The following is a 94730-nucleotide window of genomic DNA, read 5'->3' on the forward strand; positions in this document are numbered from 1 at the left end:
TCTGGTGGATCTGGCAATGATTCACTGGTCGGTGGTAACGGTGCTGATAGTATGACCGGTGGTGCAGGTAACGATACATTTAACGTTGATGCTGGTACTGACACTATCACCGACTTTGCTGTTGGTGATATTTTGAATGTGTCAGCTGGTGCAACTGCGATTGCTACAGGTATCCTGAATTTCACTGGTTACACAGTGAACAATTCGGGTACAGTAAGCATTACAGGTACCGCCGCTGGTGAAGTTATCAGAGGTACAGTTGGCGTTGACGTTATCACAGGTGCTGCAGGTGCAGATGTATTCTTGTATGACGCAACTGCTTTGTCGAATGAAGCAGCAATGGATCAAATTTTGGATTTCCAAGTTGGTGTTGATGATCTTAACGTCTCTGCGATTTCATCTGGCATTGGTCATGCTGCCGTGTTCAACAACCTTGGTAACTTCGCTGATTACGCTACGGCAAGAGCAGCTGCCTTAGTAGCAATCGGTGGTGATAATTGGCCTGTACTCGTGGGTGATGGTGTAAATACCTGGGTCTTCATCGATGAGGGTCATAACAATATCTTCGACGCAACCGATACAGTGATTATGTTGGTCGGTGTTGATGTAACAACGGTAGGCGCAGGAGATTTGATAATCTAATAAGATTGTTAATATTTTTTGACTTTTACTACTTCCTCTCTTCCCTCGATGGCGAGGGAGGAAGTAAGTCAGAAATACCCCAAGTCTCAAGTGTAAGAAAAACCCCCGCATCTTTTCAAGATGCGGGGGTTTTTTCATTGCTTTCAATCTATTTCTCTTTCAGTTTACTTATGGCTTCAGATCACTTCGTGAACAATTTATTCAAGCGCATCACAGACACACCAGACCAACCCGAACATGGTCAACAATTGCATATCGCTTTGGCCGCAGAACCCGATCTGGCTTTGAGAAATTCCTACTTAGCGCCGATTCGCCAATTGGAGCTGCGTGGATCTGAGGGGGAATACTTTCGCCAATTAATGCTGTATGCACTGACACGGGATCTAGCTCATTTAGCCGCCTCGGTACAGCATCTCAAAAACTGCAAGCCGCTCAGGCCTGAACAATGGGTGGCTACGCTTAGCAAAATTAATCGGTATATTTAGATAATTTTAAAATAGCAACTGATCAAGTTCTTTAATGCGTTTTAAAAACACACTTTTATCACATCATGTTCGACGTCATTGACGATATCCGCTCTCCGCATTGCGACAATTCAGCACACCTACCTAATCCCAAGCTTTTATCATCGATATTTCTCTAGCAAGAGGAATGCTTAACATTGCTCGCAATAAAGATTTAAATATTAACAAATTAGTTAATTGCGAAATTTATGAAAATTGATCTTGTCTTCGACGCCCTGGCATCGCGACCTCGCCGCCAAATCTTGGCCTATCTTTCTGAGGCTGAGCTGTCTACCACTGAATTGGCTGAACGCTTTGCAATGAGCGCGCCTGCCATTTCACGCCACCTTTCGGTATTAGAAAATGCAGGTATTGTAGAAAGTGTTCGTCAAGGGCAATTCGTCTTATACAAACTCAATAAAGAAAGTCTAGTCAACACCTTAACGTCTTATGCCTTTGAAATTTGCCCAGTTGGACGGCCCTTAAAACGTGAATCGAAAGCTCTAAAACAACGAAAAATCACGAAATAAATAACTATGCAAAATACAACTCCCAACAACACCAACATACCAATAAGTGCGTTGCAACATCGCGTTCAAGTAAGTGGTATCTCGATCGTATCAAAGGGTCGAGTGGTCTATTCAATGAAGAAATCTTTCTGGATTTCATTCATGTCTGGAGCTGCAATAGTTGGAGGCATACTGTATTTTAGTTGGGCTGCCTTTACTCTATTTCTCACATCAACGGCATTTGTATTATTGTTTGGGCACTCTCTTGGTAGTCACAGAAAATTTAATCATAACAGCTTCGCGTGTCCAAAATGGCTAGAGTATTTATTGGTGTATTTAGGTGTGCAAGTTGGCTTAGCTGGCCCAATTGGACTTCTGAAACAACACGAATTACGTGACTTTGCCCAACGCCTACCGAACTGCCATGATTTCTTGCGACATGGTCAACCTATGCTAACCGATGCATGATGGCAACTGCATTGTGAACTGGAACTGGAGAATTCTCCGACCATCCATATTGAAGAACGAATTGCAAATAATCGCTTTTATCGTTTCTTAGAAAACACATGGATGTGGCAACAGACACCTATTGCCATACTATTTTATTTGATTGGCGGTTGGGGATTTGTATTTTGGGGCGTATGCGCCCGTGTTACAGCTGGTGTCATTGGTCATTGGCTGATCGGTTACTTTGCCCACAATCACGGGGAACTGCACTATGAAATTAAAGAAGCAGCGGTACAGGGACGCAATATTCGCTATACGTCCTTATTGACAATGGGAGAATCCTGGCACAACAACCATCACGCTTTCCCAGGATCTGCCAGACTAGGACTAAATGCAAATGAGTGGGATCCTGGTTGGTGGACCTTATGTGCGCTAAAAAAATGCGGTCTAGTTTGGGATATTAAACTCCCAAACGACCTTGAGCACCGACCAGAACTCCGAGAAATTCAATTAAAAAGAAACAAATGCCTCATTCTCAGCTACTTATCAAGCTAATTTATTTTCAAAAACTCAAATTCAAATTCCCGCAAAATCTCATGCTTAAATCAGAAGTAGCGACCATTAGAAATTAGAAATAGTCTGTGTTATCAAGTCTATGTAAATAAAAAATGGCTGCATCCAAAGCAGCCATTTCTCAATGAAACACTATATTTACGCCACTTTCTTAGCATCAAAAAATTGTTCATCCTCAGTAGAACCATGCAACGCCGTCGTTGAAGACTGACCTTGCTGAATCACCTGTGTCACCGCATCAAAGTAGCCAGTACCCACTTCACGTTGATGTTTGACCGCGGTAAAGCCCTTCTCTGCTGCTGCGAATTCTGCCTCTTGCAATTCGACAAATGCAGACATTTGACGACGTGCGTAGCCGTGTGCGAGATTGAACATGCCATAATTCAATGCGTGGAAACCTGCCAAGGTAATGAATTGGAATTTGTAGCCCATCGCGCCCAATTCTTTTTGGAATTTCGCGATCGTTGCGTCGTCCAAATTCTTTTTCCAGTTGAAGCTTGGTGAGCAGTTGTAAGCCAACAATTTACCCGGGAACTTGGCATGAATTGCATCGGCAAAGGCTTTGGCGAAAGCCAGATCAGGCTTACCTGTTTCACACCAGATCATATCGGCGTATTCGGCATACGCCAAACCACGTGAGATAGACTGTTGCAAACCTGGATGAGTTTTGTAGAAGCCTTCAACCGTGCGCTCACCCGTCAAGAATGGCTTGTCGTTATCGTCGATATCTGAAGTTATCAAATCAGCTGCTTCAGCATCAGTACGCGCTAACAAGACCGTATGAGTACCCATGACGTCAGCAGCTAAACGCGCTGCGTTCAATTTTTCTACGGCTTCACGGGTTGGCACCAAGACCTTACCGCCCATGTGACCGCATTTTTTAACGGAGGCTAATTGATCTTCAAAGTGAACGCCAGAAGCACCCGCTTCTATCATGGCTTTCATCAATTCAAAGGCATTCAATACACCACCAAAACCAGCTTCTGCATCGGCAATAATCGGCGCAAAATAATCAACATCGCCAGAGCCTTCTGACCATTGAATTTGATCTGCACGAGTCAAGGTATTGTTGATGCGCTTGACGACCAGAGGTACTGAATTAGCTGGATACAAGGATTGATCTGGGTACATTTCACCAGCGACGTTGGCATCACCCGCAACTTGCCAGCCAGAGAGGTAAATCGCTTTCAAGCCCGCTTTAACTTGCTGCATCGCCTGATTACCGGTCAAAGCGCCGAGTGCGTTGACGAAGGGCTCGTTATTGACCAAATCCCACAATTTCAATGCGCCAGTTTTGGCAATGGTGTGTTCAACTTGCAAAGAACCACGCAAACGAACCACGTCTTCTGCGGTGTAGTTGCGTTTGATGCCTATCCAACGTGGATTGGTATCCCAGTCTTTTTGGATTTCTGCAATTTGCTGTTCGCGAGTGAGTTTCTGTGTCATGGTAATTCTCCTGGTGTGATTGCTGCGGTTTTTAAATAAGTGCTTAAAAAAGTGTTCGTCCTTGAGATCTATAGTAGGACAAACCTTGCAGCGCAACAATGTCTTATATAAGACATAGGATAAATATTTTTAACTTATAAATCAAAGACTTATAAATTACATTCCATGATACGAAACAACTTCCCTCAGAATGAAATAAAAATTTGGTGCAGCACATTAGAACTTTTCATGATGTGAAATCGAAATTTCACTATGTAGGATTTGCCGAATTAAATAACCCCTATTCGACTTTAGCCAAATAAAATTAAGGGCGTACTTCATGCATCATGAAATGCTCGAACAGGCTTTCCGACATACCATCGCCAATAACTCGATGCACTTGCTTTGCCAAAGCAGAATCTGTCGTCGTATCGAACACAAAAAGCCGATACACATCGGCCAAACATAAAGCGGCAGGATTCATAATCAAGATCCACCTTTCAGCACCGGCATCGTGTTTACGCCACCATTTTGTTGATTTGCGAGTTGGCGTATCCATAGTGAGTCTGGCGACCCAGCCGACTTCCAACATTTTTTCTAACAAGCCTTCAATTTCGTCCACTCCAAATCGAGTTTGCGCCCGCATATCCAAAACATTAACGGAGGCATTCGCATCTGAATTACGTGCCAATACCAAAATACGTAGCAAAGCTATCGCATCTTCAAATGCACTACCTTTTTCTGGCACATGCCACCAACGCTCGTATTTCACCACGGGTAAAGAGGCGGCTATGACAGCGCCTATCAAAGTGATTAGCCAGGAGAGATAAATCCAAATCAGGAAAATCGGTATCGCCGCCAAAGCACCATAAATCACGGTATAAGTTGGAAACTGTTTAATAAACACGGCGAACAAGCGCTTCGCGATTTCAAATGCGACCGCCGCAAATACACCGCCCCATGCAGCGTCGCGCCAATCCACAGGCCGATTTGGCACGGTCAAATACAACAGTGTGTAAGCGCCAGTCGTAAAAGCGATCGAGATACTCGTATAAAAAATGGTCCCCAATACGGGTACTGTCTTCATCAAACCATTAGTTGCCGTGAACAGATTCGATGTCACACTCATGGAAATACCAATCAGCAGCGGCCCCAAAGTTACGATCGCCCAATAAACGACCATACGCTGTACCAAAGGACGCGACCGCTTTACTTGCCAAATTTGATTAAAGGTTTTGTCTATCATCGCCATGGTCGCGATGGCAGTCACCATCAAGACCACACCACCGACCGCAGACAAGCGCGTCGCTTTAGTTGCGAACTGAGTCAGATATCCCATCACCGTGGTGGAAATCTGCTTTGGCATCAAACTCTGAGTAAAGTAAGCTTCTAAGGAAGCCTTAAAATCAGTGAACAAAGGAAAAGCGGTCAAAATCGCTAAACCTATGGTCAAAATCGGCACCAAGGCTAACACTGTCGTAAACGTTAAACTTCCTGCGACCTGTGGCAAACGGACTTCTTGCAAGCGACGATGGGCAAATTGAAATAAATTCTTCAATTGCCCCCAACTTAAACCGCGAATAAAACCACCCATACTTTACTTCCCATTTCTTATGAATCTTATGTTGCTAACACGTCTTATTTCTAAGGCTTGCCGAAAATTGACGATCTTACCAAAACGCTCATTTTACCCAGACTTGCCTATGAAGCCTTGAGATATTTACTACTTTCAGCAATTACAAGAAGACACTAGAGCCAAACTCCCTGAAAACCTCGAAATTCTTTATAATTCGTCAAATGAATGCACACCCTATTCCCCTCCTTGTTTTGTACTATTCCCGTCATGGCAGCACACGTCAGTTGGCTCAGCTCATTGCCCAAGGTATAGAGAGCGTTACCGGCTGTGAGGCACGTCTGCGCACGGTACCTAGTGTATCCCCCGTGTCAGAAGCAACTGAAGCTGCAATTCCTTCCGAAGGTGCGCCTTATGTCGAGCTCAGCGATTTCAAAGAGTGTGCAGGCATCGCGCTGGGCTCACCCACTCGTTTCGGTAATATGGCTTCGGCGATGAAGTATTTTTGGGACGGCACGGCAGCAGACTGGGTTTCTGGTACTTTATGCGGCAAACCAGCTTGCGTATTTACTTCAACAGGGAGTCTGCATGGCGGGCAAGAGTCCACACTTTTATCCATGATGTTACCGCTCATGCATCACGGCATGTTGATCATGGGCTTGCCCTATACCCATCCTGAATTAATGGCCACCAAATCGGGCGGCAGCCCTTATGGCGCTACGCATTGGTCCGGACTAGACGGGAAAATGCCGATCACGGACGATACCCGCACTTTAGCCATTGCTCTAGGAAGACGCCTGGCAGAAACCGCTTTAAAATTACAGTCTTTATGAACAATAGCTCCATGATCAAGCATCGCATCGCATGCCTCAGTCTCGCTGGCCTAATCCTACTCGGAATCGTATGGGAAACTTGGCTAGCGCCCTACAAACCAGGTAATTATCTCTTCGTAATCAAAGTCATTCCTTTGCTATTTCCTTTACGTGGCGTTTTTCAAAAAAATATCTACACCATGCAGTGGGCATCGATGTTCATCATGTTTTACTTCATGGAAGGTGTAGTCCGTGCCATGGGAGATGCCGAACCTATCTCGCGCCTCTTGGCAGGTGTAGAAATTGTCTTGAGTGTCAGCTTTTTTATTAGTAGCATTTACTTCGTACGGCCTTACAAAAAGATCGCCAAAGCAGCAAAAAAGGAAGCTTTAGCAGCAGAAAAAGCCGAACAAGAGCTAAGTCAATAAGCACCGATCCCACTTTCCAACTTATGCAAAACTTTCTTTCTCGGTGCAAATCAGCAATAGGCGAAGAACATGTTTTGCTTGAGGCAAATCAACAAGCTGCTTACTTACAAGATTGGCGCCAACGCGCCACGGGTAAAGCGCTCGCGGTGCTAAGACCGGGCAATACGGAACAAGTCGCCCACATCGTGCGCCTCTGCGCGCAATTTCAGATACCGATTGTCCCGCAAGGTGGCAACACAGGTCTGGTTCTCGGCAGCATCCCAGATCAATCGGGCAATGCAGTCATATTGTCGCTACAGCGCTTAAATCAAATTCGAGCAATCGACGTCGCAAACAGCACCATGACTGTCGATGCTGGCTGCCTACTAGCACAAGTCCAAAACGCCGCGGAAGGGCAGGACTTACTCTTCCCTTTATCACTGGCATCTGAAGGCAGTTGCACCATAGGAGGCAATCTTTCAACGAACGCCGGCGGCACTGCGGTTTTACGTTATGGGAACATGCGAGATTTGTGCTTAGGTCTGGAAGTCGTCACTGCACAAGGTGACATCTGGCACGGCTTACGTGGCTTGCGTAAAGACAATACGGGGTATGACTTACGCGACTTATTGATTGGCGCAGAAGGCACGTTAGGCATCATCACTGCGGCTGTATTAAAGCTGCATCCCAGACCTCTCAGTTATGGCACCGCCTTCATTCGCCTTAATTCCATACAAGCAGCAGTCAACTTACTCACTCTTGCAAAGCAACACTGTCATACCGCGATCAGTGGTTTTGAATTAATCAACCAACTCAGCCTGCAATTAGTCCACCAACATTTCCCGCAGTTTCAAAAAATATTTACTCAGGAAAGCCCTTTCTACGTATTGCTAGAACTGTCGGGGAGTGACACCGAGCAAGCGACCTATCAACAACTCGAACAACTCATCGCAAACGCATTAGCTGCTGACATAATTGAAGATGCAGTCATCGCCAACTCGCTAGCCCAAGCAAAAAACTGTTGGACATTGCGAGAGTCGATTTCGGCGGCGCAGGCGAAAGAAGGAAAAAATATTAAACACGATATTTCACTGCCTATCTCCCTCATTGCCGATTTTGTCGCTGAAACCAACGAAGCCTTGCAACATGCCTTTACTGGCTGCCGCATGGTCACTTTTGGTCACTTAGGCGATGGCAATTTGCACTACAACGTGTCACCTGCATCCAATGCTGATCACGAACAATTCCTCTCCCATCAAAATCAAATCAACCGCATAGTTCACGATAAAACCCATCAATATGGCGGCTCAATATCGGCGGAACACGGAATAGGTACACTCAAAAAAGAAGAGCTGTTGCGTTATAAATCGACCGTAGAGTTAACTATGATGCGCAACATCAAGCGAGCACTAGACCCGCAAAACATCATGAACCCAGGAAAAATCATTTAGGAGACAAAATGAGTTATTTCGCTTTAGTGAAAACACGGATAAGTTTTAAAGTAGCCGTCACTTTGAGTTTATTATTGAGCGGCAGTTTATTGAGTCCACCCAGCCTTGCCGACACGCCCGCATTCAAATGTCAGGAAAATGGCAAAACCATTTTTAGCCAGACCCCATGCAAAGGCATGAACTCAACACCGATAGCAATCAAATCAAACCAAATCCCGGAAGAAGAAACTCAAAGAGCCCTAAAACGCCATCAACATCGACTTAGCGAATCTAACAAAAACCAAAAAGCCAGGGATCGTGAGTTTGCCAAACAAGAGGCCGCCAGTCGCCGCATTGCCAGTAAAAATGCCAACGCAAAGAAACAGTGCGAGAACTTACAGATGAAATCCAAATGGGCTAAAGAAGACTTAAGAGGAACTCAGCCGCGAGCAGAAATGAAAGCACAAGTTAAATTAAAACGTGCGCAGGAAAAGGCTGATTTGGCTTGCAAGAATGTTTAATAAGAGGAGCATACTGCACGTTCTCAACGCTGCGAGCTATAAAACGATGCACAGCGCACCTGAGTCCAAGGTTTTACTACGAAAACTTGGTTTTTAGTTGAGGAAGAACGAAACTATCACCGCATTTTTAGGTCGAAATTGATTCAACCTACGCTTGCTCTACGAATACGGAGATCACATAATGAAGTCCCGCTTACTCACTCTGCCTACCTTAATTTTCGTCTTATTGTCGACAGTCACTAGCCATAGTTTTGCAGCGCCAAGAGAAGTCGTAAAACAAAGCTTCCATGCTACACGTCTGCCAGCGAGTTTCTTTGCTGAAAATCGCGCCCGCGTACTTGCTGAACTCAAAAAAATGGGGCCTGGCACAATCGCGGTGATTAAATCGATGCCGGAACAAAACCGCAATGGTGATAGCACACACATGTACCGTCAAGATTCCGATTTTTACTACCTAACTGGCGTCGAAGAAGCTGAAGCTGTCGCCATCTTGGATGCAGACCGCAGTGAAGCCTACACACTGTACGTGAGAAAACGGGATCCACGCCGGGAAGCTTATGATGGTGCGCGACTCGGCGTCGAAGGTGCATTGAAACTTGGCGCGAATAATGCAGAATCATTCCCGGCAGCTGAGGAGAAATTAAAGCACGCTGTGAGTAAAGCGCAACGCATCGTTTTGATATCCAATTTCGACGAAGATTTCCGTCGAAAAGTACTCGATTGGATTTACCCCTTCGGCAGCGACAATAATCACGCATCTCATAAACGCATACTGGTCGATGGCCGCAACCTGGTAGGCGAGATGCGCTTAATCAAACAAACTGTTGAAATTGACATGTTACAGCATGCCGTAGATGTCACTATAGCCGGCCATCTTGCTGCGATGAAGGCATCGACAAAGGCAATTAATGAAGGTGAAGTCGCCGCAGCCTTCCAAGGTACAGTGCGTCGTTTGGGTGCTCGCTTTACTGGTTACGACACCATTGCGGGTGCTGGCGCTAATAGCTGTGTTCTACATTACCTGACGAACGATCATGATATTGAAAAAGGCTCAGTCATGTTACTCGATGCCGGCGCAGAAGTCGGCTACTACACAGCCGACGTAACACGCACTTGGCCTGTCTCTGGCAAATTCTCGAAAGAGCAAAAAGCGATCTACGAGTTGGTACTGAAAGCCCAAAATGCAGCAATCGATTTAGTCAAACCTGGTCGTAAACATCATGAGGGCTATGACGCTGCTATGCGCATCCTTAGCGACGGGCTGGTTGATCTTGGCATACTCAAGGGAGAGAAGGAAAGTGTCTACAAGAGCGGCGCCTACAGCCGTTTTAGCATGCATGGTATCAGCCATTGGATAGGGCTTGATGTGCACGACACGGGTAACTATCAACAAGAACCTGGAAAACGTGGCGGGTTTCGACTACTCGAACCTGGTATGGCATTAACAGTGGAACCAGGAATTTACATTCCTAAAGATGCCAGCGATGTCGACCCTAAATGGCGTGGTATCGGTGTGCGTATTGAAGATGTTCTATTAGTCACACCGGATGGCAATCGCAATCTTAGCGGCAAATTACCACGCACCGTTGAAGGTATAGAAGCCGTATTGAACAAAAGCGATTGATACCAGCAATCTAGGATTGCGATTAACGATAGCTTGTAATTGCGAGCAATTTGCTTCTATCGCCATAAACATAGTTGCGCAAATGTACCATGTACAAAGAGGTACGAGATTAAGAAAAAAAGGATCACGGGCAACACCAGTGATCCTTTTTTTAAAATCGATTTGGCGCGTCGGGAGGGGTTCGAACCCCCGACCCATGCCTTAGAAGGGCATTGCTCTATCCAACTGAGCTACCGACGCACACACATTTTTAGCTGATCAATACTTCGATAAGGTGCTAAAAATCAGAAGGCTGAATATTACAGTGTATCGCTGCTAACTTCAAGAATGATTCCCTGTTTAACGAAAATTAGCTAATGCAATCAGCCAAGCGGCGCGCCATTTTATTCGCAATTTCTGCATCTGATGTTTCTACCATGACGCGAATTAAGGGCTCGGTTCCCGATGCACGTATTAACACACGCCCCTGCCCTGCCAATTCTTTTTCTACCTGCTCTTTTACTGCAACTAAAGTTGCATTGCTTTGCCAGTTAAAGCCAGGGGATACCCTAACATTGATCAATACTTGCGGAAATAACTTTAGGTTTTCAAAACACTGATCTAAAGATTTGCCATTACGTTTTAAAGCCGACAAAACCTGCAACGCAGAGACGATACCATCGCCAGTAGTATGCTTATCGAGACATAGCAAATGTCCCGAGCCCTCCCCCCCCAATAGCCAGCCTTGTTGCTGCATTTGCTCCAACACATAACGATCACCGACTTTGGCGCGAATGAAACCTACGCCTAAGTCTTTAAATGCCAACTCTACTGCCATATTGGTCATCAAAGTACCGACAGCACCAGGAACCGGACCGATTGCCATGCGATCCAATACCATCAGATATAAAAGTTGATCACCATCGTAAATTTTGCCGTTTTTATCAACCATTAAGAGTCGATCCGCGTCACCATCTAACGCAATTCCTAAATCTGCGTGGTTAGCACGCACGGCCAAAGACAAAGCTTCTGGCGCCGTTGCACCGACTTGATCGTTAATATTGAAACCGTTTGGTTGGTTACCAATGGCTATAACTTCTGCGCCTAGCTCGTGGAATACGTGTGGCGCGATGTCATATGCCGCGCCGTGGGCGCAATCGACAACAATCTTTAGGCCACGCAAATCGAGCTCGTTAGGATAGGTACTCTTACAAAATTCGATATAGCGACCATTCGCATCACCGAGGCGTTTTGCTTTACCTAACTTGTCCGAACTGACGCATTGCATTTCTTTGTCGAGTTCGGCTTCGATTGCGAGTTCGACCTCATCCGGTAGTTTTGTACCTTGAGCTGAGAAGAATTTTATACCGTTATCATCATAAGGATTATGTGACGCAGAAATCACTACACCTGCAGACAAACGTAAAGCACGCGTCAAATAGGCAATAGCTGGAGTTGGCATCGGCCCCGACAACATCACGTCAACACCCGCAGCTGCAAAACCTGCTTCTAGCGCCGCCTCCAACATATAACCAGAAACACGCGTATCCTTACCGATTAACACTGTAGGTCGCGCATGTGTTGCCGTGTCCAACTGCGCCAACACTTTACCCGATGCATAGCCAAGCCGCATGACAAAATCGGGAGTGATGGGACTACAACCAACTTTGCCGCGTATACCATCGGTACCAAAATATTTGCGAGACATGTCTTTCCTTTCTTATTTTTCTATTGATACTGCTTAATTTCAAGTTGATGATGCTTACATCACTTTACTGGTATTGATTGTCTGCCAAACACGTATCGCATCGACAGTTTCCGCGACATCATGCACACGCACAATTCGCGCACCTTGGGCCATCGCAGCAAGCGCAGCGGCAAGGCTTCCTGCCATGCGACGTTCTACTGGTTTAGCGGTAATACTACCTATCATAGTTTTACGTGAGATACCCGCCAATAGCGGCAAACCTATTTCTTCTTGTATCAAGCCGATGTTTTGTAAGAGCTCAATATTGTGCTCCAAGTTTTTTCCAAAGCCAAAACCCGGGTCAATACTTAGGCGATTCTTCTCTACGCCCGCTGCAATAAGTTGATCACAACGCTCGCGTAGAAATGCGATAACTTCCTGTGTGACATTTTGATAGCTTGGTCGCTGTTGCATGACCTCTGGCGACTTTTGCATATGCATCACACACAAGCCAACATCACTATCTGCAACAACAGCACGTGCCTCTGGCGAAGCAAAGCCGCGAATATCGTTAATCATATCGGCACCAGCGATAATCGCTTCACGCATCACTTCAGATTTGTAAGTATCGATTGATATCGGCTTACCACAATCACGCAAGGCATAGATCAGGGGGATCACACGCTTCAATTCCTCATCTAAAGGCAGAGGTAGAGCACCTGGGCGACTTGATTCACCGCCGATATCAATGATATCAACGCCATCTTCTATCATTTGTTCGGCGTGTGTGATCGCGTGATCTAAGGATTGAAATTTTCCACCATCAGAAAACGAATCAGGGGTGACATTAAGAATACCCATCACCAGTGGTTTGAATACCGTTTTGATAGCCGTAGTATTGGGCACTTTCATCGGGAAGCGATATCTTCCACATTCAAAATACGGTGTCAGCATCATCATGTCATTATGCGATCGCTCTAAAAATGAAGGGTGAGGATTTCTCCTCACCCCCTTAAACCAATTTAATTTTTTAAAACTTAGGCTGGTGCCGTTGCATTCGGTGTGACACCGCCTGGTGGCGTATCTGAAGATGACTTCGGTGTCGTTGTAAATGACTTTGGCGGATGTGGTTCGACACCATTCATAATGTCATTGATCTGCTCAGCGTCAATGGTTTCCCACTCCAGCAAGGCTTTGGTCATAGCTTCAACCTTGTCACGATTTTGCTCTAACAACTGACGTGAAATCGCATATTGCGCATCCAAAATCATACGAATTTCGGCGTCCACTTTTTGCTGAGTCGCTTCAGAAATCGTTTTGGAAGAGCCGCCAAAATAACCGCTATCTTGACTATCTTCATATACCATCACGCCCAAAGTGTCGGACATACCAAAACGAGTCACCATTGCACGAGCTAGTTTCGTTGCACGTGAAAAATCGTTCGATGCACCGGTCGACATCTGACCAACAAAAATCTCTTCGGCAATACGGCCACCAAATAAAATTGCGATTTCTTCCAGCATCTTGTCTTTATAGCCGCTGATCTGGTCGTGCTCTGGCAACTGCCACGTCAAACCAAGCGCATTACCGCGCGGCATGATCGTCACTTTATGAACTGGATCTGCTTTCGGCAAGAGTTTTGCAACCACCGCATGACCTGATTCATGGTAAGCCGTGTTGCGACGTTCATCTTCACGCATGACCATAGATTTGCGTTCTGGCCCCATGTAGATCTTGTCTTTAGCATCTTCAAAATCTTGCATTTCAACCAAACGCTTGTTACGGCGTGCAGCGAACAAAGCCGATTCATTGACCAAGTTAGCCAAATCAGCACCAGAAAAACCAGGCGTACCACGAGCCAAGATATCTGCACGAACGTCAGGTGCGATAGGCACTTTGCGCATGTGCACATTGAGAATCTGTTCACGACCACGAATATCTGGCAAACTCACAGTGACCTGACGATCAAAACGCCCTGGGCGCAATAGCGCTTTATCCAACACGTCGGCGCGGTTAGTCGCTGCAACCACGATCACACCGGAGTTAGGCTCAAAGCCATCCATTTCCACCAGCATTTGATTCAAAGTCTGTTCGCGCTCATCATTGCCGCCACCCATACCTGCACCGCGATGACGACCGACCGCGTCAATCTCATCGATGAAAATAATACATGGGGAATGTTTTTTTGCATTGTCGAACATATCGCGCACACGAGACGCACCAACACCGACGAACATTTCAACGAAATCGGAACCTGAAATGGTGAAGAAAGGTACTTTGGCTTCACCAGCAATCGCACGCGCCAACAAAGTTTTACCGGTGCCTGGAGGACCCACCATCAAGACACCGCGTGGAATACGTCCACCCAGTTTTTGGAATTTACTTGGGTCTTTTAAGAAATCAACGACTTCACTCACTTCTTCTTTTGCTTCGTCGCAACCAGCCACATCCGCAAACGTTACATGATTATTGGTGTCATCCAACATGCGTGCTTTGGACTTACCGAATGAAAATGCGCCGCCTTTTCCACCACCCTGCATTTGACGCATGAAGAAAATCCATACGGCGATCAACAGAATCATAGGACCGTAAGAAAACAAAATTTGACCTAATACTGAGGGTTCTTCAGGTGGTTTGCTATCAAACTTAATATTATTGGCAATCAGATCGCCAACTAAGCCGCGCTCTTGACGTGGAACTTGCGTCTTCACTTTTTTACCATCTTGGGTAATACCAATTGCCGATAAATTTGCGTCGTCAAAAGTCACTTCTTTAATTCGCTTGGCTTTCACATCATCAAGAAAATCAGAGTAGCCAACAACAGTTGCACCTGCTGCCAAATTCTTACTATCAAATTTATTGAACACCAAAAAGAGCACCAAGAGGACTGCGCCCCACATTGCAATTTTGGTTAACATTGAATTATTCACAAAAACTCCTCAGGTGCATCATTTGCACAAAAAGTCGCGGGTAAAATGACGCGCGAAAATACTGGCACTGGTAAATGTTTATTCTACTCGCATTGAATACAGCTTGCTGGACAAGATATGCTGCCGCGATTGACAATTATCAAGAGTAAAACAGGCAAAATCTAGATTTATTTTCCGATTCCCTTATTTTTTTCGTCATCAGGTCGGGTGTTTTAAGCCTTTTCCTAACAAAAAGATCTCAGATGATTTATCTTTGCTGGCTTTTGGCTTTTTGTTTGCAACGGTAGTGAATTCATTTTTGAATAGGGTCACCAAAGTATTATAGCTAGTCCCATGAAAGCATTTTACCAATAAAGCACCATTTGGCTTCAAATGTGCCTTAGCAAATTCAACTGCCAATTCAATAATGTATTCAACACGCGCACCGTCGACGGTGGCATTACCTGATAAATTGGGCGCCATGTCGGATAGCACGACATCGACTTTTTTACCATGCAGCTTGGCTTCCAGCTGTGACAAAACCTCTTCTTCGCGAAAATCGCCTTGAATAAAATTGACGTCGGCGATCGGCTCCATCTCTAGCAAATCGAGCGCATAGATCTCACCGAGAATACCGCCGCCCTCTTTGCCTGATAATTTATTTCGTACATATTGCGACCAGCTACCGGGAGTCGCGCCTAAATCGACGATAATCTGACCAGATTTGATCAATTTTTCGGTTTCATCGATTTCCTTGAGCTTATAAACAGCCCGCGAGCGATAGCCCTCTTTTTGTGCTAATTTCACATAAGGATCATTAATATGATCGTGAACCCAATTTTGATTGAATTTATTCTTGGCCATTGGCGTAAAATACTGCTTTTAAAGGAATTTATATGTCAAACGACGCATCAACTGCAAAAATCAAACCAAAATCAAAACTCACACCAGCTGAACGTAGTGAATTACGTGCCGAAGCGCATGGTCTCAAACCTATCGTTATCATCGGTGAAGCAGGACTCACACCGGCAGTAAAGAAAGAAATTGATGCCAGCTTAAATTCTCACGGATTAATCAAGGTTCGCGTCTTTGGTGATGATCGTGAAGCACGCGTGGCAATGTACGACACAATTTGCGAAGAACTCGATGCCGAACCAGTTCAACACATAGGCAAATTATTGGTAATCTATCGTCCAAAAATCGACGGCATTAAAGAAACAAAATTTGTAAAACGTGGCAAAGGTTTGCGTGAAGTGACTATTGTGAAGCCTAGCGCAAGTGGCACGAAAAAACCATCTGTTTCTAAAGTTTTAGTCAAAGGCAATGAGCGTGTAACCCAAGGTGGCACGATCAAACGCGCTAAACCACGTCAAACCAGCGTCAAGAAAACTGGCAGAGACTAGGTTCAAACTCTTTGACTAGCTTCAACTAGCGCATTATCTACTACCGTTAGTATCGTTATTATCAAAGAGGGGCGCAAACTTGCGCCCCATTTTTTATTACTAATTTACTCTCGCGAATTGACAGTACTTTTTGCGAAACTTACGCTTGCAAAGTTCGTGTCAAATTTTAGATGTACAAGACATCCAAAATTTCATACTCACGCACGCCAGCTGGCGCTTGTACACCAACCACATCACCTGCGTACTTACCAATCAAGGCACGCGCAATAGGTGAAGTGATCGACACTTTATTCAATTTCAAATCAGCTTCGTCTTCACCCACGATTTGATATTGAACTTTCTGTCCATTTTCTAAATCTTCCAATTGCACAGTTGCCGCAAACACCACGCGACCTTCAGCGTCCAATTCAGTAGGATCAATAATTTGTGCGGCGCTCAATTTACCGTCGAGTTCAGCGATACGACCTTCGATAAAACTTTGACGCTCTTTGGCTGCGTCATATTCCGCATTTTCAGACAAGTCGCCTTGCGCGCGCGCTTCTGCAATCGCGTTAATCACATCAGGACGTTCTTTAGTCTTTAATTTGTGCAACTCTTGCTTGAGCAATTCTGCACCAAATTTAGTCAGGGGTACTGTACTCATAGCTATCTACAATATGTAAGTAAAAAATTAGGTAAAAAATACTGGGATAAAATCCCAAGTTAAAAAGACAAGTTGGATTGCCATCATGCCTAAAAGTAGAGAGGTCACAAGAACAATGATAAGCCATTGTTGATTGTGACCTCTCGGTGTGCGATTCCCCGTTAGTCAGGGATTCGCAGAATTGCGCTTAGTGTAAAGACTTATGAAGGCCTTGTAAATCATAGACATGCAATTCATCCAAATGACGCATACCCTCCACCGCCGCCTCCGCACCTGCAATCGTCGTAATGGTGGTTGCACCCGACGCTAAAGCAGACACGCGAATCGAACGAGAATCGGCGATCGCATTGCGTTTTTCTTCAACGGTATTGATGACCATCACGACTTCACGGTTTTTCAACAGATCGACCACGTGTGGACGGCCTTCCGCAACTTTATTCACTGAAGCACATGCCACACCTGCTGCCGAAATAGCGGCTGCCGTACCTTTGGTGGCGACCAATTCGAAGCCCATTGCTACCAAATTCTTAGCGATGTTAATTGCACGTGGCTTATCGGCATTTTTGACCGTCAAGAACACTTTACCGGATCGAGGCAATTTAACACCTGCGCCCAATTGCGACTTCACAAAAGCTTCGCCGAAAGTCTTGCCCACGCCCATGACTTCACCAGTCGATTTCATTTCAGGCCCCAAAATCGTATCGACGCCTGGGAACTTCACGAATGGGAATACTGCTTCTTTCACGCTAAAGTAGGATGGAATAACTTCTTTATAAATGCCTTGAGAATCCAAAGACTGACCGACCATGCAACGTGCCGCTATCTTAGCCAATTGCAAACCGGTGACTTTAGAAACATAAGGCACAGTGCGCGATGCACGAGGATTCACTTCCAGCACATACACGACATCTTCACCGTCTTTTTGCTGAATCGCGAACTGTACATTCATCAAACCAACCACGTTTAAACCTTTTGCCATCAAGCTAGTTTGACGTTTTAATTCATCAATCGTTGCTTGCTTCAAAGAGTATGGTGGCAAGGAGCAAGCAGAGTCGCCAGAATGCACGCCGGCTTGCTCAATATGTTCCATCACGCCGCCGATAAACGTGCGAGTGCCGTCAGATAAACAATCAACGTCAACTTCAATCGCATCATTCAAGAAACGATCCAATAACACTGGGGAATCGTGTGACACTTTGACCGCTTCACGCATGTAGCGTTCCAGATCACGTTGTTCATGAACGATTTCCATTGCACGACCACCCAAAACATAAGACGGACGAACCACCAGCGGATAACCAATTTCTTGCGCCAAAGCGATAGCTTCATCTTCAGTACGAGCGGTACGATTTGGTGGTTGACGCAAACCTAATTCATGCAACATTTTCTGGAAGCGTTCCCTATCTTCTGCTGCATCGATCATGTCTGGTGAAGTACCAATAATTGGCACACCATTGGCTTCTAACTCCAATGCCAATTTCAATGGTGTTTGCCCGCCGTATTGCACGATCACGCCGACTGGTTTTTCCAGATCAACGATTTCTAGAACATCTTCTAAGGTCAGTGGTTCGAAATACAAACGATCCGACGTGTCGTAGTCAGTGGAAACGGTTTCTGGATTACAGTTAACCATAATCGTTTCATAACCATCTTCACGCATCGCGAATGCTGCATGGACGCAGCAGTAGTCGAATTCAATACCTTGACCGATACGGTTAGGCCCACCACCCAGAACGATGATTTTTTTCTTGTCGGTCGGCGCTGATTCGCACTCATCTTCATAAGTGGAATACATGTAAGCAGTCTTCGTTGCGAATTCACCTGCACAAGTATCAACACGCTTATAGACAGGACGTACATTCAAAGCAATCCGTTTTTCACGAACCGCAGTACCAGTCGATTTCAAGAGTTTTGCCAAGCGACGATCAGAGAAACCTTTTTTCTTCAGCTTCAACAACAAGTCTTTGTCGATACTATCTAAAGACTGGGTTTCCAGCCACAATTCGATATCGATAATGTCTTTGATTTGCGCCAGGAACCATGGATCGATGCGCGTCAATTGATGCACTTCTTCCATCGTAAAGCCTTGCGCGAATGCGTCACCGACGTACCAGATACGATCTGGGCCTGGCGCACCGAGTTCTTTTTCTAAGACTTCGCGATCGGTGGTTTTTTCGTTCATACCATCAACGCCAACTTCCAAACCGCGCAATGCTTTTTGGAAGGACTCTTGGAAAGTACGGCCGATTGCCATCACTTCACCAACAGACTTCATCTGCGTCGTCAAACGATTATCCGCTTGCGGGAATTTTTCGAATGTGAAGCGCGGAATCTTGGTAACAACGTAATCGATAGACGGCTCGAAGGATGCTGGGGTTTGACCACCCGTAATTTCGTTACGCAACTCATCGAGTGTAAAACCAACCGCCAGTTTCGCAGCAATCTTCGCGATAGGGAAACCTGTTGCTTTTGATGCCAAAGCGGATGAACGCGACACGCGTGGATTCATCTCAATGACGATCATACGACCATCGGCAGGGTTGACTGAGAACTGCACGTTAGAGCCGCCAGTATCCACACCAATTTCACGCAACACAGCCAAGGAGGCATTACGCATGATTTGGTATTCTTTATCGGTCAATGTTTGTGCTGGCGCGACCGTGATCGAATCACCCGTATGCACACCCATAGGGTCTAAGTTTTCGATCGAGCAAACGATAATGCAGTTGTCTGCTTTATCGCGCACTACTTCCATCTCGTACTCTTTCCAACCGATCAAAGATTCTTCAATCAATAATTCATTGGTCGGAGATGCTTCTAAACCACGTTTGCAAATCGTTTCGAATTCTTCTTCGTTATAAGCGATACCGCCGCCCGTGCCGCCCATCGTGAACGATGGACGAATGATGACCGGGAAGCCGACTGTTTTTTGCACAGCCCAAGATTCTTCCATGCTATGCGCAACACCAGAACGCGCAGAACCCAGACCAATTTTGGTCATCGCGTCTTTAAACTTAGAACGATCTTCCGCTTTATCAATCGCTTCCGGGGAAGCACCGATCAATTCACATTTGTACTTATCGAGCACGCCATGCTTATGCAAATCCAAAGCACAGTTCAATGCAGTTTGACCGCCCATCGTTGGCAAGATCGCATCAGGACGCTCTTTGTCTATGATACGCTCTACTACTTGCCAGGTGATCGGCTCGATGTAAGTCACATCGGCCATCTCTGGATCGGTCATGATGGTCGCCGGATTGCTGTTGACCAAAATAACTTTATAGCCTTCTTCACGCAAAGCTTTGCAAGCCTGTGCGCCTGAATAATCGAATTCGCAAGCCTGACCAATGATGATAGGGCCAGCGCCGATAATCAAAATACTTTTTATGTCTATACGCTTAGGCATTTGTGTTCTTCTCCAACTTTGCGGTCTTCATCAGTGTCGTGAAACGATCAAACAGGTAGGCAATATCATGCGGACCTGGTGAAGCTTCAGGATGACCTTGGAAACAAAATGCTGGTTTATCCGTACGAGCAAAACCTTGCAAAGAACCGTCGAACAAAGAAACATGGGTAACGCGGCAGTTATCAGGCAAAGATGCTGCATCCACTGCAAAACCGTGATTCTGCGACGTGATCAATACTTGCTTGGTATCGAGATCTTGTACTGGATGATTTGCACCATGATGGCCAAACTTCATCTTCAAAGTTTTTGCACCAGAAGCCAAAGCCATGATTTGATGGCCTAAGCAAATACCGAAAGTCGGAATTCCTTTTTCGATCAATTCTTTAGCTGCTGCGATCGCGTAATCACATGGTTCTGGATCACCAGGACCATTCGATAAAAATACGCCATCAGGATTTAAGGCCAACACATCTGCTGCCGTCGATTGCGCTGGCAAGACGGTGACTTTGCAGCCGCGCTCTGCCAACATGCGCAGAATATTCCGTTTCACGCCAAAGTCGAATGCCACCACGTGAAATTCAGGATTCCTTAAATGTCCGTAGCCTTGACCGAGTTTCCATTCAGCTTCTGTCCATTCATAGGACTTAGACACAGAAACCACTTTCGCCAAATCCATACCGGACAAGCCGGGAAAGGATTTCGCCAATTCCAAAGCTTTCGCTGCATCTTTGCCAACCAAAATCGCACCACCCTGCGCACCTTTTTCACGCAAGATACGTGTCAATTTGCGTGTATCGATACAGGCGATAGCAACGATGTTTTGTGATTTCAGATAGTCCGACAAAGATTGCTCAGAACGGAAATTCGACACCAACAAAGGCAAATCTTTAATGATCAAACCAGCGGCATGAATTTTGTCGGATTCGACGTCTTCCGCATTCACGCCAGTATTACCGATGTGCGGATAAGTCAAGGTGACGATTTGGGAACTATAACTAGGGTCTGTCAAGATTTCTTGATAACCAGTCATGGAGGTATTGAAAACAACTTCACCGATCGTATGACCAGCGGCGCCAATGGAGACACCCGTAAAAATCGTGCCATCAGCGAGGGCAAGAATAGCGACGGTATCGGGATTGGAACTTAAGGACTGCGGAATGGGCAGCAAGGGCAACTCCTGTAGTGTTACCGCCGTTGCGCGCCCAAACATCGATCGTTACTTGCTGTTCTCAGAACACCGCTTTAATAACAGAGCGCTATCCGGAGAATGAGAAACAATCAAAGTAGAGAGTGATTTTTTTGGATATGCGCTACGACGAGATTTGAATAAGCTAAACCCTCGAATTATAGCGCAACTGAGACCCTCAGGCAATCGCAGAATACTTTCCAAAGGGAACTTTCTCGCATTTATTCCGCCATTCAGTCGCACAAAAAAATTAGAAGGCCAATGATTTTCATTGAAGAATTGCCACTATTTCTTGTCCTGGCTTTCCATTCCACGGATAATGCAGCCTTTCTCGCTCGAAGAACACAAAGCCGTGGCCCCCATTCTCGCTGATCAAATTAATAATTTATTGCCGCAAACACAGTGTACAAAATGTGGATACCCCGCCTGTCAGGCCTATGCCCAAGCAATCGCTACTGGAGAAGCCAACTATAATCAATGCCCACCAGGTGGACAAGAAGGCATCAACCGACTCGCCAAGTTGCTAGGCAAAACAAGCATTCCTCTAAATCCAAGCAACGGCCTAGAAAAGCCTCGCGCCATTGCCTTTATTGAAGAAGCCAGATGCATAGGTTGCACGCTTTGCATACAAGCCTGTCCAGTCGATGCCATCATGGGTGCGAATAAACAAATGCATACCGTGCTTCCTGATTTATGCACAGGCTGCGATTTATGCGTAGCACCCTGCCCTGTCGATTGCATCATAATGGTTCCAACCTCAAGCACATCAACCGGATGGCAAGCATGGTCGCAAGAACAAGCTAATAGCGCTAAGCAACGCTACCAACAAAGAGAACAACGTCTAGTTCGAGAAAAACAAGAAAACGACGAACGCTTGTTAGCAAAAGCGCATGAAAAACTAAAGCTGGTATCACTAGAAGCGGCAGAAACTCAGGCAGAGTTAGACGAAAAAGCACGCAAGAAAAAAATCATTGCCGATGCCATTCTGCGTGCCACCAGCAAAAAAGATGCGCAAACCAAGTAAATTACGAAAACTATTGAATTGCTATGAACGCCCACAAACGCCTAGAGATCTTTACTCGCTTGCGAGCGCAAAATCCTCATCCAACTACAGAGCTTGAATACACTACGCCGTTTGAATTATTGATCGCGGTCTTGTTATCAGCCCAAGCGACCGATGTCTCCGTCAACAAGGCCACTAAACGACTCTACCCTATTGCGAATACGCCGCAAAAGATTTTCGACCTAGGTGTCGATGGCTTAATTCCCTACATACAAACGATAGGCTTATTTCGCACCAAAGCAAAGAATACTATCGAGACTTGCCGCATTTTGCTAGAACAACATCAGGGAGAAGTACCACGCACGCGTGAAGCATTAGAGGCACTTCCTGGCGTCGGCAGAAAAACGGCGAATGTCGTCCTCAATACCGCCTTTGGTGAACCAACTATCGCAGTCGACACCCATATTTTCCGCGTTTCAAATCGTACCGGCATTGCGCTAGGAAAAAACGTTGATATTGTCGAAGAAAAATTACTCAAGTTTGTACCGAATGATTTCAAGCACGATGCGCATCATTGGTTAATTCTGCATGGTCGATACACCTGCATTGCCCGCGCACCCAAATGCTGGAATTGCATGATTGCAGATTTGTGCGAATTCAAACAAAAAACGCCCTTACCAGATAATGTGTAAGAGCGTTTTTTCGACTACGACAAGCAAAGTTGGGGCCAATTATACAATTTGGCAGGCCTCATCAAAATCCAAACGTGGTGAACGTGGGAATAGCTTCTCTGGGTCACCATAACCAATACTGCACACAAAATTGACTTTCACTGGCGTGCCAGCAAAAAAAGCAGCATTGATTTTATCTGCATCAAATCCTGACATAGGACCACAATCCAAACCTAAGGCACGCGCCGCCATCATCATGTAAGCACCTTGCAGGCTCGAATTTCTAAAAGCTGTCGCCTCGATATTCGCTTGATTACCCTCAAACCAAGAGCGAGCATCCGGTGCATGTGGAAATAACTTAATCAATTTTTCATAGAAGGCCAAGTCCATACCTATAATCACCGTCATCGGTGCTTGACTAGTTTTTGCAGCGTTCCCTGGCGACATACACTCAACCAGTTTCTCCTTTTGCGCTTCCGACTTTACAAAGACAAAACGTGCTGGGCATGAATTCGCAGAGGTTGGCGCCCACTTCATGGCATGGTAAATCGCCTGAATTTGTTCATCACTCACTGGTTTATCCTGCCAAACATTGTGCGTACGTGCAGAAGCAAACAATAAGTCTAAAGATTCTTGATTTAACATGTGATACCACCTTAAATAAACGAAGCCGCGATCATAACCGAAAATTAATTTTTATTCAGAATGGGACTTACGCAAAACAGACGTTCGCGTCGTTGCGATCTCCTCGCCACCCGCCTTCGCAGAGGCGGGCAGTACAATTGCACTGCCTTCGGCGCCGCGCCTAGCGGGTGCAATTTTGAGTAAGCCCTACAAAATACACAATGTGCGAGCCAACTGCGGATAGTGCAAATTCCCAGTAAAATGCTGCACACCAAAGAAATCCCGATCCTGCAACAAACTTTACCAAACAGAACATGTTCAATCCCAGCCAAGACGATGTACGCCGTTTTTTTTGCGAGACATTCCGCAAGTATCACGCCAAAGAAATTCTCACGCCCTTAGAAACCATTGCCGCTGACTGGATTTCTCAACATCCTGAATATGCCGATGATTTTCGCGATGTCGAAGCTGCATTGCAACGTAACTACAGTGTAGACTCAGGCAAAACCAATCCTTTTTTGCACTTATCTATGCACTTAACGATCGCTGAGCAAGTCACAATTAATCAACCACAAGGCGTTCGCATCGCTTACGAAGCATTGGCGCACAAGAAAAATTCCATTCATGAGGCACACCACGAAATGATGGATTGCTTAGGCGAGATGATCTGGAATTCGCAACGCAATGGCACGCCTCCTGATGGCGAAGCATACCTTTCATCACTAATGAAACGAGCAGGCAAATAAGAGTCACATCAATAAAAAAAGCCACGACACGCGTGGCTTTTTTCAATTAAAGCTGAATTTATTTCTTTAAAACCAAACCACCTTTTAAGCCAGCCAAGTAAGCTGAAATATTTTCAATATCCGCATTGCTCAAGGCTTTTGCCTGAGCTTCCATGATCGCATTGCTACGACCAGAAGTACCGACAGCGCCACGCTGATACGATTTCAAAGCTTGTACCAAATAATCTTTATGTTGACCCGCTAATTTTGGGTAACTTGGGTCGATCGGCTCGTTGTAATTTACACCGTGACATGACGCACAGTTAAATTTTGTAGCAGCGACCTTGCCTGCATCGATATTGCCAGCAGCAAATGCACTAGCGGAGAATGTCAGCGCAAAAGCAACTGAAGCGACTAAAGCGATTTTTTTCATCATTATCCTCAGCTTATTTTGATTGTGCATTTTGTTGCGAATAGTAAGCAGCCAAATCAGCAATATCCTGATCACTCAAGCTACCAGCAATACCACGCATGGACGGGTGCTTACGGTCACCTTTACGGTAGGCTTTCAATGCACTTTCAATGTACTTAGCAGATTGCCCACCAATCATAGGCACTTGATACACTTCTGGAAAAGTGGCCTTATAACCTGGAATAGCATGGCAACCGATACACATCGCCACTTTGTTTTCTGCGGCTTTCGCGTTACCAACAACTTCAGCCGACACAGCGACCTGTGCGACGCTCGCTAAAGCGAGTAGAGCAAATAATTTTTTCATATTAGCTGAGAGAAAATAATCAGGAAAATCAAAACAGCAATTTGATCGAAGTCAGCATTTTAGCCGATAACCGTTAATTCTGCGCAAATTTCATGTGCTTTTCAGACACAAATTGCAATCATTAAAGGATTTTAATAAGTCATATGCAAACACAAATCGTTAACTTTCATGATTCGAGGCTTACTACCAGATTGGCCAAGCACGGCTATCAAGACAAGATTTTTTGTTTATACTGACAATTACATTCTTTTCAAATTCAATCGACCTAATTTACTTTCATGAAAAATACCCCACGTTTCGATGGTGCAGATAATTATGTCGCTACTGATGACTTAAAACTCGCAGTCAATGCAGCACTTACTTTACAACGCCCTTTATTGATCAAAGGTGAGCCCGGCACAGGCAAAACTATGTTGGCAGAAGAAGTCGCCGCAGCATTGAACATGCCGCTACTCCAGTGGCACATTAAATCCACCACCAAGGCACAACAAGGCTTATACGAATATGATGCTGTTTCGCGCTTGCGTGATTCGCAATTAGGCGATGAACGCGTCAAAGACATTCACAACTACATTATCAAAGGCGTGCTGTGGCAGGCCTTCAATGCCGATGAACCAGTTGTTTTGCTCATTGATGAAATCGATAAAGCCGATATTGAATTCCCCAATGATCTATTGCGCGAACTCGATCGCATGGAATTTTATGTTTACGAAACGCGAGAAATGGTACGCACCAAACATAGGCCTTTGGTGATTATCACTTCAAATAATGAAAAAGAATTGCCTGATGCTTTCTTACGTCGTTGCTTCTTCCATTACATTAAATTTCCAGACAAAGAAACTATGTTGGCGATTGTTAATGTACATTTTCCGAATTTAAAAATTGATTTACTGACTAATGCTCTAGAAGCGTTCTATCAATTGCGCGAAGTCAATGGTCTGAAAAAGAAACCATCAACGTCTGAACTAATCGACTGGTTGAAATTATTATTGGCAGAAGATATTCCTGCTGAGGCTTTACTTTCAAAAGAAAGCAAAAATATTGTTCCACCGCTGCATGGAGCGCTTTTAAAGAACGAACAAGATGTGCATTTATTTGAACGATTAATGATGATGTCGCGCAATCATCGCTAACATCAAAATTTAAAAAGAAAAAGCCGTCAATTTCGACGGCTTTTTACGTTAACTCTAAACTCAATCAAACTGATCAGTTTTTCGATTGATCAACCATCTTGTTCTTGGCAATCCATGGCATCATCGCACGCAATTTTGCACCGACTTGTTCTATCTGATGTTCAGAATTCAAACGACGACGAGAGATCAAAGTTGGCGCGCCCGCTTTGTTTTCCAAGATGAAGCTCTTTGCATATTCGCCGGTTTGAATATCCTTCAAACACTGACGCATTGCTTGCTTGGTTGCATCTGTCACGATGCGTGGGCCAGTCACATATTCACCGTATTCTGCATTGTTGGAGATCGAATAATTCATGTTAGCGATACCGCCCTCGTAGATCAAATCTACGATCAATTTCAATTCGTGTAAGCACTCAAAGTAAGCCATCTCTGGTGCGTAACCGCCTTCAACCAAAGTCTCAAAACCGGCTTTGATCAACTCCACTGCACCACCGCACAATACCGCTTGTTCACCGAACAAATCAGTTTCGGTTTCTTCGCGGAAGTTAGTTTCGATAATGCCAGCACGACCACCACCGTTTGCCATTGCATACGACAAAGCGATATCACGAGCGGACCCCGATTTATCTTGATATACAGCGACCAGATGTGGAACACCGCCACCTTGCGTGTAAGTCGCACGGACTGTGTGACCTGGTGCTTTTGGCGCGATCATGATCACGTCCATATCCGCACGTGGTACCACTTGACCATAATGGACATTAAAGCCGTGCGCGAACGCCAATACGGCACCTTGTTTCGCATGAGGCGCAACGTTTTCGTTGTAGACCTGAGCGATATTTTCATCGGGTAACAAGATCATGATGACATCAGCTTCTTTAACCGCGTCATTTACTTCAGCCACTTTCAATCCAGCATTTTTTGCCTTATCCCAAGATGCGCCACCTTTGCGCAAAGCGACTGTAATCTGGCAACCAGATTCACTCATATTCAAAGCATGCGCATGACCTTGTGAACCGTAACCGATGATGGCTACTTTTTTGCCTTTGATCAAAGAGAGATCGCAATCTTTATCGTAAAAAACTTTCATTTTAATATCCTATAAATTTAAATTATTCAAAATCGAAACTGAAACTAAGTCGCCAACATTGGCTTTAATCTGGACCGCAGAGACACCGAGAGCACGGAGGAAGAATCTTTCAATTCTCGGTATCCTCTGCGCCTTCGCGGTTTTACTTCTTCTGCTAAATCTGATTACACTTTGAGTATGCGTTCACCACGGCCTATACCAGAACCACCGGTACGGACAGTTTCTAGAATCGCGGTACGTTCTATGGAGTCAATGAAGGCATCGAGCTTCCCTTTATTACCGGTCAATTCTATGGTGTAGCTTTTTTCAGTGACGTCAATGATGCGACCACGGAAAATATCCGCTGTGCGTTTCATCTCTTCACGCTCTTTTCCAACGGCACGCACCTTGATGAGCATGAGCTCACGTTCAATATGTGCACCTTCGGTTAAGTCGACTACTTTCACCACTTCAATTAAGCGATTCAAATGTTTAGTGATTTGTTCGATCACATCATCTGAACCTGTGGTGACTATCGTCATACGTGACAGTGTTGCATCTTCGGTTGGGGCAACCGTTAAAGTTTCAATGTTGTAACCACGTGCAGAGAATAAACCGACTACACGTGATAGTGCGCCCGCTTCGTTTTCGAGCAATACGGAAATAATATGTCTCATTACAAATCCTCCGAACCAAGCAACATTTCAGTCAGACCTTTACCGGCTTTCACCATAGGCCACACTTTTTCGTCTTGATCTGTAATGAAATTCATGAACACCAACTTATCTTTCATGGCGAAGGCTTCTTGCAAAGCGCCGTCCACATCTGCTGGGTTTTCAATCTTCATACCTACATGGCCATAGGCTTCAACCAACTTCGTAAAGTCAGGTAATGAGTCCATATAGGATTCTGCATAGCGACCTGCATAATCAATTTGCTGCCACTGCCGAACCATGCCAAGTGCACGGTTATTCAACAAAATGATTTTTGGCGTCAAATGGTATTGCTTACAGGTTGCAAGCTCCTGAATGCACATCTGAATTGACGCTTCACCGGTAATACAAGCTACTGTTGCATCAGGATTCGCCATCTGCACGCCCATCGCATATGGCAAGCCAACACCCATGGTGCCCAAACCACCGGAGTTAATCCAGCGACGTGGTTGATTAAATTTGTAGTACTGTGCTGCCCACATTTGATGTTGACCAACATCAGAAGTCACGAAGGCATCGCCTTTGGTGATTTCACACACTTTTTGTATGATGGATTGCGGCTTAATAATCTCTGAAGAATCGGTATAAGCGAGACAATCTTGCGAGCGCCACTTATTAATCTGTTTCCACCAGTCGGCCAAAGGCTTAGCGTTTGGTTTCGCATCGGATGCTGCCAGTTGTGAAAGCATTTCAACCAAGACATCTTTGACGTTGCCAACGATAGGAATATCAACCTTGACGCGTTTAGAAATTGACGAAGGGTCGATATCAACGTGAATAATCTTGCGTGGATGCGAAGCGAAATGTTTAGGATTGCCGATCACTCGATCATCAAAACGTGCGCCGATAGCAATCAACACGTCGCAGTGTTGCATCGCCATGTTAGCTTCATATGTGCCATGCATCCCCGGCATACCAACGAATTTTTCGTCTGTCGCCCGATAGCCACCAAGCCCCATCAGAGTATTAGTAACAGGGAAGCCTAATTGATCGACTAATTTGTTTAATTCCGGTGCAGCATTTGCCAAGATCACTCCACCACCGGTGTAAATCATAGGGCGTTCTGCTTGCAACAAAAGTTGTACTGCTTTACGAATTTGTCCAGCGTGACCTTTATCGACCGGGCGATAAGAACGCATTTCAATTTCTTTGGGGTAGTGATAAGTGGTTTTGTGATTACTGATATCTTTAGGAATATCAATCAATACCGGACCTGGACGACCTGTGGTCGCAATGAAGAAAGCTTTCTTCACGGTATCCGCCAAATCACGCACATCTTTCACCAGGAAATTGTGTTTCACGCAAGGACGTGTAATGCCCACAGTGTCACATTCCTGGAACGCATCTTCGCCGATCGCGTGGCTAGGCACTTGTCCAGAAATGACAATCATAGGAATGGAATCCATGTAGGCTGTTGCCAAGCCAGTCACAGCATTCGTTACGCCCGGGCCAGAAGTCACTAAGGCGACACCCACTTTATTGGACGAACGAGAATACGCATCGGCAGCATGGATTGCCGCTTGCTCGTGCCGTACTAGGATATGTTGAAATTTACGTTGATTGAAAATCGCATCGTAAATGTAAAGGACGGCACCACCCGGATAACCGAATACGTGCTCAACGCCTTCTTCTGCGAGACACTTGACGAGAATTTCTGCGCCTGTGTACTCAGTGTTGCGGTCTGAATTTCTCTCAGCACCGCGTTCCGATTGACGATCGGACGGTCGTTCTGAACTCATTTTGTTTCCTTTCAAGGTCCATTGGAGATTGATCGGATGTTCTTTCCTGACGAAATTCAAATTTCAAAAGCGGTCAGCTGACTTTCCTTTTTGTGCGGTCACTCTCCCCTTCTACTATCCGTTGGATAATATTCCAGGCAAAGCTTAATGGCGACTCGTGCGGTCAGGGTAAGGCTAAGAAATAACGAATTTCTCACGCTTGTGGCATGGGTTAGAACAAACTGCTACTAACAATTTACTGATAGTGACTTGCTGACAGAGGCATTGTGAGCCAGATCAAACAAGTGTTGGTACTCCGAGATTTTGGAGCGAGCCTCTACACTACTGCGATGCAACAATTTGGTCAAGTATATTTAAGAGGTCATCGCAAGAAAATTGAAAGAAATCCTTAAATTCAAGCGCTTAACTAAAGAATTTCATGAAATAAGAGGACATCAACAAGCTTTTTTGCTAGCATGTGCGCACTTTTGGTACGTACGCACAAACTGCATCGCACCGAAAATGTGCAGTGGATGTAAACCAATTGACGAGCTGATCGTTAAACGACTTACACTTGCATTTCGCTTTTTCTAACATTTTAGAAATTTTACGTTTTCCAAGGCACCATCCTCCGAATGGCAACCACAAAAGAATTATCCAACTTCCTCGAAGGCGTAGAACGTCGCGCATACAAGCATGCAGTGTATATGGTTCGCAATGATGAATCTGCTTTAGACATTGTGCAAGATGCCATGATTAAGTTATCAGAAAAATATGGTGATAAGCCAGCAAATGAATTGCCTATGCTGTTTCAACGTATTTTGCAAAATACCATACTAGATTTTTTCCGAAGGGAGAAAGTCAGAAATAATAGGATAAGTCTATTTTCTAACATTACAACTAATAATCAAGACGACGACAACTTTGATATATTAGAGGTACATTCATCAGAAGAAGGCAGTGAAGCAGCTGAATCAACTGAACAAAGATTAGAAAGAGAGCAAGTTTTAAACATCATTGATGAGCAGATAAAAAAACTTCCTACACGTCAACGCGAAGCCTTCCTCATGCGTTACTGGGAAGACATGGACGTCGCAGAGACAGCAACCGCCATGGGTTGTTCAGAGGGGAGCGTGAAAACGCATTGTTCAAGAGCGACTCACGCACTGGCAGCTTCACTTAAAGCAATAGGGATACATTTATGACTTACGCAAAAGACAAAGAGGAAATTGACTTCGCTTATAAAGTGCGACGTGCGATGACTGAATCTAGCGAAAAACTTCCAGAGGCGACTTTGGAACGTTTAGCAACTGCGCGTCAATTGGCCTTATCGCGTCAAAAGCAAGCCGAGCCTAGTCGCGCATTGGTATTTGGTGGCGTGCTTGCTGGCAGCAATGGCACATCCTTTTCTCAAAAGACTTGGGTGAAAAAAATGTGGCTCGCTTTGCCACTTTTGGCCTTAATGATAGGGCTGTACGGCATTTATGAATACGAGCAAGAACAACAAATCAACGATTTGGCTGAAATTGATGCCGCGGTGTTGGTCGATGAATTGCCGCCAGATGCGTACTTAGATAATGGCTTCAATGCTTACTTAAATAAAGAAACGCCACCTGCGAAAAATGAGGAATAAGAGTGCGTATCAATAATTTATTGGCTTTCTCACATCACATCATTACCGCCTACTTCGTAATTAGTGGCGCTACTCTTGCTAGCGCCACATTTGCGATGCAAAATCCATCAGCGGCGGCACAAGCCCCCAGTTTGGCCAATAATTCGATTGCGGCAAATCCCGCCAGCGTGCCGGCTGCCACTTCAAGTGCACCGACAGCGACCATAACGCCTACACCACAAAGCAATCTTAAAGTTCCACCACAAGCAATCCCGACAGCGCCCGGCAAATCAAACTGGGCTGATTTGTCGGCTGAGCAAAAGGCTGCCTTGACCCCACTCGCCAAAGAGTGGGACAAAATGGATGATCTGCGTAAGAAGAAATGGCTGGGGATTGCCAATAAGTACGCCAATATGAAACCCGAAGAGCAACAACGCGTTCAAGAGCGCGTACAAGCTTGGGTTAAAATGACGCCAGAGCAGCGCATGGCAGTCAGAGAAAATTTTGCGAATACTGCTAAGAAATCTCCTGAGCAAAAATCTGCCCAATGGCAGCAATACCAGCAATTGAGCGAAGAAGAAAAAGCAAAACTTGCGAATGAAGCAAAAACAAAAAAAACGATCACCACCATCCAGCCAGAATCAAAACGGACCAGCCCTATATTAGCGCCACTTAAAAAAGGCCCGCCACCCGCAAATCCTGCGAGTAGTACCGCATCGCAGGCTAGTGTTAAGTAATTGTTTCAGCTTAGGCCGGCTCGAACCACCAGCTAGCTAAAGCAATAAAGCTCTACCAATATCAAAAATTAGAAAATCGCACGTGAATCAAATCAACAAAGCACCTCACTACCCCACGCCAACACTGAAACGCCGCCTCGTATGCATGATGATTTACGAAGCGGCTTTGGTTTTTGGCGTGATATTTTTTGCCAGCTTTATTTTTGACGTCAGCACACAAAGCAAGAGCGCCCTGACCATGCGTTTGGCTCGTGAAATATTTCTCTTTTTTGTCATTGGGACTTATTTTGTGTTCTTTTGGCGTCGTAGTGGACAAACTCTGGCGATGCAGACTTGGCGTATTAAATTGGTAAATGACGATGATCAACGTGTCCCTTTAGTTAAGGCTGCCGTGCGTTATTGTCTCGCCTGGATGTGGTTTCTACCTGGATTCATCGTCTCATATCAATTAGGTTTAAAGAATGGCCAGATCGCAATACCAGTCGCCATTGGTTTCTGTGCTTGGGCTGCTACGTCTTTGTTCGTCAAGGACGGCCAATTTTTACACGACAAATTAGCCAAAACCCGGTTGGTGGAAGTCCCAAAACCAAATGAGCAAAAGTAATTTGCAGTCAAGCTGTTTAAGACGTCTGCGCCACTCACTTTAGTTTCAATTAGAACTGAAAGTAACACGCTCATTTCGTATTTGATTTCGCCCAAGCGCTTTTTTACGCGCTTAAATTTGGGTTCTTGCATAATTCAATGATATTCTATTGCCAAATCATCGCAGCTTGCGATACGACAAGATCAATAGGCATTCAAGATGCAAACCAAAACACCGAGACGAACCCGCGACCGTATTTTAGATTTATCACTCAAGTTGTTTAATGACTTTGGTGAGCCGAATATCACTACGACTATCATCGCTGACGAAATGAGTATTTCGCCTGGCAATCTGTACTACCACTTTCGAAATAAAGAAGATATTGTTAACTCTTTATTTCTCCAGTTCGAAGAAGAAATCAACAAGAAGCTGGCATTTCCTGAAGGTCGCAAAGCCAATATTCAAGATATCTGGACTTACCTTCACCTAACCTTTGAACTAATTTGGCGCTACCGTTTCTTTTATCGCGATCTGAATGATTTGTTGTCGCGCAATCGCAAGCTTGAGCTGACCTTCAAACAAATTCTCAATCACAAGATCAAAGTCGCAACCGAGCTTTGCATAGGCTTACGTGCTGACGGCGAATTTGAAGCGGACGACATCACGATAGAGGCATTGGCGACTAATATGGTGGTGGTTGCTACCTATTGGCTGTCTTATGAATATGTCCGCAATCCACGCAAATATACCGAACTACAGACCATGTCCGAATCGTTGGCACGCGGTTGTTATCAGGTGATCGTACAAATTAGCCCGTATTTGCGCGGACACACCAAAGAGGTTTTTGAAAAGCTGTCGCACGACTACTTACTCAAAATCAAACGCCAAGGATGATCCCCTCTCATGAAATCTATTTGCGTTTATTGTGGTTCTGCCAGCGGTAATTCCCCTGCCTTTCACAGAGCGGCAGTCGCACTCGCCAATCAACTGGTATCACATGATCTTGAGCTGGTTTATGGTGGCGGCGATGTTGGACTTATGAAAATTATCGCAGATGAAATGTTGCGACTTGGCGGTCACGTCACTGGCGTCATTCCACAAGCATTAATGGATCGTGAAGTGGGTCACAGCCAACTAAACAAACTACATGTTGTCGCCAACATGCATGAACGTAAAGCATTGATGGCGCAACTATCCGATGGTTTTATCGCGCTCCCAGGTGGAATTGGCACGATGGAAGAACTGTTCGAGATGTTTACCTGGCTGCAATTGGGTTTCCATCATAAGCCCTTAGGCTTACTAAACGTCAATGGTTTCTACGATCATCTTTTACAGTTCTTAGAACATGCCGTATTTTCTGGGTTTTTAAAAGCAGAACATAATGCATTATTAATCAAAGAAATCGACCCGTCCTTATTACTAAGTCGCATGCAACATTTTGAAGATGCGATTCAGGCAAGAGGAATTGATTTCGCTTAAACAGCGCGACAAATTACTACACGGCCAGCAACATTTTCCAGGTATATCGATGCAATTCACAAGAAAACTGTCAATAACAAGGTAAAATGCGAACCCCGACGACGAACTGAACGTACTCAGTTATTTTTTTGACTAAGGTCACCGATTTTTACTTTCGATTGAAAAACAATGAAATTTTCAAAACAATTTTCGCTCTATCAATCTGAAGCCACGCAATTTATCAACGGCTTAAAAGAATCTAACCCTCAATTAGAACAAAGCCAACGCGATGGTCGTGCTTTGCTTTGGGATAAAGCCCCAATTGATTTAGACAGCCAACGCCGCACGATAGAATCCAAAGTCATGCAACAGCCGTATGTTTATCAAAACAAAAACTAAGCAAAACGCAAAGCAACTGGTTCAGCATCACTGCTGATTATTTGGACAAAACCAGCGGCGACGAGAGCACAGACGCATGTCTACCCCCAATTTACCGGCAACAGAGCTACCGATCATCGGTACTGCCGATAGCACGCCTAATGTGGTGGATGGGCTGGCATTCGCCAAATTATATGGTGAGCCTCTATTCAAGTTACCCAATGATCTGTACATACCACCTGATGCACTAGAAATTTTTCTGGAAGCATTTGAAGGCCCGCTGGATCTCTTGCTGTATCTGATTCGCAAACAGAATTTCAATATCCTTGATATACCGATGGCGCAGGTGACACTACAGTACCTGCAATACGTCGATCAGATCCGCAAACACAATTTAGAGCTTGCCGCAGAATATCTACTGATGGCAGCCATGCTGATTGAAATCAAATCACGCATGCTAGTGCCTAGCAATAAAACTCAAGAAGGCGAAGAAGCCGATGATCCGCGCGCTGCATTGGTACGTCGATTGCTCGAATATGAGCAAATGAAATTAGCCGCTTACGATCTAAATGCGGTACCGCAATTAGGTCGCGATTTCTTGCATGCTCAAGTATTCATAGAACAAAACACCGTTTTGCATTGGCCAGAAGTCAACGTAGCTGATTTGCAGCAAGCGTGGGCGGATGTCTTAAGCCGCGCCAAGTTAGTCGCTCATCATAAAATTAGTCGCGAAGAGTTGTCCGTTCGAGAGCATATGAGCAGCATTTTGCGTAGACTGCAATCGAGCAAGTTTGTCGAATTTGCGGATCTTTTCGACCCTAGCCGTGGCGCACCTGTTGTAGTCGTTAATTTTGTCGCCCTACTCGAGTTAGCTAAAGAAACTTTGATTGAAATTACTCAGGCAGAAGCCTACGCGCCCATTTATGTCAGACTGGCTTATGCGCCAGTTTGACTGATTAATCAAACAAGCAAATAAAAACAAACAACAGCAGCACTCACCCTGCTCCCATTATTTCTCTATCACTTTCCCATGAAAATTATTTCCTCCATTGAAGAACTACGCGATCAACTACGTGGGCAATTACGCACCGCTTTCGTTCCTACAATGGGAAATCTGCATGAAGGGCATTTGTCACTGATGCGTCTGGCACGGCGTCATGGTGACCCCGTCGTCGCCTCAATTTTTGTCAATCGCTTACAGTTTGGCCCCAACGAAGACTTCGATAAATATCCAAGAACCTTCCAGGCTGACGTGGAAAAATTGGAGAAAGAAGGCGTGTATGTCCTCTTCGCACCCAGTGAAAAAGATCTCTATCCTGAACCACAAGAATACCGGGTTCGGCCACCAAACGACTTGGGCGATATCTTGGAAGGTGAATTCCGCCCCGGTTTTTTTACCGGCGTCAGCACCGTCGTATTGAAGCTGTTTTCCTGTGTACAGCCACGCGTCGCCGTGTTTGGAAAAAAAGACTACCAGCAATTAATGATCATTCGAAATATGGCAAAACAATTTGCTTTACCGACTGAGATTATCGCTGCCGAAACCTGGCGTGCTGAAGATGGCTTAGCCCTTTCCTCACGCAATGGCTACTTGAATACAGAAGAACGCGCCGAAGCACCAAACCTCTACAAAATTCTGAACCAGGTTGCAGATGAAGTGCGCGCTGGTCGCCACGACTTGCTGGCAATTGAACAGCAAGCCATGCATCAACTCTCACAACGTGATTGGAAACCCGATTATGTTGCGATTCGCAAACGCAGCAATCTACAAGTGCCAAGCATGGAAGATATTGCTAACAAAGAAGCACTGGTGGTTCTGAGCGCTGCGAAGCTTGGAAATACGCGCCTTATCGACAATTTAGAAGTCTAATTTTTTCGAACGAGCGCTATGTCTTTCGCCACCCAAGCTAGTTTACGTTACATCCAATTCGCTTTAGCAACTCTGATATTGTGCACCAGCCTAGTGCAAACAGCCACTGCCGACGTCAGCGTACTCGACGATGCGCAGCGCACTGTACGCTTAGAAAAGCCGGCAAAACGCATCATCAGTTTAGCTCCTCATGTCACCGAAATGATTTTTGCTGCAGGTGCAGGTCATTTATTGGTTGGTGTCAGCGAATACAGCGACTATCCGGAAGAAGCCAAGAAAATTGCCTCGGTCGGCAATATTTTTGCGCTCGATTTGGAACGTGTACTCGCGCTCAAACCTGATCTGATCGTAATCTGGGGTTCAGGGAATGCCAAACAACTGGCAAAAAAATTACGTGACAACAAAGTCACTGTCTTCGAAAGTGAGCCACATAACTTTGAAGACATTGCCAGCTCGCTGGAGCGCATTTCTACACTGGCAGGCACGGAAGCCATCGGTAAAAATGCGGCAAAACTGTTCCGCCAAAGATTGCAAAACCTCAGCGACGCTTACCGCCTAAAAGACAAAGAAAAACCGGTCAATGTTTTTCATCAAATGATAAAAAGCCCCTTGATGACAGTCAATCAAGAGCATTTCATCTCAAAAATGATCACCTTATGCGGCGGGCGCAATGTGTTTGGAGAACTCAAAGATATCAGCGCCACTATCACGACCGAAGCTCTATTACTTGCCAACCCCGATATGATTTTTAGTAGTGGTAAGGATGAAAGTAAGCTGCGTCAAGACTGGACCCAATTCCCGAATCTGGTCGCAGTAAAAAAACAAAATCTTTACAGCATCAACGGCGACTGGCTACACCGGGCTGGCCCGCGGGTGCTAGATGCGACCGAACAGCTTTGTAAAGCTATTCGTGAAGTTCGTCAAAAGAATTAAGCTGCAACGCGAATTTCCTTCTATTCGGCGATTTAGCGAGGTCAGCTACCTCGACTACTTGAAGACCACTACTGCCAATCACGCGGATCAACTTGATAGTAGCCACTTAATTGCTCAAATAATGCGGGATGGTGATATGCCAATGCCTGACTTTTTTTGAAAAAAGCTTCTGTGGTCACCGCAAAAAATTCGGCTGGATTCGTCGCACCGTATGGATCTATAACGGTCGCTTCCTCATACTCAATTGCACGTATTAAATTAGCGTACTCAGTCTCCATAATTTGTGACCAGGCTGTATAGGCTGCAGTATTTCTTAGCGCTGGCGCACCATTGGTGCTACCAGTCTCGCTATCGAGCTGATGGGCAAATTCGTGTAAGACCACGTCTTGCCCCAAAGCCTCTGCTTCCGCATTATTTGCGACCTGATCCCATGCCAGAATCACCCTCCCATCACTCCATGACTCGCCACTTAATCCTTGGTTGGTATGCGTCACAATGCCTCCTGCTGAAGTTTGCTGTCTGGGCGCAACAAAAGGATGGGGATAAACCAGTATATGCGTGAGTTTGGGGAAAATTTCGGTTTCGCGATTCAGTAATAGTAGACAAGCCTTGCCTGCGATTGTTACTTTAATTTCATCGCTCATCACCATATCATCGCAGGCAACAAAAGTTTTCTCGAACAAGAATTGCTTAATTCTGCGCTTTAATTGCAGTTGCAAATCCGTCGGCATCCGACTATAGCCGGGCAAATTTTTCCTCAAAATTTTGGAATATTGAGAGGGGAATGCCTGTGCCAATACATAGCGTAACCTCAGCCTCGGCACGACGACAAAACTCAGTATCAACATAACGACCAATGCGGCTAGAAAACCCATCGCTTTCCTTCATTCAGTAAAAAAGTTATGGCTGGCAATCTGCCTCATTAGCAACTTCATGGCACCAATCCCAAGCTGACCATAACAAGATGGGCATCAGTTACATGAACTCAATAGCAGGATGCTAAATTGCCTGACCGTCGTACCAGAATTTCCCTGTCGGCGAGCTTAGGCATTAACTGCGATAATGTGAGCTTGAGCTGCAAACGCACTGATTCCACTTACTTAAATTTTCTTCAATATTTTTCTTGATTGATCTCCTATGCGCAAAGGCATACTGTACGCAGCGGCGTGTTACTCGGCTTGGGGCTTGTTTCCACTTTATTTCAAAGCCTTACATGCGATTCCGTCTATAGAAATTTTGCTACATCGTATGGTGTGGGCATTGGTCTTTTTAATGCTGGTGCTCGCTTGGCGTAAGCAATGGAATTGGCTGCCGGAACTAGTGCGTCAACCTAAATTGTTGGCTGGCTTCGCCGCCAGCGCCTTACTACTTTCTGCCAATTGGTTTTTGTATATCTGGTCCATTAATAACGACCGTATCATTGACGCCAGTCTGGGTTATTTTATGACGCCACTGGTGAATGTCTTCCTCGGCTTTGTTTTACTCAAAGAACGCTTACGACAGCTGCAGTGGCTGGCCGTCGCTTGCGCTGCGCTAGGCGTCATTTGGCTAAGCTTACAAACCGGACATCCTCCCTGGATTGCCTTGGTATTAGCAAGCACTTTTGGTATGTATGGTTTACTCAGAAAAACAGCTGCTTTGGGCGCTCTGGAAGGTTTGTCATTAGAGACCATGTTGCTGTTTCCATTTGCATTAGCGTATTTGATTTATCTTGCTATGCAGGGTGAAAGCGTGTTTACCTCCGCTCCCACGCAAACCCAGTTGCTTTTACTCGCCGCGGGGCCCATTACCGCGATACCTTTATTAATGTTCGCCGCTGCTGCAAGACGTATTCCTATGGCGACCCTAGGTCTGATGCAATATATTTCACCTAGCCTTCAATTATTGATTGGTGTGTGGCTTTATCATGAGCAATTTAGCCATGAACGCATGCTGGGTTTTATTGGTATTTGGATCGGCCTTGCGCTGTACTCCATTGACGGCTTACGCATCAACTTTATGCAGAAACAAACTGAGAAAACAGCAACTTAAATATTACTAAGCGACCGAGTTCAGCGAATTTAGCGATTTAAAATGCTCATCCAATTGTCTTTTTGAGTAATTTATATAACTCGCAAATCAATGCATCTTGTGGCTTTATATGACAGAGAGATGAAATATCATGGATTTGCGTGCGATCCGCACAAAATAGCTCAATATTTTTGACATTTGAACCTGCATTTCTGCGAAAATTCGCATCTTTATTTTTTCGGCGCGCAAGCGGTTTAACACACTGGCCCAGGCGTCTCCCGTAACAGGCTTTTTGGAGACCTAAATGAAATTCCGCTTCCCCATCGTCATCATTGACGAAGATTTCCGTTCTGAAAACACTTCTGGTCTTGGCATCCGTGCGCTCGCTGACGCCATGGAAAAAGAAGGTATGGAAGTCCTGGGTGTGACCAGTTATGGCGACTTATCCCAATTCGCCCAACAACAATCGCGCGCCTCAGCTTTTATTCTATCTATCGACGATGAAGAGTTCGGTGAAGGTACCGACGAAGAAAGCGATTTCGCGTTAAAACCTTTGCGTGCCTTCGTTGAGGAAATTCGCTACAAAAACGCTGACATCCCTATTTATCTGTATGGTGAAACACGCACCTCACGCCATATTCCTAACGATATTTTGCGTGAATTGCATGGCTTCATTCATATGTTTGAAGATACCCCGGAGTTCGTCGCACGCCATATTATTCGTGAAGCCAAATCTTATTTAGACGGCTTAGCGCCACCGTTCTTCCGTGCCTTGGTTCACTATGCAAATGATGGTTCTTACTCTTGGCACTGCCCAGGTCACTCAGGCGGCGTAGCATTCTTGAAGTCACCTATCGGACAAATGTTCCATCAATTTTTTGGTGAAAACATGTTGCGTGCCGACGTGTGTAATGCGGTGGAAGAACTTGGTCAATTGCTCGACCACACGGGTCCAGTGGCGGCATCTGAGCGCAATGCTGCGCGTATCTTTAATGCCGATCATTGCTACTTCGTGACCAATGGCACTTCAACTTCCAACAAAATGGTGTGGCACTCTACGGTAGCTCCAGGCGATATCGTTGTTGTTGATCGTAACTGCCACAAATCGATTTTGCACTCCATTATTATGTGTGGCGCGATCCCGGTATTCTTAATGCCAACGCGTAATCACCTTGGCATTATTGGGCCTATTCCATTGGAAGAATTTTCTATGGAAAGTATCCGTAAGAAAATTGAAGCGAATCCATTTGCCAGCAAGGCAAAAAACAAAAAGCCGCGTATCTTGACGATCACACAGTCAACTTACGATGGGGTGTTGTACAACGTGGAAACACTCAAAGAATTACTCGATGGCGAGATCGATACTTTGCATTTCGACGAAGCGTGGTTGCCCCATGCGACTTTCCATAGCTTCTACCAAGACATGCATGCGATTGGCAAAGAACGCCCACGTGCCAAAAAATCGATGATTTTCTCCACCCAATCGACGCATAAGTTATTGGCGGGGATTTCTCAGGCATCGCAAATCTTGGTACGCGAATCGGAAACCGTCAAATTGGACAAAGATAGTTTTAACGAAGCCTATCTGATGCACACTTCAACTTCACCGCAATATTCGATCATCGCTTCATGCGATATCGCGGCAGCGATGATGGAAGCACCGGGTGGAACCGCACTGGTGGAAGAATCCATTTTGGAAGCACTCGACTTCCGTCGTGCAATGCGCAAAGTCGATCAAGAATGGGGGCAAGATTGGTGGTTCCAAGTATGGGGTCCAGATCACCTATCGGAAAATGGTGTCGGCACGCAAGAAGATTGGATGATCCACGCAGAAGATGACTGGCATGGATTCGGCAAATTAGCGCCAGGATTCAACATGCTTGATCCAATCAAAGCAACGATTGTGACACCAGGTTTATCTTTAGAAGGCAAATTCGGCGAAACGGGTATCCCAGCGTCCATCGTGACCAAATACTTGGCAGAACATGGCGTTATCATTGAAAAATGTGGCCTGTACTCGTTCTTTATCATGTTCACCATAGGCATTACCAAAGGCCGCTGGAATACCTTATTGACTGCTTTACAGCAGTTCAAAGATGACTACGACAAGAATCAACCGATGTGGCGTATTTTGCCAGAGTTCGCTGCCGCCAACCCGCGTTATGAAGGTGCAGGCTTGCGCGATTTATGTCAAAGCATCCATGAGGTCTACAAAGCGCATGACGTTGCACGTTTAACGACAGAAATGTATTTGTCCGACATGCAACCAGCGATGAAGCCTTCCGATGCCTTTGCCAAGATGGCGCATCGTGAAATTGAGCGGGTATCGATCGATGATCTCGAAGGGCGCGTTACTGCAATTTTATTAACGCCATACCCACCAGGCATTCCATTGCTGATCCCTGGTGAACGTTTCAATAAAACCATCGTTGATTATTTGAAGTTTGTACGCGCCTTCAATGATCAATTCCCAGGTTTCGAGACAGATTGTCACGGCTTAGTGAAAGCGGAAGTAGAAGGCAAACGCGGATATTTTGTCGATTGCGTTCCGCAAGGCTCTGAAAATGTCGAATAAATGAGTTAAGTTATGTTGGAGAAATGCAGCAGCAGCTAGGCCGCGAATACCACTTATCGTTTAAAAAGCCGCGCTGAAGCAAAGCGTGGCTTTTTTTCGTCTATTCTCTTGCTGTCACATCTGACATTCGATATACAATTGGTGCCGTTATAGACTCAAAATAAAGCAGAAAGATGAGCCAGCTGGGTGCCCTTACTCCTGTCGATAAAGACCAGATTAAACTTGGACAAGCACTACCATGGGCGATTTTTGATGCTTGGGGTAATACCCTGCATGATGCTGGCACGATCATTGACAGCCCGGAAGAACTCAAGCTGATCATAGAAGATGGTTATTTTGAAGACTCGCTGGATGACGGTCAGGCTAACGACCAAACACCCTTACCTAAAGCCAGTCAAGCAAGTAGCTTTTCTCAACCATCAAGTAAATTAGATAACAAGCTTGATCCCATTTTATCAAGCACCAATAGCAAGCAAAACGAAGCTGCTATCAACGATCTCAACAAAGAATCCGTAATGCTGGATTTGGATAGCGTACGTTGGCAAGTAGGTGAAACCATCTTTTTGCAAGTGCATGATAATGCCGCAATAAGATACACAGTACGCTTGATAGGCTTCGTAAAAAATCAATCTATCTTGGTCACTGCACCTCGTGTTGATGGCCGTGGTGCGATTATTCGTGATGGTCAGACATTTATCGTACGTGCATTTCCTGGAAAGAAAGCCTACGCCTTTACCGCATCTGCTCTAAAGTCGGTATACGCTCCGCATCCCTATCTGCATTTGTCTTACCCCAAGATCGTTCGTTGTACCGCAATTCGACAAAGTTCTCGTGCCAGTGTCAAAATTATCGCTTCACTCACCGTAGGCGAGCCAGAACAAATGGGCGCAGCCACTTTGACCGATATCAGCATGGGTGGAACCTCTGGCCTACTGAAACGCAATATAGGAAAAAAAGGCGACAGCGGCGTCATCAAATTCAAAGTCAATACTGCAGGTGAAGATGCCTATCTAATCATTCCCCTGATTATCAGATCCATAGTACAAACCGAAAATACAGAAGAATTTCGCTATGGATTTGAATTCGTCAATATCCCAACCCAATCAAAAATAATTTTGTCGTCATTTGTGCATCAAACTTTGGCGGAAATCGAATAGGCGGCATTTCACTGCCTATTCAAAAGCTGCTGAACCTGTCTCGCCGATACCTGAACGTCAAGCTTTTTGATGCGGTAGGTGCAGAATTTAAATCTAAGGCTATTTGTGAGGAACACGCCATGACTACCCCTCAACACTTTTCCACACTAGTTGTCTGGTCTTGGACTAAACACTTACGACTATATGTCTATCTCATAGGTCTGTTAGCTTTGAGTAGCCTGACTGCTTGCAGTCGCTCTCCTGACTCGGCGAATACGACATCTGAAGCAAGAGTCAGCTACCAATCACCGCCTGTGGTGACAACGAATAGTGCAAGTTTTAATGGGCCGCGTTCAAATTATCTTGTTACGACCAACACTGATGGCAGCACGACCGTACAGGACCAAATCGGTAGTGATGGCACAATCAATTTAAATAGTAGCGTTAAAGAGTTACTATTTTCAGACATCTCTATCAACCTCGATATAGTGGTTAAAGCGAAAGACATCAGCACCAAAGATCTTAACTCTCTGGTTGATCTATATATTGCCTATTTCAATCGTGTACCGGATGCCAATGGATTAAGCTATTGGATCACGCAAGTCAAAAATGGGATGAGCTTAGACAAGATAGGAGAATCATTCTATTCCGCAGCGCTCTTCCACTCTGCTCAAACTGGCTACAGTGCCGACATGTCGAATGCCGACTTTGTTCGTATCGTCTACAAGAACGTCTTAGGCAGACCAAGTCCTGACCAAGAAGGACTCGATTATTGGAGCAATAGCCTCGCGAACGGAACAGCAACCCGGGGTACTTTGGTATTAACCATACTAAATTCCGCACACACCTTTAGTGGTGATCCGACTTATGGCTGGGTCGCTCAGCTACTGGACAACAAAAATATTGTTGGAAAAATTTTCTCTATTACCCAAGGTATTAGTTACATCAGCCCGGCCGACTCCATCAGCAAAGGCATGGCGATAGCAGCTACCGTCACATCGAACGACATCAGCGTTGCACAAGGTCTCATCAGTGCATTAATCGGTACAGGTAGCAGCCAATCTGGTTTACCTAGCGCACCGCAAGCTTCACGTTTTCTGCAACAAGCGACCTTTGGTGCCAGCAACAACTCGATTACTTCTTTAACTACTGTCGGCTACGAAAATTGGATTAACACACAGTTTTCAATTTCACAAACCCTGCATCGTAACTATATGGATCAAGTGGCGGCAGGCCTCAGCAATGGTCAAAGCGGATTAAATCAAAATCACTTCTTTGAATCGTTCTGGCAACAAGCGATTAATGGAGAAGATCAGCTGCGCCAGCGCACCACCTTCGCCCTCTCGCAGATTTTTGTCATTTCTTTCCAAGATAGCGGCGTCGCGAATTATCCAAGAGGCGTTGCTTCTTATTACGACACTTTGGGACAGCATGCATTTGGCAATTTCCGCACGCTATTAGAAGCGGTTAGTCTGCATCCCATGATGGGCACTTACTTGACCTCGATCCGTAACCAAAAAGAATCAGGCACCCGTGTGCCTGACGAGAATTATGCACGTGAAGTCATGCAGTTATTTACGCTGGGACTGTATAAGCTCAATCCCGATGGCAGTTACGCCATGCTAAATGGAAAGCCAATCGAAACCTACGGCAATGAGGACATAACAGGGCTGGCGAAAGTATTTACTGGCTGGAGCTGGGCTGGGCCTGATAAATCCAATTCACGCTTTTTTGGTGGTAATGCTGATGTCAATCGAGACTGGATGCCTATGCAAAGCTATCCTAATTACCATTCCACAAGTATTAAGCAGTTTTTAGGCGTTAGCATCCCGGCACAAAGTCCAGCAAACCCTGAGGCCAGTTTAAAAATAGCTTTGGATACGCTTTTTAACCATCAAAACGTAGGACCATTTATCGGCAAACAGTTAATCCAGCGCCTAGTGACTAGCAATCCAAGCCCGCAATACGTCGCGCGCGTCAGTGCCGTTTTCGCGAATAATGGACAAGGCGTTCGAGGTGATATGAAGGCTGTCATCAAGGCGATCCTACTCGATATTGAGGCACGCAATAATCCGAATTTGACTAATGTCGGTGTTGGCAAATTACGTGAGCCAATTTTACGTCTGGCTAACTGGTTACGAGCAACTAACGCCAGATCGACTTCCGGTTTTTTCCGCATTACCAATTTAGATGACCCATTAACAGGTCTGGCTCAAACACCGATGCGCTCACCTACCGTCTTCAATTTCTATCGACCCGGATACGTGCCGCCCAATTCGACAATCGCCAACGCACAATTAGTCTCACCTGAGATGCAAATTACCGCAGAAACGTCCGTGGTCGGCTATTTGAATGTATTGCGCGATGCAATACCAAACGGCATAGGGAGTTCACGCGATACCAAAGGAGACTACTCTCTGTTGACGCCTTTAGCCACCACGCCTGAATTATTGGTAGACCAAATCAATTTACTACTCATGGCGAGCCAGATGAGCAGTAATTTACGCTCGCAAATTCTGGCCGCGGTTAACTCAATCGCCATACCAAACAGCACGCAAAGTGCCATTGATACCGCGAAGTTGAATCGGGTCTATATGTGCATCTATTTAACCATGGCGTCACCAGAATATCTGGTACAGAAATAAGGAGCATCTCATGTCCAAACTTAATGCTTCTCGTCGAGAGTTTTTACGACTATCTTCCTTACTCAGCACTACTGGCGCCCTCGGGCTTGCGTCGCCGTTTGCGCTCAATCTCGCGACCATGAGTTCTGCTGCGGCACAAACCAACGTGAGTGACTATAAGGCGATTATTTGCTTATTTTTATATGGTGCGAATGACCATGCCAACACGGTATTAGCTACCGATTCTACTTCATGGACGCAGTATCAAACGGTAAGAACGACTAGTGAAGCTGGTTCGATCGCATTGCCAGCCGTGGGCGCTAACGGCGGCGTACTGCCTATCGTGACCAACACCACTCAGGCCGGACGAAGCTTTGCGCTACATCCTAGTATGACCGAACTCAAAACACTGTTCGACGCAGGTCGTGCCGCCATTATTGCCAACGTCGGCCCGCTCGTTATGCCAACCACATTGGAACAATATAAAGCAGGCAGCGTCAAATTACCGCCTAAATTATTCTCACATAATGACCAACAGTCGCTGTGGCAGGCGTATGCCCCTGAAGGCGCCAGTTATGGCTGGGGTGGGCGCATGGGCGACCTGATGGCGTCCAACAATAGCAATCCCATTTTTACCGCAATCTCTGCCTCAGGAAACGCCGTTTTTCTGTCTGGCCGAAATGTGATTCAATACCAGGTGGGTTCATCTGGGGCGGTACCGATTGCAGGGCTGAGTGGGAACTTGTTCGGCTCTTCCACGGCAGGATCGACCTTGCGTAATATCATTAGTGGCGATACGGCAAATTATTTCCAAAAAGAGCATGCTGCGGTAACCACTCGCTCCATCAATGCACAGAGCTTGCTCGGTCCAGCAATGGCACCAACTGGCAGCAATGGCGTACCCAATCCTAGCCAATACACCAATCCAAATACCGGCGTCCTAGCCAATAACGCGCTAGCCATACAGCTACAAACGGTCGCAAGAATTATTGCGGGTAGAAACACTTTGGGAGCAAAGCGTCAGGTATTTTTTGTCAGCATGGGTGGTTTTGACACTCACGATGCGCAACGTACATCACAAGCAGACTTGCTGGCAAAACTGTCGCATGCGATTGCCTATTTTGATACCACCATGGGCAATTTACTAGGCAGTAATATGCGCAATCAGGTAACCTTATTTACGGCATCAGACTTTGGCCGCACTTTCACCAGTAATGGCGATGGGACCGATCATGGCTGGGGTTCGCATCATTTCATCGTCGGTGGCGCTGTCAAGGGAAAGGACATTTACGGCACGTTCCCGGTGACGGGCTTGAAACACAATCAGGACGTGGGTTCAGGCAGTTTGCTACCACAATTTTCCGTCGACCAGTATGGCGCTACTTTGGCAAGCTGGTTTGGACTTAGTAACACGCAGATCAACGATATCTTCCCCAATATCGTCAACTTCAGTAATCGCAATTTAGGATTTATGGGCTAAGTAGGTAAAAAAGCGATGCATTTTTAGTGCATCGCTTTTTGCTGTACCTTGACCTGGTACTAAGACTGACGATTTTTTGCTTCAAGCCTTAGGCAAAGTCACTCCCACTTGCCCTTGATATTTACCACCGCGGTCTTTATAGGAAGTTTCGCAAATCTCATCGCTCTCAAAGAACAATACCTGAGCACAGCCCTCGCCGGCATAAATCTTAGCTGGCAGAGGTGTTGTATTCGAAAACTCTAAAGTCACATAGCCTTCCCACTCTGGCTCGAATGGCGTCACATTCACAATAATACCGCAGCGTGCATAAGTGGATTTGCCCAAGCAAATCGTCAGGACACTACGTGGAATGCGGAAATATTCAATAGTGCGCGCCAAAGCAAAGGAGTTAGGCGGAATAATACAAACATCACCTTTGAAATCGACAAAGGATTTTTCATCAAAATTCTTAGGATCAACGATGGTGCTATTAATGTTCGTAAAAATCTTGAATTCATCAGCGCAACGAATATCGTAACCATACGAAGAAGTGCCATAGCTAACGATTTTCTGCCCATTTTCCTGGCGTACCTGACCTGGTGCAAACGGCTCTATCATGCCATGTTGCTCAGCCATACGACGTATCCACTTATCGGATTTAATGCTCATTCTTGCTCCTGCCTGGTTTGATTCTTGGAGTGCTTCTAATTTAGCCGAAATTCTACGCGAAAACCCATTGAAAATCTGATAAAAACGGTTTCAAAAGTCGATTTTCTAAGGTTTTTTACCTACTTAAAGTAGGAAAATTCTATTATTGATGTTCCATATCAAAATTAGGCACTAAGCCTTGTTTAAAGTGAACAGTCCGAGACACCCGATTGTGTTTGCGTCGTCATTTGCTGTTTGCCTATATCGACGCGATTCTCTGGAGCCAAAACAACCTTATTTTTTATCGCCGTCATTTCCGCCAAAATAGAAATTGCAATTTCGGCCGGCGTTTTACTGCCAATATAAATCCCAATCGGTCCGTGCAATTTTGCCACCTGAGTTTCACTCAGATCGAATTCTAGCAGGCGCTCTTTACGTCTGGCGTTATTTGCGCGCGATCCAATCGCGCCAACATAAAACGCAGGAGACTTTAATGCTTCGATCAATGCCATGTCGTCTAGTTTAGGATCGTGGGTCAAAGCCACGACGGCGCTACGGCCATCAAGTTGCATGGCCAACACGGTGTCATCGGGCATCTCGTGCACCAGTCGCACACCATCGACTTGCCAGCCTTGCTGATATTCTTCGCGAGGATCACACACCGTCACTTGGTAATCCATGCCCAAAGCTATCGTCGCTAAAAATCGTGATAATTGTCCCGCACCTATGATCAATAAACGCCAGCGTGGTCCATGAATATTAATCAACTCGTTTTGGTCAATAAATAAAGCATCATCTGCTTGTGCATTTTTTAAAATCACTGTCCCAGTCAGCAAGTCTAGATGACGCGCAATTAGTTCGTGCTGCCCCAATCGAGCCAACAAATCGCTGATTTTGCTATCAAGTGTCAGAGGCTCAATCACCAGTTGTATGGTGCCACCGCATGGCAAACCGAAACGATGCGCCTCATCGGCAGTAATCCCGTAGCTGACTAACTCAGGGCGCTCGCGTTGAAATCCATGTTCTTGCACGCGAGCGATTAAATCATCTTCTATGCAACCACCTGAGACTGAGCCAATCACTTGTCCACTCTCACCTATCGCCAACATAGAACCTACAGGGCGTGGACTTGAACCCCAGGTTTTTACAACCGTCACCAATTCACAAGCCTGCCCGGCATTAAGCCAACGCTCACAGGTTTTAAGCACTTCCAAGTCCTGGCTATCCATATTTAATCAATCTCGACAAAGCGCTGTACGGTTTGCCCGTTCACTTCTATCAATTCAAAAAAAACTGCACGTGGTCGTGTCCAAAGGCTACCATCGGGGGCACTATAAACGATCACAGGACTCAAATCAGACTCTTGAGTTGCCTCACAAACCAATTGATAAATGCCGCCCTTGTAATGCCGAAAACGTTGATTCTGCTTCATATCAATTCTTTCTATCTAGATTCTTTATTGCAAGCCGCGTAAATAGGCCGGTACTTTCGCCGCCGTTAAGCGATTAATGCTGACAAATAAGGAAGGCTGTATTTGTGTCAAAGCGTATTGCTGTTTCAGATGGGCTTCAATATGCAGCAATAAGTTCGCCGCCACTTCCGCATCGGCCTCGGCTCTGTGCGCCTGTCCTTTGAAACGCAAACCCAGTTGAGAAGCAATTCTACCCAAAGCATAACTCGGCATACCCGGCAATACACGACGCGCTAACTTTACCGAACAAATCGCAGTTTGGTGCTGAGATTCCAAGCCTAGCGTACGAGCCTCTGCCAACAAGAATTTCTCATCAAAACTAGCATTATGCGCGGCCAAAAAATCATGTCCAATAAAAGCCAGTAATTCCGGCATCACTTCAGACACCGGAGGTGCCCTGTTCACCATCGCTTGAGTAATGCCGGTAAGTTGCGTAATAAAAGCAGGAACCAACACTTTGCAATTAATCAGAGACACGAAACGATCAACAATTTTGCCTTGCTGTATGCGCATAGCAGCAACTTCGGTAATTCTTGCCCCCTGCTCTGGACTCATCCCCGTCGTTTCAAAATCCAACATAACAACCGAAGCTAAATCATCAAAACAGGCTGGCGGCTTTTCTGCCCGAGAACGGCTTGACATTAAATAGGCACCTCAATTTTCAATTATTAATGCTGCTCATTGTAAACCGAGTTGAGTATTTTTGAGATTCTCGATTGTTTTGCATTTACCAGCACTAACTTCACAAAACCTATTTTCACATGTAACTCGAAGAACCTTTTTTACTATCTCGAGGTCAAACAAGCATCCCTACTTTGTATCTTCTCAGCTTTGCCATGCTTAAATCTCAAGCAGCCAGTTGGCTACAACGTTACTCGCTAAAAAATCTCATTCCAGCGAACGATCTGCTGCGCGATTTTATTTATCGCCGGCTTTGGCTATCGATACTCATCAGTTCCTTTGGCGCGCAAATTACCTTACTAGCCCTGCCACTGACAGCAGCCGTATTACTGAATGCAAGCCCGACTCAAATGGGCTTGCTGACATTTATGGAAATTTCCCCCTACGTTTTGTTGTCACTGCCGTCTGGGGTTTGGTTAGATAGGGTTAAGAAATTGCCCGTCTATATCGCGGGCGAAGTAGCGATTTCCTTAGCGGTGGCCAGTGTGCCTATTGCGTGGTGGTTGGGTTTTCTCAATATGACTTGGCTATACGTCGTTGGCTTTCTGATAGGCGCGGTAAATACCACCGCGGGTACCGCGGCACAAATCGTGTTAACCCAAATAGTGCCACGGGATCGCTTAGTTGAGGCACATGCGAAAAATGCCTTGGCTAGCTCTGGCTCTGAGGTTGCCGGCCCTGCTACCGCGGGCGCATTAATCAAACTACTCGGCGCGCCAATGGCTTTGTTTGCCGATGCCTTCTTATTGTTACTGTCCGCTACCATCTTACGAAAAATAAAAATTCATGAAGTAAGAGAACTGAATGAGGACGCAAATTTTTGGCGTGACTTAAAACAGGGTTTGCAATTCGTCGCGCGCAACAAGATCTTAGTGGCCTTAGCAGTCACCGTAGGCACTTGGCAACTCGCCTATAACGCCGCCCTAGTGGTACAAATTTTGTTTGCCACACGAATCTTGGGTTTATCCGAACATGCGGTTGGCTTGAGCTATGTATGCATGGGTATCGGTACCATTTTGGCCAGTATCGTTGGCAATAGAATCAGTCAAAAATTAGGTCCTGGCATTTGCATGGTGACCGGTATTGCCATATGTGGCGTGGGCTGGGGTTTGCTTGCTATTGCCCCCGCCAATCTGTTCGGCGTAATTGCCTTTGCCCTGATGCTAATGTGTTACGCAGTCGGCGGAGTCTTTATCTTCATTAACTTTTTAGCCTTACGTCAGGCCGTCACGCCTGAAGCTTTATTAGGTCGTACCACCAGCACCATGCGTTGGTTGACATTGATTCCAGCGGGTCCTGGCGCGCTCCTCGGTGGCTGGCTAGGTGAACATTTAGGTCTGCGCTACGCACTGGGTTTTTCTTGTCTTTGTGCGCTTATTCTGGCAGTGCTGGCATGGCGTAATCCTACCATTCGGGCAATCAAATCTATACCAAAATTGTGAACAACAAAATATTACAGCGCAGCCACGGATAGAAAAACTGCTTGTGCCAATTTTGCACTTATTTGTACTTTCTTTAAAAAAACCGGGATAATGCGCTGCACGGCTTGAGCTACTTTGTTATCTTGAGCCAACAACAATTACTCCGCGAGACGTTTCAGAAAGAGCAGTATGCCACCATCACCACTCCCCTCTAGTTTCAAGCCCTATATTCCTGATTCATCCAATCTACCTGAATTTACTTTACGTGCCTTGATCATGGGCACGATTTTGGGCATGGTTTTTGGCGCCTCGTCCTTGTACTTGGTACTTAAAGTTGGCTTAACGGTCAGCGCATCGATTCCGGTCGCGGTGATCGCCATTACTTTATTTCGATTGACCCACAAGTTCGGTGGCAAGGACTCCAGTATCTTAGAAAACAGCATTGCACAAACGGCAGGGTCAGCAGGTGAGTCACTGGCGTTTGGCTTAGGTGTAACCATGCCAGCAATCCTGATTTTGGGTTTTGATTTGGAAATTTATCGCGTCATGTTGGTGGCGGTATTAGGTGGCTTGCTCGGTGTATTACTGATGATACCGATGCGTCGCACCATGATCATTGAAAAACATCATGAGCTAAAATACCCCGAAGGTACCGCATGCGCCGAAGTCTTAAAAGCAGCCGCCAATGATAGTTCACGTGAAGCAGCAGGCGAATCTGGCAATCCCAATGCGCAAGCGGATGCTAATCGTCGCGCCAAAATTATCTTTGGCGGTTTCTTTATCGGCCTTGTCTATAAAGTCGGCAATATCGCCTTAAAAGGCTGGAAAGACACTGTTGACTTCGTATTCTCTGCGCCCTTAAAAGGCGGTTCTATCGGTACCGAGATTTCGCCAGAACTGCTAGGCGTAGGCTATATCATTGGACCACGCATTGCAGCGATCATGGCGGCTGGTGGCGTCATGTCGTATATGTTACTGATTCCACTGATCAAATTCTTTGGCGATGGATTACTGACTCCACTAGCGCCGGCCACAAAGCTGATTAGCGCCATGAGTCCAAACGAAATCCGTGGTGCCTATGTGCTATATATCGGTGCTGGCGCAGTTGCAACTGGCGGATTGATTAGTCTGGCGCGCGCGCTGCCCCTAATCTGGCGTAGCCTAGCTTCAGGTTTATCTGGAATAAGCAAAAACGCCACAAAAGACACTTTGGAAAATAACACTATCCCACGCACTGAGCAGAGTATCGCGATGAAATGGGTAGTAATGGGCGCATTGGCCATTATCGCGGTCATTACCGTTGCGACGCCTTTGCATATGAACTTGCTCGGTGCCATTTTGATTTTAGTGTTTGGCTTTCTTTTTGCCACCGTTTCTTCGCAACTAACGGGGCAAATTGGCCAATCGTCCAATCCAATCTCAGGCATGACCGTCGCTACGCTGTTATTCACCTGTCTGATTTTTTTATTGATGGGTTGGGTAGGCGGACAATACTATGTCACCGCTTTATCGGTTGGCGCTATCGTTTGTATTGCTTCTAGTGTTGCTGGTTGCACTTCACAAGATTTAAAAACTGGCTACTTGGTGGGTTCCACACCACGCTACCAACAATATGCGATCTTGATTGGCGTTTTTTGCTCCGCCTTAATTTTGGGGCCGATTTTGTTGAAACTGAACGATGCCAGCACGGTCTATGTGCCGATCGCACAAATTGCACCAGGCTTAAGCACCGATGCAAGCAAACTCAATGAGACAATGCAATTACAAGGTCCACAAGCGGCTCAAGATAGTGCCCAATACAAAGTGTGGCACAAGAACGATACACAAGGCGCACCGGCTGGAAAATATCTGGTTGATACAAACGGTACAGCTGTGTATCTGATCGATCCAGGCATCAATGGGACTCACACCACACGACCTGACGGTTCTGAAGTCAAAAAATATGATGCCCCAAAAGCAGTGCTGATTTCTTATATTATTAAGGGCATACTCGATGGCGAACTTCCGTGGGCTTTAGTCTTATTTGGCGTCATCATCGCTTTGGTGTTGGAAATGTCTGGCATTCCTTCACTCGCTTTTGCCGTTGGCGTCTACTTACCGTTGGCCTCTTCCGCCCCACTGTTCATAGGTGGGATGATACGTTGGCTGGTCGATTTGCGAAATAATCGCTTGGAGAAAAACCGGCATTTGAACGAAGACGAGAAACAAGCGGCAGGCGATCGCAGTGCAGGTGTGCTGTTATCATCTGGCTATATCGCAGGTGGCGCTTTGGCTGGCATAGTAATCGCCTTCTGTGCTGGTATCATGACCGACTTCGACAAGAAAATCAGTGATTGGGCGCAAGCCAATAATCCTTTCTTTGCTGGTCTGCATGCGGATGCTTTGTCATTAATTCCCTTTCTTCTGATCGCATTTATTCTTTATAAAGTTGGTAAAGAAAAAGCGGATATTCAGAAGAAAGATTAAGTCGATATTCATTTCCGTAGTGGCGTACAACAAGTCAGTACGCCACTCATTTTTTCTGATAACGTAAAACACGAATTTTCAATTATGAGCCAAACACCCATCTTCGACGCCAAACAACAGACCGTAGAAATAGGTGACATTGTCCGCGTCACTACCTTAAGCAAGCAATTTATTAAAAGTTTCCCTGAGGACGAAAGGATTTTAATTGAGTCTATGATAGGCAACTTCTTCAAGATCATTGCCATTGATGAGGAAGGTCAAGCTTGTATCATGCGTGAATGGCACGACGAACGCGGGCAATTGCAAACCCATGTGATTGCCTTAGATCCGGAAGAAATGGAGAAGGTGTAAAGTATGAAGCAAGCCTGCAGTGCAAGCTTGTGATGACATTTGCCGTGACCGAAATCTTATTTACGAAAAATTTCAGGACGTGACTTATTGCGGGTTTCATACACGATCTTAGCATCCTTCATCGCACGTTCTTGAGTGCGCATTTCTTCGTGATCGTCATGCGGACTAAAATAATCGGCGGCCTGAGCTCGCATCACGTATTTGATGGCCGCTTCATCGTTGATCTTGTACATCTCGGTCAACAAAGTGGTGACTTCATCTAAATACTCTTCGTAAGTCATAAACTTTTCCATATTTTCCTTTTATCGGTTACCTATAACATCGCGAATTCATTTGAACGGACGACATCTTACACTGCTTCAGCATCCCCAATAAAAAAGCCGGTACCACTTACAGTGGAAACCAGCTTTCTTGATTACATTTGACTATTTCAATCAATAATTGATTTCGTTTAAATCCAACTTAATGCGTAATCACTTCACGTATCGTTGCAGCGAGTTCTTCTGCGACAAATTTAGCGACATAAGCGTCGGCACCGACACTACGTACATGATCTTCATTGGTAGTACCAGACAAAGACGAGTGAATAATCACGGGTACCATCTTGAAGCGATCATCCTGCTTGATATTGCGCGTCAAGGTGAAACCATCCATTTCTGGCATTTCCAGATCGGTTAAGACCAAACCGACTTTGTCGCGTATCTGCTTGCCTTCTGCTATCGCTGCGGTATGCATAGCCTGTAATTTTTCCCAAGCTTCCTTACCTGTTTTGCACATAATAAATGGCGCACCTATAGCATCTAGAGCTTGTCCGATCAAACCACGAGCGACTGCGGAATCATCCGCCGCCAAGATCACCGCACCCGGTTTAATTTTCAGTTTCGCACCAATAGTATCGGAGTCAACGTCTTTCGCATCCTTAGGTGCGATCTGGCGCAGAATTTGTTCAACATCCAATACCTGCGCCAAGCGCGTCTCTTCAGAATCACCATCAAGGCGTGCAATACTCGTCACCAAGCCACCCGCCGCACTTGATTCTGCCGACAAAACATGGCGCCAGTCCAAGCGTACAATTTCTTCCACCGACTCCACCGCAAAACCTTGCGTGGATCGAGCAAACTCAGTCACCAGCATGATATTCAAGCCTGTTGTCGGCTTACGTCCCACCACAGAAGGCAAATCAATTACAGGGATGATCTGACCACGAAGATTAACTACGCCTAAATTATGTGGCAAAGCACCCGCAACTGAGGTGATTTCCGGCATAGCAACAATTTCACGCACCTTAAATACGTTAATACCAAATAATTCAGAGCGATCATTAACTGCATCCGTACCTAATCTGAACAACAAAAGTTCAAATTTATTTGAACTGATCAAGTTGGTACGTTCATCAACTTCATGTTGGACAGTGCTCATATTTATATCCTCATTGTGAGTGAAATGTCAGGAGCGGGAATAATTCACAACTCCATCACCTACGCGTATTTACTATTCAAAATTAAGAAAACCACACGCGAAAACCAGCGTCTTTTCTTATTATGCTACTTTTTTCTGAATAAACACTAATTTCCCACCTGAAATATTTGTTTTTTTCATTACCGTAGCAAAAATGCGCTGGCAAGCAACATGAGGAACAAAAAATCGAGCGTTTTCTTCCTACTTTGCCAGCACATCAACCACTTATGCAGCCACAGATTTGATCACTCACTTAATCACTTTATAGCAAGGTATGTAAGCTTTGCCTGGTAACTTCATGCGACTTTGTTCTACGAACGACGTCAACAAAATGTCCATCGCATGCATAATCTCTGGATCCCCACAGATTTCAAAATGCCCATGCTTTTCAATTGCACGTATGCCCTGATCTTTCACATTACCTGCGACCACACCAGAAAACGCTCTACGTAAATTGGCCGCCAACAAATGCGAAGGCTGTAGCTTATGCAGGGCTAAGCCCTTCATATTGGCGTGAGTCGGCGCAAATGGGTGTTGGAACTCAGCATCAATTTTTAGCAACCAATTGAAGTAATAAGCATCTCCACGCGCTTTTCTAAATGCACGAACTTTCTTAATTCCATCTTGCATCTCACGCGCTACTGCGACCGGGTCGTCAATAATAATTTTGTACTTGCTTTGTGCTTCAGCCCCTAAAGTCAAACCGATAAATTGGTCGATTTGTTTAAAGTAGTCGGAAGCGACTGCTGGCCCGGTAAACACAACAGGAAATGGTAGCTGGGCGTTATCTGGGTGTAGCAAAATTCCTAGCAAATACAAAATTTCTTCTGCCGTACCCGCACCACCAGGAAATACCACGATACCATGCGCCATACGCACAAATGCTTCAAGGCGCTTTTCGATATCAGGCAAAATCACCAAGTCATTTACGATAGGATTCGGTGCCTCGGCAGCAATAATGCCGGGCTCAGAAATACCTATGTAACGACCATTATCAATACGCTGTTTCGCGTGACCGATAGTGGCGCCTTTCATCGGACCTTTCATTGCTCCGGGTCCACAGCCGGTGCAAATATCCATAGCACGCAAGCCAAGATGATAACCAACTAATTTGGTGTAATCGTACTCAGCGCCAGAGATAGAGTGGCCACCCCAGCAGACCACTAAATTCGGACTAATCTGCGGCTGCAATAAATTGGCATTACGTAAAATATGAAATACCGCGTCAGTAATACCTTCGGTCGATTCAATATTGATATGTGCATTCTTAATAATCTCGCCATGGATGAAAAGAATGTCACGCAAGACGGCGAATAAATGCTCCTGTATACCTTTAATCATTACACCGTCAACAAAGGCGCTGGCAGGTGCATTTTTCACATCCAATTTAATACCGCGCTCACGTTGCACGATACTAATTTCAAATTCTTTGTAGCGTTCTAATAATTCTTTACCGTCATCTAAACCACTACCGCAATTGAGAACCGCTAAAGCACAACTACGAAATAACTGATACAAACTTCCGTGACTGGTGTCGCGCAATCGGGCGACTTCTGCTTTCGATAAAACTTCTAAGTGCCCTTCTGGCGCAATTTGGGTATCCATAACTTCATACTGCATATACTTACTCCTTATTGTTTTCTTTGTTCATCATCATTTATTTTCTCTTCGTACGATTAATCAGTATCCCCTCTGAATAGAAATATTTCAAGATGGCAATTTCAATTTTGTCTCGTATTAGAGTGCGTCATCAAACAAGGAAGTAACAACATCCCGAAAAAAAACCGACGCAAGGTCGGTTTTTCTATCGACATTTCAATATTAAAAACTATTAACGCAAATCAAAAACCGCCATAGATTCCACATGCGAGGTGTGTGGGAACATATTCACTACACCTGCCTTCGTCATCGTATAGCCCGCTTCGTTTACTAACATGCCTGCATCACGCGCCAAAGTCGATGGACTGCAAGAGACATACACGATACGTTTAGGTCGCAATTCCGGCGCAATATTTCCGAGATCAATCAAAGCCTGACAAACGGCCATAGCACCGTCCCGTGGCGGGTCTATTAAGAAGCGATCAAATTTACCCAAGGTCACAAAATCTTCCGCTTTAGCCTCAAATAAATTACGTGTCGCAAACGAGGTCTTTGCGTCTAAACCATTGGCACGTGCATTGTCCAAAGCACGTTCTGTGAGCGCAGCACTACCCTCAATCCCGACCACCTCACGAGCCAAGGTAGCAATAGGCAAAGTAAAATTACCTAAACCACAAAACAAATCCAAAATACGCTCGTCTTTTTGCACATCCAATAGACCTAAAGCACGCGCCACCAAGACGCGATTGATATGATGATTTACCTGCGTAAAATCGGTCGGCTTAAAGGGCATTTTCACACCGAACTCGGGCAACAAATAGTGTAAATCTGTCGTTTCAGGATAATACGGCGTTGCACTGTCAGGACCTGCAGTCTGCAACCACCATTGCACATTATGCTGATCAGCAAAAGCCTTCAGCTTCACGTCGTCACCCGGCCCAAGCGGCTGCATAATACGCAGCACCATTGCCGTCACATTTTCACCGATGGCCAATTCAATTTGTGGTAGGGCTTCGATAATAGTCAATGTCGTGATCAAGTCACGCAAAGGCATCAACATTTTGGAGATATGTGGCGGCAAAATTTCGCAGGTTTCCATATTCGCGACATAGCGCGATTTTCTTTCATGGAAACCGACTAGAACGATGCCCTTTTTATGCACATTACGCACCGATAAACGAGCACGATAGCGATAACCCCAGGTTGGCCCATAAATGGGTCGCATCACCATTTCGGATTTTACTTTTCCTATGTGAGCCAGATTATCTTCTAGCAGACGCTGTTTCATTGCAACTTGTGCATTCGCATCCAAGTGCTGCATAGAACAACCGCCGCAGACGCCGAAATGGGGACACTTGGGTGTCACGCGTTGCGACGATTCTTTGACCAGTGCTCCCATCGTTGCCGCTTCCCAGCTCGGCTTTTTACGATAAGTATTAAAACCAACGACTTCGCCCGGCAAAGCGCCTTCAACAAAGACCACTTTACCAGGTGAGCCATCTTCATTTTCAAGATGACCAACACCGCGCGCGTCCATGTCTAAGGAACGGATATTCAGAGTATTCATGTTAGATAAGGCAAGAGACGAAAGCTCAGCCTGAGGAAAATAGATTCAAAAGAAGTCGACATTATAACGTCAACACGCTTCCTAGTCCTATCGATGCGCGTTGACGATTAGTGATGGCAGAGGTGCTACTGGTCGAATCAATCTCAGCAAGAAGTATTCAAAATAGAAAACTAGCAAAACAAAACGCTATTACAACAAAGCATCACGTCCAACGCCACGAGAAGCAAAACTACGCTTCAATTTGATTAACGCTTCCTGCTGAATTTGTCGCACGCGTTCCCGAGTTATTCCCATCTCATCGGCCAAAGTTTCAAGTGTCACAGGATCATCATTATCCAAGCCAAAACGGCGCATGATCACGATACGCTGCTTGTCTGGTAACTTTGACAGCCAGTCTCTAACCAAGACGGTAACCTCGTGATGTTCGGCCTGCGTATCAGGCGCATGATCGGCATCCCCTGGCAGCATATCCAGCAAACTACTCTGAGGATCACCATCGAGTGGCGTGTCTAAGGACATCGCGTGCTCAGATAAAGCTAAAATATCTTGCACCTCATCCAAGGGACGACTAACCAAATGAGCGATGTCGTCTATCGTTGCATCTTTGCCGTCACGCTGCTGAGATTCCAAGTGATATTTAGCGCGCAGTATTTGATTCAATTCACGCACGACATGCACTGGCAAACGTATGGTGCGTGCCTGATTCATAATCGCCCGTTCTATGCTTTGACGTATCCACCAGGTAGCATAGGTAGAGAACCGAAAACCACGCTCGGGTTCAAATTTATCAATCGCGTGCATTAAGCCCAGATTGCCTTCCTCTATCATGTCAAGCAAGGCCACACCACGATTAATGTAATGCTTGGCAATCGACACAACGAGACGCAAGTTGTGCTCTATCATTTTTTGCCGTGCTTCAAAATCACCTTGCTTCGCCAAAGTAGCAAAATGCAACTCTTCGGCAGCGCAAAACAATGGGCGTGTGCCTATCTGATTCAGGTAATGTTGGGTGGTATCGGTAGATAATTCCGCAGCAAGGATGTTCTTAATTTCATCGATAGGCGCAATCGCGACCGACGGGATTTCCTCTTGCTTTTGAGGGTCGTCAATGCCATCACCACTGTCATCCATGCCAATTGAATCATCGTCGTCATTCAGTTCATCATTACGATCACGCAGCGCGACTGCATCATCATCGAGATTCCCCTGCGCTTCCTGCATTTCGTGCTTTGAATTCTTGGACATAATGTAAGATTAAACCTGCGTATAAAAATGACGAACGATCAAACCACCAAATTTGGCAGAAAAAACTAACGTGCGGGTAACAACTTCATAGGGTCAACCGGTTTACCTGCCTGACGAATCTCAAAGTGTAATTTCACGATATCACTATCTGAATTACCCATTTCAGCAATTTTTTGCCCCTTACTTATAGACTGACCTTCCTTGACCAAATTGACTTTGTTATGGGCATAAGCCGATAAATAATTATTGGCATGTTTGATAATCAGCATATTGCCATAACCACGCATGGCGTTTCCCTCAAAAATTACCTTACCTGCAGCGACCGCTACCACGTCCTGCCCAAGCTTACCGCTTAGATCGAGGCCTTTATTCTTTTGATCGTCAAACGTCGCAATGAGTTTCCCATCTGCTGGCCAAATCCAATCTATCGCTTCCACCGCTGGGGTCGCCACGATCTTCTCGACAGACTTAGCTGCAGTCGGCTCTGTTTTCGCAACAAGGTTTACCGGACTGCTCTCTGCCGCTTTTTGTAACTCAGCTAAATTACTTTCAGAATAAGGACGCTTATCGCCTTTTGGTGTGTTTTTATTGGTAGACGGGTTGATTGGCGTGAGACTACGAATCTCTATGCCCGATGAACTCGCGATGGGAGAAGTCTTAACACCACTACTGCCCTCAGGTCCTATCCATAGCACCTGATCGACTTTAATATCATTAGGATTGCGTAAATTATTCCACGCCACTAAATCGCTATAACTTTGGCCATGATCAAACGCAATACGCAACAAAGTATCACCGCGTTTAACCGTATAACTTGGACGTACCTCCGCCTCTTTCACAACAGGAGCCACTACAACAGGTTTAGCAACTGGCACAGGGACTTCCGCACTACGCTCGACCACCGGCGCGTTATTTGGCACCGAGCTGCAAGCACTGAGCATAGCCAACAACAAGAGCACAGCATTTTTCTTTAACATGCAACTTTGCTTCATACGCATTTCTTATTCAAATAAAATTTAAGTAAAGGTGTAATCTTGCGTCGTTTTTGAATTCAATTGAGCACTTTGTATGCACTAAATAAAACGCTAAATAACACCTTGATGCAGTGGTACAAAATGACATTGCTCCAAAACCGAACTATTCCATTCATTTTGGCCGACACGCTCTATCAATTGCAAGACTTGATACCGTCCACCCACCGGCGCAATTAAACGTCCACCTATATTCAATTGCAATAGTAGAGCTTGGGGCACTTCCATACCAGCGGCTGCCAATATGATACCGTCAAATGGGGCTACTTGTGGCAAACCTAACATGCCATCTCCATAATGCAAGCGAATATTTGGAATACGCATGGGTCGCAAGTTATCTTTCGCCAGTTCGTGCAGCGCTTTAATACGCTCTATCGAATACACATCTTGTGCCACCAGAGACAGCACTGCAGCTTGATAACCACAGCCAGTGCCAATTTCCAAAACTTTTTGCAGGTTTTTCCCATTCCGCATAATTTCTGTCATGCGTGCCACGATATAAGGCTGTGAGATCGTTTGATGATGACCAATCGGCAAAGAAGCATCAATATAAGCCTGACTCGACAGCCCGGACTCGATAAACATATGCCTGGGAATAGCGTCCAAGGCGGCAAGAACGAGCTTATCCTTGACACCTTGTTGAGCTACCCGCGCCACCATCGCCTGACGAATTTTGTCTGACACCATGGCTTCAGATCGCACTGCAGGTTTATGATTCGGTTTACCGTATTCGGCCATGCTTGGATTAAAAGAGGCCGTCTTCGATGGCGAAAAACCGCTTGGCCTAGCAGGGATATGACTTGCCGCATTTTTTACTGCGGTCTGCGGCATTGCTGCCGTCACTTTAGAGGGAGAATTGCCACGCTGATCAACCACTGACGCCAGACTTAAAGGGAAACGTTTTTCTTTTGTGGTCATGCCAAATCCGCTACAAGAGACTGCATTTGTTTCATATTAGTGATATCTATTTGTAGCGGTGTCACAGACACAAAGCCTTGCGCTGTAACGGCAAAATCAGTGCCCTCACCGGCATCTTTGATGGCACCAACTGGACCTATCCAATAAATCTTGCGTCCAGCTGGATCTTGCGCCTGAATAACGGGTTCGGACATATGGCGTTTACCCAGACGTGCACCGCGCAGCCCGCCTAGGTTTGCATAGGCTAAGTTAGGAATATTCACATTCAAAAGAAAGGGACGTGGCAGAGAACAGAAATCGCGCTGCACAATCTCGCGCGCGACACGAGCCGCATCTTCGATGTGACACCAACCTTTTTCCACTTGAGAAAATGCGATTGCAGGAATGCCAAACAAGTAAGCCTCAGTCGCTGCGGCCACAGTACCAGAATATAAAGTATCGTCACCCATGTTTTGTCCATTATTAATGCCAGAGACAACCAAGTCTGGCTTTTCGGACATCAACGCGGTCAATGCGATATGCACGCAATCAGAAGGCGTACCATTCACAAAATAAAAACCATTATCAGCACGTTGCACCGATAAGGGTCTATCTAATGTCAAAGCATTAGAGGCACCGGAACGATTACTGTCCGGTGCGACTACCGTAATTTCTGCGATCTCACGCAAGGCATTTGCTAAAGCGACTATGCCGGGCGCTAAGTATCCATCGTCATTGCTGATCAAAATTTTCATAGAGTCATTTTACCTGATGCTCAATATGAAAATCATGCATGAGTGGATTTATTTGAAGGCGTTGGTTTTCAGACAAAAATACAAAACAAAGAACAAAATCATGAAAAATTTCGTATTGTCATATCCATCCTTTGCATGGAAAATTTGCCTACATTAGCACTCAGATGAGTGCCCGCTTTTTGTTTATCAAGTACCATCCCCAGCATCGCCCAACCAATAGCGATCAATATCTTTTAGCGCCCAAGTCGAAGCGTCTTCACGCGACACTATTTTATCTTGCAAACCTGGCCCACTCAGATCGAGCAAAACGGGGGCAATATAGGCCATGGATTTGGTAGAAAAAAACGCCCTCACTTTCGGCAACAATAAGGACTTGCCTACTTGCTGTTCTACGACGACACCTAATCGCCCCGAATGCAATTTGACTAAGGTACCAACGGGATAGATACCAATACTACGAATAAAAGCCTGGAATACTCGCTCATCAAAATGCCCCTTACTCCATTCGGACATTTTCTTCAAAGACTCTGCAGGGCACCAGCCTACTTTGTAAGGGCGATTCGAAGTAATCGCATCATAAACATCACATACCGCTCCCATTTTTGCATACAGACTAATCTGTTCGCCACGCAAGCCTTTAGGATAACCACTTCCATCAACCTTTTCGTGATGGTGCAAGCAAACATCCAGTGCGATTTCTCCTACGCCTTTGGCTTCTAACAGCATTTCGTATCCGGCGCTGGGATGTTCTTTAACTGATACAAATTCTGCCTCAGTAAGTCGACCGGGTTTATTCAAAATCGCTGCTGGCACGGCCATTTTCCCGATGTCATGCAACAGCCCTGCCAAGCCTGCTTCCCTTGTCTGGTCATCGCTCAACCCCAACTGGCGAGATAAAGCAATCATCAAAGCACAAACAGCAACTGAATGCATGTAGGTGTAATCATCAGCTGTTTTTAAGCGTGCCAAGCCTATCAATGCTCCCGGATTACGCATTACCGACAGCGCAATTTCTTCAACTAATGGCATCGCCTGTTCAGCTTCAATTGCCTTCCCCATACGCGCTTCGCTGAACATGCAAAACACGGCGGTTTTAGACTTACCAACGATCTTCGCAGCGCGTCCTAACTCTGCATCCATAGAGACAGACGCAACTTCACTAAACGAGGCGGTTGGGGTGAATGCTTGCTTAACTTCAGGTAGCGCTTGTGGCTCAACGAGTTCAACAGGTGCAACAGCTTCCGCTGCGTCTTCGGTTCTAGGCGCCAATACATCGCAACCTTTATCCGTATCGATCCAGACTTCCCGAATACCTGCTTTTTTTATCTTTTCGATTATGACTTCGTCATCAATTAAAAAAGATTTCTGCCAAAATGGCGAGGACATCCAAGAAGCACATAGTTCTTGAATAAACATACCTTGACGGATTTGTTCGAAGTGAATTTTCTTTAACATACTAGTAACTGCCTTTTAGTGCGCCTTAATGCGCTCAATCACGCTACAGATCAGTCAATGATCTCTGAAGTTACCCAATACCATTCAAAACATTTTGCGCTAACTTAATGCTGTTAAATGATATCTACGTACGTATATTAATATATTTCCCAAAATCAATTCAAAGCGATTTAGATTTAATTAGAAGTGCGGCGTCATCGCAACAAGTCTCGCCAGAATAAATAAAAAAACATAATGCAACTCACTCAACATTACGATAACGCAAAGACAAATTTGTTTTGCCGCAAACGATAGATACTAATAAACAATAATGCGTTTACCGTTCTCTCAATAAAGCAAACGGCGCAAATAGCGCTTGCATAGCTTGGTTTGTTATAAAACTCAAATTGTATGGATGTTCGGATCGGACAATCTCGAATTGTGAAAGGCTGTTGATCTTGGTTAAACGTTCCGCTATTTTCCCCCACAAAATTACCACAGGCTTGCGTGGTAACCGACTGAGGGCTTCAAATACCGACTCCAAAAAACTCTCCCAAGCTTTGGCATCAACAGAAGGCGATACATGCGAGCGAAACACTAATGAGGCATTCAACATCAAAAATCCATTCGACAGAAAATTTTGATGCAGATCCTGCATGGTTTGTATCATGCCTGAGCCTTCAGCTCGCGCCTGGTTCGAAATTTGGGCCAGTGTCGCTGAATTCAAATTTGCAGCGTGCAAAACGCCTTCCGCCAGCAATAACATCTTCATAAAATTGCGCAGCGACGTAGCGCGATTAACCGATTTACTCAAACCGCCATGTGCTTCTGTCGACCAAAGACTATTAACTGCCGCGTCCATAAAACAATAGCCATTGGCACTTGATGCCCGCGGATAAGGCCCTTCACCGACCAATACAAAACGAATTTGATCGAGAGGCACAGAAAAGGCGGCAAAAATTCTTTGTCCCTCAGGCAAAAAATCATCTTGCGCTAAATTATCCAGATAGTCAGGCGATTTGGTTTGCATCAATAGCAAAGCCTGAAACAAAATAGGCCTCCAACTTGGATCGGCCAATTGCAGCGCCTGCTCAAAATAAACGGGCAAATTCATCAAAAAAATATCCGTCTAAATGATTTATTTAAGGACGCTGTGTTGGAGGTGCTAAGGGAGGTGGAACTTGCATATTCGGTGCGGGGGGCGCTATCGATGTTATACCAGCATGCACAGGTGCGGGAGGCAAATCGATACGGCGGCTGACGCCAGCCTCCGACACCATAATATGATCGCGATGGACTTCAGACAAAGTGACGCCGTTGAGCAGTTCCTTACCCACACCTATCGTCATCGTCGGCTTGCCATCCACTGCCACTATGGCTGCACTGTCTTTGGAGCGCGCAGCAACAATCACACCTTTCAATTGATAATTACTGGGCGCGGCTTCTGCCACTGCTGCTTGTCCAAACAAGCTGCCCCACTGCTCCACCGCAGGTTCGTAACTGGCAGTCATCACCGGCGCCACGATAGGGCGCACTTTAGGTTTAAAAATTTGCAAACCCCAATAACTCAACACAGCACACAGCAGGGCAAATGAAACCACAGTAGCCAGCATAGGAAGACGCTTCATATTTCACTCATTTCTCATTCTTTTATTTTCATACTGACTCAAGACTAAGTCGCTTATCGAACCAATTGATTGATTTCAATGATGGGCATCAGAACTGCCAAGACAATCAATAGAACGACGACACCCATTGCAAGAATCAATAAAGGTTCTAGCATGCCGGCGATGGTTAAAGCACGACGTTCTAAGTCCTGTTCTTGTGCTGATGAAGCGCGCTCCAACATGGCGGGCAATTCCCCTGTCACCTCGCCAGCGCGTATCATATGAATTAACATTGGCGGAAAATGCTTATTAGCAGACAAAGCCCGCGCCAGGCTGACACCTTCGCGCACGCTATTAGTCGCCTCTTCAACCTGTGCCCGCATGGCGACATTGGACAAGGTTTCACGGCTGGTCTGTAATGCCTTTAAAATTGGAACTCCAGATCCCGTAGTGATTGATAAGGTACTGGAAAATCGAGCCGTATTTAAACTGCGCTCAAACTTTCCATACATAGGTGCATCCAGTAACCAGGTATGCCAACGCATCTTAATTTGTGGATTCTGTAGCGCTTTACGGCAAGCAAACACAAGACCGACTATAGCCACCGCGACTATCCAACCATAAGCACGTACAAAATCCGAAATCGCCAACATGATCACGGTCAAAATCGGCAATTTTTGTTTGGTATTCGCAAACACTGAAACGATTTGAGGCACTACATAAGTCAGCAAAAAAATGACAATCGCAAAAGCAACGACCGTCACAATCGCAGGATAAGTAAATGCCAATTTCACTTTTTGAGTCAAAGCATTTCGGCGCTCAATATAATCAGCCAAGCGCGAAAGTACACGTGACAATTGACCGATCTGCTCACCCGAAGCAACCAGGGCACAATAAATATCGGTGAAGTCATGCTGATGCTGTTTTAATGCATCAGATAAAGAAGAACCCGCCAAAATCTCAGAACGCACTGAAGCAATCAAATCACGGATGTACACACGCTCAGCCTGCTCAAGCAAAGCTGAAAAAGCCTGCTCCAATGGAAGACCGGCTTCCAACAAGCTGGCTAATTGGCGTGTAAATAAAGCCAATTCAACGGTAGACAAATGTTCACCAAAAAAAGCCCGAGATTTTTTGGCATCACCACCCGCCTGCGTCGTGATTAGTTCTACCGATACCGGAACCAAATGCTGATTACGCAAATCAGAACGTGCCGCACGAGCACTATCTGCTGTAAGCACACCTTTTTTGTTCCCGCCTAGTTGATCTATGGCTTCATAACGAAATGCTGGCACCTGGCTATACTCTCTTATCTGTTTTTATAGGTTCTGATCTAAGGTCACACTATTCTTTCGTGACGCGCAACAATTCTTCGCGCGTGGTCACGCCCGCATCCAGCCAGCGCTGTCCATCTTCGCGCATGATCTTCATTCCATCACCTTGCGCCGCCAGACGAATCTCCGCTTCAGAAGCCTGATGATGAATTTGTGCTGAAATTGCCTCTGTGGTCAACAACAACTCATACACGCCAACCCGGCCCTGATAACCAGTATGACCGCACTGATCACAACCGACCGACTTCCATACGCCAGCTTCTTGCACTTTGCAATGTTTGCACAATTTACGTACCAGGCGTTGCGCGACCACACCTAACAAAGAAGATGACAATAAAAACGGTTCTATGCCCATATCCAACAGGCGTGTGACCGCAGCAGCAGCATCATTCGTATGCAATGTTGCCAGCACCAAATGGCCAGTCAATGAAGCCTGCACAGCGATTTGAGCCGTTTCCAAATCTCGAATCTCACCTATCATAATCACGTCAGGATCTTGGCGTAAAATCGCCCGCAAGGCTTTCGCAAACGTCATATCAATCTTGGCATTGACCTGTGTCTGTCCAATTCCAGCTAATTCATATTCGATAGGATCTTCGACTGTGAGAATATTGGTAGTGCCAGCATTCACACGTGAAAGTGCTGCATACAAAGTGGTAGTTTTACCCGAACCTGTTGGCCCCGTCACCAAGACGATGCCATGCGGCTGCGCAATCAAATGATCAAACTGCGTCAGTACTTCAGCACTCATACCAAGATGCGTTAAGTCCAGCTTGCCCGCTTCTTTATCCAACAAACGAAGTACAGCACGTTCGCCATGTCCGGTCGGCAAGGTTGAAACGCGAACATCAACTGGCTTGCCACCTATGCGCAAGGTAATCCGGCCATCTTGTGGCAAACGTTTTTCGGCGATATCCAATTGCGCCATGATTTTGATGCGTGAAACTAAAGACGCATGAATCGCTTTCTTAGGTCGTATTACATCACGCAAAGCGCCATCCACACGGAAGCGCACCACGGAAATCTGTTCAAACGGCTCTATATGAATATCCGAAGCACCTTCGCGCAAGGCTTGCGTCAACAAGGCGTTAATCATGCGAATCACAGGCGCATCATCGGCAGACTCTAATAAGTCTTCGATTGCGGGCATATCTTGCATTAGCTTAGCCAAGTCCATATCCGACTCAACTTCACCCACCACATCGGCGGCATCACCACCGGAACCTGCGTAGGCGCGCGCAATTTCTAACAATAAATCGGCGTGCGGCATTACCTGCAATTGCACACGACCAAAGCGGCGTCCGGCTTCCAACACCGCACTCTGTTTGGATTGCGTCGACACTTTTAATTCGACAGGCGCACCTTCTAAGTCATCACGGCGATTCGCTAAGATAGAAAAATCTCGGGCGAAGGCAAATGGCAATAATCGATTCTCTGACATACGAATTATTGACCTTCTTTTTTAACTGCTTTGTTTTTATCAGCGGCAGTTGGTTCCGCCGGTGTGATCAACTTTCCTTTTTCCAGCTTCAAAAATGGAACATCGGTTTCATTTTCCATGCTGCGCAGGTACTGGGTACGTAAATAATCATAGCGATCCAGCGAGACATTTTTACTATCTTCCGCGTTACGAATGATGGTTGGACGCAAGAACACCATTAAATTCAATTTTTTGCGACTTTTCTCTTTATACTTAAACAGGTTACCTATAAACGGTATGTCGCCGAGAAGTGGAACTTTTGTCTCATTACCAGTATTGTCGTCACGAATCAAACCACCTAATGCAATAATCTGACCATCTTCGACCAACACATTGGTAGCGATAGAACGTAAGCTAGTGGTAATGCCAGAGCTTCCAGGGACAGGCTCTTTTGCAACGCTAGAAACTTCCTGGGCGATCGAAAGCTTTACAGTTCCTCCTTCAGAAATTTGCGGCTTAACTTTGAGTCTGATACCAATCTCTTTACGCTCTATGGTTTGAAACGGATTGGTGGCAGCAGCACCAGTAGTTGCGCCAGTATATTGGCCAGTCACAATCCCAACCGTTTGCCCGTCAACAATAGTCGCCTCTTCATTATCCAAGGTCACCAGATTTGGCATAGACAGCAAATTTGAGCCATTGTCATTTGCAATCGCTTTAGCGATGGCTCCAATTCCTAACTGACCACCAATTTGACGAAACAATCCAATATTAAAACCATTGGAAAGCACAGCTGTTTTTGCAAGAGCATCACCAGCAAGACCAGCTAAATTTCCCTTATTCGAACTAACGGCACCCAAACGATAATTGCTCGTACTATCACCGGTTACGCCGGCCCATTCAACACCCAGTTCAGCAGATTTACTTTCTGACACTTCGACAATAATAGTTTCAATATAAACTTGCGCACGTCTAGCATCGAGTTGATCAATCACACCACGCAAGTTTCGATACACTGCATCACTCGCGGTAATAATCAGTGTATTGGTGGCTTGATCTGCCTGAATAAAACTACTACCACCTCCACCACTTTGTCCTTGGTTACTGCTACTAATTGGCAAACTCAAGCTTGCCCCACCTGAACTCGACGCTGAATTATTGCCTGGCGTTGTTCCCATCCCACTATTGTTCTGATTGGCGCCACCAAAACTTGAATTACTATTTGAACTGCCAGAGCCTGAACTTGAAGGTAATGAACTATCACCGCTTAGAATAGAACGCAAAGTTGCGGCTAATTTCACCGCTTCTGCATTTTTCAAATAAACCACATGGATATTGCCAGGCAACGCTGTTGGCTGATCAAGTTGCGCCACCAAAGTTTTAATCAAATTGGTACGGGCAACTGATGGTGCTTTAATCAACACCGAATTCGTGCGCGAGTCTGCCAACACGATGGCACGTCCGCCATCCGCACTAGCCTGATTGCCTTCATTTAACCGGTTCACCATGGTCGCTACGTCGCTAGCAATCGAATGTTTGATTGGGACAATCACCAATTCAGGATTGGCAGGCACATCCAACAAAGCAATCACTTCGGCCATGCGGCGCATATTGTCCGCGTAATCCGTGATCACAATGGTGTTGTTACTTGGGCTGACATTGATAACGTTATTTGGTGAAATCAAAGGACGCAAGACCGTCACAATGTTATTTGCTGGCTCATAATTGATACGAAACACTTGCGTGATAATTTGGTCGCCTTTCACGCTCTTAGGCTGAGTTGGGCCACCCTGCAATTTTGCGTCATTCTCAGGTACCACTTTCGAGAAGCCATCCGAAGTCACCACCGCGAAACCTTGCATACGCAAATTGGACGTCAAGAGTTTGAACGCCTGCTCTTTAGTCAGAGGTTTTTCGGCGACCAAAGTCAATTGTCCTTTGACACGGGGATCAATCACAAAAGTGGTACCCGTGTAATGCCCCACGGCTTTAATCACCGATTCGATGTCCGCATTCACAAAATTCAAACTGGCCGCTTCGCGGGAGACATCTTGCGCCATGACCGTATGCGGCAACATCACCGTACTCAAACTCAAGGTAGTCAATGCCACACCACCAATCACGGCACTTTGCCATTGCCTAGGTAGTATCGAGAGTACTTTTATTTTGTTCATTAACTCGATCTTCAATTTTTTTGTCATTGCGCCGGCTTGTGTCGATGTTTTCATTTTGTTCTTCATACTATTGGACTCACTTATATTCTAAAGCGATGATTTGTTTGTCGCCTTCCTGGCGACGTCTCCCCAGCAAATTCAATAGATTTGCCATTTTTTCTTCTTGTCCCGGCTCGGCATACGCCTTACCAGAAAACTGAAATCGTCCTTGATTGAGTTTGCCATTCCCTTCTAACATCATTGGACCCTTGCTAGTTGTCAAATCTAAATCTGCCACTTCGCCGCGCCATTGCATCATCACTTTATAACTACCCAGTGGTTTAATCGAAGACGCACGTGAAGCCATCTCACTCATGTCTAATTGCATTCTTCCATTTAACATCAATTTCGCATCGATCCGCATCAAGTCCAACTCACCCCAACTCAACAATATTTTTCCGGTTGGACCTATGGTATTGAGCGGTGCGCCCAAACCTTCCAATCGTTCGGATGGCAGATTCAGACTCGCTGGGCTTAAGCGCCATTGCGTCAAGTTTCCAGTCACTTGCACTGGTTGCGACAATGCCGCGGCATTCTCCACCGCCACGGATAACTGTCCCAACAAAATCATAGGCGAAATTTGCCAGACAAAACGACCTGGAAATAATGGTGTAACTGCCGAATTTTTATCTGCCGCGACGCCAATAAATGCCGAGCCGCGCCAAAAACTGCCCTGCACGTCACCCAAAACAATTCTTCCTGCGGTCTGTTTTTCTATCAAAGACCCAACCCAGCTAGCTGGCAAATAAAACAAAATTGTCGCAAAAACACTGACAAACGCTACTAGCAGCAACAACAAAACTTTTTTTCTGAACATCTTAATTATTCACTCTTTGTTGACGCAGACTCACCACTACACTCACTTGCCCCGGCTCTGCCAACGCAGTAAGTTTAATATCGTCAACCGTCAAACGCGCCGCTCTTTGCATTTCCAGCATCCATTCCATAAGGTTGGCATACGCCACCACATTGACTTGAAAACGGACTACATCATTTGCGACGGTCAACGACTGCGTCTTGATATTTCTGCGCGTCAAACTCGCCTCAATCGACTCCCGTGTCATCACCGGCACTAAGTCCGTCATTGACTTCGATAACTGTGCATATTGCTCAGCCATCATATTCATACTGGCTGCCTGTTGTTTCACTTTGGGAGTGAACTCCCGTAAATTCTTTATATTGCTCATTGCTGGCTGGACACCAATCAAATATACCGCACTAGCAACTATCAGCAATCCTACGGCAAGCAAAATACGTCTCTCGCGCAATTCACGTTTATTCCATTGATCCAGCAATTCATCAAAAAAAGATATCTGTTTCATCGCGCACCACCAGCATCGACCGTAATTTTTAACACACCCTCTTTGACATCCAGATTGAGATTACGTACTTTCAAACCTGAGCGTAATCGATCAACCGGGACTTCCGACATATTCTTGGGTGTCACATATAAACTGCGTTCGCGATACTCCATTGATGCAACGCCAGCGACAGGCAGAATACCTACGGTCTGATCCCAAACTTGTGCAAACAAGCCGCTTAACACCAGAAAATCATCATTACTCGACTGTCCGGTCAGTTTCTTTGCCGCGTTAATTTTTTGCTGCATTTGTATCATTGGGTCCTGCACGACGGTTTCGTTCGGAAAACTTGTTTTGTAAATGGACATCAGAGAGCCACGAATTGCATTCGATTCTCTTTGCAAAGTCCACCACTCCCAATTCAGGCCCAAGACACTAATCAATACCGCACAAGCAAACAAAATCAAGGACCAACGCCAACGTATCCAATCGAAGGCTTTCTTGCCTTCCAGCTGTAAACTTGAAAACAAGTCCAAAGATTTCGGCGAGATTGAGGCCAGCTTGATCTTCCAATCTACTGGATGAAAATGTAAGGCCCTATCCTGTAATTGGGCAGCATTTTTTTGCAATTCCAGGGTCACGCCGGGTTCAGCATAGATAGCCAAATCACCTTGGGGTACCAATAGTTGCACCGCCTCTATCAAGCTTTGATGTAGTGTGTCAGGCGTGGCAGAAAGATGGTGGACGTCAAGATAAAACCCAGCAACTTGCTGATCTTGACTAGAAACGCTGATATCGAAACCTTCATTTGTAGCTGGCAAAGCTTCGATTAAGACTGAGGTTTGATCAGCGTGCAGTGGCAAACCCGTAGCAGTGGCGTAGGCAGAGATTCTTCGAACGGAAAATTGTTCACACAAGCGAGAGAGCTGCTCCATCCATGCCCGAGAAACTACGGCAACGACGCACATACCATCGACGGGCGGTGCCGCGATAAACAATAATTCAGCCGGGTCCGCCAACAGTTGTTCTTCTAAAAGATTGGGAAGCGCTAATTTCAACTTAGCAAACGGCATAGGTGGTACGGCCACCTTCAATACAGTCACGTCACTGGCCGACACCATGAGCACAACCTGAGCCAGATCGGGCGCGAGCGATAGCAAGGAAATAATCCGCTGCGTTCCTTGCTGCAAAATATTTTTCTCTGCGGATGCTAAGCAATAAGGAAATAGAAACTCATCCCAATGCTCACCCGCACCGACTGCTGCCTTTGCAGGCACTTGTAAATAAAGCGTACTCGCCATGTTCTCCCAAACCCTTTAATAAATTGAGTTTCTTTAGCTCTTTTTTTATTGATGTAAAACGCAGACTCAATTTTTATACTTTGTACCAACGCTTTTTTAAATTAACTCTCTTTTATCCATAACACTTCCACTTGTGGGCCTCTACGCTTAAATAAAGCATTCACCTCCAACAAGGAACGATTTAATTTCACTCTGCCATTAATGACAAAATATTCCGTTCTAAAATCCAAGAAGTCTTGTGCGGAATTTGGCACTTTATTTGAAAAATTTAATTGAAATTCTTGAAAACCCAAAAAATAAGCACGGTCACGCGTCGCAATCATCAATGCAGCATCGCTCATACTCACATTAGCCAGACGCGCGGATAATACCTCGGCACTAGTCGTATTCACATTAATTTTTGTATATTCAGGTAATACGGTGACAAAATTCTTTAACTTCTCGATCATCTGCGGCGTAAAACCCGGCACCGACAATAAATCATCGATTTGACTAAAACTTAAGAATTGTACTTCGGAATTCGGACTTGTCGATAGACCAATAGCTGCCCCTCCAACTGGATTTGTTGTACCCGACGCAGTTGCGGAACCTGCCGCCGTTCCATTTGCACCTGTCGCCGCGCCAGTCCCACCCGGCGCCGCTGGGCCAACCTGCAAGCGCTCCTGAGTAACGGCAATCTGTGCAGCAACGTTTTCAGCCAAGCTCGAATCCATACGCAAATTAGACAAAAGTTTGGCGAAGACCGCCTGCTCTTGCAAATTAATGGCGCCATTTTTTGCCAAATTTGTGAGATTAAACTTAGCTTGTGCATCGCTAATTTGACCTGACAAAGAAGCTTCACTCTCCTCAGTTTCGGCCTTACCATTTTCGACGTATTGATCGAGCCGGGTGTCGCCCAAGCTCACGGCCCAAGGCTCGCCTAGGTGATCGACCTTACTGGTACGCTCATCTTCCCGTAAAATCAAAGAAGCCCAATCCAAGGCTCCTCGCAACACCCATTTTTTTTGCAATTGATAGCGTTGATTCTCTATCGAACGTACTTGCACCTGTTGCTGCCAGAACAAACTGGCAACAATCGTAATTGCCAGTGTTGTCAGCAGTAAAGCCGTCACCACCGCGACTCCAGATTGCTGGCGCAGAGTGCGGACGATTTTCACGCTGCCCCCAGCAAAAATATTTTCAACAAAGGATTGGCCTGCCCTGCCAATTGCATAGTGACTTCTAATCCAGTTTTTCTTGGCACTGGTTTGCCGGTTTTTCCAGCACCAGGAACCGCGGCCTGCGGTGCTGCTATATCAGTGCCAGCGACACGCCAGCTATTTTCATCATTATTCCAAGTACGCATCTGAAATACAGTAATGTCGGTCTGTAATTTAACAACTGGCATGTTGTCATTGCCATTAATCGCATTTTGCCAGTAGGAATCAAGAATTTTCAGGTCGCGGGTGGCTATCGATTCACGGCGGGTGAAGACACCATCTTGCATGCGATAAGCAACCACTTGCAAACGAGTTGGCTGATTGTCGTCATAAACCGTGCGTATCAAAATCAATTGCTGATCAAAAGCGCGCAAATTATCTCTACCGGGCAAAAGAGAAGCACTTACCAAATGGGCACAATCGTTTTCTAGCTGCACAAAACTGATCTGCGCACCTCGACTCTGCTCTAACTCACGAGTTAAAGTGACTCGTGCGCGAATAATACTATCCAAGCCGCTCCAGCCCATTACGGCGATTATCGCCAGAATAGCAATCGCAACCAATAATTCAATTAGTGTGAACCCGCGTCCAGCGGTCAAAAGGGAAGGACTCAAGAATCTAGGGCGCATTCGGCACCACCTGAGTTAATTTGGCTAATCGTCTTTGCAAATTACTGGCATCAAAAACCAATACTTCAACGCGCCGAAATGAGGGATTCGGTGTCGACAAAACGTGCTCTTCACAAAGCAAATTCAGTTCACCCTGTGAGCATGGAAAACTACGTTCGCCTATTTGTGGCCATTCTTTACCCAGACGAATTTGTGCCAGGCGATTTTCCGCAGACCAATTGGCCATCATGGTTGCACGTAAGCCGCTACTGTTTTGCGCCAAGCTCCCGACCGCACGCAGACTAGCGCCAAGCACGGTACCAACGATTACCAGCGCAACCAATACTTCAAGCAAGGTAAAACCAGACTCGTGTCGATAACAAGAAATACTGTAAGGTTTTGAGATCATGGTTTTCTACTCAACTACAAAGTGACCAACACCATCGGCATTGATCGTGACCTGATCATCTGCAACCCGCAATGTCATTAAGAAAGGCCGGCTAACCGGTTCACGACCAAACACTATACGTAAATTGCGTGCTGCTTGTTCATCATTGGAAACGATATCGAGCTTGGTCTCTGGAAACGTAAAATCACGACTGCGCAAGGTATCCAAATCTTCCAACTTTTCCCATTTATTCTCATTCAACACAAGAAATTGATAACCTTTTTCTTTTACTTCAAATGCTGTCGGACGATTGCGTACGATCGCCTCTTCACGCGCCAATTGCAGCAAAAGCGAGATGCGCTGGGCATCCGTTTGCAAACGCTGTTTTGTGCTTTGCATCGCATTCAAAGATACTGCACCCAACATGATGCCCATAATCACTAAGACCACGAGTAATTCAAGCAAAGTAAATCCGCTCTGGCGCAGGCGCAAAGCGGATTCCGTCTTCCTTGAACAATCAGAGAATATTAAAGATCCCACGAGCCGATATCAGCGTCGTAACCGGCGCCACCAGGCTGACCATCTTGTCCATAGGAAAAAATTTCCACGTCAGATTTCAGACCAGGCGACATGAATTGATAAGGATTACCCCAAGGGTCTTTCGGTAATTTAGAAATATAACCTTCTGGTTTATAGCCATTGGCTGCAGGGCCGGAAGTCGGCTTGGTGATCAAGGCTTGTAAACCTTGCTCAGTCGTTGGGTAGCGCAGATTATCCAACTTATACATCTTTAATGCGCCTAACATGGTAGAGATGTCTTGTTTTGCTTGCAGGACCCGAGCATCATCGGTGCGCCCCATTAATTTAGGTACGACCAAACCAGCCAAAATACCCATGATCACCAAAACGATCATGATCTCAATTAAAGTAAAGCCTCTGTTTACATTTTTACCTAAGCCATTAGCCAGCTTCTTCACTACATTCTTTGTTCGCATACCACTTCCTAATCTAAGTCGACTTTCAGTTCAATCTAATTCTTGATCATTTTGATTTAAAAAAACCATCACAATACCAACACCTCACGCAAAGCCAACTCAAAACATATGGAAATTAGCAAAAGCGCATCGGAGAAATCCTAACATGAAACCCATGAAAAATTTTAGTTTCTATGTAACAGAGCAGCTTAATTTTAAAATTACAACAAACAGTTTCTAATAAGGACTTAAATCCTAATTGCGCCGTGGATAACCTTGCGCCAAAATTCTCTCCCATACGCTGTCTTTTTGCTCTTGAGTCATAAACACCCAATCAGCTACTTCAGCCACAGTGCGCCCGCAACCACGACAAACATCGTCGAAAGTAGTAGAGCAAACCGCGACACATGGCGTGTCGGGCCGATTATTTTTTTCATTCATTTTTAGTTCCTGCAACTATCTTTAAAAAGTGCCATTTTATTGCGTCACAATTATACCCAGTAATAGACCCATCACCTCTTGGCTAGACGCAGGTCTTTTTGTAAGACTAAGTAAATCATTTCGTTCGTCCATACATCAGAATCGAAACATCACAAAAAAACCAAATTGCAGTTAAAACATAAAGCAGTATTGACCAGACCTGCATTTCCCAGCAGAATCGGAACAATTCGTACACATAACAAAAACATCAATCTACATTCTAGGGAATCTACATGACACAAGAATTTTTCCAGGCATTAATTTTACTCATTCTAGTCACCGACCCGTTCGGCAACATCCCTATTTTTGTCAGTGTGCTTTCCAAAGTAGCGCCCGAACGACGCTGGCGAGTTGTTGTGCGTGAATGTGCAATTGCCTTTATTCTGCTTTTGCTTTTCATGTTTTTCGGCAAACACTTTTTGGCCGCGCTGCAGCTATCCGAAGTGGCTTTGCGCATCGGTGGCGGGGTGATTTTGTTTCTGATCGCCCTGCGCATGGTATTCCCACAAGAAGGGGGCGTATTTGGAGATGTCGAAGGCGACAATGAACCTTTCATTGTCCCATTAGCGATACCTGCTCTGGCTGGCCCCTCTTCTCTCGCAACGGTCTTGCTATTCTCTTCCGACAGTCGACTAGACGTTGTGATCCATGTAGCAGCTTTGGTTGCGGTTGCTATTGTTTGGTTAGTAGTCTTACTCAGCGCCGAACGCATGCAGCGTGCTTTGGGCGTGCGCACGATGACCGCGGTTGAACGATTGATGGGCTTAATTTTGACCGCGATGGCCGTAGAGATGTTATTAGCGGGAATCCGTGAATATCTCAAGACCTTGGGCTAACTTATTGAGCTTTGCTAACTTGATCATTCGGCAGTCTCAAATAAGCGCATTGGTATGAGCACCGATTTTAAATAATTTGGTGCTCTTTGAATTCTGCAATTTGCGCTGCATCGTAGCCTAACTGTGACAACACTTCTTCTGTGTGCTCACCCAGCTCAGGCCCCAACCATTTAGTCTCACCCGGCGTCTCTGAAAGCTTAGGACTGATGGCGGGTAATTTGACCGGCGTGCCGTCGGCAAATTGATGTTGCTCGAACATATCACGCGCTTGAAATTGTGCATCGCTCATCATATCGCGGACAGAATAAATTTTACCAACAGGCACATCCGCTTGACGCAATACAGCTAGCGCACTATCTATGGTGTGGGTCGAGCACCAGGTTTGAATCGCCGCATCAATTTCAGCAGTGCGTGGCACGCGCCCATCATTTCTCTGCAAGCCAATATCGTTCGCTAGATCTTGACAATTAATTGCCAACATCAAGCGATGAAAAATAGCATCACCATTGCCAGCAATAACGATATTCTCGTTATCGGAAGTGGTATAAGTATTCGATGGCACTATGCCCGGCAATGCACCACCAGTACGTTCACGCACCACGCCGGCAAAGTCGAATTCTGGCACCAGCGATTCCATTAAATTAAATACCGATTCGTACAATGCCACGTCGACCATCTGCCCTCGCCCAGCCACACAATCTACGCCGGACTTTCCATTCCAACGTCCACCAGTGACATCCCGATGGCGCAAGGCCATCATAGCGCCGATCACACCATGTAATGCCGCTACAGAATCACCAATCGAGATACCCACCCGCACAGGCGGGCGATCAGCATGACCGGACACATAGCGTAATCCACCCATCGATTCACCTATAGCACCGAAACCGGGCAAATCGCGCATGGGACCGGTCTGACCGTAGCCTGAAAGTCGAACCATAATAGTGGCGGGATTCTCAGCTCGCAAAGCATCAAATCCAAGCTGCCATTTTTCCAAAACACCTGGACGATAATTCTCTATGATGATATCGGCATCGAGTGCTAGCTCACGGGCAATTTTCTGCGCCTGTGGCGTTTTCATATTTAAGGTAATACTTTTTTTATTGCGCGCCTGCACGCTCCACCACAGAGAAGTGCCGTCTTTTAATACGCGCCAGTGACGCAATGGATCACCACCATCGGGTGCTTCTATCTTGATGACTTGCGCGCCAAACTCGGCCAGCATACGCGAACAAAATGGGCCCGCAATGAGCGTTCCCAATTCAAGAACCTTGACACCGGCAAGCGGCCCTGTTTTAGGCTCAGACGAAAATGTAGAAGAAGCTGCAGTCATCAAGTCACCCGACGATCTAACATGGCACGTGCTATGGTACCAGGGTCGACATATTCCAACTCTCCTCCCACCGGTACGCCACGAGCCAAGCGGCTGACATGCAATCCACGTGCTTTCAAAGTCTCGCTAATGTAATGGGCGGTTGCTTCTCCTTCATTATTGAAATTGGTCGCCAATACAACTTCTTTGACCACACCATCGGTAGCGCGTCGTATCAGTTTGTCCAAATGAATGTCTTGTGGCCCAACACCGTCCAATGGCGACAAACGCCCCATCAAAACAAAATACAGACCTTTAAATGTCATAGTCTGCTCTATCATCAATTGATCACTAGGCGACTCCACCACACATAACATCGTGGTGTCGCGCTGCGCGTTAGTGCAGGTATCGCACAACTCATCTTCTGTGAACGTATTACACGAACGGCAGTTATGCACCATATTTAATGCATTCAACATCGCTTTGCCGATTTGTTCTGCGCCTTCTCTATCATGCTGTAGCAGATGATAGGTCATACGCAAAGCAGACTTCGGCCCTACGCCCGGCAAACGCCGCAAAGCCTCGGATAACTGTTCAAGACTACTTAATGATTTCACGCGGAGATCTCAATAGAAGAGGCGCACCAAAAGCATACTGATGCGCCTGAATTAGAACAAGGTGAAGGTAAGCAAACAAATACAAAAACAATCAATAACGAGCAATCATTTTCGGATCAAAATTTGACGCCAAATTTCTCAGACCGTCTCGAATGGTTCAAATTTCGTTTTACCAAAACACAGTGCGTCAAAGTTTGCGATACGAAAGCTGAGCGCCAATTAAAATGGCATTTTAAAACCCGGTGGCAAAGGCATACCTGCGGTCAGTCCAGACATTTTTTCTTGACTGGTTGCTTCCGCTTTGCGCACGGCATCGTTAAACGCTGCCGCAACCAAGTCTTCCAACATATCTTTATCGTCGGCCAATAAAGAAGGATCAATCGTGACGCGCTTAACATCGTTTTTACAAGTCATGACTACCTTCACCAAACCAGCACCAGACTGACCTTCGACCTCGATCAAAGCCAATTGATCCTGGGCTTTCTTCATATTATCTTGCATAGCCTGCGCTTGTTTCATCAAGCCTGCGAGTTGATTCTTCATCATAATTAAATCTCCTAATCAAATTAAATCGGGCGCACACTGCCCGTCAAAATACTGGCGCCAAATTCGCGCATTAAAGTCTGTACAAAACTATCGGATTGAATCGCCTGTTCCGCCTGCACTTGTCGTTCTGCACGCTCGGCGACGGCCTGCGCATTGGCCGTTTGCTCTACCGCACCGATCTCAAAATCGATGCGAATTTCTTTGCCAAATTCGGCAAATCGCTCATTCAGTGCGGCAGTCAATTTCTCACCGCTACCAGCAGACAATAAAGTTTGTAAAGGCACGCACAACTTCAGCACAATTGCATTTCCATTCAACTGACAAGAACGCAATTCACTTTGTTGCGCTAGTTGCTGAGCCACACCGCGCACAGATAATGAAGCTGCCAGATTTGGCCAGTGCCCGTCCCAATTAATCTCAGCCATAGGCATCAATTGCAAAGCTTTGCAAGCACCAGCGATTGATTTTGGCGCGGGTTCAGCCAAAACCTCTGGCGCTGCCACTTCGTCCGACGACGCATTTACTTCTTTTTGCGCGACCACAGCCGGCGCGGGCAATACATCGGTGGGCGTAGGCACAACATTCACTCCCAACGCTAATCCGGCCTCACTATCCTCAGTCCAATAATCAGCTTCTTGGATATCCTTATGACGACCGGTAGGACGTGATGTCGAGCTTTGATCAAATTCTATGTCGTCCCAGGGCGGTGGCATCTCACTACTTCCGCCATAAGTTGGCACTGATTCGACCACTCTCGCTGTAGGTGCCGCTTCAGGATGAGTGTTATTTTGTGCCGAAGTCACCACAACTGGCGCGACTGGCTTGGCGATTGCATCGGATGCTGGTGCAAGCGCAGGTGCGCTTGGTACCGACGGCCTATTTACACCTTGTCCATTTTGTTTCTGACTACTGGCAGCGCGCGCAGCAGCTAAAGCAGCCATTGCCGGACTCATAGGTTTTGTTGCTGGCGCTATGCTTACCGCCGCATCAACTGCTTGAATAGGGATTGTTGGTATTGGCACCACCGTTGCAGGAGACACCGATGGAGAAGTCAATGGTATAGCATTAGCTTGCAATGGCCTGCGATTAGGCGCCTCATGTGATACCACTGGTGTCGACTCGTGCATTGCAACCGCCGGACGTCCAGAAGCCATAGGCGAGCCATGATTTATACTGCCTTTTGAATGAGCGTTATTGGCTCCCGAACCACCTGAACCTACTGACGAGGCTAGCGATGCGGGTCGAAAAGCCAGCATACGCAACAGGGTCATGCTAAAGCCTGCATATTCATCTGGCGCCAAACCAATTTCATTGCGGCCATGCACTGCAATCTGATAAAACAATTGCACTTCTTCCTTATTAAAACCCTGCGCCAATCGCAACAGTTCACTACGTTCGGGTATATCATCTGCCAATGCCGCAGGCACCATTTGAGCGACTGCAATCTGATGCAGCATCGTACCCAAATCTTGCAAGGCGGCTTTATATGACAGACTACGTACCGCCATTTCGTCCGCAATCGCCAATAGAGCCGCACCGTCTTCCTGAGCTAAAGCATCAAGCAGACGTATCAAATAGGATTGATCTAAAGCACCAAGCATACTTTGAACGGCATCCAAGCTAACTTTACCGGCCGCGTAGGCGATCGCTTGATCTGTCAAAGACAGCGCATCTCGCATGGAACCATGCGCACCTTGCGCCAGCAAGCGAAGTGCGGGCAACTCAAAATCAATATGTTCTTGGCCTAAGATATTTTCCAGATGACCAACGATATGACCTGGTGGCATTTGCTTTAAATTAAATTGCAAACAGCGGGACAACACGGTCACTGGGATTTTTTGCGGGTCGGTGGTCGCAAGAATAAATTTGACGTGCTCTGGTGGCTCTTCCAAAGTCTTTAACATGGAGTTAAAGGCATGGTTAGTCAACATGTGCACCTCGTCTATCATATAGACTTTGAAGCGGGCGTTTGAAGGCGCATAAATCGCCTGCTCCAATAGCGCCGCCATCTCGTCTACCCCGCGATTCGAAGCGGCATCCATCTCTATGTAATCGACAAAACGCCCCGCGTCGATTGATGAACAAGCATCACAAACACCACACGGTTGCGCGGTTATACCTTTTTCACAATTAAATGACTTCGCCAAGATACGAGACAGCGTTGTTTTACCTACTCCGCGTGTCCCAGTAAATAAATACGCGTGATGCAAACGCTGCTGTTCCAGTGCATGTGTAAGTGCACGGACAACGTGTTCTTGGCCAACAAGAGTGTCAAAACTCTTAGGGCGATATTTTCTGGCGAGGACTTGATAGGACATGATGCAATTTTACCTTATTCTTCCGCGCAAAAATCGCGATTGGGAGTGATGATCAATTTCAGACAAAATAAGCGTGATTGAAATTCTGTTCACGTTGATTGGTAGCAGTGAATGTATTTATAGATGTCATAAACAGTAGGCTCAATTAAACAGCATCGCCTAAACTGACTTCCAAAGCTGCTGCATTTTAAAGAAATTTATCAAACTCCGCAGCAGCTATTTTTATGCGTCTATTTAATTGCACCTAGTCGATAAAGTTGCTGTACACAAGACGGCATCAGGCAGATCTAACAAAAGAACTGGCATGTACAAAATAATCGCAAAGAAAAAGAAGAGGAGAAAAAAGTTTACTGATATGTATTGCACATACTCAAACTTGAACTGACTTAAGGGAGAAAAGAGGCGAGCCTGATCTGCGGCACTTACGGGAAATGACTGTGGCTGCTTCGTTCCCGACCTGACCAGATTGGTCACGCCGCAATGCGCAGGGGCCCGCCAGCCACAATTATAGCGCATTGCGTATCATCCGTGAATGAAAATCAAAAGAACAAATGTGTATCCCTCAATTACAATCCAAGCTCTTGCCAGATATGATCAATACGCTGCTTCACTTCTGGCGACATCTGAATTGTGGTTCCCCATTCGCGCGTAGTCTCCCCTGGCCATTTATTAGTGGCATCCAAACCCATTTTGCTGCCCAAACCACTGACCGGTGACGCAAAATCTAAGTAATCGATAGGTGTATTATCAACCATAGTCGTATCACGAATTGGATCAACTCGGGTAGTAATCGCCCATATAACTTCTTTCCAATCGCGAATATTTACATCCTCATCCACAACGATGATGAACTTGGTGTACATGAATTGACGCAAGAAACTCCACACCCCAAACATCACTCGTTTTGCATGCCCGGCATAAGACTTTTTGATCTGCACCACCGCCATACGGTAACTGCAGCCTTCTGGCGGTAAATAGAAGTCCATTATTTCTGGAAATTGCTTTTGCAGAAGAGGAATAAAAACTTCGTTAAGCGCAACACCTAACACCGCGGGCTCATCCGGTGGTTTGCCGGTATAAGTAGAGTGATAAATAGGGTCACGTCGCATCGTAATTCTATCTATCGTAAACACAGGAAAACTGTCTTGTTCATTATAGTAACCAGTATGATCACCGTATGGCCCTTCCAGTGCATGCTCGTAACCACTAGGATGAGACTCATCAGGATAAATATGTCCTTCCAAAACAATCTCAGCGGATCCAGGCACCCGCAATTCACTTCCAATTGCCTTCACCAATTCGGTACGACTACCACGCAACAATCCGGCAAACTGATACTCCGACAAACTATCAGGCACAGGTGTCACTGCACCCAAGATAGTCGCAGGATCGGCCCCCAAAGCAACTGCGATCGGATATGCTTGCCCTTTAGTTGCCAATGCATGCTCGCGAAAATCTAAAGCGCCTCCCCGATGTGCCAACCATCGCATAATCACTTTATTTCTAGATAAAACCTGCTGCCGATAAATACCTAGATTCTGACGTTTTTTATGCGGGCCTTTCGTAATGACCAGCCCCCAAGTAATCAATGGAGCCACATCGCCAGGCCAGCAATGCTGTATGGGCAAACGTGCAAGGTCAACGTCACTCCCTTCCCAAACAATCTCCTGACAAGGCGCACTACGCAATTCCTTCGGTGCCATATCCCAGACCGCCTTAACCAAAGAACCCAGACCTAAAATATCTTTAAATCCTTTGGGTGGTTCCGGTTCCTTCAACGAGGAGAGTACCTGTCCAATTTTGCGCAACTCGCTAATGTCATTCGCGCCCATTCCCATCGCAACGCGCTTAGGCGTTCCAAACAGATTCCCCAACACCGGTATCGTATGTCCAGTAGGTTTGGTAAAAAGCAGCGCCGGCCCTTCCATCCGCAAAGTACGATCACAAATCTCGGTCATCTCAAGAAAAGGAGAAACTGGCGTAACTATTTGTTTTAATTCATTTTGTTGCTGCAACTGGGAAATAAAATCCCTTAAATCTGTATATTTCATATTTTTTTACGAATTAAAAGATCTTAAAAATTTGTACAAAAACCCGAGGCAAGTAGTTGATTTTATTAGTATTTGCTGCGATGCAGCACGATTCTTTATATCTAAAAGTAGTTATTTTTAAATTCTATAGTATTGACTCGATATAAATGCCCCCCTACAATTCGCCCAACTTTAAAAACCACTGAATTGATTCACAGTAATTTTTTGAGGTTGTTTGAATATACATCAGTTTATCTCAATCAAACTTCTTCATATTATGGGCATCGGATTCCCATCCCTGAGTAAGGACAACAACTCTCCTTACTACAAACTCAGGCGAAAGCCTCAATCCGAATTTCGTTGTTCATCCTTTTTTGCCATGCCATTGCAAGACACAAAAGGATGAAAAACTCCGGCGCTTTGTGATTATGTCGCATCCGACAAGATCAAGGGCGATGTTTCTGATTCGATGAAGTTGCTTCATGAACTGCCCTGCGGCTTATTGCAGGTAGTGCTTCTCGATATTTCAGGAGGTTGTATGCTTCAAAATTTAATGCCAACAACGCGAAGTTCAAGTAAGAGTCTGCCCTCTGAAAAAGAGATGACTCGCTTGCTCGCTCAATCTATGTCTCACAGTAATACAAACAAATCTAGCATCACAAAAAATAGCCAGTCCAAAGCCAATAACTCAGCCACCTTATTGCACTTCACATCAGGATTTGGCCTGATCGCGGTGTTACTGTTAGTGTGCATGTTTTTCAATCCTAGCCTTGCCGATAAGTTTCGCGCAATGTCGCCCTTTGCTGCTGAAGAACAAGCCAGCATGGAAAATCGAGCTGAAGCACCTGACTTAACCATGCTCATGGCAACACCACAACTCATTTCTCAAGCAAATGCCAGCGAAATTGAAACCAAAGCGGATCTCGAAGCTAGCACCAACTACAAACTGATAGGCAATCAACGCCAACAGCAATTAGTCACAAATTGGCTAGCTAAACGCTATCGCGTTGCCAATGATGCGATTGATATGCTAGTTTCAGCGGCTTACCTGACTGCACAAGAAACCAAATTAGATCCTCTCCTGATTCTCTCCGTAATCGCGATCGAATCTCGCTTTAATCCTTTTTCTGAGAGCCCCGTGGGTGCGCAAGGATTGATGCAAGTTATGTCTAAGGTGCATCAAGACAAATTCTCTGAATTAGGCGGCGTCAAAGCTGCTTTAAATCCTGTTGCAAACATCAAAGTCGGCGCAATGATTCTGAAAGAGTATGTAAGCAGTGCTGGCTCCATTGAAGCAGGTTTGAAGCGATATGTTGGTGCTTCTGATAATGACACGGATGGCGGCTACGGACATTTGGTTATATCGGAATATAAACGATTGAAAGATGTCGCCGCCGGTAAATCAGTATCGATTTTTTCGACCACGGCGCGGCCAACTTTAATTTCACGCCCACAAGAGCCGACCGAAGAGAAACGCGATAGCCTGACACACAATAAAGAAGTCAAAGCAGTCGCTATAGATCAACTTGCTGGCATCTGAAAAATACCGAAGCAACATAAATTAGCCGCCACAAATAAAACCAACGCAGCGTTTAATTTCGCTGCGTTTTTATTTGCGCTTACAAAGAATCATTCAATTTAGTTCTTGCATCAAAACCAAAATCATATTCGGCGGCCACTTTCACCACCGCATCACGAAAATCATGCATTAGCTGCGAGCGTATACCACCACTGGGATAGGCCAAGACGTATTCGTAACTAATTTCACCCGCAAACGGCCGTACAAGCACACCGTGCTTTTCCCAAATCTTGGCTGCAAACGGTTCTACGATAGATAAACCTAATCCATTTGCTACCATCGCATAGCGAGTATGTGAGGTATGCGTTTTAATCACGTTTCTTGGAACGCTACCCGCCTCATTCAAACTCTGTTGTTCCTTCTCGTAATTTTGCGAAATAATAGGTACCCAACCTATCATGTTTTCCCCATGCAAATCAGAGGGATAAATCATTTCTTTATTGGCTAAACGATGTCCAACTGGCATCGCACAGGAGACGTTCACACGCAAAATCTTCTCGATTTCCACACCGGCAAATGCCGGAAAATCCAAAGCGATGGCCATGTCGACTTTCATATCCTGCAAACGCACCAAAATTTCTGGTCCATTACAGGTATCGACGGTGACAGGTACATCAGGATGATATTTGAAGAATTCCTTCAGTACCAATGGCATTAAAGTCGTCGATAGCACGAAAAGACAAGCCACGGAAATACCTTCCGGCGCTTCATTACGGATATTGGAGGCAACTTGGCTTAAGCGTTCCAAACCCAAAAAGTTTTCTTCAACCGCACGAAAAAAACGAACACCTGCAGTGGTCGGTTCTAGCCGCCCCTTGGAACGATTAAACAGGCGAAATCCGAGCGAGTCTTCTAAATCAGAAACCAACCGACTAATAGCTGGCTGTGTAATATTCATCTTGCGCGCGGCGCCAATACTGGTTCCTGCGACCATCAAACAACGGAATGCTTCAATTTGTCTAAATTTCATCATAATTAATTTATCTTTAAGTTAAAATAAACTTTAAACAACGTGTGGCTTATAACAAATTCACATAGGTAATGTAATTTTGTGACTAGACATGATACGTGAAGTTTGAAATACTGAGAAAAAATGCTTCAATAAGAAATAAATGTTTCGGTAACAAATGCCTATCAGAGAAATGTCAAAGAACAATTCCAATAGTGCATTCAATATAAAAATAAAAGTATAAAAATACTCAAAAGATGATCTTATGACTATGCACTAGCCTTTTCGGCGCATGTCATACCTATCAAGAATTTATTCTTTTGAACTGCTTTGGGGGAGAGCAACATGCTGGCATGCGGTACGGTAAAACTATTCGGATTGGATGAAAAACTCGATATCAACACGGGTTTACGACGCTCCAAACTCACACACCATTATTTAGGCGATATTGAAGCAGAGTCTCGCTTTGAATGTTTAGCCTTTGCGGGTGCATCAGGCAATTCTAATTTTGTCGGACTTGAATATCTTTCAGGCCGAATTGGTGACCGTGTTGGCGGCTTTATTTTGCAACACATAGGCACAGTTAAGTCAGGGCTTTCGATCAGTACCTTAAATGTGATATCTGGCTCGGGCACAGGCGATTTCGCAGGAATTAAAGGTCATGGGCGCACAACCTGGAGCATGAGTGGAAATGACACTTCGCAAGTTTTGCTTGAATACAGTTTTGAATGATACGATTTCATTTCGGTTTCGCAGCAAACTTAGTTCCATACCAACTAAAAGCAAAAAAGCCCTCAATTCGAGGGCTTTCACATGCATTGAACTATAAACGTACGGATAAAACCAACTAAACCAATTAATAAAATAATTCGATTATTTTGCGTTGATTTCAGTTACACGAAGACGTGCCGCCAATTTATCTAAAACGCCGTTAACATACTTGTGTCCATCTTGCCCACCAAATGACTTAGTCAATTCAACCGCTTCATTGATCACTACCCGATAAGGTATCTCTATATGATTTTTCAACTCATAGGTGCCGATTAACAAAGCAGCGTGTTCTATTGGAGACAATTCAGCAATACCGCGATCTATAAATGGAGCGAACTCTTCACGTAATTGTATCGATTGATTAATAGCGCCATGCAGTAAAGCGTCAAAATGTTCGCGATCAGCTTTATCAAAGCCATGTGCTTCGCGAATATGGGCGTCAATCACGCCAGAATCCTCATTATTCAAAAGCCATTGATAAATGCCTTGCAGTGCAAACTCACGGGCGCGATGACGCGGTGAGCGATTTTTGCTTGGATTCGCGTGTTGGGTATTGGATGTCATGCTAATTCCTATCTTTATACTTGCTATCTTTGCCGTCAACTTCTACCTTTGAAGAAGTCCAGCACACATTTATTCTTGTTCGTAATTGATGTCTTCTGTTGCTTCAGCCAACTCTTCTAAGGCCAAAGTTAAGTTTGCCATTTCTACCGCGACACGGGCTGCATCTGCGCCCTTTTCGCTCATACGAACTTCTGCCTGCTCATCGTTCTCAGTCGTCAAAATTGCATTGGCAATTGGAATTCCCGTATCAAGCGCGACACGTGTAATACCTGCACCTGATTCATTCGATACTAGCTCAAAATGATAGGTCTCGCCGCGGATCACTGCGCCTAGAGCAATCAGCGCATCAAATTGATGCGTGGCTGCCAATTTTTGCAATGCTAATGGGACTTCCAATGCACCTGGAACTGTCACATGCAAAATGTCCTCATTCATCACGCCTAAACGATTCAATTCTTGCAGACAAGCGTCTAATAATCCGGCACCAATATTCTCGTTGAAGCGAGCTTGAACAATGCCGACACGTACGCCAGCGCCATCTAAATTTGATTCATAATGTCCGACTGTCATTTTGTTTTCCTTTCAGCTTGTAGGCTGAGTTTATTTATTCCATTGAATTCGTAAAACCAAAATGCTTAATTCGATTTTGGACTATCCAAATAACCCGTTACTTCCAAATTAAAACCAGTCATCGAAGGCATCTTGCGAGGATTTGCCAATAAACGCATACGTCCAACGCCAACATCCTTCAAAATCTGGGCGCCAATCCCGTAGGTGCGCAGATCCATACGTGCGGCGCGACCTTGCGGACGTTTTTCTGGTGTGGTCAAAGCATTAAATTGCGCAAACAATTGCTCGGCTGTCTCCTCGCAATTTAGTAAGACCATTACGCCATTATCAGACGCTTTAATCGCCTCCAAAGCACTGGCGATATTCCAAGAATGAGTGGAAATCTGACTCTCTAACAGATCCAAAATCGATACCGGCTGGTGCACGCGCACCAAAGCTTCTTTTTCACTACTTACATTGCCATGCACTAAAGCCAGGTGAGCAGAATTGCTAGGCAAATCACGATAAACGATCGCTTTAAACATACCATGTACCGTCTGCATGTCGCGCTCTGCAACACGCTGCACCATGCTTTCATTCTGACTACGATAGCGGATCAAATCGGCAATCGTGCCGACTTTTAGATCATGTGTTGCTGCGAATTCCAATAAATCCGGCAAACGCGCCATAGTGCCATCGTCTTTCATAATTTCACAAATCACCGACGATGGATTCAAGCCTGCCAATTCCGCTAAATCACAACCAGCTTCTGTATGACCAGCTCGCATTAAAACGCCCCCCTTTTGCGCTTTCAATGGAAAAATGTGGCCAGGTTGCACTATGTCATCCGCAGTCATTTTGGGATCGACAGCTACCTGTATCGTTCTAGCACGATCTGCTGCTGAAATGCCGGTTGTCACCCCCTCCGCTGCCTCAATCGACACGGTGAAGTTTGTTCCATATGCAGTGCCATTACGTGACGACATCATGGCCAGATTGAGTTGATCGCAGCGCTCTTCAGTCAAGGTTAAACATATCAATCCCCGGCCATATTTCGCCATAAAATTGATCGCTTCCGGCGTAACAAATTCGGCCGCCAGCACCAGATCACCTTCGTTTTCTCTATCCTCTTCGTCCACCAAAATCACCATGCGTCCTGCGCGTAGTTCTTCGACGATTTCTTGTGTATTCGATAGTTTCATTGATTTTTTCCAGCGCAAATAGCGGCAATTTGACTCACTATTCGCAATATTTTGATGATAGCCCTCTATTCTAAAGGATTTAGCCACGCTTGAAGGTGCATCGTGCGTTCTTTACTGCCTTATTGATATTAAAATCTCATTTTTTCTGATTTAAATACATAAAACCTCTAAATTTTTGTTTTCGTGACTTAGATATTTTTTTTGCGTTTTATGGGGGAGCCTAGATCACGATACTCTCCACACAGCGATGCGCACCGCGAAGTTGACCACATAGTCAAAACAAAAAATGCCGCGATAAACACGGCATTTTTGTACTATTTACATTAACTGACAGTCAAAAAACTTAATCAGTGACCATGTCCTTCACCATAGGTTTCGGCATTCACAGGCATATTACCTCCATTTTTTCCTTCAAAAAATAAAGACTTTCTGACTTTACTGCGCACACCAATTTCATTCATGGTGTTCACATCATAGAGGCGACCGTTAATCATCACTTGAGTGATCTGATCTGACTGGCGGATATCTTTCAAAACATCACCGCTAATAATCACCATATCCGCCAATTTACCGACCTCCAGCGAGCCTATGTCCTTGTCCATTCCCAAATATCGTGCGCCATTTATCGTCGCCGCACGAATCGCTTCTAATGAGCTCATACCACCACGAGCTAGAGTCCACATTTCCCAATGCGCACCCAAGCCTTCACGTTGTCCGTGCGCACCCATATTGACCGGGACTCCCGCACGCTGCAGCTCGGTCGCGGTACGAGCAACATTAAATACGTTAAAGTCTTCTTCGGGTGCTGTCTCACGACGTACGCTGCGAGGCTCCAACACTGAACGTGGAACATAACGCGATAAGATAGGATGTTTCCACACATCGGTGCGAGCATACCAATAGTGCTCACCATCTAAACCGCCATATCCGACGATCAAAGTTGGGGTATAACCCACCTGAGTCTGTGACCACAATTGCTTCACGTCGTCATAGGCATTTGCAACCGGAATGGAATGTTCTACGCCGGTATGACCATCAATTACCATCGTCATATTGTGTTGGAATAGAGAACCACCTTCTGGCACAACCATCATGCCTGTTTGGCGAGCTGCTTCCAAGATCTGTTGACGTTGTTCACGACGAGGTTGATTGTAACTTTTCACAGAAATTGCACCGGATGCCTTGAGGCGTTTCATATGGGTCAATGCATCGTCAAGATTATTTACGACAGCACTAAAATTCGCTTTTGCACCATACAAAATAGTTCCGGTCGAAAATATTCTAGGCGCAACCACGTTACCCGCCTTTTGCATCTCACTGTGAGTGAAGATTTCTGCTGTGTTATTCGATGGATCATGAATTGTGGTCACACCAAATGCCAAGGAAGCAAAATCAACCCAGCTTTGTTGTGGAATCACTTGCCCCTCACCCATGCCACCATGCCAATGCACATCAACCAATCCTGGAATAATGGTTTTGCCCGTCGCATCGAGTTGTTTCGCGCCCGATGGAACCGCCACACTATCCACTGTGCCGATGGCCAAAATGCGATTGTCTTTCACCACTACACGCGCATTCTCAATGACTTCATCGCCTTTCATTGTTACGACACGTGCACCTGAAATCACCGTCACACCAGTCGGCTTATCAGCATTCGCGCGGAAGCCAATTTTCACTCCATTTTCAATTGGCTTTGAAGTTTCTTTTGCGGCACCTGGAACGAAATTGAAAGCATCCATCAACGTGCTTGTAAATAATTCATCACCCAAAGCAAAATGCAATTTTTGACTGTCGCCGGACCAATGCAAATAGTCTCCTGCATTCACATCCAATTGCTTAACAGGTAAAGCATCTACTTTCGCCCCCACACTGATTGGTTTGCCTGCCATCGGCATAGGCATTACATAGGCATGGAAACGCTCATTAAATGCCAACCATTTTCCATTTGGAGAGATTGAAAACGACGAGACGAAATCACCTTTCGCGACCGCGACATCCTCCGTTTTATCCAAGGCAACACGAAACAATGAAGTCGTCCAATCAACCTCGCCGGAATACTTGGTACGGGTCAAATAAACGGCATCACTCTCACTCGAAAATTGCGGGGCGTTACCATCATCAGCGATTTTTCGAGGCAATGATTTTCCGTCTGCGGCCACTGCGAAAACGCCAGTTTCTAAACCATGCCAAGGTGAGGTTAGATAACCACCGCGTGCCTTTACAAAAACCACTTGTTTGCCATCAGGCGAAATTGCGACATCAGTAAATTTCCCAGGCTCTTTGGTCAATACAATTTCCTGACTGTTGCGCAAATTCAAAACGCGTACACTGCCTAATTTCTCGTCGTCCCAAGTCGTGTAGACAACGGACAGACCATCGCGAGAAAATCGCGGGAAATATTCAAAATGGTCAGTTTGTTTGGTCAATCGACGTGGCGTACCGTTTGGCAAATCACGGATATACAAATAGCCCATTGCAGAATAAACAACCTTATCCTCTTGCGGAGCAACATTAACCCAACGCAACTGCTTCACGTCAAATTGATCGCTACCAACAGCTGTTTCAAAACGCACAGCAGGTCTGATCTCACGCGTATCTTGAATATGAAACGGAATCTCTTTAGCCACTTGAGCAAACGGATCTACACGCCATATTTTGCCCTTCGCCCAAACGACGAGTTGTTTCGCATCAGGCATCCACGAAAAAGCTGGATACACACCATGGATTGCCCATGCTTCTTGCATATCACGCTCTAAATGGCTCCAAGCAGGAAATTCTTCGCCTGTCTTCAAATCTTTCAAAAACAATGTCGATTGATTACGGACTCGGCGTACAAAAGCCAAATACTTACCATCAGGCGAAGGAGTCGGGCGAACCGCACCGCCAGCGCCACTTACGAATGGAATAGTTTTTCCATCACGCAAGTCTTTTCTAAAAATTTGATAAATTTGACCATTTGAATCTTTGTTATATTCAAACGCCGTTCCACCTGTCGTATCTTGAGAGTAATAAACATAACGACCATCAGGTGAAAATGCTGGCTCTCCCAAGTCCTTTTGCCAATTTGGCTTTTCATTAATTTGAACACCAGAACCACCGCTGGCATGGAACATCCAAATTTCGCCAGAGCCTAAAGAACGCGTACCAGAATAATGTTTACGCGCAGCGATAAATTGTCCATTTGGATGCCACACAGGGTTATTTAACAGACGAAAGTCTTCTTTTGTTACTGCATGAGGATTGCTACCATCAGCATTCATCACCCAGATATTGTCGCCACCGCCAGCGTCTGACATATAAGCAATTTGTTTCCCATCAGGAGAAAATCGTGCTTGCATCTCCCACGCCATAGAATGAGTCAAGGCTTTCGCTTCTCCACCAGCGATCGGCATAAGATACAGATCACCAAGCACATCAAAAATAATTTGCTTGCCGTCTGGGCTGACATCGACACTCATCCAGGTACCTGAATTTATGTCCAATTTTGCCGTCTTACTTTCACCAGGTGGACTATTCACATCCCATTTCTTTTTAGGTGCATCTGCTGCGCCTGCGAACGTGGATATTGCTATGAATGATGCAGCAATCACATTGCGACTAATTGTTCGCATGAAACTCCCCCAAATATTATCAAAATAAAAATCAAGTATGCATTTGAATTGGCATTTCAGTCAATTTGTATTGATTTTGACTTACTGATAGCTATGACAAAAGGATCGAGAACTTGGTTCAAGTATATCTAGCGAAACATTAGCAAAATAAGCGCTATACCAAGTCTTTAAGACCTGTCTTTGATTAAAAATTAGGAGAAGGATACATCTCCGCTGTTAGCGATAGAAAACAGGAAAGAAAAGGAAGAACCTTGAAACTGAAAAGGTGGCCGTGACCTTTAGACATTCAGACAAACTTTATGAGGTGAGGAAGAAGTCTTAAATAGATATCATCTCAACCTAAGGTAGAAGGCGTTAGACCATATCCAAAGTCGTAGAGGAGGATATTGAACAAATCACATTCGAGTAAAAAAGCAAAAGCCCCGTATTCTGTGGAGAATACGGGGCATGCTGGAATAAAAGCCTGACGATGACCTACTTTCACACTGGTTGCAGCACTATCATCGGC

Annotated in this window: 89 protein-coding genes, 1 tRNA gene and 1 other RNA gene; 36 read left to right on the forward strand and 55 right to left on the reverse strand. The window is 45.5% G+C overall.

The window, feature by feature from the left end:
• The 5 genes from AC1RR2_RS17705 to AC1RR2_RS17725 all read left to right on the forward strand — a co-directional run.
• Positions 1-642, forward strand: a 642-nt coding sequence (locus tag AC1RR2_RS17705) for a M10 family metallopeptidase C-terminal domain-containing protein (protein ID WP_493223604.1), incomplete at its 5' end; no start/stop codon positions are given.
• 188 nt (positions 643-830) lie between these two features.
• Positions 831-1127 (forward strand): hypothetical protein, encoded by a 297-nt coding sequence (locus AC1RR2_RS17710; RefSeq protein ID WP_493223605.1) that lies wholly within the window; start codon positions 831-833, stop codon positions 1125-1127.
• Between the two features lie 227 nt (positions 1128-1354).
• Complete coding sequence (locus AC1RR2_RS17715; RefSeq protein ID WP_493223606.1) at positions 1355-1675, forward strand: ArsR/SmtB family transcription factor; 321 nt, start codon at positions 1355-1357, stop codon at positions 1673-1675.
• Positions 1676-1816: 141 nt separating this feature from the next.
• Complete coding sequence (locus AC1RR2_RS17720; protein ID WP_493223607.1) at positions 1817-2122, forward strand: hypothetical protein; 306 nt, start codon at positions 1817-1819, stop codon at positions 2120-2122.
• Between the two features lie 102 nt (positions 2123-2224).
• Positions 2225-2656, forward strand: coding sequence for a fatty acid desaturase (locus AC1RR2_RS17725; protein ID WP_493223608.1), 432 nt, complete (start codon positions 2225-2227; stop codon positions 2654-2656).
• 156 nt (positions 2657-2812) lie between these two features.
• Here the strand turns inward: AC1RR2_RS17725 and aceA are convergent, their stop codons facing one another.
• Together aceA and AC1RR2_RS17735 are read right to left on the reverse strand one after the other, a co-directional pair.
• Positions 2813-4120, reverse strand: coding sequence for an isocitrate lyase (gene aceA / locus AC1RR2_RS17730; RefSeq protein ID WP_493223609.1), 1308 nt, complete (start codon positions 4118-4120; stop codon positions 2813-2815).
• A 304-nt stretch (positions 4121-4424) separates the two neighbouring features.
• Positions 4425-5693 carry a YihY family inner membrane protein gene (locus tag AC1RR2_RS17735; RefSeq protein ID WP_493223610.1) on the reverse strand — a complete coding sequence of 423 codons (1269 nt, stop codon included), beginning with the start codon at positions 5691-5693 and terminating at the stop codon, positions 4425-4427.
• 203 nt (positions 5694-5896) lie between these two features.
• Between AC1RR2_RS17735 and wrbA the strand changes: the two genes are divergently transcribed.
• From wrbA to AC1RR2_RS17760, 5 genes are all read left to right on the forward strand, one after another.
• Positions 5897-6505 carry an NAD(P)H:quinone oxidoreductase gene (gene wrbA / locus AC1RR2_RS17740; RefSeq protein ID WP_493223611.1) on the forward strand — a complete coding sequence of 203 codons (609 nt, stop codon included), beginning with the start codon at positions 5897-5899 and terminating at the stop codon, positions 6503-6505.
• Positions 6502-6912 (forward strand): DUF2069 domain-containing protein, encoded by a 411-nt coding sequence (locus AC1RR2_RS17745; RefSeq protein ID WP_493223612.1) that lies wholly within the window; start codon positions 6502-6504, stop codon positions 6910-6912. The genes wrbA and AC1RR2_RS17745 overlap by 4 nt, the downstream gene beginning before the upstream one ends.
• A gap of 23 nt (positions 6913-6935) precedes the next feature.
• On the forward strand, positions 6936-8342 hold the full coding sequence (locus tag AC1RR2_RS17750) for an FAD-binding oxidoreductase (RefSeq protein WP_493223613.1): 1407 nt from the start codon (positions 6936-6938) through the stop codon (positions 8340-8342).
• 8 nt (positions 8343-8350) lie between these two features.
• A complete protein-coding gene (locus AC1RR2_RS17755) occupies positions 8351-8842 on the forward strand; it encodes a hypothetical protein (RefSeq protein ID WP_493223614.1) in 492 nt (163 codons plus the stop codon).
• 181 nt (positions 8843-9023) lie between these two features.
• Positions 9024-10466: an aminopeptidase P N-terminal domain-containing protein gene (locus AC1RR2_RS17760; RefSeq protein WP_493223615.1), complete on the forward strand. Its 1443-nt coding sequence runs from the start codon at positions 9024-9026 to the stop codon at positions 10464-10466.
• 163 nt (positions 10467-10629) lie between these two features.
• Here the strand turns inward: AC1RR2_RS17760 and AC1RR2_RS17765 are convergent.
• The 5 genes from AC1RR2_RS17765 to AC1RR2_RS17785 all read right to left on the reverse strand — a co-directional run bounded on the left by AC1RR2_RS17765 (position 10630) and on the right by AC1RR2_RS17785 (position 15905).
• Positions 10630-10706: transfer RNA gene (locus AC1RR2_RS17765), tRNA-Arg, on the reverse strand.
• Positions 10707-10815: 109 nt separating this feature from the next.
• Positions 10816-12153, reverse strand: coding sequence for a phosphoglucosamine mutase (gene glmM, locus AC1RR2_RS17770; protein ID WP_493223616.1), 1338 nt, complete (start codon positions 12151-12153; stop codon positions 10816-10818).
• Positions 12154-12207: 54 nt separating this feature from the next.
• The gene (gene folP, locus AC1RR2_RS17775; RefSeq protein WP_493223684.1) at positions 12208-13086 is read right to left on the reverse strand and encodes a dihydropteroate synthase; all 879 of its coding nucleotides are present in this window, start codon (positions 13084-13086) and stop codon (positions 12208-12210) included.
• A gap of 83 nt (positions 13087-13169) precedes the next feature.
• Positions 13170-15050: an ATP-dependent zinc metalloprotease FtsH gene (gene ftsH / locus AC1RR2_RS17780; protein ID WP_493223617.1), complete on the reverse strand. Its 1881-nt coding sequence runs from the start codon at positions 15048-15050 to the stop codon at positions 13170-13172.
• Positions 15051-15260: 210 nt separating this feature from the next.
• Positions 15261-15905, reverse strand: a complete 645-nt coding sequence (locus AC1RR2_RS17785) for an RlmE family RNA methyltransferase (RefSeq protein WP_493223618.1) — start codon at positions 15903-15905, stop codon at positions 15261-15263.
• Between the two features lie 32 nt (positions 15906-15937).
• Here AC1RR2_RS17785 and AC1RR2_RS17790 point away from each other — a divergent pair, with 32 nt between their 5' ends.
• Positions 15938-16444: a YhbY family RNA-binding protein gene (locus tag AC1RR2_RS17790; RefSeq protein ID WP_423051247.1), complete on the forward strand. Its 507-nt coding sequence runs from the start codon at positions 15938-15940 to the stop codon at positions 16442-16444.
• A 166-nt stretch (positions 16445-16610) separates the two neighbouring features.
• Here the strand turns inward: AC1RR2_RS17790 and greA are convergent, their stop codons facing one another.
• From greA to carA, 3 genes are all read right to left on the reverse strand, one after another.
• Positions 16611-17087 (reverse strand): transcription elongation factor GreA, encoded by a 477-nt coding sequence (gene greA, locus AC1RR2_RS17795; protein WP_186920596.1) that lies wholly within the window; start codon positions 17085-17087, stop codon positions 16611-16613.
• A 187-nt stretch (positions 17088-17274) separates the two neighbouring features.
• Entirely contained in the window at positions 17275-20493 is a 3219-nt protein-coding gene (gene carB / locus AC1RR2_RS17800) for a carbamoyl-phosphate synthase large subunit (RefSeq protein WP_493223619.1), read from the reverse strand.
• Complete coding sequence (gene carA, locus AC1RR2_RS17805) at positions 20486-21661, reverse strand: glutamine-hydrolyzing carbamoyl-phosphate synthase small subunit (protein WP_493223620.1); 1176 nt, start codon at positions 21659-21661, stop codon at positions 20486-20488. The genes carB and carA overlap by 8 nt, the downstream gene beginning before the upstream one ends.
• A 370-nt stretch (positions 21662-22031) precedes the next feature.
• Here carA and rsxB point away from each other — a divergent pair, with 370 nt between their 5' ends.
• The gene (rsxB, locus tag AC1RR2_RS17810; protein WP_493223621.1) at positions 22032-22703 is read left to right on the forward strand and encodes an electron transport complex subunit RsxB; all 672 of its coding nucleotides are present in this window, start codon (positions 22032-22034) and stop codon (positions 22701-22703) included.
• A 23-nt stretch (positions 22704-22726) separates the two neighbouring features.
• The gene (gene nth / locus AC1RR2_RS17815) at positions 22727-23374 is read left to right on the forward strand and encodes an endonuclease III (protein ID WP_493223622.1); all 648 of its coding nucleotides are present in this window, start codon (positions 22727-22729) and stop codon (positions 23372-23374) included.
• Positions 23375-23413: 39 nt separating this feature from the next.
• Here the strand turns inward: nth and AC1RR2_RS17820 are convergent, their stop codons facing one another.
• Positions 23414-23998, reverse strand: coding sequence for a malonic semialdehyde reductase (locus tag AC1RR2_RS17820; protein ID WP_493223623.1), 585 nt, complete (start codon positions 23996-23998; stop codon positions 23414-23416).
• A gap of 293 nt (positions 23999-24291) precedes the next feature.
• Between AC1RR2_RS17820 and AC1RR2_RS17825 the strand changes: the two genes are divergently transcribed.
• Entirely contained in the window at positions 24292-24723 is a 432-nt protein-coding gene (locus AC1RR2_RS17825) for a DUF1841 family protein (RefSeq protein ID WP_186889440.1), read from the forward strand.
• A gap of 58 nt (positions 24724-24781) precedes the next feature.
• On the opposite strand, the gene AC1RR2_RS17830 is transcribed toward AC1RR2_RS17825, so the two are convergent.
• Positions 24782-25135, reverse strand: a complete 354-nt coding sequence (locus AC1RR2_RS17830) for a c-type cytochrome (RefSeq protein ID WP_493223624.1) — start codon at positions 25133-25135, stop codon at positions 24782-24784.
• A gap of 13 nt (positions 25136-25148) precedes the next feature.
• Entirely contained in the window at positions 25149-25481 is a 333-nt protein-coding gene (locus tag AC1RR2_RS17835) for a c-type cytochrome (RefSeq protein ID WP_493223625.1), read from the reverse strand.
• Between the two features lie 278 nt (positions 25482-25759).
• Here AC1RR2_RS17835 and AC1RR2_RS17840 point away from each other — a divergent pair, with 278 nt between their 5' ends.
• Positions 25760-26614, forward strand: coding sequence for an AAA family ATPase (locus tag AC1RR2_RS17840; RefSeq protein WP_493223626.1), 855 nt, complete (start codon positions 25760-25762; stop codon positions 26612-26614).
• Positions 26615-26687: 73 nt separating this feature from the next.
• On the opposite strand, the gene ilvC is transcribed toward AC1RR2_RS17840, so the two are convergent.
• The 3 genes from ilvC to AC1RR2_RS17855 all read right to left on the reverse strand — a co-directional run bounded on the left by ilvC (position 26688) and on the right by AC1RR2_RS17855 (position 30135).
• On the reverse strand, positions 26688-27704 hold the full coding sequence (gene ilvC / locus AC1RR2_RS17845; RefSeq protein ID WP_493223627.1) for a ketol-acid reductoisomerase: 1017 nt from the start codon (positions 27702-27704) through the stop codon (positions 26688-26690).
• Between the two features lie 164 nt (positions 27705-27868).
• Positions 27869-28360: an acetolactate synthase small subunit gene (gene ilvN / locus AC1RR2_RS17850; protein WP_186889435.1), complete on the reverse strand. Its 492-nt coding sequence runs from the start codon at positions 28358-28360 to the stop codon at positions 27869-27871.
• Positions 28360-30135: an acetolactate synthase 3 catalytic subunit gene (locus tag AC1RR2_RS17855; RefSeq protein ID WP_493223628.1), complete on the reverse strand. Its 1776-nt coding sequence runs from the start codon at positions 30133-30135 to the stop codon at positions 28360-28362. The genes ilvN and AC1RR2_RS17855 overlap by 1 nt, the downstream gene beginning before the upstream one ends.
• A 614-nt stretch (positions 30136-30749) precedes the next feature.
• Here AC1RR2_RS17855 and AC1RR2_RS17860 point away from each other — a divergent pair.
• The 10 genes from AC1RR2_RS17860 (at position 30750) to AC1RR2_RS17905 (ending at position 37685) form a co-directional block, all read left to right on the forward strand.
• On the forward strand, positions 30750-31319 hold the full coding sequence (locus AC1RR2_RS17860; protein WP_493223629.1) for an RNA polymerase sigma factor: 570 nt from the start codon (positions 30750-30752) through the stop codon (positions 31317-31319).
• Positions 31316-31747: a DUF3619 family protein gene (locus AC1RR2_RS17865; protein WP_493223630.1), complete on the forward strand. Its 432-nt coding sequence runs from the start codon at positions 31316-31318 to the stop codon at positions 31745-31747. The genes AC1RR2_RS17860 and AC1RR2_RS17865 overlap by 4 nt, the downstream gene beginning before the upstream one ends.
• Before the next feature lie 2 nt (positions 31748-31749).
• Positions 31750-32463 carry a DUF3106 domain-containing protein gene (locus tag AC1RR2_RS17870; RefSeq protein WP_493223631.1) on the forward strand — a complete coding sequence of 238 codons (714 nt, stop codon included), beginning with the start codon at positions 31750-31752 and terminating at the stop codon, positions 32461-32463.
• Between the two features lie 82 nt (positions 32464-32545).
• Entirely contained in the window at positions 32546-33067 is a 522-nt protein-coding gene (locus tag AC1RR2_RS17875; protein WP_493223632.1) for an RDD family protein, read from the forward strand.
• Between the two features lie 198 nt (positions 33068-33265).
• Complete coding sequence (locus AC1RR2_RS17880) at positions 33266-33940, forward strand: TetR/AcrR family transcriptional regulator (RefSeq protein ID WP_493223633.1); 675 nt, start codon at positions 33266-33268, stop codon at positions 33938-33940.
• 9 nt (positions 33941-33949) lie between these two features.
• Positions 33950-34525 carry an LOG family protein gene (locus AC1RR2_RS17885; RefSeq protein WP_493223634.1) on the forward strand — a complete coding sequence of 192 codons (576 nt, stop codon included), beginning with the start codon at positions 33950-33952 and terminating at the stop codon, positions 34523-34525.
• 168 nt (positions 34526-34693) lie between these two features.
• Entirely contained in the window at positions 34694-34903 is a 210-nt protein-coding gene (locus AC1RR2_RS17890) for a DUF3460 family protein (protein WP_314863263.1), read from the forward strand.
• 76 nt (positions 34904-34979) lie between these two features.
• On the forward strand, positions 34980-35834 hold the full coding sequence (locus tag AC1RR2_RS17895) for a segregation and condensation protein A (RefSeq protein ID WP_493223635.1): 855 nt from the start codon (positions 34980-34982) through the stop codon (positions 35832-35834).
• Between the two features lie 78 nt (positions 35835-35912).
• Positions 35913-36752, forward strand: coding sequence for a pantoate--beta-alanine ligase (panC, locus tag AC1RR2_RS17900; RefSeq protein WP_493223636.1), 840 nt, complete (start codon positions 35913-35915; stop codon positions 36750-36752).
• Positions 36753-36770: 18 nt separating this feature from the next.
• On the forward strand, positions 36771-37685 hold the full coding sequence (locus tag AC1RR2_RS17905; RefSeq protein ID WP_493223637.1) for a cobalamin-binding protein: 915 nt from the start codon (positions 36771-36773) through the stop codon (positions 37683-37685).
• A gap of 68 nt (positions 37686-37753) precedes the next feature.
• Here the strand turns inward: AC1RR2_RS17905 and AC1RR2_RS17910 are convergent, their stop codons facing one another.
• The gene (locus tag AC1RR2_RS17910; RefSeq protein WP_493223638.1) at positions 37754-38560 is read right to left on the reverse strand and encodes a M90 family metallopeptidase; all 807 of its coding nucleotides are present in this window, start codon (positions 38558-38560) and stop codon (positions 37754-37756) included.
• Positions 38561-38822: 262 nt separating this feature from the next.
• Here AC1RR2_RS17910 and rarD point away from each other — a divergent pair, with 262 nt between their 5' ends.
• The 5 genes from rarD to AC1RR2_RS17935 all read left to right on the forward strand — a co-directional run bounded on the left by rarD (position 38823) and on the right by AC1RR2_RS17935 (position 47510).
• Positions 38823-39716 (forward strand): EamA family transporter RarD, encoded by an 894-nt coding sequence (gene rarD / locus AC1RR2_RS17915; protein ID WP_493223639.1) that lies wholly within the window; start codon positions 38823-38825, stop codon positions 39714-39716.
• 283 nt (positions 39717-39999) lie between these two features.
• Positions 40000-42270 carry an Orn/Lys/Arg family decarboxylase gene (locus AC1RR2_RS17920; protein ID WP_493223640.1) on the forward strand — a complete coding sequence of 757 codons (2271 nt, stop codon included), beginning with the start codon at positions 40000-40002 and terminating at the stop codon, positions 42268-42270.
• Between the two features lie 173 nt (positions 42271-42443).
• Positions 42444-43427 (forward strand): flagellar brake protein, encoded by a 984-nt coding sequence (locus AC1RR2_RS17925; RefSeq protein ID WP_493223641.1) that lies wholly within the window; start codon positions 42444-42446, stop codon positions 43425-43427.
• A gap of 119 nt (positions 43428-43546) precedes the next feature.
• Positions 43547-46051, forward strand: coding sequence for a DUF1800 family protein (locus AC1RR2_RS17930; protein WP_493223642.1), 2505 nt, complete (start codon positions 43547-43549; stop codon positions 46049-46051).
• A gap of 10 nt (positions 46052-46061) precedes the next feature.
• Complete coding sequence (locus AC1RR2_RS17935) at positions 46062-47510, forward strand: DUF1501 domain-containing protein (RefSeq protein ID WP_493223643.1); 1449 nt, start codon at positions 46062-46064, stop codon at positions 47508-47510.
• Positions 47511-47591: 81 nt separating this feature from the next.
• Here the strand turns inward: AC1RR2_RS17935 and dcd are convergent, their stop codons facing one another.
• The 4 genes from dcd to AC1RR2_RS17955 all read right to left on the reverse strand — a co-directional run bounded on the left by dcd (position 47592) and on the right by AC1RR2_RS17955 (position 50250).
• Entirely contained in the window at positions 47592-48158 is a 567-nt protein-coding gene (gene dcd / locus AC1RR2_RS17940) for a dCTP deaminase (RefSeq protein ID WP_314863390.1), read from the reverse strand.
• Between the two features lie 182 nt (positions 48159-48340).
• The gene (locus AC1RR2_RS17945; protein ID WP_493223644.1) at positions 48341-49366 is read right to left on the reverse strand and encodes an XdhC family protein; all 1026 of its coding nucleotides are present in this window, start codon (positions 49364-49366) and stop codon (positions 48341-48343) included.
• Between the two features lie 2 nt (positions 49367-49368).
• Complete coding sequence (locus AC1RR2_RS17950; protein ID WP_314863386.1) at positions 49369-49569, reverse strand: DUF1653 domain-containing protein; 201 nt, start codon at positions 49567-49569, stop codon at positions 49369-49371.
• 24 nt (positions 49570-49593) lie between these two features.
• Positions 49594-50250, reverse strand: a complete 657-nt coding sequence (locus AC1RR2_RS17955) for a 3'-5' exonuclease (RefSeq protein ID WP_493223645.1) — start codon at positions 50248-50250, stop codon at positions 49594-49596.
• Between the two features lie 194 nt (positions 50251-50444).
• On the opposite strand from AC1RR2_RS17955, the gene AC1RR2_RS17960 reads away from it, so the two are divergent.
• The 3 genes from AC1RR2_RS17960 (at position 50445) to AC1RR2_RS17970 (ending at position 54527) form a co-directional block, all read left to right on the forward strand.
• On the forward strand, positions 50445-51731 hold the full coding sequence (locus tag AC1RR2_RS17960) for an MFS transporter (RefSeq protein ID WP_493223646.1): 1287 nt from the start codon (positions 50445-50447) through the stop codon (positions 51729-51731).
• A gap of 168 nt (positions 51732-51899) precedes the next feature.
• Positions 51900-54176 carry an OPT family oligopeptide transporter gene (locus AC1RR2_RS17965; RefSeq protein ID WP_493223647.1) on the forward strand — a complete coding sequence of 759 codons (2277 nt, stop codon included), beginning with the start codon at positions 51900-51902 and terminating at the stop codon, positions 54174-54176.
• Between the two features lie 84 nt (positions 54177-54260).
• A complete protein-coding gene (locus AC1RR2_RS17970; protein WP_493223648.1) occupies positions 54261-54527 on the forward strand; it encodes a hypothetical protein in 267 nt (88 codons plus the stop codon).
• A gap of 56 nt (positions 54528-54583) precedes the next feature.
• Here AC1RR2_RS17970 and AC1RR2_RS17975 read toward each other — a convergent pair whose 3' ends face one another.
• The 23 genes from AC1RR2_RS17975 to AC1RR2_RS18085 form a co-directional block, all read right to left on the reverse strand.
• The gene (locus AC1RR2_RS17975; RefSeq protein WP_493223649.1) at positions 54584-54820 is read right to left on the reverse strand and encodes a hypothetical protein; all 237 of its coding nucleotides are present in this window, start codon (positions 54818-54820) and stop codon (positions 54584-54586) included.
• A 169-nt stretch (positions 54821-54989) separates the two neighbouring features.
• A complete protein-coding gene (locus tag AC1RR2_RS17980) occupies positions 54990-55946 on the reverse strand; it encodes a chemotaxis protein (protein ID WP_493223650.1) in 957 nt (318 codons plus the stop codon).
• Between the two features lie 288 nt (positions 55947-56234).
• Positions 56235-57605, reverse strand: a complete 1371-nt coding sequence (ppnN, locus tag AC1RR2_RS17985) for a nucleotide 5'-monophosphate nucleosidase PpnN (protein WP_493223651.1) — start codon at positions 57603-57605, stop codon at positions 56235-56237.
• A 211-nt stretch (positions 57606-57816) separates the two neighbouring features.
• Positions 57817-59151: a 23S rRNA (uracil(1939)-C(5))-methyltransferase RlmD gene (gene rlmD, locus AC1RR2_RS17990; protein WP_493223652.1), complete on the reverse strand. Its 1335-nt coding sequence runs from the start codon at positions 59149-59151 to the stop codon at positions 57817-57819.
• 189 nt (positions 59152-59340) lie between these two features.
• Entirely contained in the window at positions 59341-60396 is a 1056-nt protein-coding gene (rpoS, locus tag AC1RR2_RS17995) for an RNA polymerase sigma factor RpoS (RefSeq protein WP_493223653.1), read from the reverse strand.
• 65 nt (positions 60397-60461) lie between these two features.
• On the reverse strand, positions 60462-61373 hold the full coding sequence (locus AC1RR2_RS18000; RefSeq protein ID WP_493223654.1) for a peptidoglycan DD-metalloendopeptidase family protein: 912 nt from the start codon (positions 61371-61373) through the stop codon (positions 60462-60464).
• A 108-nt stretch (positions 61374-61481) separates the two neighbouring features.
• On the reverse strand, positions 61482-62345 hold the full coding sequence (locus tag AC1RR2_RS18005; RefSeq protein WP_493223655.1) for a protein-L-isoaspartate(D-aspartate) O-methyltransferase: 864 nt from the start codon (positions 62343-62345) through the stop codon (positions 61482-61484).
• Positions 62342-63079 (reverse strand): 5'/3'-nucleotidase SurE, encoded by a 738-nt coding sequence (gene surE / locus AC1RR2_RS18010; RefSeq protein WP_493223656.1) that lies wholly within the window; start codon positions 63077-63079, stop codon positions 62342-62344. Before surE ends, AC1RR2_RS18005 begins: the two co-directional genes overlap by 4 nt.
• Positions 63080-63265: 186 nt before the next feature.
• A complete protein-coding gene (locus AC1RR2_RS18015) occupies positions 63266-64534 on the reverse strand; it encodes an HD-GYP domain-containing protein (protein ID WP_493223657.1) in 1269 nt (422 codons plus the stop codon).
• Between the two features lie 316 nt (positions 64535-64850).
• Positions 64851-65627, reverse strand: coding sequence for a uracil-DNA glycosylase family protein (locus AC1RR2_RS18020; RefSeq protein WP_493223658.1), 777 nt, complete (start codon positions 65625-65627; stop codon positions 64851-64853).
• Between the two features lie 28 nt (positions 65628-65655).
• On the reverse strand, positions 65656-66141 hold the full coding sequence (locus AC1RR2_RS18025) for a type II secretion system protein N (protein ID WP_493223659.1): 486 nt from the start codon (positions 66139-66141) through the stop codon (positions 65656-65658).
• 53 nt (positions 66142-66194) lie between these two features.
• Positions 66195-67415, reverse strand: coding sequence for a type II secretion system inner membrane protein GspF (gene gspF, locus AC1RR2_RS18030; protein ID WP_493223660.1), 1221 nt, complete (start codon positions 67413-67415; stop codon positions 66195-66197).
• A 49-nt stretch (positions 67416-67464) separates the two neighbouring features.
• On the reverse strand, positions 67465-68895 hold the full coding sequence (gene gspE, locus AC1RR2_RS18035) for a type II secretion system ATPase GspE (RefSeq protein ID WP_493223661.1): 1431 nt from the start codon (positions 68893-68895) through the stop codon (positions 67465-67467).
• 5 nt (positions 68896-68900) lie between these two features.
• Complete coding sequence (gene gspD, locus AC1RR2_RS18040) at positions 68901-71102, reverse strand: type II secretion system secretin GspD (RefSeq protein ID WP_493223662.1); 2202 nt, start codon at positions 71100-71102, stop codon at positions 68901-68903.
• A 22-nt stretch (positions 71103-71124) separates the two neighbouring features.
• A complete protein-coding gene (locus tag AC1RR2_RS18045; RefSeq protein ID WP_493223663.1) occupies positions 71125-71904 on the reverse strand; it encodes a type II secretion system protein N in 780 nt (259 codons plus the stop codon).
• Between the two features lies 1 nt (position 71905).
• Positions 71906-72409, reverse strand: coding sequence for a type II secretion system protein M (locus AC1RR2_RS18050; protein ID WP_493223664.1), 504 nt, complete (start codon positions 72407-72409; stop codon positions 71906-71908).
• Positions 72406-73689, reverse strand: coding sequence for a type II secretion system protein GspL (gspL, locus tag AC1RR2_RS18055; RefSeq protein ID WP_493223665.1), 1284 nt, complete (start codon positions 73687-73689; stop codon positions 72406-72408). Before gspL ends, AC1RR2_RS18050 begins: the two co-directional genes overlap by 4 nt.
• Positions 73690-73790: 101 nt before the next feature.
• On the reverse strand, positions 73791-74846 hold the full coding sequence (gspK, locus tag AC1RR2_RS18060) for a type II secretion system minor pseudopilin GspK (RefSeq protein WP_493223666.1): 1056 nt from the start codon (positions 74844-74846) through the stop codon (positions 73791-73793).
• Positions 74843-75517, reverse strand: coding sequence for a PulJ/GspJ family protein (locus AC1RR2_RS18065; protein WP_493223667.1), 675 nt, complete (start codon positions 75515-75517; stop codon positions 74843-74845). Before AC1RR2_RS18065 ends, gspK begins: the two co-directional genes overlap by 4 nt.
• On the reverse strand, positions 75507-75905 hold the full coding sequence (gene gspI / locus AC1RR2_RS18070; RefSeq protein ID WP_493223668.1) for a type II secretion system minor pseudopilin GspI: 399 nt from the start codon (positions 75903-75905) through the stop codon (positions 75507-75509). The genes AC1RR2_RS18065 and gspI overlap by 11 nt, the downstream gene beginning before the upstream one ends.
• Before the next feature lie 6 nt (positions 75906-75911).
• Positions 75912-76424 carry a type II secretion system minor pseudopilin GspH gene (gene gspH / locus AC1RR2_RS18075; RefSeq protein ID WP_493223669.1) on the reverse strand — a complete coding sequence of 171 codons (513 nt, stop codon included), beginning with the start codon at positions 76422-76424 and terminating at the stop codon, positions 75912-75914.
• The gene (gene gspG / locus AC1RR2_RS18080) at positions 76412-76879 is read right to left on the reverse strand and encodes a type II secretion system major pseudopilin GspG (RefSeq protein ID WP_493223670.1); all 468 of its coding nucleotides are present in this window, start codon (positions 76877-76879) and stop codon (positions 76412-76414) included. The genes gspH and gspG overlap by 13 nt, the downstream gene beginning before the upstream one ends.
• A 234-nt stretch (positions 76880-77113) precedes the next feature.
• Positions 77114-77299 (reverse strand): DUF1289 domain-containing protein, encoded by a 186-nt coding sequence (locus tag AC1RR2_RS18085; RefSeq protein WP_493223671.1) that lies wholly within the window; start codon positions 77297-77299, stop codon positions 77114-77116.
• Between the two features lie 272 nt (positions 77300-77571).
• On the opposite strand from AC1RR2_RS18085, the gene AC1RR2_RS18090 reads away from it, so the two are divergent.
• Positions 77572-78174 carry a MarC family protein gene (locus AC1RR2_RS18090; RefSeq protein WP_493223672.1) on the forward strand — a complete coding sequence of 201 codons (603 nt, stop codon included), beginning with the start codon at positions 77572-77574 and terminating at the stop codon, positions 78172-78174.
• Positions 78175-78241: 67 nt separating this feature from the next.
• Here the strand turns inward: AC1RR2_RS18090 and AC1RR2_RS18095 are convergent, their stop codons facing one another.
• The 6 genes from AC1RR2_RS18095 to ubiD all read right to left on the reverse strand — a co-directional run bounded on the left by AC1RR2_RS18095 (position 78242) and on the right by ubiD (position 85018).
• Positions 78242-79507, reverse strand: a complete 1266-nt coding sequence (locus AC1RR2_RS18095; RefSeq protein WP_493223673.1) for a CaiB/BaiF CoA transferase family protein — start codon at positions 79505-79507, stop codon at positions 78242-78244.
• The gene (recR, locus tag AC1RR2_RS18100) at positions 79507-80103 is read right to left on the reverse strand and encodes a recombination mediator RecR (RefSeq protein WP_493223674.1); all 597 of its coding nucleotides are present in this window, start codon (positions 80101-80103) and stop codon (positions 79507-79509) included. Before recR ends, AC1RR2_RS18095 begins: the two co-directional genes overlap by 1 nt.
• A 219-nt stretch (positions 80104-80322) precedes the next feature.
• Positions 80323-80649, reverse strand: coding sequence for a YbaB/EbfC family nucleoid-associated protein (locus AC1RR2_RS18105; RefSeq protein ID WP_390213312.1), 327 nt, complete (start codon positions 80647-80649; stop codon positions 80323-80325).
• Positions 80650-80669: 20 nt separating this feature from the next.
• Positions 80670-82967 carry a DNA polymerase III subunit gamma/tau gene (locus AC1RR2_RS18110; RefSeq protein ID WP_493223675.1) on the reverse strand — a complete coding sequence of 766 codons (2298 nt, stop codon included), beginning with the start codon at positions 82965-82967 and terminating at the stop codon, positions 80670-80672.
• Positions 82968-83365: 398 nt separating this feature from the next.
• Positions 83366-83464: signal recognition particle sRNA small type (ffs, locus tag AC1RR2_RS18115), an RNA gene on the reverse strand.
• A gap of 69 nt (positions 83465-83533) precedes the next feature.
• The gene (gene ubiD / locus AC1RR2_RS18120) at positions 83534-85018 is read right to left on the reverse strand and encodes a 4-hydroxy-3-polyprenylbenzoate decarboxylase (protein WP_493223676.1); all 1485 of its coding nucleotides are present in this window, start codon (positions 85016-85018) and stop codon (positions 83534-83536) included.
• Between the two features lie 517 nt (positions 85019-85535).
• Here ubiD and AC1RR2_RS18125 point away from each other — a divergent pair.
• Positions 85536-86537: a transglycosylase SLT domain-containing protein gene (locus AC1RR2_RS18125; RefSeq protein WP_493223677.1), complete on the forward strand. Its 1002-nt coding sequence runs from the start codon at positions 85536-85538 to the stop codon at positions 86535-86537.
• A 79-nt stretch (positions 86538-86616) separates the two neighbouring features.
• On the opposite strand, the gene AC1RR2_RS18130 is transcribed toward AC1RR2_RS18125, so the two are convergent.
• Positions 86617-87549, reverse strand: a complete 933-nt coding sequence (locus AC1RR2_RS18130) for a LysR substrate-binding domain-containing protein (RefSeq protein WP_493223678.1) — start codon at positions 87547-87549, stop codon at positions 86617-86619.
• 321 nt (positions 87550-87870) lie between these two features.
• Here AC1RR2_RS18130 and AC1RR2_RS18135 point away from each other — a divergent pair, with 321 nt between their 5' ends.
• Entirely contained in the window at positions 87871-88257 is a 387-nt protein-coding gene (locus AC1RR2_RS18135; protein ID WP_493223679.1) for a DUF3224 domain-containing protein, read from the forward strand.
• Between the two features lie 141 nt (positions 88258-88398).
• Here AC1RR2_RS18135 and nusB read toward each other — a convergent pair whose 3' ends face one another.
• From nusB to AC1RR2_RS18155, 4 genes are all read right to left on the reverse strand, one after another.
• On the reverse strand, positions 88399-88860 hold the full coding sequence (gene nusB, locus AC1RR2_RS18140; RefSeq protein ID WP_493223680.1) for a transcription antitermination factor NusB: 462 nt from the start codon (positions 88858-88860) through the stop codon (positions 88399-88401).
• Between the two features lie 69 nt (positions 88861-88929).
• On the reverse strand, positions 88930-89430 hold the full coding sequence (gene ribH, locus AC1RR2_RS18145) for a 6,7-dimethyl-8-ribityllumazine synthase (protein ID WP_493223681.1): 501 nt from the start codon (positions 89428-89430) through the stop codon (positions 88930-88932).
• Positions 89431-89495: 65 nt separating this feature from the next.
• Complete coding sequence (gene ribBA / locus AC1RR2_RS18150) at positions 89496-90611, reverse strand: bifunctional 3,4-dihydroxy-2-butanone-4-phosphate synthase/GTP cyclohydrolase II (protein ID WP_493223682.1); 1116 nt, start codon at positions 90609-90611, stop codon at positions 89496-89498.
• A 347-nt stretch (positions 90612-90958) separates the two neighbouring features.
• The gene (locus AC1RR2_RS18155) at positions 90959-94222 is read right to left on the reverse strand and encodes an amidohydrolase family protein (RefSeq protein WP_493223683.1); all 3264 of its coding nucleotides are present in this window, start codon (positions 94220-94222) and stop codon (positions 90959-90961) included.
• Positions 94223-94730 lie beyond the last annotated feature (508 nt).

The sequence above is a fragment of the Undibacterium sp. GW821-FHT11H02 genome (assembly GCF_058808015.1).

Coding starts and splice junctions, on each gene's coding strand:
- AC1RR2_RS17715 (WP_493223606.1), top strand. CDS start 1,355: ATGAAAATTGATCTTGTCTTCGACGCCCTGGCATCGCGACCTCGCCGC.
- AC1RR2_RS17720 (WP_493223607.1), top strand. CDS start 1,817: ATGTCTGGAGCTGCAATAGTTGGAGGCATACTGTATTTTAGTTGGGCT.
- AC1RR2_RS17725 (WP_493223608.1), top strand. CDS start 2,225: ATGTGGCAACAGACACCTATTGCCATACTATTTTATTTGATTGGCGGT.
- aceA (WP_493223609.1), bottom strand. CDS start 4,120: ATGACACAGAAACTCACTCGCGAACAGCAAATTGCAGAAATCCAAAAA.
- AC1RR2_RS17735 (WP_493223610.1), bottom strand. CDS start 5,693: ATGGGTGGTTTTATTCGCGGTTTAAGTTGGGGGCAATTGAAGAATTTA.
- wrbA (WP_493223611.1), top strand. CDS start 5,897: ATGAATGCACACCCTATTCCCCTCCTTGTTTTGTACTATTCCCGTCAT.
- AC1RR2_RS17745 (WP_493223612.1), top strand. CDS start 6,502: ATGAACAATAGCTCCATGATCAAGCATCGCATCGCATGCCTCAGTCTC.
- AC1RR2_RS17750 (WP_493223613.1), top strand. CDS start 6,936: ATGCAAAACTTTCTTTCTCGGTGCAAATCAGCAATAGGCGAAGAACAT.
- AC1RR2_RS17755 (WP_493223614.1), top strand. CDS start 8,351: ATGAGTTATTTCGCTTTAGTGAAAACACGGATAAGTTTTAAAGTAGCC.
- AC1RR2_RS17760 (WP_493223615.1), top strand. CDS start 9,024: ATGAAGTCCCGCTTACTCACTCTGCCTACCTTAATTTTCGTCTTATTG.
- glmM (WP_493223616.1), bottom strand. CDS start 12,153: ATGTCTCGCAAATATTTTGGTACCGATGGTATACGCGGCAAAGTTGGT.
- folP (WP_493223684.1), bottom strand. CDS start 13,086: ATGCTGACACCGTATTTTGAATGTGGAAGATATCGCTTCCCGATGAAA.
- ftsH (WP_493223617.1), bottom strand. CDS start 15,050: ATGTTAACCAAAATTGCAATGTGGGGCGCAGTCCTCTTGGTGCTCTTT.
- AC1RR2_RS17785 (WP_493223618.1), bottom strand. CDS start 15,905: ATGGCCAAGAATAAATTCAATCAAAATTGGGTTCACGATCATATTAAT.
- AC1RR2_RS17790 (WP_423051247.1), top strand. CDS start 15,938: ATGTCAAACGACGCATCAACTGCAAAAATCAAACCAAAATCAAAACTC.
- greA (WP_186920596.1), bottom strand. CDS start 17,087: ATGAGTACAGTACCCCTGACTAAATTTGGTGCAGAATTGCTCAAGCAA.
- carB (WP_493223619.1), bottom strand. CDS start 20,493: ATGCCTAAGCGTATAGACATAAAAAGTATTTTGATTATCGGCGCTGGC.
- nth (WP_493223622.1), top strand. CDS start 22,727: ATGAACGCCCACAAACGCCTAGAGATCTTTACTCGCTTGCGAGCGCAA.
- AC1RR2_RS17820 (WP_493223623.1), bottom strand. CDS start 23,998: ATGTTAAATCAAGAATCTTTAGACTTATTGTTTGCTTCTGCACGTACG.
- AC1RR2_RS17825 (WP_186889440.1), top strand. CDS start 24,292: ATGTTCAATCCCAGCCAAGACGATGTACGCCGTTTTTTTTGCGAGACA.
- AC1RR2_RS17830 (WP_493223624.1), bottom strand. CDS start 25,135: ATGAAAAAAATCGCTTTAGTCGCTTCAGTTGCTTTTGCGCTGACATTC.
- AC1RR2_RS17835 (WP_493223625.1), bottom strand. CDS start 25,481: ATGAAAAAATTATTTGCTCTACTCGCTTTAGCGAGCGTCGCACAGGTC.
- AC1RR2_RS17840 (WP_493223626.1), top strand. CDS start 25,760: ATGAAAAATACCCCACGTTTCGATGGTGCAGATAATTATGTCGCTACT.
- ilvC (WP_493223627.1), bottom strand. CDS start 27,704: ATGAAAGTTTTTTACGATAAAGATTGCGATCTCTCTTTGATCAAAGGC.
- ilvN (WP_186889435.1), bottom strand. CDS start 28,360: ATGAGACATATTATTTCCGTATTGCTCGAAAACGAAGCGGGCGCACTA.
- AC1RR2_RS17855 (WP_493223628.1), bottom strand. CDS start 30,135: ATGAGTTCAGAACGACCGTCCGATCGTCAATCGGAACGCGGTGCTGAG.
- AC1RR2_RS17860 (WP_493223629.1), top strand. CDS start 30,750: ATGGCAACCACAAAAGAATTATCCAACTTCCTCGAAGGCGTAGAACGT.
- AC1RR2_RS17865 (WP_493223630.1), top strand. CDS start 31,316: ATGACTTACGCAAAAGACAAAGAGGAAATTGACTTCGCTTATAAAGTG.
- AC1RR2_RS17880 (WP_493223633.1), top strand. CDS start 33,266: ATGCAAACCAAAACACCGAGACGAACCCGCGACCGTATTTTAGATTTA.
- AC1RR2_RS17885 (WP_493223634.1), top strand. CDS start 33,950: ATGAAATCTATTTGCGTTTATTGTGGTTCTGCCAGCGGTAATTCCCCT.
- AC1RR2_RS17890 (WP_314863263.1), top strand. CDS start 34,694: ATGAAATTTTCAAAACAATTTTCGCTCTATCAATCTGAAGCCACGCAA.
- AC1RR2_RS17895 (WP_493223635.1), top strand. CDS start 34,980: ATGTCTACCCCCAATTTACCGGCAACAGAGCTACCGATCATCGGTACT.
- panC (WP_493223636.1), top strand. CDS start 35,913: ATGAAAATTATTTCCTCCATTGAAGAACTACGCGATCAACTACGTGGG.
- AC1RR2_RS17905 (WP_493223637.1), top strand. CDS start 36,771: ATGTCTTTCGCCACCCAAGCTAGTTTACGTTACATCCAATTCGCTTTA.
- AC1RR2_RS17910 (WP_493223638.1), bottom strand. CDS start 38,560: ATGGGTTTTCTAGCCGCATTGGTCGTTATGTTGATACTGAGTTTTGTC.
- rarD (WP_493223639.1), top strand. CDS start 38,823: ATGCGCAAAGGCATACTGTACGCAGCGGCGTGTTACTCGGCTTGGGGC.
- AC1RR2_RS17920 (WP_493223640.1), top strand. CDS start 40,000: ATGAAATTCCGCTTCCCCATCGTCATCATTGACGAAGATTTCCGTTCT.
- AC1RR2_RS17925 (WP_493223641.1), top strand. CDS start 42,444: ATGAGCCAGCTGGGTGCCCTTACTCCTGTCGATAAAGACCAGATTAAA.
- AC1RR2_RS17930 (WP_493223642.1), top strand. CDS start 43,547: ATGACTACCCCTCAACACTTTTCCACACTAGTTGTCTGGTCTTGGACT.
- AC1RR2_RS17935 (WP_493223643.1), top strand. CDS start 46,062: ATGTCCAAACTTAATGCTTCTCGTCGAGAGTTTTTACGACTATCTTCC.
- dcd (WP_314863390.1), bottom strand. CDS start 48,158: ATGAGCATTAAATCCGATAAGTGGATACGTCGTATGGCTGAGCAACAT.
- AC1RR2_RS17945 (WP_493223644.1), bottom strand. CDS start 49,366: ATGGATAGCCAGGACTTGGAAGTGCTTAAAACCTGTGAGCGTTGGCTT.
- AC1RR2_RS17950 (WP_314863386.1), bottom strand. CDS start 49,569: ATGAAGCAGAATCAACGTTTTCGGCATTACAAGGGCGGCATTTATCAA.
- AC1RR2_RS17955 (WP_493223645.1), bottom strand. CDS start 50,250: ATGTCAAGCCGTTCTCGGGCAGAAAAGCCGCCAGCCTGTTTTGATGAT.
- AC1RR2_RS17960 (WP_493223646.1), top strand. CDS start 50,445: ATGCTTAAATCTCAAGCAGCCAGTTGGCTACAACGTTACTCGCTAAAA.
- AC1RR2_RS17965 (WP_493223647.1), top strand. CDS start 51,900: ATGCCACCATCACCACTCCCCTCTAGTTTCAAGCCCTATATTCCTGAT.
- AC1RR2_RS17970 (WP_493223648.1), top strand. CDS start 54,261: ATGAGCCAAACACCCATCTTCGACGCCAAACAACAGACCGTAGAAATA.
- AC1RR2_RS17975 (WP_493223649.1), bottom strand. CDS start 54,820: ATGGAAAAGTTTATGACTTACGAAGAGTATTTAGATGAAGTCACCACT.
- AC1RR2_RS17980 (WP_493223650.1), bottom strand. CDS start 55,946: ATGAGCACTGTCCAACATGAAGTTGATGAACGTACCAACTTGATCAGT.
- ppnN (WP_493223651.1), bottom strand. CDS start 57,605: ATGCAGTATGAAGTTATGGATACCCAAATTGCGCCAGAAGGGCACTTA.
- rlmD (WP_493223652.1), bottom strand. CDS start 59,151: ATGAATACTCTGAATATCCGTTCCTTAGACATGGACGCGCGCGGTGTT.
- rpoS (WP_493223653.1), bottom strand. CDS start 60,396: ATGTCCAAGAATTCAAAGCACGAAATGCAGGAAGCGCAGGGGAATCTC.
- AC1RR2_RS18000 (WP_493223654.1), bottom strand. CDS start 61,373: ATGTTAAAGAAAAATGCTGTGCTCTTGTTGTTGGCTATGCTCAGTGCT.
- AC1RR2_RS18005 (WP_493223655.1), bottom strand. CDS start 62,345: ATGACCACAAAAGAAAAACGTTTCCCTTTAAGTCTGGCGTCAGTGGTT.
- surE (WP_493223656.1), bottom strand. CDS start 63,079: ATGAAAATTTTGATCAGCAATGACGATGGATACTTAGCGCCCGGCATA.
- AC1RR2_RS18015 (WP_493223657.1), bottom strand. CDS start 64,534: ATGTTAAAGAAAATTCACTTCGAACAAATCCGTCAAGGTATGTTTATT.
- AC1RR2_RS18020 (WP_493223658.1), bottom strand. CDS start 65,627: ATGAATTTGCCCGTTTATTTTGAGCAGGCGCTGCAATTGGCCGATCCA.
- AC1RR2_RS18025 (WP_493223659.1), bottom strand. CDS start 66,141: ATGAAGCGTCTTCCTATGCTGGCTACTGTGGTTTCATTTGCCCTGCTG.
- gspE (WP_493223661.1), bottom strand. CDS start 68,895: ATGTCAGAGAATCGATTATTGCCATTTGCCTTCGCCCGAGATTTTTCT.
- gspD (WP_493223662.1), bottom strand. CDS start 71,102: ATGAAAACATCGACACAAGCCGGCGCAATGACAAAAAAATTGAAGATC.
- AC1RR2_RS18045 (WP_493223663.1), bottom strand. CDS start 71,904: ATGTTCAGAAAAAAAGTTTTGTTGTTGCTGCTAGTAGCGTTTGTCAGT.
- AC1RR2_RS18050 (WP_493223664.1), bottom strand. CDS start 72,409: ATGAAACAGATATCTTTTTTTGATGAATTGCTGGATCAATGGAATAAA.
- gspL (WP_493223665.1), bottom strand. CDS start 73,689: ATGGCGAGTACGCTTTATTTACAAGTGCCTGCAAAGGCAGCAGTCGGT.
- AC1RR2_RS18065 (WP_493223667.1), bottom strand. CDS start 75,517: ATGCGCCCTAGATTCTTGAGTCCTTCCCTTTTGACCGCTGGACGCGGG.
- gspI (WP_493223668.1), bottom strand. CDS start 75,905: ATGATCTCAAAACCTTACAGTATTTCTTGTTATCGACACGAGTCTGGT.
- gspG (WP_493223670.1), bottom strand. CDS start 76,879: ATGCGAACAAAGAATGTAGTGAAGAAGCTGGCTAATGGCTTAGGTAAA.
- AC1RR2_RS18085 (WP_493223671.1), bottom strand. CDS start 77,299: ATGAATGAAAAAAATAATCGGCCCGACACGCCATGTGTCGCGGTTTGC.
- AC1RR2_RS18090 (WP_493223672.1), top strand. CDS start 77,572: ATGACACAAGAATTTTTCCAGGCATTAATTTTACTCATTCTAGTCACC.
- AC1RR2_RS18095 (WP_493223673.1), bottom strand. CDS start 79,507: ATGACTGCAGCTTCTTCTACATTTTCGTCTGAGCCTAAAACAGGGCCG.
- AC1RR2_RS18105 (WP_390213312.1), bottom strand. CDS start 80,649: ATGATGAAGAATCAACTCGCAGGCTTGATGAAACAAGCGCAGGCTATG.
- AC1RR2_RS18110 (WP_493223675.1), bottom strand. CDS start 82,967: ATGTCCTATCAAGTCCTCGCCAGAAAATATCGCCCTAAGAGTTTTGAC.
- ubiD (WP_493223676.1), bottom strand. CDS start 85,018: ATGAAATATACAGATTTAAGGGATTTTATTTCCCAGTTGCAGCAACAA.
- AC1RR2_RS18125 (WP_493223677.1), top strand. CDS start 85,536: ATGCTTCAAAATTTAATGCCAACAACGCGAAGTTCAAGTAAGAGTCTG.
- AC1RR2_RS18130 (WP_493223678.1), bottom strand. CDS start 87,549: ATGATGAAATTTAGACAAATTGAAGCATTCCGTTGTTTGATGGTCGCA.
- AC1RR2_RS18135 (WP_493223679.1), top strand. CDS start 87,871: ATGCTGGCATGCGGTACGGTAAAACTATTCGGATTGGATGAAAAACTC.
- nusB (WP_493223680.1), bottom strand. CDS start 88,860: ATGACATCCAATACCCAACACGCGAATCCAAGCAAAAATCGCTCACCG.
- ribH (WP_493223681.1), bottom strand. CDS start 89,430: ATGACAGTCGGACATTATGAATCAAATTTAGATGGCGCTGGCGTACGT.
- ribBA (WP_493223682.1), bottom strand. CDS start 90,611: ATGAAACTATCGAATACACAAGAAATCGTCGAAGAACTACGCGCAGGA.
- AC1RR2_RS18155 (WP_493223683.1), bottom strand. CDS start 94,222: ATGCGAACAATTAGTCGCAATGTGATTGCTGCATCATTCATAGCAATA.